Below are 115343 nucleotides of genomic sequence, written 5' to 3'. Positions count from 1 at the left end.
TAGTGCGGGGAAACCATAAATACTAATCAGTATTAATTATTTTTTTTATAAGGCTTACCTGATGAAATGTCTGCCTTATGACGGTCAAAGGGATCCCGGTGGTGCCAGGGTAAACACGCCCATCATCGCAGACGATATGCACTGCCAATAAGGACAATGTGGCCCAATTGCGCGCCGCCAGGCAGCAGATGGCCACGGATTACATCCGCGCCAAGCAGGACTACAATGTGGCATTCTCCGATTAGATAAGTGTCTTGCTGAACAAGAGTGCAAACCCATAGTCCACTAGTCTGGGAGTATATGACGCATGGCTATCGCCAAAAAAAAGTTGGTCATTGCCGCAGTGGTCATTCTCGCCATCGGTGCCGGGGCAGCTTATTGGGAAAGCCGTCCGACGGCATCCACCAATCAGGTCACCATTTACGGGAATGTGGATATCCGTCAGGTACAGGCGGCTTTTGATGACAGTGGACGCATCCTGCATCTCGCTGTGCAGGAGGGTGACCACGTCCACAAGGGTCAGTTACTGGCGGAACTCGACCCGACCCGCTTTCAGGATGCGGTGGACCGCGATCAGGCCAGCGTTGCCGCGCAGGAACAGGTGCTGGCCCGCCTGCTGGCTGGTTCCCGTCCCGAAGAAATTGCCCAGGCCAGAGCGAGCGCTGCTGCCGCCCAGGCCACCCTGGCCAATGCGGAAATCACCTGGCACCGGCAGCAGGCGCTGGCTGCGGAGCAATATGTGCCCAAGCAGAATCTGGATAATGCGGCCGCCGCCCTGAAAACGGCCCAAGCCAATCTGGATCGCGCCCAACAAGGCCTGACCCTGACGATCAAAGGGCCGCGCACAGAAGACATTGCCGCTGCCCGCAGCCAACTCGTCGCCGAGCAGGCCGCTCTGCATCTGGCACAGCGCGAACTGGTGGACACCAGACTCTTCGCGCCGCAAGAGGGCGTGGTGCAAGACCGCATTCTCGAACCGGGGGATATGGCCAGTCCACAGGTGCCCGTTTTCACCCTCGCATTAGATAATCCCGTCTGGATACGTGCTTATCTGCCGGAGAAATCACTAGGGCAGGTGCAGCTCGGCATGCTGGCCGATATCGCCAGCGACTCCTTCCCAGGAAAACCTTTTGCAGGATGGGTAGGCTTTATTTCGCCCACTGCCGAGTTCACCCCCAAGACCGTACAAACCACGGAACTACGCACCGAGCTGGTGTATCGAGTGCGTATTTATGCCTGTAATCCCAGGCACCAGTTGCGCCTGGGCATGCCCGTGACGGTGCAGATTCCGCTCCGAAATAACCGGCCAAAGAATCGGAACACGAACGTCTGCGAACGCTGAGCCATGACCGACACGCCCTTGCGCTTCAGTCAAGTCAGCAAAAGCTTCGCCCGCGGTAAAAACCGGGTACAGGCTTTGCGCAACCTGGATCTGAGTCTTCCCCTCGGCTCCATCACCGCCCTCTTGGGACCCGACGGGGCGGGCAAGACCACATTGCTGCGTCTCGCCACCGGGCTGCTGATCCCGGATAGCGGCGAGGTATCCGTCCTCGGCGCCGACACCCGTCGGCAGGCGACGCGGGTGCAAGCCGCTATCGGTTACATGCCGCAGCGTTTTGGTCTCTATGAAGATCTCACGGTGCAAGAAAATCTCGACCTGTACGCCGATTTGCAAGGATTAACGCGGGTGGCAGCGGCAGCCCGCCAGCAGGAACTGCTCAAACTCACGGCCCTCGGCTCCTTTGGTGCCCGGCGCGCCGGAGCGCTGTCCGGCGGCATGAAACAAAAGCTCGGCGTCGCTTGCGCCCTGCTGCGTGCCCCGCAACTGCTCCTCCTGGATGAGCCGACGGTGGGTGTTGATCCCATTGCCCGCCGCGAACTCTGGGAGATTATCCAGGGACTCAGGAAACAGGGCGTCACGGTGCTCATGAGCACCGCCTATTTTGACGAGGCGGAGCGCTGTGACGAAATCATTCTGCTGCATCAGGGCAAGCTCCTGAAAAAGGCTAGTCCCGAGGCCTTCCACCAACCACTGGACGGGCGCTGCTTTCTGGTCACCCAGGCAGCGGTGAACAAGCGCCACCTGCGGGAAAGCCTGCAACACCGGCCCGCCGTTCAGGACGCCCGTATTCTCGCCGAAGGCGTGCGCGTGCTCTGCCGTGATACCCGGCCCCACGCCGTGGTGGGAGAAAACTGGCAGGTTGCCGCACCCACCTTTGAGGATGCCTTTGTCGATCTGTTAGGCACCCCCGAAGACCCGGATACCAAAATCATGCCTGACCCGCCGCCCGCCGCCCTGCTCACGGACCAGGAGGCAAAGCCCGTGGTGGAAGTGCGCGACTTAGGCAAATTCTACGGCAAGTTCGAGGCGGTTAAGGGCACCACCTTCAGCGTTCGCAAAGGCCAGATATTTGGCCTGCTGGGTGCCAACGGCGCTGGCAAGACCACCACTTTTCGTATGCTCTGCGGTCTGCTCCCGGCTTCTTCCGGCTCCCTGCAGATTGCCGGGGTCGACATGCGCCATGCCACCGCTCAGGCCCGGGCCCGCATCGGCTACGTCGCCCAGAAGTTTGCCCTGTACGGCAACCTCAGCAGTGATCAAAACCTGGCCTTTTTCTCCGCCGCCTACGGGCTGCGCGGCAAGGCGCGGCAAACGCGTCTAGACTGGGCGCGACAGGAATTCCAGTTGGCCGACTATCGCCATGTCAATGGCGACGATCTGCCCCTCGGGATCAAGCAGCGCCTGGCCCTGGCCTGTGCCCTCCTGCATGCGCCGCCGATTCTCTTCCTGGACGAACCCACTTCTGGGGTAGATCCCCTCGCCCGCCGCGAATTCTGGCAGCGCATCAATGCCCTGGCCGAAGGCGGGGTGACGGTGCTAATCACCACCCATTTCATGGATGAGGCCGAATATTGCGACCACCTCGTCCTGATGTCCCTAGGCGAGGTGCTGGCCCAGGGCAGCCCCCAGGAAATTCGTGATCAGGCCAAGGATGCGGCGCACCCTGAGCCGAGTATGGAAGAGGCGTTCATCCATCTCATTCAGGCACACGAAAGCCAGACCCGGAGAGCATCATGAAGCTCCAGCGCCTGCGCGGTCTGATTCGCAAGGAGTTCATCCAGATCTGGCGCGACCCGTCCGCCATCGCCATCGCTTTTTTCATGCCAGTGTTTCTGCTTTTTCTTTTTGGCTATGGCGTATCTCTGGATGCGCGCCATGTGCCGGTGGCCGTGGTGGTGGACCAGCCCAGCGCGGAAACCAGCGCCTTTGTCAGCGGGCTGCAGCAGTCGACTTACTTCACGCCACAAGTCTACGGCAATGTTCAAGCCGCACGCCGGGCAGTGATGGAGCATCGGGCCGACGGCATCCTCTGGCTGCGTGCTGACTTCAGCCGCCAGGTGTTGCAGGGCAACACCGCCAGCATCGGTGTACTTGTCAACGGTGAGGATGCCAATAATGCCCGAATCTTGCAGGGTTACCTGCAAGGTGTCTGGCAAGGCTGGCTGCAACAGCGCGCCGCCAGCGCCGGAGCGGCGCTGGTCGTGCCGGTCACCGGCCAGGACCGCATCTGGTTCAATCCAGCCCTGCGCAGCCGCGATTATCTGGTGCCGGGGCTCATCGCCGTCATCATGACGCTCATCGGCGCCCTGCTGACGGCGATGGTAGTGGCCCGGGAATGGGAGCGCGGCACTATGGAAGCCCTCATGGCCAGTCCGGTGACCATGAATGAGATACTCCTCGGCAAGCTCATTCCCTACTTCTTTCTCGGCATGGGCGGCATGCTCCTGTCCGTAGCCATGGCGGTATGGCTTTTCGCCGTTCCTCTGGTGGGCGGCTTCTGGGTCCTGCTGCTTTGCTCCTCGCTCTTTTTGTTGGCGGCGCTGGGTATGGGACTGCTAATCTCCAGTGTGGCTCATAATCAGTTTGTGGCCGGGCAGATCGCCATTATCGTGACCTTCCTGCCTGCCTTTATCCTCTCCGGCTTCATCTTCGATATTCAATCCATGCCCGCCGCCATTCGCCTCGTCACCCACATCGTTGCCGCCCGCTACTACGTGAGCATTTTGCAGACGGTGTTTCTGGCGGGTGACGTCTGGCCCGTCATTCTCTGGAACAGTCTGGCCCTGGCCCTGATGGCGACCTTTTTCCTCGGAGTCACCCTGCTACGTTCCCATAAGAGGCTGGACTGATGCTGGCGCGGATCTGGGCTTTGGTGATCAAGGAATTTCTGGCGCTGTTGCGGGACAAGAAGAGTCGCTTCGTGTTGATCGGCCCGCCTCTGATGCAGTTGCTGGTCTTCGGCTATGCCGCGACTTTCGACCTCAACCATATCCCCTACGGGGTCTATAATCAGGATTCCGGTTTTGCCTCCCGGGAATTATTAGGACACTTTCAAGGCTCGGCCGCCTTTCAACAGGTAGCCACGATTACCCATGATGGGCAGATCGCGCCCCTGATCGACAACCAAAAAGCGTTGCTGGTGCTGCAGATCGGCCCGAACTTCACCCACGATCTGCTGCTGCATCACCCGGCATCCGTGCAGGTCATCATTGACGGTCGCAACTCCAACACGGCCACCCTGGCCCTCAACTACGTCAACAGTGTCATTCTGTCTTTCGACACCCACTGGGCCACCACCCACCACTGGGGTAAGCCCCCAGCACAACTGGTGGTTCGCTCCTGGTTCAACCCCAATCTGTTATCCCGCTGGTTTATCGTTCCGGGCATTGTCGCTTTGCTGACCCTGGTGGTCACCCTGCTGGTAACCGGGTTATCGGTAGCACGCGAGCGCGAGCAGGGCACCTTCGATCAGTTGCTCGTCACTCCGCTAAGTCCCCTGGAAATCCTCTTGGGCAAGGCCCTGCCCGGCTTCATCATTGGCGCGCTGGAAGGCGTTTTTATCACCCTCGTAGGGATGTTCTGGTTTCAGGTGCCCTTCATCGGCAGCATCCTGGCGCTAGCGCTGGGCATGGCGCTGTTCCTGTTCGCCGCTATCGGCATCGGACTGATGATCTCGTCGCTCGCCGTCACCCAGCAGCAGGGCCTGCTGGGGGTATTCCTCTTTCTGGTACCGGCCATCTTTCTTTCCGGCTTTGCCACCCCCATCGCCAACATGCCGGAACTGGTGCAGGACCTCACCTATATCAATCCCATGCGCTACTTTCTGATGATTGTGCGCGGGGTTTTTCTGGAGGGCGATGGCGTTCACGAACTATGGTCGCAATACTGGCCGCTGGCCCTGATCGCTCTGGGCTCCATGACTGCCGCAACCTGGCTGTTCCGCCACCGGATGCAGTAAACTCCCATGGAGACCACTTGCCCTGTCGCGGCGCAAGTCTCATCATAAGGCGATGCGCCAGGATAATCATGATCAAACCAACGTCGGTGTCGCTTGTTTAAGCGCGCCCTTCTGCCTAGCAGGCTGTCGGAGCTTCATTATTAAAGTGTCGGAAGCTGATTAGGAACCCATAAATGACCGTCACCAAAAAACAGCTTGCAGACCACCTCTTAGACACCCTGGGTCTCGCTGCTAGAGACAGCAAATCCTTGGTCGAGGTGTTCTTCGACACCATCCGTCAAACACTGGCGTCTGGTGAGGAAGTAAAGCTCAGCAACTTCGGGGCCTTTGAGATCAAGGAGAAGCGGGCGCGTCCGGGTAGGAATCCTAAGAACGGACAGCCTGTTGAAATTGCCGCCCGAAGGGTTGTTACATTTCATGCCAGTCCAAAGCTGAAGGAAGAATGTAACGGGGAACGCGGGTAAGCTAATAAAAAACCCCGCCAAGTTAGTCTCAGCGGGATTTGGGTTACGGCAAGCGTGCTATTTATTCAGCCTTTTTCTCTGGGGCCTTCTTAACCATAGCGTGCTTGACTGGTGCCTTCTTGACCATGGTGTGCTTCATCAACTTCTTTTTGGCCACTACATGCTTCACCGGGGCATGCTTGGTAACAGCATGTTTAACCGGGGCATCGGTGACAGCAAAAGCAGACAGTGAAAAAGAGCTGACAACGATAGCAGCAACAATAGCAGAAATACGTTTCATGGTGTCTCCTCAATGGACAGAAATAGTCATATTGCGGCAGAGTTACTGCATGGATCATGCCACTCAACTAAAACAGGTGGTTGCACGCTTCTATTCATACACATCTGTCGTCTTTCCCAGACAAGGAATCGGGGGTAGACTAACAAGTGAGTAATTACCTTGTCGGTTTCTGGCGACAAGAATAAATCTTTGTAACCAATTACATAAATGAATTCTGTCGTTGGCACCGAAGAGTGGGCCATCCGGAGATGCCCTATAACACCGGCAGTGAATGATCAGAGGCTCTCTTGCCTAGTGACTTTCGTAGTGCACCGACCTTGAAGGGGTAGAAAATGGCAATTGTGGTAAAGTAACACCATGCAAAACTCACTCTCCATTGACGAACGCCTTGAGGCCCAATTTTCCTCCTGGGATATTGCCCCTGCGCCAGAAATCCCCGACCTCCTCATGACCCTCCGCGCACATGGCACGACTATCACACTGTTTAAGGACCAAGTGCAGCAGGCCTTTACGGCTCTGGTAACCCATCTTGAAGCCAAATCCATACGGCTCACTCTGCAGGATAATTCTACTGAAGGTGATCCATTTCAGATGGGTGGAAGGGTCCTGTGTGTGGGTTATGGCAAAGACTACTCCATAAGCTTCGTGGCTAATGCCGCTGCCGCAGTAAATAATATTCTCCATATTTCCTATCCTGTGAAGGTATATATCCGTAAGGGCCGTATGCACGAACGCTTTGCTTTGAAGGTCCCCATCTCAGCACAGTGGAGCAAGAATAATCATGAGTTGATCTTCGGGGATGTGATGGACATCAGTCTTGGCGGCTTTCTTGGGGGCATGAATGTGGCTTCGTTTGATGATGGCACCCGGACTTTCCAGCGTGGAGAAATTGGGCAAGTCACTTTGACAAAGCCTGGTGGGCAAAAGTGGTTGGGTTCGGCAGAGCTCAGACGTTCTGACCGAATCACCGCAGATAAACGTGACCCAGAAGACATCATTGGTCCTACCAGAGGATTCTCATTACTGGGCTTTGCTTTCCTGTTCAATGGGCCTGAACAATCGTTGTCCCTAGAGAAATTTCTGGAAGGTACATTGGAGACCAGGTGATGGTAAGGCGGCCACACCTTTTTCTCTGCTGCTCGTGGCTGCGTAAGTTTCCACTCCGACTATTAGTAGCTTCTATTTTGGGCGGCACCACTTCTGGAATGTTTACCCTGCTTACGTAGCCGGCCACTAAACCAACGTCATCTCATCACGGAAACCAGCGGGAACCCCATACCCCTCAAAAAATCCGAACTCTACGCCACCCTCTGGAAATCCTGTGACGAACTGCAGGGCGGCATGGACGCCGCCCAGTACAAGAACTATGTGCTTGTCCTCCTCGTGGCTCAGGCTCTCTCCTTTTTAAGGCAGCGTCTGAAGCCAAAACGGGTGTGGCCATTTGCGGGCAGGAAATGAACAACAGCACGGTTTCGGTCAGCACCAAACCAACCGTAGGGATGCTCCAGTGATCAACCATTTCGCCGTGTATCGGCGCTTAACCGAAAATCCGTTGAATGAGGTGTGACTATGATGGAAAGCACAGAAGTCGTTGCCGCAGAAATAAGTAATCTGATAGTCAATACGCAAACCATGACCCTGGCAACGCTAAATTCAGCAGGAGTTCCAGAGGCATCCATGGCGTCTTTTATTTATGAAGCAACAAGTCATCAGTTTTATACTGCAGTGAGTATGCTTTCTCCACATACCACCCACCTCGCCGCCAAAAAACCCACGGGGATAATGATCATCGGGGATGAACAGGGCGCCCCTCAGGTGTTGGGCAGAAAGCGCGTGAGCTATACGTGTGATGTCCACGAAATATTCAGAGAATCCGAAAGCTGCCATTTGTTGTACGAGCAGTTTACGACCAAGTTCGGCGGTATCATGGAAGTATTATTTGAGTTGCCGGATTTTCATGTGTTTTGCCTCCGGCCTATATCCGGTCGTTATATCGCAGGATTCGGAAAGGCCTATACCTTAAAGGGTGACTCTATCGCTCCGATGGGTCCGAACGATATCCGGAAGACTGCCGGGAGCTGAAAATGCGCTTACACCACCGCAATGTCGGAGCGTGTCAACATGTTTCCTGAAACCGCACTGCGTATGTCCGAAGTGTCTCAGGATCTGTCAGGTCTCATCGTTTGGGAAGGTGGGTTGCTTAGACGGTTACTGCATATTTACACACGCAGCGCGGAACGCTTATAGTACACACCTCGTACATCCACCCATGGAGCTTATGATGCATACCACCCGAATTTTCAAGAACGGGAACTCACAGGCCGTCCGTATCCCGGCGGATATCGCCTATGAGCGCACCGACATGGATTTGGAGATTGAGCGTGATGGCGATGAAATCCGGATACGACCCGCGCGTCGGTCTTTGTCTATGGTGCTGACCAAGTTTGCCAGGTTCGCCCCGGACTTCATGGCTGAGGGTCGCGGCGACCAGCAACAGGTAGAGAGAGACCCTCTGTAATGGCGCGATACATGCTCGACACCAATATGTGCATTTACCTGATGAAGAACCAGCCAGAAGAAGTCGCCAAGCGTTTTGCACGGTGCTACGTCGGCGATGTCGTGATGTCCTCAATCACCTACGCCGAACTGACATACGGTGTGGCCGCCGCAAACGATCCGGAACAAGAACGCATCAACCTCGCCAGCCTGGTGGATGATATACAGGTGGCTCCGTTTGATATTGCTGCCGGTGTATCCTACGGTCCCATCCGGTTAGCTACCCGTGACACCAGGACAAATGCGCTCGACAAGCTGATTGCCGCACATGCTATATCGCTGAACGTGATTATCGTGACCAACAACACAAAGGACTTCATCAAATATCCAGGGGCGATTTTGGAAAATTGGCTTCTCGAAACATAATCGACCATTGGTCAATATTAGGTTAGCGTCAACAACAGTAAATCCCTGGTAGAACCGTTCTTCGACACCATCCGTCAAACACTGGCGTCTGGTGAGGAAGTAAAGCTCAGCAACTTCGGGGCCTTTGAAATCAAGGAGAAGCGGGTGCGTCCGGGTAGGAATCCTAAGAATGGGCAGCCTGTTGAAATTTCGGCCCGAAGGGTTGTGACGTTTCATGCCAGTCCAAAGCTGAAGGAAGAATGCAACGGAGCAGAACGCCCTGAGATTTAACAGTCTGCCCTACGTCCAGCTCCATCATTGACAGGCCATCTTAGCCAGGCCAGACTAAAGGCGTCGATTTGGAGAACACTGTGCAACCCGTGAATATGTTACAAGCGAAATCCACCCTGTCTCGTCTGGTGGAAGCCATTGAGCAGGGACAAGAGCGCGAAATCATCATCGCCCGTAATGGTCGCCCGGCAGCCAAGCTCGTGCCCGTGGACAAAGTACCTCAAATAAACCGCATTGGTGTGGCAAAGGGTCTGTTTGAGGTTCCTGACAATATTGATGCGAACAATGAGGTCGTGGCGCAATGGTTTAGCGGTACTGCGTCTTGAATCTGCTGCTAGACACACATATCGCGCTATGGGCCATCACCGACAGCCCAAAGCTGTCACAGAAGGCGCGTGACCTGATCCAATCCCCCAAAAGTAGTGTCTGGATCAGTACCGCATCCCTCTGGGAAATTGCTATTAAACATGCACTTGGACGTGGAGACATGCCGGTATCCAGTCCGGAAGCTCTGCGCTATTTCCAGGAGTCTGGATATCAACTTCTCCCCATTGAGGCGGAGCATGCGATAGCGGTAGAAGAGTTACCCGCTCATCATCAGGACCCCTTTGACCGACTATTGGTAGCACAAGCGCTCGTCGAACCCATGCGACTTCTGACCCATGATCCGCTGGTCGCCCGTTACGGTGACACCATCCTCTCGGTTTGAATTGAGTTACAGTGATTTGGTCAGCAACGATCGAATAAAACGCAGCGACGGAATCGGTTATGATATCGGATTTGTCTTTCCACATCGGCCTATACTGAGGAGGGGTTCTATGGCTCTGGATAGCACCACCCTTGCCAAGCTGGCCAAGGTCGAGCTGACGGTCATGCAGCCCCATCCGGACGCCCCAAAGTCGGCTTTGCCCCTTTTTCTCTCCAAAGTGACCGCAGGACTTCCCGCGCAGGTAGACGATACCGTTCATGATTATGTTGACCTCAACGACTACTGCCTGCCTCACCCGGAAAGCAGCTTCCTGTTGCGAGTCTCAGGGCAGTCCATGTTGGGCGCAGGAATCCATGATGGTGATCTACTGGTGGTCGATCGAAGCAGCAAACCCAAATCAGGACAAGTTGTGATTGCCGCATTGGACGGAGAATTCACGGTGAAACGTCTGGCACGACAGGGGCAAGCCGTACAATTAGTGGCAGAGAATCCAGAATATCCTAGTATTAAGGTCAGACCGGATCAGATGTTTATGATCTGGGGCGTGGTGACATTCGTAGTGCACCGGCTTTGACCTAGCCAAAACAGGCAAGTTTCGCCTAATGGATCGGCAGCTGTGGTAAATTACCCCATGCTTTTTAAGGACAAATACAATGCCCAACCCACACTCCGTTGACGAACGCCTTGAAGCCCAGTTTTCTTCCTGGGACATTGCCCCTGCAGCCGAGATTCCCGAGTTGCTCTTTGCCCTCCGTACCCATGGCACGACCATCACGCTGTTTAAGGACCAGGTGCAGCAGGCTTTTACGGCTCATGTAACCCAGCTTGAGGCCAATTCCATACGGCTCACTCTGCAAAATTACCCGTTTGGAAGTAATCCATTCCAATTTGACGGGAAAGTACTGTGCGTGGGTTATGGCAAAAACTGCTCCATATGCTTCGTGGCCAATGTCACGGCCGTGGAAGTTGATGCTATTGAGGTCAGCTATCCGACGGCAGTGCGTATCCGTAAGGACCGCATGCATGAGCGGTTTCCTCTGAAGGTCCCTGTTTCTGTCCAGTGGGATAAGAACACACATGGGGTGATCTTCGGTGAGGTGATGGATATCAGCCTGGGTGGTTTTCTTGAGGGCATGAATGTGGCCACTTTTAACGATAGCCCCCGAACATTTCACTGTGGAGAGAAGGGGAAAGTTACTCTAATCAAGGTTGACGGACAACAGTGGGTGGGATCAGCAGAATTGAGGCGCGCAGAGATGATTACGGCTGATGACAGTGACTCCAATGATGTCAGTGGTCCCATCAGAGGATTTTTCTTGTTAGGTTTTTCATTCCTAATCAATGGACCGGAGGACACACTATCTCTAGGGCAATTCCTGGAAGGTACCTTGGATATCGACTGATGAATGGATCGGCAGTTGTGGTAAGTTAACCAAATGTTTTTTACGGACAAACATCATGCCCAAACCACTTTCCGTTGACGAACGCCTTGAGGCCCAATTTTCCTCCTGGGATATTGCCCCTGCGCCAGAAATCCCCGACCTCCTCATGACCCTCCGCGCACACGGCACGACTATCACACTGTTCAAGGACCAAGTGCAGCAGACTTTTACGGCAAAGGTTGCCCAGCTTGAGGCTAAATCCATACGGCTCACTCTGCAGGATGACTCTACTGAAGGTGATCCATTTCAGATGGGTGGAAAGGTCCTGTGTGTGGGTTATGGCAAAGACTACGCTTTAAGCTTCGTGGCTAATGCCGCAGCCGCAGTAAATAATATTCTCCATATTTCCTATCCTGTGAAGGTGTATATCCATAAGGGCCGTATGCACGAACGCTTTGCTTTGAAGGTCCCCATCTCAGCGCTGTGGAGCAAGAATAATCATGAGTTGATCTTCGGGGATGTGATGGACATCAGTCTTGGCGGCTTTCTTGGGGGCATGAATGTGGCTTCATTTGATGATGGCACCCGGACTTTTCAGCGTGGAGAAATTGGGCAAGTCACTTTGACAAAGCCTGATGGGCAAAAGTGGTTGGGTTCGGCAGAGCTCAGACGTTCTGACCGAATCACCGCAGATAAACGTGACCCAGAAGACATCATTGGCCCTATCAACGGATTCTCATTACTGGGTTTTGCTTTCCTGTTCAAAGGGACTGAACAATCGTTGTCCCTAGAGAAATTTCTGGAAGGTACATTGGAAACCTTATGATGTTTATCTCGCGGCTGGGCTTTTTCCTCTGCTGCTCGTGGCTGCTTACGGCCTGTGCAACAGAAGTTTCTTCCCATCCTGCTGCCTTACCGAACTATCCCGTTCATGTGAGTGCCCATGGTTGGTATTCCATAACGGTCCCAGTACCCATAAATAAGTCAAAAGGTCTATACGGCAACTAAGCATGCGTTACGGTGCACATATGGCTGAACTTTCTAAGATGAGATGCCATCCAAATGGCGACAAAACTTTGCTTAGTCAATAATAATGGTTCTATTCTTTACAAAAGGGTGAGTATAAATATGAAACTATCTATAGACCATATCGTCCTCAACGTAGAGGAGATCAGTAAATCCATAGACTTTTATACAGGGGTTCTGTTGCTTCAATCAGAACGGCTGAGTGAGTATCAGAAAAACGAAGCACCATTCCCATCGGTTAGGATTAATTCGGATACCATTATAGATCTTTTTCCAAAACACATGTGGGCAACAGAAGCACAACAAAATAAGGGCCAAGGAAACCTCAATCATTTTTGTCTTGCAATGTCGAAGGAAGATTGGCTGCTTCTCACGGAGCGGCTTCAATCTAATGGCATTCGTATAGAAGCGGGTCCAGTAAATAGATTTGGGGCAAATGGAGTAGGCACGTCCATCTACTTTAGGGATCCTGACGGCAACCAAATTGAGGCACGGTACTATTCGAAAGAAGACGCAGCAGACTCGTGCTTGCTTGGATCGTAGTATTCTGGACAATCAACGAAAGGCTCTTTACGAGAGTTGTTGTCTAATCCTAATAGTAGCTTCCATTTTGGGTGGCGCTACTTCTGGCATTTTTTCTTTGCTCACGTACCCCGGTGTCAAGGTAGTTGTCGCCTCTCTGAAATGGAGTCAGGCGTAGGGTGGGGGCGGAAAGTGGATTATCGAGCTATAGTCAATTCTGGTGTATAAGCATTTACTGACATAGCTTCAGGCGGCGCTCTGTTGGTCATCCGGCAGGATTTGATTGGCCGGCAATCCATCCATGAATTTCACCCCTGCAAAAAGATCGTGGACTTTCTCAGGGGCATAAATCCCGATCCAGCGTTTCTCTGCCTGTTGTAACATCTTGAAGCCCAATCCAATGAAGCTGTTGCGCGACACGCAGTTTTTTGTGCGCGATGTCCGGTGACGCACGGTGGCAAAGGTCGATTCAATGGCATTGGTGGTGCGGATGTGTCGCCAATGTTCGGCCGGATAATCATAGAAGGCCAGCAATTCCGCCCGATCCTTTTCCAGCTTGGCCACGGCCTTGGGATACTTCGCCTGGTAGTTGCGCACAAAGACTTCCAGGGCTTTCTCCGCGGCCTTCCGACTCTCGGCCATCCAGATTTCCTGCAGTGCCGCCTTCGCCTTACCCTGCTTGGATTTGGGCAGTTCGTTGAGGATGTTGGCGGTCTTGTGCACCCAGCAGCGCTGCTGGCGGGTTTCGGGATACGCTTCATCCAATGCTGCCCAGAAGCCCATGGCGCCATCACCAATAGCCAGTAATGGTGCAGCTTCCAGACCACGAGCCTGCAGGTCGCGCAGAATCTCCAGCCAGGAGGCCTTGGATTCGCGCAGACCGTCGCTGACACTGACCAGTTCCTTCTTCCCGTCCGCAGTCACGCCAATAATCACCAGCAGGCAGATGCGTGGATCCTCCTCCGCACGCAGGTTGGTATAGACGCCGTCCACCCACCAGTAGGCATACCGTTTACCTTCCAGGGAACGGCGTTGCCAGGCGGCATGATCTTCCGCCCACTGCGCCTTGAGGCGTCCCAATGCCGCAGGGGAAAGTCCCTTGGCCTCTTCGCCCAGGAGGATAGAAAGCGCCTCCTGCATGTGGCCAGAAGATACCCCATGCAGATACAGCCAGGGGACCGTGGCCGCCACCGTCCGCGATTTACGCACATACGGTGGCACCAGTGCCGAATTGAATTTAATCCCCGAACCCGAGCGATCCCGAACCTTGGGGACCTTCACTGGCACAGGGCCCAGGGCAGTTATGATCTCTCGCTCCGGCAGGTGGCCGTTACGAACGACCGCCTGACGACCATTGACCATCCGTACCGCAGAAAACTCTTCCAGCAATCCGGCCACCTCTGTCTCTATGGCCTGTTCGATCAGGGAACGTGCCGCACGCCGCAGCACGCCCTCTATCCCCAAGCCCAGCTCTCCCATACCACCCTCAAATACGGTATTCTTTTCCACGGCGTACTCCTTATGTTGCTTACTTGGTCTGCAAACCCTTTGTAGCAACAGTACGCCACCTTACTCAAGTCAGTTGTAATCTGCCTGTACACCAGATTCGATCATAGCTCTGGATTATCGCATTGTATGGATCGTTCCGTTCTCAATACCACAATAAGCGCCCAAGCACTGAGCAAATCCCTCTAAAAGACGGTGTAACAATGTGTGGCGGCTCAATGACAATAGATTGTCAGCGCTCATGAAGGCGTGGCGAAGCCAATACTCCATAAGCCATGGACAAGCTTTAAGGTCTCACTGAGCGGTTTCCACGCTTGGCCGAATCGGCCGCCGTCGAAGCATCGACCGGAGGATGAGCGATTGAAAGTCGCCATTCGCGCAACACATAAAAAACCCGGAGATCATAATGGTGCCAAAAGATTGCACAAAGAGCTACAAGAAGAGGGCTTTGTCACCAGACGCGACCGTGTGGTGCGGTTACGGCAGGAAATGGGCATCCAGTACAAACAGCGCACCACTTTAAAATCACTACGCAAGCGGACCATGATTCCCTATCTATTTATTAAAGATTATAGCGTTCCACACCAGATATTGCTATGATGCAGACTATAATTTTCTTTTAATGGATTTTAAGCCCATGTCCCAGATGATCGACATATCGGAACTTCTAACGCCAATCAGTGAGGAAATGCCGTGTGGAGAAAACCTTGAATATGATCGCCAGTTTGTTGAGTTGGAGCTTGTAGCAACCCCCAAGGCAGAACGTGCCATGGGCGACAGCGTGAAAGCCGCTGAAGAGCCAGATTGGAGCCAAGTTGAAAAACGCTCTGAGGAACTTCTTGGACGTTCCAAGGATCTGCGCGCAGCCATTTTCCTTACATCAGCATGGTTGCGAACTCAAGGCTTACCCGGCTGGGCATCCGGTCTCGCACTCGTTCAAGGATTACTTGAAAATTATTGGGATGATGTTCATCCACAGCTAGATGCTGAAGATAACAATGACCCAACCGCAAGAGTAAATAGCGTAAGCGTTCTTACCGATCCGATAGGTATTTTGGGCTATTTTCGTAATACCACTTTTGTACGATCACCACGGCTAGGGCAATTCTCTCTTCGAAGCCTACGTATTGCCAATGGCACACTCCAGACAAACACTGGCGGCTCTCCAACTTTAGTAGAAATTGAAGCCTGTTGCATGGACTGTCCTGAACAAGAATTAGTGGAAGCGCTAGCGGCAATAACAGACGCTTTGGAACATGCCAATGTTATAGACCGCATATTTTACGATCGTGTGGGAACGGCAGGTCCTGATCTTAAACCCCTACTACAGGACCATAGAGATCTAGCCAAGTTTATTCATGCACAAGTCGCACTTCGAATACCATCTTTTGGCACCGATTCTCCTGATACGGACAGTAGTGACTTGAACTCGCCTACGGAAATGGGCGATACAGGGCTGGTCGGACCTACAGAACCAGGCCAGATTACTAATCTTCAAGATGTAAAACGCTTGCTGGACGCCATATGCGAGTATTATGCCAAGCATGAACCTTCCAGTCCTGTGCCTTTGTTGCTGCGGCGTGCGCAGCGGCTGGTTGGTGCAAATTTTATGGATCTTCTGAAAGATCTCGCGCCAAGCGGACTATCAGAAATACAGATGTTTTCTGGTTCAGAAAACTAGAGAAAGCTAACATCATCTCAGGCAGAGCCTCTATCTTATGCTTTTCATACAGCGATTCTGACTCAGATGAGAAAACAACCTCTGCGAGGAGGGGTTCCATGTCACCGACAAGTTACCCGGAAATCCTAGAGTAATGTTAGCATTTGCAGGCTGACTTATCGGTCCGACAGACTTACCAATACCATCTCCATAATTGGCTTTGGCAAGCAAACTGTAGGTGACGGGATTCACACATGCCTGTAGATGGATAGACTTTGATGAAAAATCCAGAGAGGCCCCCATGGGCGCTAATATGCCGGAACTATGGACTTTCGTTTGTACTTTGCTATTAACCTCATCGGTCTTTTGGCAAACCGCACTTAAGAGATAACTCACTGTAATCTGTGGTGCCGGTATCACCCGAAAGAAACCTACAGCCTGCCCATGAGCCTGCAAAGAGCAACCAAAAAGAAAGTGATTCCTCCGCGGCGTTACATGTAACACATAGCTACCAGGTACGAGCCTGGCGAGATCCGGCCAACGCAACATGATCCTCGTAGGCGTTGCCGCTTCGATCCTTGGCTGTGTACCCAGCACGTTCCCCTGAGCGTTAGTGACTTCTACCGCTGGATTTGCACATTGCGGATCCGTCAAATTTACCCCTGTGAGCGTGATAGCTCGTAATACTCCGCCCTGCCTGATGACAAAAAGTGGGTGACGATGATTTGTGGTTTCAATTGCGTAAATCACTGCGGGGTTGGAACTAACACCACCGCCACTCGAAACATCTGTCAATTGCTGCACGGAGGATAGTAATACCGCAGCCATAGCAGAGCCTTCTGAACCGATACACCCGTCGGATGCATGCAGATACGATTCCGTGCGTTGAGCCACGGCATATGCACGCAAAACGAGTGTTCGCTCCTTTGAATTCAGAATAGCCAAAGTTTGATGCGAATATTTGTTAGGTTCACCGCGCAATGCATTGATCAATTTATTAATGTCTTCACGCACTTTTGGCAGTGACTTACGGGCAGGTGATGATTGTAGGTGTTTAGCCAACGCCTCCCGTACCAACTCTAACTCATGAATTGATTGCGCAGCAGTCATCAAGGCAACGTCCTGCGCACTCGCTGGAACAACCATCATGCTGAGTACGCTAGCCACTATGAACCAAATTAACTGATAGAGACTTCTCGTCATAGTGATGCCTCCCGATAATCTTTCATCTTGAGGCATCACCAATGATTGATTGTTTTCCTAACATTCCCATAAAGAAGCTCATTGCGTTTTATCCTGGCAATTACCAGGATTTCCGGGTGAACACGCTTGCTTTGCTCCAGGCAAACGTAAGCCTGGCGGAGCAATGCCATAGGGCACATAGTGCGCCGAAACAATACTAGCATCGACATAACCATATGCATGATTACTAGAATCTTGCACGCGACTGGCCAGCACAGCACCTGGTACATTGACGCTAAATCTTCCGATAATGGGTATAAACCCCCCTTGCAAATTAACTGCATTGAAATAGGCCGGCGGTATCCCTAGCATTGCCACGTACTGGGCATGCGGACTTACGACATATATTGGTGCAGAAGCTGTACCAATACCACCCTTTGAGGAAAAAATGCCAGACCCATCGTACAGGGGACTGGTACCTATTTGCTGAATATTTCCATTATTTGTCGACAGATAGAATGAAGAAGTTCCGGCATTCACTGTGTATGGACTCCCATTCATGGACGCCAATGTTAATGTTTGATTATTAGTAAAACTGAAGCCGGATGGTGATGAGAAATCACCAAGAACATTAACGAGATTATCATTATTACTGGATGCACTCCCTAGCACCGTCGAACCAATTGCTGTACCTGTCAACATCCCAGCATCAACCTGCCCACCAGCCCCCTCATTAATCGTGCCCGCCGAAGTCAGGGTGGTCGTCGTTCCATCCACCGTGCCGTTAATCGTGAGGTTGCCGCCGTTCGTCGTCAGTGCCGTACTGCTGCCACCGTTCACCGTGGCACCGCTGGACACCGTCAGACTCTGCGCGTTGTTCAGGCTGAATCCGGCAGCCGTGAAGTTGCCCAGATCGGTGATCATGTTACTACCGCCAAGCGTCGTGCTTCCCACCGAGCTGCCGGTCAAATCGGTGGCGTTGATCAGTCCGCCGGTGCCTTCTCCTATCGTGCCCGCCGAAGTCAGGGTGGTCGTCGTTCCATCCACCGTGCCGTTAATCGTGAGGTTGCCGCCGTTCGTCGTCAGTGCCGTACTGCTGCCACCGTTCACCGTGGCACCGCTGGACACCGTCAGACTCTGCGCGTTGTCCAGGCTGAATCCGGCAGCCGTGAAGTTGCCCAGATCGGTGATCATGTTACTACCGCCAAGCGTCGTGCTTCCCGCAGAGCTGCCGGTCAGGGTGGTCGCGGTTATGACCCCAGCGGTCTGATCAATATTACTACCCGATTCCAAATTTACATTTATACCGTTGATATTGTGAGCCAGAGCCAATGCACCGGCCGAATCCAGAGTGACATTCCCTCCTGACAGGCTTGCGTTTAAAACCAGAGGGCCGCTCGCCGTCGTTAGACTGATATTGCCGGAACCATTGGACGAATTGAGCGGACCATTGACCGTCAGACTCTGCGCGTTGTCCAGGCTGAATCCGGCAGCCGTGAAGTTGCCCAGATCGGTGATCATGTTACTACCGCCAAGCGTCGTGCCTCCCATCGAGCTGCCGGTCAAATCGGTGGCGTTGATCAGTCCGCCGGTGCCTTCTCCTATCGTGCCCGCCGAAGTCAGGGTGGTCGTCGTTCCATCCACCGTGCCGTTAATCGTGAGGTTGCCGCCGTTCGTCGTCGTCAGTGCCGTACTGCTGCCACCGTTCACCGTGGCACCGCTGGACACCGTCAGACTCTGCGCGTTGTCCAGGCTGAATCCGGCAGCCGTGAAGTTGCCCAGATCGGTGATCATGTTACTACCGCCAAGCGTCGTGCTTCCCACCGAGCTGCCGGTCAAATCGGTGGCGTTGATCAGTCCGCCGGTGCCTTCTCCTATCGTGCCCGCCGAAGTCAGGGTGGTCGTCGTTCCATCCACCGTGCCGTTAATCGTGAGGTTGCCGCCGTTCGTCGTCAGTGCCGTACTGCTGCCACCGTTCACCGTGGCACCGCTGGACACCGTCAGACTCTGCGCGTTGTTCAGGCTGAATCCGGCAGCCGTGAAGTTGCCCAGATCGGTGATCATGTTACTACCGCCAAGCGTCGTGCTTCCCACCGAGCTGCCGGTCAAATCGGTGGCGTTGATCAGTCCGCCGGTGCCTTCTCCTATCGTGTCCGCCGAAGTCAGGGTGGTCGTCGTTCCATCCACCGTGCCGTTAATCGTGAGGTTGCCGCCGTTCGTCGTCAGTGCCGTACTGCTGCCACCGTTCACCGTGGCACCGCTGGACACCGTCAGACTCTGCGCGTTGTCCAGGCTGAATCCGGCAGCCGTGAAGTTGCCCAGATCGGTGATCATGTTACTACCGCCAAGCGTCGTGCTTCCCGCAGAGCTGCCGGTCAGGGTGGTCGCGGTTATGACCCCAGCGGTCTGATCAATATTACTACCCGATTCCAAATTTACATTTATACCGTTGATATTGTGAGCCAGAGCCAATGCACCGGCCGAATCCAGAGTGACATTCCCTCCTGACAGGCTTGCGTTTAAAACCAGAGGGCCGCTCGCCGTCGTTAGACTGATATTGCCGGAACCATTGGACGAATTGAGCGGACCATTGACCGTCAGACTCTGCGCGTTGTCCAGGCTGAATCCGGCAGCCGTGAAGTTGCCCAGATCGGTGATCATGTTACTACCGCCAAGCGTCGTGCCTCCCATCGAGCTGCCGGTCAAATCGGTGGCGTTGATCAGTCCGCCGGTGCCTTCTCCTATCGTGCCCGCCGAAGTCAGGGTGGTCGTCGTTCCATCCACCGTGCCGTTAATCGTGAGGTTGCCGCCGTTCGTCGTCGTCAGTGCCGTACTGCTGCCACCGTTCACCGTGGCACCGCTGGACACCGTCAGACTCTGCGCGTTGTCCAGGCTGAATCCGGCAGCCGTGAAGTTGCCCAGATCGGTGATCATGTTACTACCGCCAAGCGTCGTGCTTCCCACCGAGCTGCCGGTCAAATCGGTGGCGTTGATCAGTCCGCCGGTGCCTTCTCCTATCGTGCCCGCCGAAGTCAGGGTGGTCGTCGTTCCATCCACCGTGCCGTTAATCGTGAGGTTGCCGCCGTTCGTCGTCAGTGCCGTACTGCTGCCACCGTTCACCGTGGCACCGCTGGACACCGTCAGACTCTGCGCGTTGTTCAGGCTGAATCCGGCAGCCGTGAAGTTGCCCAGATCGGTGATCATGTTACTACCGCCAAGCGTCGTGCTTCCCACCGAGCTGCCGGTCAAATCGGTGGCGTTGATCAGTCCGCCGGTGCCTTCTCCTATCGTGTCCGCCGAAGTCAGGGTGGTCGTCGTTCCATCCACCGTGCCGTTAATCGTGAGGTTGCCGCCGTTCGTCGTCAGTGCCGTACTGCTGCCACCGTTCACCGTGGCACCGCTGGACACCGTCAGACTCTGCGCGTTGTTCAGGCTGAATCCGGCAGCCGTGAAGTTGCCCAGATCGGTGATCATGTTACTACCGCCAAGCGTCGTGCTTCCCACCGAGCTGCCGGTCAAATCGGTGGCGTTGATCAGTCCGCCGGTGCCTTCTCCTATCGTGCCCGCCGAAGTCAGGGTGGTCGTCGTTCCATCCACCGTGCCGTTAATCGTGAGGTTGCCGCCGTTCGTCGTCAGTGCCGTACTGCTGCCACCGTTCACCGTGGCACCGCTGGACACCGTCAGACTCTGCGCGTTGTCCAGGCTGAATCCGGCAGCCGTGAAGTTGCCCAGATCGGTGATCATGTTACTACCGCCAAGCGTCGTGCTTCCCGCAGAGCTGCCGGTCAGGGTGGTCGCGGTTATGACCCCAGCGGTCTGATCAATATTACTACCCGATTCCAAATTTACATTTATACCGTTGATATTGTGAGCCAGAGCCAATGCACCGGCCGAATCCAGAGTGACATTCCCTCCTGACAGGCTTGCGTTTAAAACCAGAGGGCCGCTCGCCGTCGTTAGACTGATATTGCCGGAACCATTGGACGAATTGAGCGGACCATTGACCGTCAGACTCTGCGCGTTGTCCAGGCTGAATCCGGCAGCCGTGAAGTTGCCCAGATCGGTGATCATGTTACTACCGCCAAGCGTCGTGCCTCCCATCGAGCTGCCGGTCAAATCGGTGGCGTTGATCAGTCCGCCGGTGCCTTCTCCTATCGTGCCCGCCGAAGTCAGGGTGGTCGTCGTTCCATCCACCGTGCCGTTAATCGTGAGGTTGCCGCCGTTCGTCGTCGTCAGTGCCGTACTGCTGCCACCGTTCACCGTGGCACCGCTGGACACCGTCAGACTCTGCGCGTTGTCCAGGCTGAATCCGGCAGCCGTGAAGTTGCCCAGATCGGTGATCATGTTACTACCGCCAAGCGTCGTGCTTCCCACCGAGCTGCCGGTCAAATCGGTGGCGTTGATCAGTCCGCCGGTGCCTTCTCCTATCGTGCCCGCCGAAGTCAGGGTGGTCGTCGTTCCATCCACCGTGCCGTTAATCGTGAGGTTGCCGCCGTTCGTCGTCAGTGCCGTACTGCTGCCACCGTTCACCGTGGCACCGCTGGACACCGTCAGACTCTGCGCGTTGTTCAGGCTGAATCCGGCAGCCGTGAAGTTGCCCAGATCGGTGATCATGTTACTACCGCCAAGCGTCGTGCTTCCCACCGAGCTGCCGGTCAAATCGGTGGCGTTGATCAGTCCGCCGGTGCCTTCTCCTATCGTGTCCGCCGAAGTCAGGGTGGTCGTCGTTCCATCCACCGTGCCGTTAATCGTGAGGTTGCCGCCGTTCGTCGTCAGTGCCGTACTGCTGCCACCGTTCACCGTGGCACCGCTGGACACCGTCAGACTCTGCGCGTTGTTCAGGCTGAATCCGGCAGCCGTGAAGTTGCCCAGATCGGTGATCATGTTACTACCGCCAAGCGTCGTGCTTCCCACCGAGCTGCCGGTCAAATCGGTGGCGTTGATCAGTCCGCCGGTGCCTTCTCCTATCGTGCCCGCCGAAGTCAGGGTGGTCGTCGTTCCATCCACCGTGCCGTTAATCGTGAGGTTGCCGCCGTTCGTCGTCAGTGCCGTACTGCTGCCACCGTTCACCGTGGCACCGCTGGACACCGTCAGACTCTGCGCGTTGTCCAGGCTGAATCCGGCAGCCGTGAAGTTGCCCAGATCGGTGATCATGTTACTACCGCCAAGCGTCGTGCTTCCCGCAGAGCTGCCGGTCAGGGTGGTCGCGGTTATGACCCCAGCGGTCTGATCAATATTACTACCCGATTCCAAATTTACATTTATACCGTTGATATTGTGAGCCAGAGCCAATGCACCGGCCGAATCCAGAGTGACATTCCTCCTGACAGGCTTGCGTTTAAAACCAGAGGGCCGCTCGCCGTCGTTAGACTGATATTGCCGGAACCATTGGACGAATTGAGCGGACCATTGACCGTCAGACTCTGCGCGTTGTCCAGGCTGAATCCGGCAGCCGTGAAGTTGCCCAGATCGGTGATCATGTTACTACCGCCAAGCGTCGTGCTTCCCACCGAGCTGCCGGTCAAATCGGTGGCGTTGATCAGTCCGCCGGTGCCTTCTCCTATCGTGCCCGCCGAAGTCAGGGTGGTCGTCGTTCCATCCACCGTGCCGTTAATCGTGAGGTTGCCGCCGTTCGTCGTCAGTGCCGTACTGCTGCCACCGTTCACCGTGGCACCGCTGGACACCGTCAGACTCTGCGCGTTGTTCAGGCTGAATCCGGCAGCCGTGAAGTTGCCCAGATCGGTGATCATGTTACTACCGCCAAGCGTCGTGCTTCCCACCGAGCTGCCGGTCAAATCGGTGGCGTTGATCAGTCCGCCGGTGCCTTCTCCTATCGTGTCCGCCGAAGTCAGGGTGGTCGTCGTTCCATCCACCGTGCCGTTAATCGTGAGGTTGCCGCCGTTCGTCGTCAGTGCCGTACTGCTGCCACCGTTCACCGTGGCACCGCTGGACACCGTCAGACTCTGCGCGTTGTCCAGGCTGAATCCGGCAGCCGTGAAGTTGCCCAGATCGGTGATCATGTTACTACCGCCAAGCGTCGTGCTTCCCGCAGAGCTGCCGGTCAGGGTGGTCGCGGTTATGACCCCAGCGGTCTGATCAATATTACTACCCGATTCCAAATTTACATTTATACCGTTGATATTGTGAGCCAGAGCCAATGCACCGGCCGAATCCAGAGTGACATTCCCTCCTGACAGGCTTGCGTTTAAAACCAGAGGGCCGCTCGCCGTCGTTAGACTGATATTGCCGGAACCATTGGACGAATTGAGCGGACCATTGACCGTCAGACTCTGCGCGTTGTCCAGGCTGAATCCGGCAGCCGTGAAGTTGCCCAGATCGGTGATCATGTTACTACCGCCAAGCGTCGTGCTTCCCACCGAGCTGCCGGTCAAATCGGTGGCGTTGATCAGTCCGCCGGTGCCTTCTCCTATCGTGCCCGCCGAAGTCAGGGTGGTCGTCGTTCCATCCACCGTGCCGTTAATCGTGAGGTTGCCGCCGTTCGTCGTCAGTGCCGTACTGCTGCCACCGTTCACCGTGGCACCGCTGGACACCGTCAGACTCTGCGCGTTGTCCAGGCTGAATCCGGCAGCCGTGAAGTTGCCCAGATCGGTGATCATGTTACTACCGCCAAGCGTCGTGCTTCCCGCAGAACTGCCCATCAGAGTGTTCACCTTCAAAACGCCGGACGTCTGGTCAATGCCTGCTTTGCTGCTCGTAAGACTAAGATTCCCGCTGGATGTCACGTCTTGGTTCAACGTTAATCCCCGTGACCCGGTCAGCGATACGTTCGCACCGCTCAGATTCCCCGGCGTCGTCAGCGTACCGCCATTGGAGGCCAGTGTCAGATCGCCGTTACCCGTGTTGATCGCCCGAGTCGGCAATGTCAAGGTTCCACCCGCAATAAGACTGAGTAAGCCATTGCTGCCATCAGTGATCAATGCGATATTCAGATTGTTTGCGTCCTGGATCGTTATACCCGTACCGGTTGCCGTCACCGCACCGGTGAAATCATTGCCACTATTGCCCAGCGTGATCCCACCTGTGCCCGCATTGAAAGAGGAAACACCCCCAACCGTCAGCGCATCACCGCTCGCCGTGTTCTGCGTGATCGCCCCTCCGCCACTCGTCGCATCCAGGGCTCCACCTACCGTGCCTGTGCCCAAATCCAGCAGTCCACCACTGGTTGCCGTTAAAGCGCCCGTATCCAGGGTGCCCAACATGAGCGAACCCTTATCCGTGATCTGCGTCGCTCCACCCGTCAGACTCACCGCTCCACCGAATGCATTGCCCGTATTCGCTAGCGTGATCACACCTGTGCCCGCATTGAAAGAGGAAACACCCCCAACCGTCAGCGCATCACCGCTCGTGGTACTACCCTGTACAATCGAACCTGTATTGATCCTAAGGCTCCCGGTTCCTGTGTTAATTCCACCGTCATAACCGTCGCCAATAATTACTGAACCGTTACCAGCACCGGTATTTATATCTACATTACCACCACCAGTACTTATATTTGCGTTACCTGTCTTTCCAATATCGACAGCAGCAGAGGTGTCAGTACCCGCAGTATATGTTGTACTTATTGATGAACCTGAATAATTTGCCCAGAGATACAGGTTAAGGGACGTGGCAGAACCATTTGAAATACCTGCGTTCAGTATAATGCTTCCAGCTGCCTCAAGATAGAGTGAACTGGTGCCGCTGTAAGCAGCGATAGGAGCATCAACAGTAATACTACCAGATCCAGATCCACCAGTCCCTGTAAATATATAGACGTCAGCACCACCAGTAAGAGCGTTATTTATTGAGATATTATCTATCGTAGAGCTGCTACCTGTAGCAGTAAAATCAGTTGTTGAACCAGAAGCGGATGTGGTTATGCCACTGCTTGTGCTTGTATTAATAGTTACATCATAAGGATCAAGCAACCAACTTCCTGCATCACCAGCACTCGCTGAGGCATCCACCGACCCATAGACATTCAACCCATTGGGAGCCGAGGTCTCGACCTGTCCCCCATTACCGCTTTGCACGCCACCATTGGCAGTGATGGTGCCGTAAAAATTATTGCCCTCATTGCCCCAGACCATGACGGAACCGCCGTTACCGGACTGGTTAGCATTGGCATTTAGGGTCGCGCTCGGACCGATATAACTCACAGCAGCGGTGGGCAGGCCTTCGGCAATGTTAGGGCCGTCACCAACATTAATACTGCCACCACCTTGAGCGCCTGAAACATTGACATCACCGGTCACACCAACATCTTGGTCAGATAGAATTTCTACATTGCCACCTTGCGTTCCTGTGGCATTAATAGTCCCACTATCGAGTGTGTTGCCGCCATTGGCGATCAGACGTACAACGCCACCATTCGTGTTGATGCCAGAGGCAATAATGGCGCCAGTATTATTGACCAGATTCGTGAAAATGTTGCGCGCCGCAGAAGCTTGTAAAATGACCGTACCGCTGTTAGCTTGCAGAGTACCATTGTTCACCACTGCCGTATGCTCTGCGGCCAGTTGTTGCTTCAACTTCCCGGTGATCTGAACATCAATCAGGCCATGGTTGCCAAAATTGAGTACTGCCTGATTAGCGCCATCAAGGTTGATCTGCCCATAATTGGCTACTATCAAACCATCGTTGGTAACCTCTCCACCCAGCAAACTTACCGAACCGCCGCTTGCGGCATTGATTATACCGTCGTTGACAACGCTCGCTACCGATCCATTGGCGTTCAGATCGTACTTGCCTTTCATAAAATCCGAAGAGGTCATCCCTAATGAGCTGGCCACCAATCCACCGACATTCAACTCAGCCGTTGGGCCAAAAAGAATGCCATGAGGATTAATCAAAAACACCTGACCGTTCGCGTCCATATGACCAAAAATTTCACTAGCGTTCTGACCGACAACGCGATTTAGGGCGATTGCCGCTACCGAAGGTTGAACAAACTTTACCGTCGCCCCACTACCTACATTAAAAGAACCCCAGTTCAATGCCAACTTTGATGTGGCCTGATGAATGGTCATCGAGGATCCACTTTGCGAGATGGAGCCGATGCCACCAGCAACCGAGCCACCAGTAGGCAACACGGTCGCACCCACTCCCGCCACAGCGGTATGGCAAAACATGGACAGGCTTGCTACCACTGCCATGTAAAGCAATTTACGGCGTGGCAAAGTCATGTGCGCTACGCACTGCATATTCCGGCCACGCGCTCCATAGCAAACCATCGGACGCGAAGATGCTAGTGTTTTACTCATATATTCTTCCTCTCAAAACTGCATACTCAATGCTGAGTAAATCTGATAACTGCGTGTAAGCGACGCACCCCGCAAGCCTATCGGAACAGCGTAATCCAGCCGACACTCAAAATCATGAAACCTGGCCAAGTGAAAAATCAGACCGGCACCGACACCATCGAAGGACACGGTTTTTGTTGTGCCCAGCTGATTGCCAGCCGAATAGTACCCACGTGCATATTGTAAAAACGTATCAAAATCCAATATTGAACCCCACCGCTCACCCAAAAACGGAGATTTCATTTTTCTAAAACCCGGTGCCGCAACACGATACCTAAGTGAGGTATAAAACCCGCTGTCCGTTAATGCACTGCTAATTGGATAGGCCCGTACGCTTCCTGGTCCACCAATCGAAAACCGCTCCAATGGTGGCAGTATATTCTTGGTATATTGCCCTACCACCTTAAAGTAAATCCGCTGACTGTCCGGCAAAAACTGCAAACGTGTAAACGACAACTGCCCCACGGTGAAAATGTTGGCATGGTTCGGACTGATCAAATCCGGCCGCAATGAGTGTCCGCCAACAGACTGACGCAAATTCAGTTGCAGCAAGTTGATCCCGCGGAATCTTCGGTCAATCTGATCCATCCCGAAACCGAGATCGAGCACATCGAACTGCTCATTGGACAGCGGTACGCCAAGGCTACTGATTTTCGCCTGCTCATCAATAAACTGTAACGACGTCTGCATCTTCAGGTTTTCGTCATTAACAAATTTCCAGTTCATCCCTCCATAATACGACAACGTGGGCCCACTGATGTGCAAAGCAGAAAAGGGGCCATTATTAATCTGCAAAGTACTGCGCGTGGCGCCTACGAAAGCTTTAACCCCTGGCACCAGCACAATAGGCACAGAATACCGGAGTGAACCGTACAAACTTTGACTGGGATCTAAACCATAGTCGAGCATCGCCACCAGACGATCCCCAATCCCCAGTGGATCATCCCAGCTAGCCCCCAGCAATACACGATAAAGCCCTGTATATGCGGTACCGTAGTTATTCACCCCCACGCTGAAATGGTAAGGATGCGGAACGTCATGAGCAATCAGCAATACATTCGTTTGTCCGAGCTTCGCTCCGGGTACCAAAGTAGCGGCAACGGACACACCCGGCATATCGCGATCATATAAAAGTGCAGAGTCTACCGCATTTTTACGCAAAGCCTCGCCTTTGAGGTGATTTGCAGATGCCGCCAGAATCCACGGATAATAGCGTTTTGCGCCCTCGACTATAACTTTACCGACCTGCCCCTCTAAAACACGTATCTTAATGATCTGATCTTTCCCAATCGTTTGGGCCGGAAGAAAGGCTGTGGCCACAATAAATCCGGCCTTGCGATAACGCGTTGTGATGGCATTGGCAACACCTTGAAGCTGCTTAAAGCTGAGATCAGCCGGCTCTTCTGCGGTTCCTCCAAGCTTCTTATAAAGCGAGTCGGCAAATTTTTGGATGCTGGCAGGTGTGATTCCCGCGTTCGCGTGATCACCCACGCCTTCTACACGAAAACCACGTACAGCTATACGCGGCACTTTAGCGGCAGATTTTGGATGTCTGTGGTTTACCGCCGGGTCGCTCCTAGCGGGACGCGGAGGAGTGACCACTAGGCGACCGGGCGCCCCCCGCACCGGGGCCGAAGGAGCATTTTGCGCCCATGCGGCACTCCCGAACAAGGCCAGTACTACAGATGTAGAAACCAAAACAACTCGCAAGATGCTACTCCCGTTATAATGACGTATCTGCCGATGACAGCCCAAAACAACAAAAACCTCATCCACCGCGCAAGCTCAGATAAATAATTATTGCCACAACAATAATACCGACAGTACATGCCATTAAATATTTCCCGTTTAAATACGGACGCGGCGTAAATAATTTCGGATTTGCCGCTTCAGGACTCTTGGCATTGTACGCCGTCTTGTTTTGAAGAGTTTTGGCCGACGCCGCTCCCGACTTATCAATGGATACTCGCGCGGTCACCACATGACTATCGTTGATCAGCGAGGTCAGCAAGCGGCGGCGCCGTTCCCGATACTCTCCGCGCGTAATTCTGGCCATAAGATGTGCACGATCCAAAGCGTGCAGACTGCGGTTTATTTGCCGCTCTAATTCTGTCATTTCATTTTCCTGAGCACACGGAAACCGACATCTTTACGAGACGAACTGGAACTGTGGCGGTAGGCATTCACCGTACAGGAAGACCAATAACTGTTATAACTGCCTCCGCGCTCGCCAACCCCTCCACTGGGAAGCATGACCCATTGCCAGACGTCACCCGTCATATTCACAAGACCCCAGGGGTTCGGATCGCGACCTATCGCCGGGATTGGGCCACCCGCACCATTATTGCCATTTGAAGAGGGCGGCAAACAGTCGCTGTCGGGGGCCTGATTCCAGTTAACATTAGCCTGCGCGGCATGCAACCACTCCGCATCGGTGGGAAGCGTATAGATTTGTCCCGTCTCACTACTTAGCCAGTGGACATAAGCCTGCGCCTCACTCAGTGATATATTCGTGATGGGCATGTGTCCCGCGTAAGAATAAGGAACCGCAACGGCCTTGCACTGGTGCGAGGTGGTACAAAAGCTATTGAACTCATTGATAGTGATATCGGCGCGCGACAAGGCATAGGGTTTACCGCTGCCGGGGCTTCCGGGAATCACCACCATTTTGGGACCGCGTTGGCCATCGTGCAGCAAACTAAAACATATACGTCCGCTTCCTGCCATTCCAGGCTGGGCGCAAGAACCATGCCGCGTAGTCGGCACGGCAACGGACTTTTCGGCTTTCTGCACGACGCTGGGCAGAATTTCGGGCATGATGACAGCTGCCTTCGCTTCTGGTAGCACGGCAGCTTTCGTCACCGGATTAACTGGAGCCCGCACGACAGGCGCCTGCGGAACATTCGGGACAAAATTTTTCGGTTTCAGCACGCGCAACATGTTGGATAGTGTGCCTTGCGGAAGCAGCCCACGCCGCTTGAGCTCATTTTCCAAATCCTGAACACCTCTCGTATATACCTTGAGCAAGTGCGTCAATTGTGTCTGCAATTTCTGATAATCAGCCGCTGCAAGCGGTTGGCCATGCGCACTGATTAAGGTCGTTGCCAGACCATACAGATTCTGGGCATTCACCAAACCGGGAAGCGGGCCTAACGCGGTGATGCCAGCAGCGAGGATACTTTGAGCGCTTTTATACTTGCCGCTTTGGAAAGCATCATGCGCCAAGCGCTGGTAGGCCGCAGCAATCAAAGCCGGAGCTTGTGCCTTGATAAAAGGATTAGTCGGTTGTAGCAAGCGGAGCTTGGCCAGGGATTGCTCGGCCTGGACAGGATCATTTGCCGCAGCAGCCTCTCTTACCGATTCAATGCGTGACGCTATTTCTGCCGTTGCTGCTTCTTGACTTAGTTGCATCTGCTGTTGCTGTTGCTGATGCGCCAGGCGCTCACGCTGTGTGACAAGCTGCGGAGAATCGGGCACATAGTGTAAGCCAAACCGGACCATCTCAATATTCTGGGGCAGACGTGCCACATTGTTTTCTTTGCTCACCATCGCAGCAATTACATCAGCCAATTTGCTCGCCATCTGCCGGGTGGTTGGTGATGGATGCGCTTCTAACAGCGCCATTGCGGCAGCCACTTGGCTTTGCCACGACGTGGTGTTTTCGGGTGAGCCAATCAGCTTTGCCAATGCAGATTGAGCTTGCGTTACGGTCTGAAAGCGCTGCGCGGCTGGGGCCGTGGTAACACGCTCGCTGTTCTGCAGAGCAGCGAGCTGCTCAGCGCGTACCGCAAGACCCTTGGAATTCGGGAACAAACGCCGAGCCAATGCAAGCTGCTGTTGCGCCTGGTCAATGCGGCCGGCCACAAGAGATTGACCAATCGCTATGTCATATTGGATTTCCAACTGCGTGTTATTCAGAAAGGCACTGGTTGGATCAATCGCCCGAATCTTCGTCCATGTAGCCACCACATTGTGGGGCTGGTCCTCAAAAATGGCGCCCTTATTGATGCGATCCATCAATTGGATATCAAGCGTGTTGAGCAGGCTATTACGTTGTCGATCGATGCGCCGATGTTCGTGATCCAGCAGCGGGGAATAGAGCCGTAACTGGTCCCTGACCTGAAACACGTGTTCTGCGCCTGCGAAATTATAGCGACCCCTATCAGGATTCCAGTCGCTACGAATACGGCTTAGCAGAAAATTCTGAATCTGGGTGCCGTCCTGAAGAACAATATCCGTGCGGCTTTCAGCACCCAGACTATTTAATGCCACCAAAGCCTGGCGGACACTGACGTAGTGATGCGGATCAGTCGGTGAAAATCGCGCAACAACATTAGCTACCTGCTGCTCATACAAATAACGATCAAGCCCCCATCCTCCTAATCCTAGCAAAATCACCGCACCCGCACCGTAAGCCATTGGCCACCCATAACGCTGACACAGAGAAACATCGCGTAACCCTTCTACGAGTTGTTCCACGTTCTTCAAACGCTGAGCGCGGGTAAAAGCCACACTGTCGCACAACGTCTTGTACTGACGTCGAGTTAAGCCTGGTACTGCAGGTGGTCGCCGTCCTTCCCGTTGCGCAACTTCTGCGCTGGCTTTGTTAAAAGGATGTTTGCCGGTCAGCAGCTCGAAAATGACACAACCGAGGGCATAGATGTCATCAGAAGATGTCGGTTCCTCACCCTGGATCATTTCCAGACTCGCATAGGCCGGTGTCAAAGCGCCCAGGGTACCTGCATCAAAAAGCGTTTTATCCTCTGTGGCATCCCCGCTTGCATGTTGGGCAGCTCGTGCAATGCCAAAGTCAAAGACTTTGGGTACCCCATCGCGCGTCACCATGACGTTGCCAGGTTTGAAGTCGGAGTGCACTACATTCGCAGAATGCGCACGCTTCAATGCCCACGCCATGCCTTCGATCAACGGCCGCGCCTCCGCCAGGGACATACCGTTATACGCACGTTCCCGGATCAACGTCTTTAAATCAGAACCATCAAGGTACTCCATCGTCATGAAAACGATGGTTCCATCCTTGTCAAAATCAAATACCCGGACAATATTGTCATGTGCCAACAATTGCGAGCGCCTCGATTCCCGCTGTAGCGCGATCAGCGCGTCCGGGTGACGCCGAAAATCATCATTCAGTACCTTCACAGCCACATAGGGATCCCGATCCCGTGCTTCGACCTTACGTTCATCGCGCGCCAGAAAAACTACCCCCATACCACCGCGCCCGATTTCCCTTTCGAGAAGAAACCGTCCCTTCAACAACATACCGACTGTCGCAAATTCGCCGCCTTCAGCTTCTGCGATACGGCGCCAACTGGCTGTGCCTACGCTGCTGGAAGCTGTGCCGACACCCGATGACCCCGACTCATCAGTTTTTGACCCAGTACTTTCCGTTGCGCCGGCCGCAGCGGGGAGAAATACCGTCACCTCGTCCTGTTCAGGAGCGCGATGCACCGGCTTCACAACGGTATGGTCGTCTTCCGGCCCCGGCCGGGCCCGGCTTTTTGGCATAATCACCGTCGCATCGCTTTCCACCGGCTGGACTACGGTGGCATCGTCTGTGCTGTCATCAAGCGCAGAAACGGCCTGAACCGCAGCAATCTTGCTTTGGAGTTCACGCGCCACTTGTACGTCAAGTTGACCTTCCTCACAGGCCTGTTCAAGCAGCAAATACTCTGCACGATGGTCTGCCTCGGGCACCGCGCCGCGTATCTCAATTGCCGCTATCACAGCGGACAGCGTCATGGTTCCCTGCTGCAAGGCGGTTATCAGTTGGGCAATAGACTTCATCTCGTGTTTACCTTTATTCATTAATATAATTGCACAACGATAGCCGCCATATTGTCACGACCCCTACGCTCCATACCGATCTCAATCAACCTGTCTGCGAGGACTTCAGGTTCTTGTAGGCGCTTGAATTCCACTTCGATCTCATCATCAGACATCTCTTTATTGATACCATCCGAACAAAGCAAAAACCGCATGCCCGGGCGACACCCAGCCACTACCCAGTCGATAAACAAATCATGCTCAGCGCCAATCGCGCGCGTTAGCACTCCCGCCCCGGGAGCCGGTTGTACCGACGAACCACCGCCGAATTGGGTAATATCCTGTTTAATACCGCCATGCACATGATCTTCCGTAATCAAACTCAAGCATCCTTGCTCACAGCAGTAGCCCCGACTATCACCTACCCAGCCACAGAGCATGAAGTCTGCACTGTGCACCAACAGCACCAGGGTCGTACCGATGACATCGACACCACGTTCAGCAGCCGTGCACAGCAAATCGGTGTTCACCTGTACTACGGCATCCTCGATCGCTTCAATAAAATCAAATATATTGCCATTGCGCTGCACCTGACCAAGTCGATCAACGAGCAAACCACTCGCATAATCGCCAGCAGAGTGCCCACCCATACCATCGGCCACCACCCATAAACCAACATCATCCCGTATCAATATGGCATCTTCATTGTGTTTACGGACTTTGCCGGTCACTAGTCGACCTGTAGAAGCGTAGCGTAGCGTCATCCTTTCACCTCAATCACTTTAATCGGCCGTTGGCCTGACCGGCCGCAAGGTTGTAATGCCGCCGCAATAAAAGCGCATGCGGCTTCGCAGGATGACAAGGCGAACGCCTGCGCTATCAATCCATCGGATAATTGTTCAATAACACTTTGGGTTGCGACCATCAGGAAGCGGTCGCCCGGCTCCACTTTACATAAATGCGCTGCGCTATCCGGAGCTGCGTCACCACCCAGCCCGGCCATTACCCCACGCACCGGCCTCTTCATGCCCTGGTCGGACTCCACCTGTGCGTGGGGAAGTGACCAAACCCGTCCTCCACGCCATTGCCAAGCCGCAGCGGGTCCAATCCACATCAATTCGGCCACATTTTCCCGAATGAGTAATGCAATAATGGCAGACTCTTCTTCTACCGGATTCACAAGATCATCGCGGCGATCTGCCAGCGACTGATGCATGGCCAGCAGTTCAGTACGTAACGTGGAGAGCCCATCCACTCTTTCATTGCTAAAGCGCGTTTCGACAAGTTCCACCACTTTATTCGTGGCTTGCCGATGAATGTCTGGCAGGCCTTCATCAGCCACTAACAGGGTGAGCCCACAGTTCTCCATGTCCACCATAGCAATTCCATACGAGTCATGAGGAACCTCAGATGTCCCTGCCCCAGGGAAATCATCGGAATCGAAGATCTCGTTACTCACCCTGCTACATTGCGGGATGCTGCTACCCACCACTGCATCGTCCAGCACGATTATAGAAACCTCAGATGGTGCGAGTATTGTCGGGCTATTAGTGTTAAAGCTCAGACCGGCAGGAACCGGCCAGACATCCGACCCGCATGCGCCGTCCAGAAACCCTGCGTAAATAGCAGTCTGCGGCAGTCCCCGGGTTAACAGCACAGTAGGCTGAAGCTGCCCGCTGCCCTGCATCGTCCACCACAGACACCAGGACCCGGGGCTCTGCGTCAGCTGTGACCACATTTCGGCAAGCCAGCAGCTGACAGCGTGATTGCCCGACAGGGGGATGCGCCATTGTTCGCTGGCATGCCAATTTATTTCATGCATGGTTGACCACGGATGTGCCACAGCCGTGTCCAAGGGATCTGGCAGTCCGGTAACATGGGCATCAAAAGCATTCACACCGCCCCGCTCCGCCGATTGCCCATGAAAAAAAACCTGTTCCAGCGCAGCAAACCAGCTATACCCACGCTGTATTAAATGTATCGGTGAAACCGCATCCATCCCCAATGACGCGGCGAGTACCATGGGGAAGCAGCGACCGACACGATCCACTGACGGCCCCAGCACTCCCGCCCAGGCGGCTTCCGTACAGACTCCAGGCGGCAATACAAAACGCCACAATGGACTGCCATGGTACGCAGCACTCCACTGATCTCCGAGCGACATCCGTGTGGCACTGACCGCTTGCTCCCAACTACGATCCCAAACGTCCACAAACCCCGGCGGCAGGCGTCGCTGCACGAAGTCGCCGACGCTGGGCAATTTGCCAAAGAAACCAACCGGAGCAATGCCTTGCATCGCCTCAACCTCCGCACCGGAAGTTCTGAACCACGGCATTCAAAAATGGATTAACGAGATTGCTCGCTTTCACGGTGATGGTGACGGTCTTTCCTCCGAAATTAAATTGTGCCGGGAACAGCAAATCCGACTTCCGCTGCAAATGAGCGGCCTGCAGCGCATGGAAAAAAGCCCAGTCACCCTGATAATCAAAGCGGCTAATCAGGGTACCACTATCGTCGTAAGCGGCAACGGACACCTGCCCGGGATGCGGTCCCGGCCAGCGCATGGTATCACTCGAAGTGGTCCCACCTGGTTGATACGTATAGATTTGACCATCAACATCTATCACCAATTTACTAATTCCAGGACTCAGGACGGGGTTGACGAGGGTAAAATCCACCACTGGGGTGCTACTACGATGAAAATACATTTTCCGGATCTGATCCGCCATTTGCATTTCACGCAGAAGTCCCGGGTGACCATGAATCGCGCCCGGGCCACTTTTCCAACGCCAGACAACGCCATTGGTATTAATCAGTTTCTCCAGCGTCCGCGTATAGAACGTGTCAAATCGTCCCCCCGTACCGAACAGTTCGGCAAAGTTTTGCAGCGGAACGCCTACCGCGCTTTCTGGTGAGAATGGATAGCGCCCGTTGACCACTTCTGCGCAGTTTTTTCCCACTGCCTGCTGATATTTGTTCTGCAACGCACCTTCCGCGCCGCTGGCCATGAGCGACTGCGTGTCTCCCGTCAGCATAGAAAGCCAGGTGGAAACGGGTGACGGTAGTTGTGCGACCTGCTGTTGAGCGAGCTGCAGTTGTGGGTTGGGATGCCCTGATGGCACCACAGAGCTATCGGACATCGTCAGCAAGGTCTGACTCAACTGCTTGAGCACACCAAAAACCTGATCAATGGGCTCCGATCCTGGTGATCCCTGCGTCAATTCGTCTATCGACTTAAAGTGCGCAGCAATGGCAGCCCCGGGTTTTTCGACTGGGGCCGAACCGTTACCGGACGCCAGGGCTTGTTCCAGCGCGCTCTTATCCGCAGCGTGCTCGGCATCCTGTTTCACGGCTTTCAGCTTTTGAGCAACCGCGGTTGTGGGCGGTTTACGCATCATATCGCTGGTATTATGTCGCACAACCAGCAACAGCGCCTTCAGAGGAGAACTGGGGCCGGACAACTTAGCGGCCAATGCACTGGCATCCAACAAATTGCTGACCGGTTGCAACTGCAGATTGCTGATCAACGCATCCCAGGTGTGAATGTAATCCTGCTGATACAGGCCAAGCACCTGATCAACCAAATCGGCTTGCTGAACTGTATTCATAGGCGCTGCGCCAAAAACCCAATCGTCCTTGGTGAACTGATCCACTGCTGCCTCGATACCTTCATTCGCCTCATGCTCAAATACCGGTTGCGTATATAGGGCCGGTATCTCAGTAGATAAGGGTGTACCATCCTTATTCTGGAACACGTTGCCGAGGAGGCCCAATTCGTCACTCAGGCGCAACGGCGCATATTGCGCACTTTTTTCCTTCAGCTTCATACTGCTATAAATCAGCGTGGTCATGTTGGCGGAGCGCAGGGTGTTGCGTGCCCGCTCCACCAAAGTCGCATCCGGAGAGAGCGGATGCAGCGCACCGGGTGTAGTTACCAATACATGAAGATTTTTTGCGAGCGCTTTTTGAATAACAGGCACATTGGGGAAGAGCTGCTGCCATTCTATATCACCCAAGGTCATCAGCTCATTGGCATTCATATGCCGAGGCTCGGCCAGCATGAGATAACCTTTGAGAAAGTAATAGAGTTTTTGCGGATCTGCAGCGTTATTCGTAATCCCCATCCGGAACTCTGAAGCCAAACCAGGCAGCAATAAACCATTCAACTCCCGAACGTAGGCTGCCTGTGTTTGACCAGCCACTTCGTGCCCCTGGTAAAGCCCAAATCCCATCTGCCATGGCACATGGTTGTGATACTTCTGAGCCGCTGCCTGTACTGTAGACAAAGCATCCAGCCGTTCCAAAACACGCTCAAAGTAGGTTTTTTGGGTCGTGGCACGGTCAATATTGCCCTTCGCCGGAAAATGTTTCAGTGCGGCGTTTACGGACTGCAAATAAGCAGTATTTCGCATATAGCTGATGGTTAGACCGGTCAAAAGCAGTCCGGCCACAGCCAGAACCACTGCATAAGAGGCTATTTGTAGCATCGCCTTGCGCCGTTCCATCGCTGGATTTGTTCCTGCGAAACCCGATTCGGCAAGCACCACATCCTGTAACAGACGACGGATAAAAAAGGTTCGCTGCTGCGCCCCCGGTGCATGCAATTGCGCGGCACCCACCCCAAAAGTGCGCGCCACGGCCCCCATCATGCGATCAATGGGCGTACCTTCCTGCGTGCCAGAGGTTAAATACGCCCCGCGCAATAAAGGCTGGGTGCCATATTGGTGTGCGCTGAAAACCCCCTCCGTGAATTGCTTTGCGACCTTGCGAAGAGCGTTCAACTGTTGCGGGAAAGACAGTATGGCTGCACGCCGGGTTTGGTCGTGCTCCGCGTGCAAGCGCTCCAGAACCCGGGTGTTGAGGCGATCCATCAGCAGACCGAATTCTTCGTCGAAGTCCTTCGCAGCACTCCCATCCATGGTCTTGGCAACAGGGAACGTGAACCCCCAGACCTGATTACGCAAATCGGGGGTCAGGTCATCAAAGAACTCGGTAAAGCCCGCAATAAGATCACACTTGGTAAATACCAGATAAGCCGGCACACCAATATGCAAGTGTTTACTTAATTCATCCAGGCGCCGACGAATGGCCTGAATGTGCGCATACCGCTCAGCATCATCTAGGAGCAACAGATCCGACATGCTGAGAGCGATGATCACGCCATTGATCGGGCGGCGCTTACGATATCTTCGCAGCAGATGCAGAAAATCTACCCAAGCCGACGCGTCCGCCATCTGATCAGAATCCTGGGTGGTATAGCGTCCCGCCGTATCCAAAAACACGGCTTCATCCGTAAACCACCAGTCGCAGTTACGGGTGCCGCCAATTCCACGCAAGGCATCCTTACCGAAACGGTCGGACAAGGGAAAATGCAGGCCTGAGTTTTGCAGAAGCGTACTTTTGCCCGAACCGGGAGGGCCGATCACCACATACCATGGCAGGGTATAAAGATTACCCCCGCCCCGACGGCCCTTGCGCAAAGTGTCTATCGCTTCCTGAAAACGCATCTGTAACTGCGCTCTTTCGGCACTTCCGCGCAAGTCCTGGTCACTTGTGCCCGGTGATGCGGCTTGCCCGGCCATATCCGCAGACAAATGCTTGGTTTTGCTCCGGGCACGTAGTTGCATAATCTGCAGCCAGGCTGCCCAGACGACAATAATGAGCAGGATGGCCACCAACCGCGCCACCACGCTTTCCAGCGGGTGAAGCGTGCCGATGCCCAGATAGGGTCCGCCAAACCATACCAATATGGACAACAGAATCACGCCGATGAGGGTGATGAACCAACCGGATTTGAGTGGTGCGATAAGTGTTTTCACCGTGTTCAACCCTCAGGGATATAGGTAATTTCGATGCGCCGATTGCTCGCACGCGTTGCGGGCAACGCGATCGGATGGGTATCACCGGCACCGACATATTCCAGCCTTCCGGGATTATCGATCCACTTGTCGAGGATATTGACCACGGCATGAGCGCGCGCGTCAGAAAGCACAAAGTTGTTCGGGAAACGGAAAGTATGAATCGGCACACTGTTCGTATATCCGATCACAATCACCCGACCACGAAGTTGATTGAGGGCCAGCGCAATTTTTTTCAGCAGTGGCGATTCCTGCGGGCTGACGATGATAGAACCGGAGGGAAACATCGCTGACGCACCAATACGCACTATTTCCTTGCCCGCCGTTTTCTGAATAACCGCGAGTTGTCCCGCACGAATCTCGGGCGCCAGCAATTGCTGCAGGGTTTTGCGAGCCGTTATGGGTTGCGTCCGGGCGAGATTTGCCGCATCCGGGGGCACTGCACTCTCCAGACCAATTTCGGACAGTCGCGCACTAACCGGAGAGACCGAGTCATTCAGTCGCACAAAGAAGAATAAGAAAGCTCCCAGCAGAATACACGCTGCTGCTGCCCCGACCACCCAAAGCGGAATATAGCGGATCAGCGGGTTACGACGATCCTGAATACCGCGCCAATGCGGAGCAAGCTCCTCAGCGGGGGCCATGCGCTGTGCACGAATCCGCCGATACAAGTCATCCTGGATATCGGCTAATTTGGCACGTCCGCCAGCCTCAATCGCATAACGCCCGCCAAAACCCAAGGCAAGACAAATATACATCATCTCTATCAGATCAATATGACGAGAAAAATCAGCAGTCAATCGTTCCAGAATCTGGAAAAACTTCGCACCACCATAAGATTCGCTGTGAAAGGTAACAAGCAGTGTCTTCTGCGCCCAACCGCTCTGCTCTCCCCAGGGCGCATTCAGAATGGATTCATCCAGCATCGTGCACAATACATATCGTGCGGCGGTGATCGTTTGCGTAGAAATACCCGCAGTCTGTGCACCCTGCTCAAACCTCCGCACCTGCGCTACAGACTGCTCGCGTAAGCGCGGCATATCGGGTAAATCCACGCTGTGGCGCAATTGCACCGCCAACAACAACAGCGGGCTGGCTAGTTGCACCAGCGGATTCATGCCCCCGTGCAGAAAGACCTCGATGTCTGTCGGTGTTGTTGACCGAGCAGATGGAGCGGGAGCAGGCGGGACAGCGGGAGATGGGACCGCGCCGGCACGGGCAGCTGGTGAAATATTTGCAGCATTTGCCCCACGCGGACGGACAATGGTCGCGTCACTCATGGAATCATTTTCATCTGGACCGTTCATGTCACTCATCGCATCAACCTCTGATAGCCCAAAGTTGTAACTTCAGCCCGGCGAAACCGCTACCAAAGTGAAAAGCAATGCCCCCGGACGTTTTCAGCATTTGCCACATCTCCGAATGCTTATCGAATTCGAAGTACAGGTAGCCGGCATTGTAAGGAATCTGCCGTGGGGCAACGGGCATCGGATTTACAGCTATGCCAGGCAACTGAAGGTTCACCAGATCACGGATTTTCTCCACGGAACCAATTTTGGACTGTGCGGGCAATTGCCGCCGCAAATCTTCTGATTTGAGATCGGCTTTGGCCGCGAGCACAAAAGCCGCCGTATCGAAGAGCGTCGAGTCGGGCACCATCGCCACCCAGACACCAAACTTGCGTTCATCCAGCTTAATGGGTATCGCGGTCTGCTCCATAACGGCACTGAGACTATTGCGCAATGCCACAATGACCGGCTCAAAGGTCTCGCGGAGTGCTTCGTGACGATAAGGCGGAAAAGCGGATGGCCGCTTACCCGGCATGGTAAACGTGGCCAGCTCTCCGGCCATTGCCACCAACATGCGGTAGAGATCTTCAGGGTGCTGTATTGGAGCCCCGGCAAGATGCGCCACTAGGGGTTGAGACCTGTTTACCACCTGCAATAGCAGAAAATCGGCAATTTCAGCCGCCCCCCCCCGATCCGTCAACGCCACACGACTTGCCAGTGCCTCACCGCGTTGGTGCAACAAGCCCAGTAATTCCGTCAAAAATGTCATCAAACGCGGTACCGCCTGACAACTCAACCCCGTCGGCATAAACGACTCATCCAGTATCACCCGGCGATCGGAGCGACACTCCACAATGCGCGCCACGGGTATCTGGGTCAGCCCTTCCAAGGGCTGGGATTGCGGCAGCAAACGACTGCTCATCCCACCGACTTCCAGGGGAATCGTACCATCGACGCTCCCGGACGCATCCCGCACCTCTACCTCGCGCACCCGAAAGCGAAACAAGGATTCGGACAGTGCGCCCGCACGCCCACTGTCCGGCGTAGTTGGGGAACGCAGCGGTAGCGTCAGGAAAACGGTTTGGTCCCGCCAGTTGGCATCCACGTCCAACGGCGCCGGCAAAGGATCATCATGAGGCATCGAAAAGGGCGTACCGTCGGGGAATACGCCCCGCGCACTTTTTATGCCCAGCTTACCAATGGACAGCAGATCGTTTTCCAGAACCAACTCCTGAAAACCCCATCCATAAGGCCGCAACGCCCCAGCACGTAATTCCACAAAACGCTCAAGATAACGTTCTTGCTGCTGCATATGCTGCGGCTGCAGAAATAGCCCTTCACTCCAAATCACTTTATTTTGCTGCGTCATAAATTGCGCCTGTTTGAAACATCAGTCCTGCCGTGCCAGTGAGCGTCGCAGCTGGGAGGGACGGTATCCAACCCGGATGATCTGCCCCATGGTCCAGAATCATCGTGCGGCCTTTCGTGCCGATTTTAATTGCGCTAACTGCACCTCATACGCCCTCGCGAACTCATCTCCGAATAATCGCCGAAAACAATCATCCGGGTCTTTCATTAACGATTGAAAATGCTCCGTGTATCTTTCCCAGTAACGGCCCTTGCCGGAAAAAGCGGAGCGTTTTCCATTCCCATCCGCCTCACGTTCCAATCGCTCTGGTGCAAAATGTGCGAGTAATGCATCAAACCCGGCGCGTATCCCCGCAAGCATCGCCATTTGATGGCAGCGAATGTCGTCAAAAGCATCTTCGAAGGCGGTCGGACCGGAAAGAAACGCCGCGTTGGGTGCGGCCATAATTTTCTGTACAGCCTCTTCAGCCGTCACCGCAAACTTGAGCGGATTATTTTCTGATCGCTGCACGATGGTAACCGGCAAGCGGAAATTCATTTTGATTTCGGCACGTGTCCGCAAAACCTCCATCAGGCCGTCTGCCACCACCCGTAACATCTCCGCAACATCTGGCGGCAACGGTGGCGTGGCCTCTGCGGCCACTGGAGCTATCGGGCTGACCGGAGGCAATGGTGCAGGAGTTGGCGCTGCCGCCTTAGAACTAAAATCTCCCTTGGTCATATCCCAATCTTCCGGCAACGCGGGTATCGTGGGGGAGACCATTCTGGGAGGATGGAAATGATCCTCCATACCTGGACTGTGATTCCAGTTTGCTAGCGGCGCATCATCTGACCCGCCCGGCAGCGCGCGCCCCGATCCCAGCGGCGCTTCCAGAAAACTCAAGGGATCAAGGTCTGCAGCCAAGCCCTGATGTTCTTCGTCCGGTATCAAGTTTTCAGAAGAGGGTTTCCGAGCAACTCCCCCGCTACCCGGCAATAGATCAGACAAATCACTCTCTGGAGCGGGATATTCAGTCGGCGGCAAGGCATCGTTTCCGCTCTGAATGTTAACCGCCATTTCAAAGGTATCGATCTGAAGACAATCGCCCTCTTTTAAGGACGCAGGATCCCCACGGACCAGCGCCACGCCGTTCAGCAACATACCATTGGTGCTGGCATCCTCAATAAAGTACATGCCATTGAGATACCGAATGATGGCATGGACACGCGACACTCCCGCAGCACTGAGCACCCAGTCGCAATCCTCAGACCTGCCAATGCTTCCCCCGGAACCAGCAAACACTTTTTGACTCCGGCTGCCAAATTGCGCAGCCTGCCGACCTTTCACGGTAATAACCAATGTTTGTACCGTTGCCACGTTCACCCCTCCTTCTTCATGGATGTGGCAGTACCTTCGACGTTCAGCAGTGTCATCGCCCGGCTGATAAAGGCACGGCGCCGCAATGCAAACTGATCTGGCACCAGAGCAGCCATCAGATTCGTTGCAGCCACTACCGCACAGGCCGTTAAATGATCAGCTGGTGGCACGGGAGTATCCTGCGCCGCTGGTGCAAGACTGCCTCCCGACCATCCGGCGGCGGCGGCCAACCAGGTACCCAGGGTTTTGTATCCACCGGCATTAGAAAATTCAAACGCCGCGCGGCGATGATCCTCAGAAGGATCACGTAGCCACGCCTCGGCGAGAGAAGCCCCGGCTTTATCCTCAATATTCAACGGCTCATCACGGGCGCACTGACAAAGCCAGGCCACGGCGTAGCGTTTGGGCAGCAATCTTGCCAGGAGCTTCAAACCATCCTGTGTTTCGCCCGCATCAAGCAGCGTCTGAACGGCAACCTCCGCACGCATATCAGGCCGCAAATGCGCACAGGACGCCGGCGACAATTCCATCTGACTGGCAGCCTGCAGAATAATAGACACGGACATTCTCCTCTTAACCAATCGTAATAATGCCGCCAGAAACCTGGGTCATTGCCTCACCCTTAAGCGTTAACATAGCGCCCTTGACTGTTGCCATGGCGCTTCCAGACACCTCAAGAGTGGCATCGGACTGCACTTTTACACTGGCATCACCCGTAATTTCAATATTGACGCCCGTAATCTTAATCTCTCCTGAACTGTTCATCGTGATACTGGATGCCCCCGTTACCAACTGAATCTGGCTCCCCGCTTCCAGCTTGAAGCTCTGTCCGATTGACGTGCTACCTTTGCCATCGACCGTCAGTGTGTCGTTGTTATTCACCGTGTGTTTGCGGTCGCTCTTGACGGTCAACGTATCGTCTTTATCCACTGTGTGACTACGGTTGTTCTTGATGGTGCTGACTTCATCGTGACCAATGGTCACGGTGTGATCATTCACCACATCTTGATGCATATCTTTTTGCGCATGAATGGAAAAATCTTCACTACCCTTTTTATCCTCAAAACGTATTTCATTGTAGGTACTGCTTGTACCATCCGGGTCGCTTCGACTCTTGATGCCACTTTGCGTCTTGTTGTCCGGTAGCTTGTACGGAGGCATATGCGTCGCATTGTAAACACTGCCGATTATCAGCGGCTGGTCCGGGTCTCCCTCTAGAAAGCTGACCACCACCTCCTGGCCAACCCGTGGAATATGGATCGCCCCCCAGTTCTTGCCCGCCCAGGAGGAAGCCACACGCACCATGCAGGAATTTTGTGCATATTTCTTATCCGGCTTATTCCAGTGGAAAGTCACCTGGACACGTCCGTTTTCGTCTACCTCAATATCCCCGTCCGTCTTGCTGCCGGTAACAATCGCCGTCTGTAAGCCAGCAATAATGGGTTTCGGTGTGTTCTGCGGACTCCGATAAGGCTGTTTACTGGCAATAGCCCGAAAGCTGCAGGCAAAAGGCACTCCGCCACCTTCACCCGAAGCGAATTCCACACCCTCCAATTCCATATCCGTGCCGACCACCAGGTATTCCTGATTCAGATTCGGAATGGGAAAGTCCTTGAGCTTAAACAGATTGCCGGTAGCCAAGCCCCAGGCATCCGAAGCACCCGTGTGCAGCAAATGCCCGGCGTTCAAAGCTTGAGTCTGAACTTGTGCGTAGCGTTGACCCGTCGTCGATTTTTCTGCATTCGTATAATCCCCCGGAAAATCGAATACGGTCAGACCCGCTATATTGTGATAGCTCGGGTCTTTTTCTAAAGTTGCGGTATCCAGCATGGTGGCTGTCGGGGCCATTGGATCAAAGTCGGTCAGTTCGCATTTCAAGGAGTTGACCGATCGTGCTGTCGTCCAGACACTGACCGATGCCTCGTTACGACTTCCTCTCTGGGTCGGGGGGCTGTAAGGAATGGTCGCGAAGGGTGCTACCGCTACATGTGCCCCGCTGCTGTCCGCCAGCACCATGGTGTGCTTACTGGATGTATGTGTGAAGAAATAATAAATACCCTCCTGTTCCATCAGGCGACTAATGAAACTAAAATAACTCTCACGGTACTGCACACAGTAGTCCCGTTTTGGATAATCCACGCTGAGGTTTTGATCTAAATCGCTATAACCGATTTCAGACATAACCGTTTTAATGATGTCGGGAACACTACTCTTAGTAAAAATGCGACAGTCTATTTTACGCGTCAGCAACCAAGGTTTCGGAACCAGTGTCACCACGTAACTGGCATAGCGCACGTCATTTATGGTTTCGTAACCGGCCTGTTCTGCCGCACAGACCATCCCATTAAAATAACGCTTACTACCCCCGCCCTCAGGCTTCATATTCACCGTCATCATGGTACCCAGTAGTTCGCGCAAATCCACCGTTGCTGCCTGGCTCAATATCTCCACCCGAAATGAAAACAATTGGCCAAGATGTTCACTTCCGCTCATGCGCCGGAAAAGCAATGTATCCTTGCAATCTGAGGTCAAAGTGATTACATAAGCCAACTTTTTAATCTCCTAATATTATGAGCTTTATTTCCCGACAATGGGTCAATGTCGAGGCTTTAATAAATTTTTTTACTGACATAATCAATGATATCTGGGCATTGCATATATTTGTCTAAACTCTCAACAATAAGTTCATAACATCTCCAACATCAGCCAATTAATACCGTAAAACAGCCAAGAACAATGGTTCCGCCATGCGCGGTACTGTCTCCCATGCGCGCCGCTGGCAGGCCGCCGATCAACACAGTAGGCGAGCCCATCACGATAGTGTCTGGTGGCCCCACGCAGATCGCCATGTCGGTGACGCGCGCGGCCGGCATGCCGCCGATCAGCACCGTCGGCGCACCGGGGCCAGCAATGGGTCCGCCCACGTGCGGCACCAGCACGGTAACCATTGGACAGACATGCAGATCGGTAAGACGAGCGGCTGGGGGCATGGCCGACACTCCTCAAAAGTTGATGCAATGTCCGGCTGCGATATGCAGATCGGTTTCGAGTCCGTCGAGGATGGCAGCGTCCTGGGCCGACAGTTGGGCGTACGACTCGCCATCGAAAGACCCGTTGCGAATGAGTCGCGAAACAGCTTCAGCTCCTTGCGCGGACATTCCGGCATTGGCGAGAAAGGTATCGACATCGCTCTGCTGTTGCTTCAGATCACTGTGCTTCCACCTACCCACCTTGATACTGTCGCTGATGTTCTTTGCCAGCCCAATAGGCGAGCCCTTGTAAATCGCATACATGCCCATGACCGCGAGGATCTTGGACTTCTTCACCTTCGTATCAGCTGCTGAGAACTGTCGGCCAAGGTTCTTTTGTTGACTGATGCTCTCTCTTGCGCCAAAAAAGTGCTTGAGGCCGACTCCAGTTGCCTTCATCAATTTATGCATGACATGTTAACCTCGATATTGTGTGATTGCTCAAGGATCAAACTGGCCTTCCAACGCCTCTCGTCCTCACTTATTTCCTCAACCTGCCAATTAAGATGGGCAATTATCTGCGTAGTTATTCCTTCGTGGAAACGTTTTTAAGAAGTGAATTTAACCCCGTTTCCCCGGTTATTTTATTTCGACGAATGCCCATCTGATAGTACCAATAGTTACGGTCGCAATATACGCGTTGTTGACCACACACAACATGCGCCCTGGAGAGCAAGACTCCATCACGATGTGCCATATTGATCCTTGCCAAACTTATGCTTATCCATGAATTATGCCCTCAAGCAACTCAATATGCGCACGAACATCCCCGTCCTTATCACCTCGGGGCGGCATTTTGTCTTCAAGCATCTTGCAAACGGTCCATATGTACTTGTTTTCTTTACTCGGCGTAGCACAATAAGCTCAAGTGCGGTTTCGTCTTGATGCTTGCGTCGCTGGCCTTGAGCACCGGTGCCATCACCTTTGGTCTTGTCGGCCCGTCACCACGGGGGCTTGGGGCTCGGCCTTCAGCACTTGACTGCTGCCATCCCAGTCTTTGAGCAGGAAGATCTCTCCATCCTTCAACGCGCGCACCTGGATGATGTGCGAGGCGAGCAACGGGTTGTCGACTGCGCATCCACTCTCCCATGCGTCCGAGAGTCGGCTTCCAAACTCCCTGCAACTAGGCATTCAGGACTTCGACAATCTGGTGGAGGTGGTAAATCTTAGCCGGTACGCCATGCTTTTTCGCGAACTCTGAAATGAGGTATTTCATGGTCGCCAGACTCCGCTTGGCCGCACCGGCCTCTCGATCCAGAGTGGACTGCCCGGTCTGTGTCTGTGTCAGTGCCACACGTATTTCAGCTAGATCCCGAGACCACCGGACACCGCCGAGAATATGTGCTTCCACATAACTTGGGGGATGCTCCGTCACTAAATATTTGCCCTCCGTCGCTTGCATCAGAGCCGTCAACTGGTTCTCGGACATGTTCACGATCAGGGTGCCCATCTGGGCATAGGTGCATATCTTGTTGCGCTGCAGTTCAAGCTCGGTTTCGTCGGCTTTCGCGAATTTGAGTGACTGATCGAATGTGTCGGTATGGATGAAAGTGCTGCGCAACAGCACCTGGGGCTTGAATACCAGCACGACCGAACCATAAGCCGCAGCCGCACCGTATGGATGTCGCGTGAAATTTAGTCCGGCGTAGACCGGTCTCGTCATCGCAGCCTCCCTGATCGGTACGTTCCAGTCGATTTTGAAGCCGAAAGCGCGCTCCTCGACGGCCTGCCGGGTGAGGTTGTAGTTGTGCGGCTTTCCTGTCTTGACTGTCCACATGGTCTTGACTTCATCACCGTTGTAGAAATCATCGGTGGTGAAGAGCTTTGCCGAGACGTTGGTCGTAATTTCGGAGTGCTGCAACGTCCGGACAGCAGCGGCATAAAGGCGCTGAACATCAAGTTTGATCTGCTTTTCGCTCATGCCCATGGCTTTGCGAATGACATATACCTCGGCAATCCGCTGCATGGCGGACCGGTCGATCGCTTTTAAATTCTTGTGCTCCCTGTATGAGAAGTCATCAAGAATCTGCTTTTGCGCCGGGGTAAGCATCGCGTACTGACCGGCCGCCGCAGGATTTCGCTGTGCATAAGTCTTCTTTTTGCTGGAAAACAGTGCCATTGTCTCGCCCCCGAGCAGTCTCGCGCGTCACCGCGCGGATCAAGTTAGAAAAATTCGTAACCAAAAGCAGCGTCGGCTGCTGTGACACGCACGCTACCCACAGGTTTGCCCTCAATCATCAGCGTCAGAAAGTGTCGCGAGATATCCGGCAGCATGGTGTTGGTGAGGATCGCGTCGATCATGCGCCCGCCAGATTCGCTTTCCGTGCAGCGTTCGACCACCAGCTTCACCACGTCCTCGTCATAGTCGAATGGGATCTTGTAGCGAGCCTCAATGCGCTTCTTGATGCGGTTGAGCTGCAGTTTGACGATCTTGCCCAGCATCTCCGTACTAAGCGGGTAGTAGGGAATTGCCACCAATCGTCCCAGCAACGCGGGCGGAAAGATTTTCAGCAGCGGTTCACGCAGGGCCTTGGCCATGCCTTCGGGATCGGGCATCAAATCCGGATCCTTGCACAGGCCGGCGATCAGCTCGGTGCCAGCGTTGGTGGTGAGCAGGATCAGGGTATTCTTGAAATCGATAGAGCGGCCCTCGCCATCTTCCATCACGCCCTTGTCAAACACCTGGAAGAAGATTTCATGCACGTCTGGATGGGCCTTCTCGACCTCGTCCAGCAACACTACGGAATACGGCTTGCGACGCACGGCTTCGGTGAGCACGCCACCCTCGCCGTAGCCGACATAGCCGGGAGGCGCGCCCTTGAGCGTAGAGACGGTGTGCGCCTCTTGAAACTCGCTCATGTTGATGGTGATCAGATTCTGCTCGCCACCATACAGCGCTTCGGCCAGGGCCAGCGCGGTCTCGGTTTTGCCTACGCCCGAGGTGCCGGCCAGCATGAACACGCCAATGGGTTTGCTGGGATTATCCAGGCCGGCACGCGAGGTCTGGATGCGCCGCGCAATCATCTCCATCGCGTGGTCCTGACCGATAACGCGCGCGCCCATCAGGCTGGCCAAGTTCATCACTGTCTCGATTTCACTTTTGACCATGCGCCCGACCGGTATACCCGTCCAGTCGGAAACGACGGCTCCAACCGCCTGATAATCTACGGAGGCCAGAATCAGCGGGGTTTCGCCCTGCAAATCGCCCAGTGTTGTTTGCAAGGCCTTGAGCTCCTCCAATGCACCGACACGCTCATGTTCTTCCAACAACCGGGGTGATCTCCCCGCCTCGGCAATCTCCGCATCAAGCGCCAATTCCTGGTTGGCCTTCGCCTCCAGCGCACTGCCGGTGCCCTCTACCGGAGCATGGCCAGCGCGCAACTGCGCGCGAATATCCAGGATCTTCTCTACCAGATCCTTTTCGGCAATCCAGTTTGCCTCCAGTGTTTCCAGTCGCAAGTTTTGGGCTGCCAGAGCTACTTGGGCAGACTGCTCACGATCTGCAACTTCAATACCGACGCTTTTCTCGCGGTCGATAATGGCTAATTCCGTCTCCAGCGCCTGAATGCGCTTGCGCGTATCGTCCACCTCAGCGGGTACTGCGTACTGACTGATGGCTACCCGCGCACAGGCGGTATCCAGAAGGCTGACCGCTTTGTCGGGCAACTGTCGTGCCGGAATATAGCGATGCGATAACTTGACGGCCGCCTCCAGAGCTTCATCAAGGATTTGCACCTTGTGGTGTTTTTCCATAATGCTGGCAATGCCACGCATCATTAAAATGGCCTTTTCCTCATTGGGCTCATCAATTTGCACGGTCTGGAAACGCCGGGTCAGCGCGGGATCCTTTTCGATGTGTTTTTTGTATTCAGCCCAAGTGGTGGCACCAATCGTGCGCAGATTGCCACGCGCCAGGGCGGGCTTCAGCAAATTCGCCGCATCACCCGTGCCCGCTGCCCCACCGGCACCAACCAGTGTATGCGCCTCATCAATAAACAAGATGATGGGTTTGGTTGAAGACTGCACCTCCTCAATGACTTGTTTCAGGCGATTCTCGAACTCGCCTTTCATACTGGCTCCGGCCTGCAAGAGGCCGACGTCCAGCACGCGCAGTTGCACCTCTTTCAATGGCGGTGGTACATCACCAGCAGCAATACGCAAGGCAAAACCTTCAATCACGGCGGTCTTGCCCACCCCCGCCTCACCAACCAGCATGGGATTGTTTTGTCTGCGACGCATGAGAATATCGACCAACTGGCGGATTTCGTCATCACGGCCCACAATCGGATCCATCTTGCCACTGCGCGCCTGTTCGGTAAGGTCTACGGTAAACTGCTGAAGCGCCTCCTGCTTACCCATCTGCGCGGGTGACATCGCCCCACTTGCTTCACCCGGTGCCGCAGCACCCAATTGAAAACCATCCGCTGCTCGTTGCCCGTCTTCCGGTGATCCGGCCACCACTTCAGCAAATTTTTCGACTAGGGCTTCCGGCTTGATTTTGTCAAACTCCGCCGAAATGTTGACCAGTGCATTCCGTAAAGGACGGGTACGCACGCAACCAACCACCAGGTAGCCCGTGCGAACCTGTGCTTCGCCAAACATCAGGGTTGCAAACACCCAACCCCGTTCAACGGCCTCCTCCACATTGCTCGACAAATCAGAAATAGAGGTTGACCCACGCGGCAGGCGATCCAGAGACTCGGTGATGTCTCGCGCAAGATTAGACGGATTGATATTAAACTGCTTGATGATGCGATGCAGGTCAGAATCTTGCAGTTGCAAAATTTGGTGGATCCAGTGGACCAGTTCCACATAAGGATTACCGCGCAGCTTACAGAAAACCGTGGCACTTTCTATGCCACGATAAGCTAATTTGTTCAGCTTACCAAATAATGCGTTACGACTTATTTCCGCCATCTGTGCTTATCTCCGCTGGCCGCTAATTTCGTCAAGAGTCATAGTCCTCATCCTCATCCTACCGGCTTCAATACGACATGGTCCGCGTCTTGTGATGGATGCCGTGGGCCCATCCAGGTGGTTAGCCCCATACGCCCGGCTTTCCCCAGCCGCGTGCTGGGCACATCTTCTTTTTTAAGCACCAGTTGTACATCCCAGGCTTTTTCTTCACCTACATACGTCTTCACCATCGCCACCAGTTGACGTAATGCCTTACCACCCGGCAGAAAATTGCTAAATTGCGCATGGGTCAACGGGCCCAGCCTAAGCCGAAAGCGCTGTTGCGCACCCCAGACAGCGCTACCCATCACCGTGGTTCGACCCATGCAGGCCACTTCTGGCGACCCACCCAGTCGTAGGTGTGCCGTGGGTGGCAAACGCATCCACTCCGTCACAAACTCAATAATCCGCGCAGAAACCCCAAAGAAATGTTCCACCATACTGCGTAGACCATCCGCATTACGCGCCTGGGCCAACAATCTTCCCGCAAAAAACCGCTTGTATTGATCCGGCAAGTCATCGCGCTCCTGCAAGCCCGGGGTCGACAAGCCCACCAGTGCACCCACATACAAACTAAACTTGTCTGTAGCAGGGCGGTCAAACTGCACAGTCGGCTGGGCATCTGCCCAGGCGCGGTATAACAGGCTCAACATCCGATGATGAAAAATGTTGGCGAAGGCGATAAATGTCGGGTCTTTCGCATTGCGTTGTCGATCCAGTGCATATTCAGTCAGGTGCAACGGCAAAGGTGCGTGGGGTCCGAACAGCCCAAAGAACAATACATTCATACGCGCCACGGACTCTGCACTGGCAGGCTCGAAGCTGTCTATGGCCCGTGATGCGAATTCCAGCGATGGCATCTGGCACAAACGTACCGGATCCTCGTACGATTTGGTGGATTGCCCAAAACGCGGGAGCTCTGAATACGCGCATTCCAGCCACCGCAAGGCCTCGAAAAACTCGAAACTCTCCGGCGCGCGCTGCAGCGCGGAAAGCAGCGCTACATAATTTGACGCTTGCCGATCTGTGCTGGCCATCGAGCCACCTCATTCCGCTCTAATGTGGATAAAACCGTCTCCGTAAAAGAATTAACCGAGACATAACGCGCAAAAAAATGTTGCATAATCGAGCCAAGCAGAAATGCGCCCGTCCCTTCAAACGCAGCGTCGTCACAAGTCAGCGTAATCTCCAATCCTCTCCCATAGGTGATCGGGCCATTGGTCGGGATCCGCCGGACCACTGGCTGTGAGCGTATCCATTTAACTCCTTCTATCTGACGCCGCGCGCTGGTATCGAATTCATCACAATAAAGGGTCAGCATCTCCCGCAGCGCGGCCGCCCCCTCTTCTTGCCTGTCGCTGAGCAAAGAGGTGTAGTTCAATTGCAGATGGCTAATAAGACGCCAGGCGGTCTCGCCCGTAGCGGTCGGTGCACGTGGTTTTGTTGGTCCCGCCACACACCGGACAGACCGTACCGGTGCACCGGTATCCATCTCAAAATCTGTAGTGGATTTACCTAATGGCATTTGCAAAGGCAAATCGCGATTCGTACACAGTAATTGCATGCCGATTTGACGTAATTTCGTGGAGTAAGGCGCATCTCTGCCATCCACCAGGGCGATAAATAATTCGCTCCCCACGTAACTCGAACGGGCTCCGCGCTGTTTCTGCCGGGTAGACAAGAGACGAGGTTTGCGAGTCGTCGTATAGTACGCAAATTGTCCACTGTGCCAGGTATGTTCATCACCCCCGTAAAACGGCTGAAAACGTTGCTCCGGCTCCTGCCGATCCCCAAAGCCTTCGACGCCACTGATGCTATGCACCTCAAAATCCATAGGCCGGGTACGATCAGCCAGTATGTGATATTCCGTTTTGCCCTGCTGCAGATGAATACGGTCGGCGCGGCGCGGAAACAGGTTAATCGCCGGCGTACAGAAAAGCTTGAAGTTATTTGCATCTACCGCATTATGTAAACGCGAGACACTTCGATCGAACAGCACTGCCATTTCAAAAGTATTACTCTTGGAACGTGTAAGCGGTGTTCTCAAACCCGTAAATTCGGCAAACAGAAATCGTTCAGGGCAGGCAAAATACTCCTGCAGAAGACGGTAGCCACTAAATGATCGGTCTGTATAGGGTAGCAACGCATCACTGTCATCAAAGCCACGACTATGAATCCCCTTTGCATCAAACCACATACTGCTGCTTGTCCCAGCCTCACCCACAGTCAAGGCATAGCCCAGCGCATTACCCATTACCTGTTCGTATAGATGCCTGGATACTTCGTCAACACCCGTGATAAAAATGGGCAGTTTATCAAGCGTCAACATATGCGTCTGTATTCCGCCAGTGACCACAAAACGAAGCCTCAAACCTGCCCGGGCGGGTTGCCCTGCCGGTATAACGATCCCCGCAGCCGCCAATGCAGCGGGTGATTCAAAATATTTCGCTTCACACAGTTCCAGTGGCCACAGTAAAACATCATGGGCTGTACGATATTCACAGGCTGTACGATCATCCACCGACACCAGGCTACGCAGCGCCGTATTTCGCGCTACCGTATATCCAGTGGCTAAGGCACTTTCACTGGTGTCTGCCTGCATTTGCACAACCGCCATGGATGGGACTGGTGCCAGGTAGTGCGGATAGATCATTTCCAGCAAATGTTGGGTGAATACGGGATACTGCGCATCCAGCTTGAGCTGAACGCGCGCCGCCAAAAAAGCAAAGCCCTCGAGCAATCGCTCCACGTAGGGGTCGGCACATTCAAATCCCTCCATCCCAAGCCGACCCGCGATTTTAGGATAAGCGTGGGCAAACTCCGCACCCATTTCGCGAACGTGCTGAAGTTCACGATTATAGTAGCGCAGCAGGCGTGGATCCGTGCCAGTCAACTCACGCCCTCCAACACTTTAAAAGCGCCTGTTTCCAGATCTACTTCCGTTTTAAGATATAAATTGAGGGGAATGGGTTGCGCCCACATTTCCGCGTCTATATTAAACACCAGACCTTGTCTGTCCATGCGTTTATTATCAATACTCACGACTACCCGCAGGGCATCAGGCGTGAGTCTCGGCTCAAACGCGATCAAGGACGCTCGGATTTTACGTTCCAGTACCTCAGCGTCCACCCCGGACATCACCAGTCCAGTGAGATCTGGAATTCCAAAGTTCAATACCGACCGCCGCACTTCAGGGTAGTCCAGCAACTCATCATCGTCATTCAACTGTACACAATTGAGCAACCATGAAATGTCCCGCGTAACACAATCGCGTAATCTCATGGCGGAAATTACTCTCCGTTCGCGACTCTCATTGGTTTTACCCACTTCGTCATCAGCCAAGCGATCCAATAAGGAAGGCTGTAAACGTTCCTGAGTTGTCAGTTCCGCCACAGAATATAATCTCCTTCAGTCCAGATTAAATGTGATGCTACGAATATCCAAAAGCGGATAATCTCCAGCATTGGTTGCGAGCATCCGTTGACCAAAACCCACAAAACAATCGTTCCCTATGTCTTGCCATTCAGTTTTTCGGGCCAAGACAATCTCATGGTCTTCGGAACACTCTGATCCTGGATAACGACTGGGAATAAACCCGATCACCTGTCCACCATTATCCCAGGTAACTTCTACAGCAGCCCAAACCTTATCGCGCAGGTCTGAAGGCGTTTCAAATTTGATCTCGCGAATGCGAGAAAATGGTACCCAGTAATATCCTTTGTTAAGGATGATTTCCAAACACGGTCCGAAGCGCGTATCTCCATCGGCTATCCAATCAAATGGAACGCCGTCAATCGATCCACTAAGCGCTTCTGCCTGGTCAAAGGCCTCTAAACGTAAGGCCATAGCCTGTTCACACCGGCCACCAATCTGCGTCTTTAATGCCTCAAACAACCATGCCATCCATTGGGTTGGTTCACCAATCACCAATGGAGTCTGTAAACCAGAGAACACGACATGACGTTGCAACTCGCCATGCAATGCATGCACATAGACACCCACGAGCAGATCATTAAGCCTATCCAGCTCACCGCTCACCTTTAATTGGTTTAGAGCACGCTCCCATTGTCCCATCAAGGCCAGCAACTGAAAGAGGAAAACACGTAACAGCGCATCAGATGGACTAGATCGCACCTGGTCCATTAACGCTTTTAACGCCTCATTCAGCTTACCTTCTTTCAGAAGATCTTCTGGTTTCATTAATATCTCTCGTACAATGGTTTAGAGCGGTGAGACCCTTTTAAAAAAAGATTACGTGGTTTGTCCCAAGACCGTTTGCATATCATAGACGAATGTTTTCTGACCACCTTTCGCTGCGCCTTCGGCTGTTTGCGGCTGGAATGCGAACTCAAACTTGCCAAAATGCAAAGTAATATTCTCGGTAAGCTTATCTTCACCACCGCTTCCGCCAGAACTCCAAGAAGTTATAAGCACCCCTTCACTCAACGTTAGCGTGAGAAAATCAGTCTGATCACCAACAGCGTTCGTCACATAGAGAACAGCACTATCCATGCGCGCGCCCGTACAAACAGCATTCAGCAATACGTTAGAGCTGCTATCTAGATATTTCGTAATTGTAATGTCCTGTATATTCGCTTTACCACCACTCGTGGTATTACCGCCGTGAAGATCGCCCGTATTACTGGCTGACCACGACCAAGCAAGAATTGGAATTTCATTTGTATGTTTGGAATGAGCAGAGGAACCCTCAATTTTCAGCTTTCCACCAGTAAATTTCAGATGCATATCGAATGACATTTATCAAAACCTCCATGTTGACAGAACAAGATTAAACAACCAAGCACTCCAGTAAAACAACCAAAGTCCATCATAGTTAACAAGCCTGATGCTCTATAGCTACTAACAACTCACCATCAGGACTTCTCAGATGGCAATCTGGACACCAGCCGTAACGACACAGTGAGCCCTTCCAACTGATAATGCGGTTTGAGGTAAAATTTCGAGGTATAGTAACCAGGAGCGCCCTCCACTTCTTCCACCACCACTTCGGCCGCAGACAATGGCTTGCGCGCTTTTGTCTCTTCTGACGAGTTGTCCGGATCGCCATCAACATAATTCAAGACCCAATTGCTCAGCCATGTTTGCATCTGTTGACGGCTACTGAACGAGCCAATTTTATCCCGCACAATACACTTTAAATAATGTGCAAAACGGCTTGCTGCAAAAAGGTAGGGCAACCGAGCACTCAGCGCAGCATTTGCTGTAGCATCAGGATCATCGTACTCCTCGGGCTTTGCCAGCGATTGGGCACTGATGAATGCAGCCATATCTGAATTTTTGCGGTGCACCAGCGGCATCATCCCCATCTTATCCAGCTCAGCGGAACGCCGATCGGTAATGGCAATTTCTGTGGGGCATTTCATATCCACACCACCATCATCTGTTGGAAAGCTATGTACCGGCAACCCTTCTACCACGCCACCGGACTCGATGCCGCGTATACGTGAACACCAACCGTATGCTTTAAATGATCGGTTAATGTTCACCGCCATCGCATACGCCGCATTTTGCCAGCAGTACTTGGCCGAATCGGCGCCATCCGTGTCCTCCTCGAAGTCGAACTCCTCGACCGGCTCAGTGGCCGCCCCATAAGGCAAACGCGACAGCGTACGTGGCATTGCGAGGCCGATGTAGCGCGCGTCTTCGGATTCGCGCAAAGAACGCCATGCTGCGTAATCAGGCGTAGAGAATATTTTTGCCAAATCGCGCGGGTTCGATAATTCACCCCAACTGTCCATTCCCATAAGCGTGGAATTGGCTGCTGCCAGAAAGGGAGCATGTGCCGCCGCCGCCACTTGCGCAATGCCACTCAGCAGTTCGACATCCTGGGGGCTATGGTCAAAGTAATAATCTCCAACCAGACACCCGTACGGCTCGCCACCCAGTTGGCCGTATTCTTCTTCGTACATCTTTTTAAAGATCGGGCTTTGATCCCAAGCGGTTCCTTTATAACGCTTTAACGTTTTGCTCAACTCCTTTTTAGATATGTTGATGACGCGAATCTTCAGCTGTTGGTCGGTCTCGGTGTTGTTCACCAGGTAATGCAGCCCCCGCCAGGCACTTTCAAGCTTCTGGAATTCTGCATGATGCATGATCAGATTGAGTTGTTCACTGATCTTGCGGTCTAGCTCCGCTATATATGCGTTGATCGTTTGTGTGACATCATCAGAGACCATATCAGACTTGCCAAGCACTTGTTCGGCCAGTGTGCGTACCGCCGACGCCACCTCTTCTTTGGCTCGCTCGCTCTTAGGCTTGAACTCCTTACTTAAGAGCGATGCAAAATCATCAGATTCTTGCGTTTCTGTGGCCGCACTTTGTCCAGCTAATTCCTCGGTTGCCATAGCGATTACTCTCCGTCCGGATCAGAATCTTTGGGTTTTGCTGCCGACACCAGTGATTGCAGAAGGGCAGGATCATTCATTGCCTGCGCAATCAATTGTTCGGCGCCAGCCTTACCGTCCATATAGGTGCTCAGGTTAGCCAGTTGTTGGCGGGCCTCCAGCAGCTTGCCGACCGACTCCACTTTGCGAGCCACCGCGGCCGGTGAAAAGTCATCCATACTTTCAAAAGTGATATCCACACTAAGACTACCTTCGCCAGTAAGGGTGTTTGGTACGGCAAAGGTGACACGGGGCTTCATGGAGTGAAGACGACCATCAAAGTTATCAACATCAATCTCTAAAGCCTTGCGATCCTCTACTCCGGGAAGCTCTGCGTTGTTAGACCCTGAAAGGTCAGACATGACCCCCATAACAAAAGGCACCTGTACCTTCTTCTGGGCTCCATACACCTCAACGTCATACTCAATCTGTACCCTCGGTGCACGATTGCGTGCAATGAACTTTTGACTGCTTTGCTTCGCCATGACATCTCCTTACTGTTAATGCCGCATCTTTCCACAGAATTAGGCCTAGTATTATCTGAATTAGTTCGTCAATATTATCCTAAGTTTTCGCCATTAAATGGCAAATTTAAACAAGCATACATAGCTATCCTGCACAACATGTAGTACGATTACCAAATCACTCTCTAAACACTCGCAATATTGTGAATTTTTTCCTATCGATCTCTTAATAAGCCATTCAGCACGTCAAAATCCACACTCACGGGATCGCCAAACCTCGGGAATCTCGCCAACAGAGCTGGGCTTTGCCTTTACTTTAAATTCTATACGATCATACTGAAGACAATATCTAATATATTTTGCGCAAAGCTTCATAAATTTAACCTTCGCTGCTCCCCCATAAAGGCCAAGCGAACAGATTTCTCGGTGCCTAGAATCGCTCGGAACCCAATCACGGCAGTCTGGCGACCCGCCGGATGAGGGGATTACAAATCATTTGTGAATGGTCACCTCACTCTGACTGCACATCACAAAAAACTCTCTATGTACCGCAATCTGGTGATATACTAGCATACCTGCTCGTTTCTTTGCGTTTCGTAAAATCATTTTATATTACAACCTTATAGATGAAATGATGCCATACTTCTTGAGAGCTTAAATATACCGGCAAATCCGGATTTCCTTTTAGAATGAGATCTGTTCCTTCTATTTCCAGGATATTGCTTCCACCGAAGAAACCGATAGCGGCCGCCTTGGAGCCAGCATCTCTATCGGTCTTGCCGCCCATAACAGTCACGCTGTTGTTCACAACTACATTACCAGTAGCTTACAATACCAACCCCGCCATTACCTGTCAGCAGGGAATCCTGACCACCATTACCACCGATAATGGTACCGTTGTTTGTTTGTAATAATGGTAGATTGCGCTGCCATAACCATTCCCGCCGTTTCCACTTGGTCCACCAGCAATGATGCCGGTACTCAATTCATATCCGTTGTCTTCACCGCCCCCACCACCCTGAATAGCCGTACCGCCAAGCCCATTGCTACTCAAATCATACCCAAGGTTAGTGCTATTTGGCGCTATCCCGTTGCCAGCACTTCCCATTGTGATAGCGGTATTGTTTCCATCTTCACCGCCAGGTCCGCCCGCGCCGCCTCCAGTAGATGTGCCGTCCTGACCCAGTGAGCCAGGATCTCACCATGATGGTAGCAGTAACTGTGTATAGTGACAGCCCAAGCCGTCGACATAGGTGCTACCGACAACGCCAGCATCTCTGCCAACATCAGCACCCATTACCTCTACTGCTGACTGCGACCCACGGCACGGCAACTGCCGTTACAGCCTCTCGTCGCCTGTTCAGGGGCGACTTGTGCAGTACCAAGGGTGTGACATTCCAATTCAGTCAATAGACGCAGTTCATCGTGGGCCCTTAGCGATTACTGGTGCGGACAACGGCATAATAGACCACCGAGCCACCGCTACCGATGATCGTCAAGACGATAGATTTGCTGCTATTCATGAAAAACCTCTGGAGGCAATTGTTTGTGTGCAAGTTATGATAACAGGCAATAGCCGCCGAAGTTTTACCGCTATTGCGCTCATTAACTTCTATTCATGGAATAAATCGAATGATGAACGCTGGAACGGGATCGACAAGGTATCCACATACACAAGGGGTGCTCAGATCAATCCGACGTGCGCAGTTAGCGCCCAGGCATCTGACGGGATGGCCCAAGGAGCGTGGTGGAAACGCTCGAAGGCGGGCACCAGGGCAAGCTGGTGGGAGGTGGCAGGCAGCCATTGTGTGACCAAGGTGGCTATAGTCTGAGCGATACGCTCGATATAGGGGCCGTGCTGGTCCAGTGCGGCATAGCGTCCGCCGGTCAGGGTGATCGGCACACAGGTGAGGGAGCGTGGCGTGATGGACCGGTGCTCCGGCAGCAGGAAGGCGCAGTCATAACGAATATGACCGGGTGGGGTAAGATAAGGGTCGTCGTGGAGAAGGCCCATGTAGGTGAGGCCGGCCGGGTCTATATCCGCCATGCGCAGGTGCCAAGAAAAATCCAGCCAATGCGCGGGGACATCAGCATAGTTGCCCAGATAGCGCCGGCCCAGAAGATGTTGGGCGGGCAGGTTCATGACCTGCACTGCGCGCACGAGGTCGGGAATAGGGGGCGCGTGGTAGATATCCTCACGGAATTTGACGCGAAACTGGGCAGGCGACAGGTCGTATTCGCGGGAAAAGGCGCGGGTGAAGGCCTGCTGGCTTTGGTAGCCGGACGTGAGTGCAATATCCAGAATCGTTTTGTGGGTGCGACAAAGCAAGATGGCCGCGCCATTGAGGCGTTTGGCACGGGCATAGGCCAGTGGTGCCAGGCCGGTATTTTTCCGAAAAACACGATTCAATCCAAACAGGCTCAGGCCAGCCGTTTCGGCCAATTGCATGAGGTCAGGCCAGTCATCCCCGCGGTGCTCAATGCCCCACCATAGTCGTTCCAATGCCGTCAAGGGCGTTTTCTGGCCGCACACGTGATTCGGGCCACCCTCCTCGTCCGTTTTATGGCCGTTTTCGTCAATATGCTTGTGCATAATGCCGTCGATATACGAAGACGATACCCACTGTCTCCCACTGAGGTCGCTCGATCTTTAGCGGCCATAAGGATGGCGACATCATCATACCAAGGCGCTTTAAGTCCACACACAACAAATTACGAATACCCACTTTGATAGTCAAGTCGCATCTTTCCGGTATTATTGCACACCTTTTCGCTATTTGACCGTTTTCTTATTTTTATCTATTATTCAGCAAGTTAAAACCAACAAAAGAATGCAATAGCCATGGCACAACGCAGAACGCCCACACTGCATCTCTCCCTTTTGGGTAAATTGGAACTCTCCTTTGCCGGGAGACCTTTGCCCTTACCTCACCGTATACCGCGACGCCTGTTGGTCTATCTATGCCTGGAGGAAGGCCATCATACCCGACAGTATCTGGCAGAGTTGTTCTATCCGTATCGCACAGTGGAAAACGCCCGAACATTATTACGGCAGGCTTTGTTTCGCCTGTCAGAGATAGGGGCTCGCTATGGTGCGCCGCTGGTAGCAACCAGAGAGTATGTGGCCCGAAATCTGGACTTCCCGATCAGCAGTGACTATGCCGACTTTATGGGCTTCAGCATGGAAGCTGTTGCGCAGAATACCTCCCGGTTGGATCTATACCGGGGTCCATTTCTCGACGGAGAGACCGACGATAACCGCAGCGCCTGGGACGGGTGGGTACAAGATCGACGCCAGGCGGTCGACAATCAGCTCGCCCATTTTTACGAGTATCTAATTCGCCGAGCCGAAACACTGAGTGATGCTGAACAGTCGCTGTACTGGGCCGAAATATGGATGCACAAGCAGCCGTTGTCCGACAACCCCCATCTGGTGGCCATGCAATTACTCTCCCGTCATGGGCGCAGCAATGAGGCCGGACACATTTTTGCAGCTTACCAGAATCGACGGATCACCCACTTGGGAATAAAGGCGGGCAAAAATGTGCAGGCTTTCCATGAATATTTACAGCTAACGGCCCCATACACGTTTGCACCTGAGTCCGTGACAGTCTCTTCTAAGATTGCCCGCTATCGGTTCATTACTATACTGGCTATCCGCATTGATGTGGACATGGAACAGATCAGTGATGATCTTCTGGAGACGCACCTGCAACAATGCTGGAGTCTGGCACGCCAGGTAGGCTATGCGTGTGGCGGGGTCGCGCATCGTGCCCCCGATGGCATCATAGAGTTACGCTTTGGTTTGGAGAACGCACTGGAAGACAGCCCGCGTCACGCCTTGCGTGCGGCTTTTGAATTACGTCGCCTTGCCAAACCTGGACACATTCTTCGAATCGGTATGCACTGCTGCCGCGTTCTAGTAGCCCCTGATCACGCACTGACAGATTTACCCTTGCGTTTGGTACGCGCTGCTGCTTTGGCAAACACCCAGAACACGGGGCTCATCCTGACCGGTGACGCTCGTGAAGTGCTGGCCCATTCCTCCACTTTGAAAGTGGATACACAAGCACTACTTCCTGTTCATGTATCCGGCAGAGAAACCCCACTTTTTTGGCTGGGCACCACGCAACAACCACAACTCCCGAAATCTGGAAGTTCTAGTTTTATGGGCCGTGATGCTGAGTGTCGGCTCATTCACCATTTAGCGCAGACCGTCTTAACGGAACGGCAGGGCCGAATCCTTTGGATCGAAGGACAAGCCGGAATCGGCAAAACCCGGCTTCTGCAGGAAATGACCGAACGTTTGTCCCAGAGTATGCGGGTGGTACGCTACGTCTGCCTGCCAATGTATCAGCATAGCATGCTTCACCCCATCGCTGAGGTTATCCGAGATGCATTAAATTTATCCACTTTACCTTCTGAAAATGCTCGTGCAACGCTTCAGAAACTCCTACAGGATATCGGTGAGGAAGACGACTTAGTGTATACAGTCTGGTGCGTCTGGCTAGGTTTGGAAGATGAGCACGCTAAAATGGGGATACTGCGGGACTACAAAAGGCTGCTTTTCGATAGCGTCATACTGGTATTGACAAGTCGCCTTTTCCCAATGGATCGCACTTTGATTCTTGAGGATATCCATTGGGCAGACTCCGCCACATTGGAATGGCTACAAACTTATCTAGCGTATCTGCATGAATACACCGTGCTTATGCTAGTCAGCACTAGGCGCCCCATACCCGGTTTACAAAAGATAGCCATCCACGAAACGAAACTGGTGCTTGCACCGTGGGATTCGACCACATCACGCCACTATTTGCGCAACCATCTACACTGGACGGTCGATATTCCCACCGAAGAATCCATCATTCGTCAAGGATGCGGTGTTCCTCTCTATCTAGATAGCCTGGCCCGTCAGACAATTTTTAGAGGCCTATCTTCCGATTTACCCAATGACATCCAGAGCATTCTGGAATTCACTATTGCGCAGGCAGATTTTGCCCAAGACATGATGCAAATGTCGGCAGTGCTTGGCATCGAGGTGAGCTTGCGCATTCTGCAGGCGCTTCTTCCCGATAAGACGTTCGATGTACTTGACCACTCTGCGGCACGTCTGGTGGACCAGGGCTTGTGGGTCGCGACAAGCCACGGCTGGTCCTATCGCCATGATCTGCTCAAAAAAGTGGTTTACGACAGCATTCCCAGCGATCGACGCAAATGGCTTCACAAAAAGGTCGCGCAATGGCTGGAAAATCATGAACCTTATAACCATGACGTCCTTGCAGAACATTTTGAAAAAGGGGGAGAACCCCACGTCGCCGCCCGACATCACCTCTTGGCGGGATGGCAAGCTTTACGTTTCAGTCTTTACGATGTTGCCCTGCTTCATTATGGCCGTGCAAGTATCTTATTGCATGATCAACCACAAGACCCGGATCTACTGAGGGCACAAACCGCTTATTTTCTTATTTTACGCTTGCAGCGCGGGCACTCCACCGAAATGGCACAAGCGTTGGATGATCTGGAAAACATCTGCCTATGCCAAAATCACCAGGGATGGCATTTACTCGCTGCCCAGTATGGTCGATGGATCGCCGAAAATGCGGCAAATGGGGCGCTGGCCGGTCTGCATCAGGCTAGAAACCTGGCCAATACCCGGTTTGATCCAGAGGTGGATCCGCAACTGGTGGCAGGTATTGGGCATTATGTACAGGGGTGGAATTACTTATGGCTTGGGCATCTAGAACAGTCAAAAGTACACCTGCAAGAGGCGGCGGTCAGATGGCACGAAGCTTGGGCAGAACCTCTGTTCCTCGCCATCGGAGACCTCTATCAAGAACATGCACTGGCCTATTTGTCCATCATAGATGCTCTGCAGAATCGCCATGCAGAGGGATGGGCACGATTGGCACAGGTGCGACATACATTACCAGAAGCAAAATATGGGAACATGCAAACCGTTCTGTGGACGGTGGATATCGCCATGGGCTATTGGACAGACAGTCCAGAGGCTGCCTGGCATACCGCACAGAAAGTACGGCAACAAAACAGTTATTCACTCATCATAGCCAAGACATTGACGGACGCGTTCGCGGCCTGGGCCGAAGCACGACTGGGTCGGAAAAGCATACCATGGGCCATTCACCATATCCGTAGAAATCTGAATATGTTAAGGCGCGTCTGGAAATTTGGAGCAAGCTCCATTTATCTCGCACTGCTCGATCTTTCTGTCCGCAGCGGACAAAAGCATACTCATGGTGTGCAGTTTGCTGCAAGGCGACTGGTCCGGCAACACAACATCAATCTCCATAAACCAGAAATCAAGCGATTGGTCGCCATGCAAAATAAAACATGGTCTATTTTATCTAGGAAGAAATTTCGGAGGCATCCAACCCGCAAGCAGAGTAGAAGGACCTGCAATATGAAAAGAAGGTATCCGATCACTGCTGTTCGGAGATTTGACCCAGACATCATAGTACCGTAAGCATTCAGCCAACCCACCCTTGCGGATTGGCACCAATCAGTTTAAAGCAGATTTTTTCCAGTTCCACGGCAAGAGTTCGTGGATCCGCTTGTTGGGCCATGTGGGGAACTTTTCGAGCACGTAGCAGAAATAAGCGAAGGGCTCGTCGCCGTTGGGCCACGGTAAATTTGTTCTCAGCCAGCTCCGGGCATTGCAGGCGCCGGAGGCTGGCTGAGTGTTGTGTTAGATGATGTAAATCTGATACTCTTGCGGCGCCTAAATGTACGTTAGGCTGTTTAAGTCCATTGTCGTAGCGCTTCCTATCTTAACCACATCATGAAAGAGCTGTTTATGAGTTATCCGATAAAGCTCAGCTTTAACCCGAACTGGATTAACAAGGACACCCGACCTGAGTGCAAATACGCTCCTGTGGTCGTCGACAAGGAACAGAGTCCAGGCGCCGTCTTCATCATGCAGAATGTTCTGGACGTCAGGATCCGGACGTGCCAAAAACTTGCGCTGATGAGGGGGCCGCAGATCGACGAATGCGCATGGTTCTCTTTTATTCGTGGGGCGCCCTCGCATGAACCTCATTTGAAGCCAAGTAACGTTCCAATTATTGTGATTAGTGGTGGAAGCGCCAATAAAATCAAGCAAGAGATTGATGGGAAAGAAATATTGGCATGGCATCCAGGTTTTGCGCGAAATGAGCCAGTGTATTTACTTGTCCACAAGTTGGACTATAGAACATATGCCAGTGCACTGAGTAATGTGCTTGGAACCTATCGGAATTTTCACCTCATCGGGTGGGATGGCGGCGCTTTGACCGGATTTGGTGCTGCCCGCACAGCCGCATTGGCCTTTGCCGATACACTGCCCTACAGGCCCCAGCGAATTTTGATGATGGATCAGGACGTCGTACAGACTGACGCCACGAGGCCAACTAAACCCAAAGTACAGTCCAAAGTGACCCACCTGCACGAGACCACTGGAAAGCCGATCATCGGCTATGGTGTCGGCTACCCGACACGTCAGGAGGTTCCAAAACCTTTCGATAAAACCCCAAAGCCCATAGCTACCGAGTACAACTCCCCCGCGCAGCAGTTCGTTTCGATCACGGCCCCGTTTCGCAAAAAAAGGGTCGACGGTATCTACCCGGCATACATGGTGGCTGGCGGCGAAGACATGCTTATGGGCTTGAAGTTGGAACTGACTACGGAACTGAAACCGCGCAACGTTGCATTGCTGGAAAAAAGAATCTTCAAAAAGGACCTGAAAGGTCCTGCAGATAATCCCAACATCTACTGGAACGAGGCTCGCGTGGCGACTCTTGAACAACTTTATTCGGTCGAATGCAATATTGATGTCGAGGTTCAGGGTCAGACAATGCGGTTGGGCGATCTTCTGAATATTTTTCATAGAAAAGGATGGATTAACTCGCCCGCAGAAGGCTACAACGTTTCTGCCTGCATCGTCGAGCGCATCATCCTGCGACTTCACAAGATGGATAAATTTCCACCCGAACATAATGATACCGTGTTCAACAGGTTCCAGTCGAAGGACTGAATACCTCTCCCGACTCCGGCGCCACGATGGCGTGACAGAAATAGGGCGTGGCGATTTCCAGTTCTTCGCCGCCCGTGAGTCTGAAGTATCCAGTCGACCCTTCATCTTTAAGGAACTTGCGGGAGATAACGGATACCGCATCCGGACGGTAAGCCTTCCATTTGGTTCGCCCATCGCCGATCTTTACGGCGTAATGTCGGAGCTGGTCGCCGCAAAGCTCCACATAGCGTTCCAGACAGGCCAGCAGGAGTTTCCTGCGCTCGACCGTGTGGCCATCACGGAAAAAGAAACTCCCGATCAGGGCGAAGTCGAGCAGGGGGACGCCCTCTTCCGAATAGGGTAACAGTTTCATCAGGTCTCCGGCGTTCATGTCGACCGGCTCATTTGGGGAAAAGCATCGCTATTATTTCTTCGGTACCGTCACCGATTGCGGGGTTGCCGGGCATCCATGGGGGCATTATTGCGCGCCTTTCCAGACAGGGTTGGGGCACCGCGCATAGAAAATCTCGTAGTAGATTTCGTTGAAATAGAGCCAATCATCGGCATCGTGTTTATCGAGGATGCCCGCCAGGGTGGTGAACTCACCCAGTTCTGGGTATTGATCCAGTTCAACGGGGAGGTCTATTTCGTGGTGATGGAGCCTTGCCATGATTTCCCGCATCTGCGTAAGTGCTGACCGCGTTGCGGGGGATCGTCCCTGGGCTGGAACATATCTGTCGACACGTTTCAAATAGTGATTGATCTGGTTTACCACGGTGGGGTAATCCGACTTTTCGAGCATGCGACCACGCATGATCTGGTTGAGTTCAGCCATGGCCTGAGGAACGGTGCCGGTCTTGGCCACCAGCCAATCCCGCACGGGGCTGAGATTGGCCGCACGCTGGGTGAGCCTGGGATGGGGTGCGGGCAAGGGCGGTTTCTTTGCAGGGTATGGAGTGTAGCCACTAAACACGGAAAGAGTGATTTGTTTTCTCATTGCCCATCCATTTGGTAACCCTCTATCATTGAAATGTGCAAGGGCTGTTGGATCTTTCCATGCTGGATAATCATTTTTTGACACTGGAAGATCAATTTCATGGTCTGTGAGTTGCTCTTTTATTTTATTGAGCTGTGCCAATGCCTCTTTCTCTATGGGCAAAATATCCGATATTTCAACATTCTGTGCCACTAGCGCTGCGAAGTCATTTATTTGTGAAATGACCACGGGATAGTGGCGCTTTTTTATGAGACCATCGCCATCCAAAACCATGAGCAACTCTCCCAGGGCAACATCGACATCATCGGTGTTGCCTTGTTCAGGACCGCCAAGATCACCATTTGTATACATATAAGCAATGGTATGACGATGAGATTTGTCGACAGGGATAGGCAGGTGTTGACCTGTGATTTCTCTTTTGAACCAACCTATACTAAGCAGGAGGCGACCCTGTGGGGTATCGTTGGATTCAGGATATGGTTTGAATTTGTTGTACAAGAAGTCAATGCGTTCCAGGGCATCGGCATATTCTTCTTCGATGCCAGGTCCGATGATGTCTGGGGTGATAGGAATCATGAGTGGGGCTCCTTATGGGGTATATGGGGTTCCATTGCCTATAGTGCCCAATCCTAGGGTGAGTTGCATGCCGCCTCCCGGCAAACCCAGTGTGCCATCTGCACCGTCAACAAAGTAGTTCTCTGTAGCGGGATTTATGCTGGAGGATAATCCCGTGCTTTCAGATTTTACAGGGTATTCAGCAATGGAGTTGGCTAGGTTGGAGCAGGGCAATGCGAGGTAACTTTTAATCCCCCAGTTGTCCCATGTGCCATCGGATTTGCCGAATTTTCCCATGGCATCCTCTAGACCTTTTTTGTCCAGAAAATAAGCGTTATTAGGATTCGGAGTATACCCATTTCCGGTGAACTTGTAGAGCTTTTCGCCGATCGTGAATTTGTGGTCCGCAAAATTGCTGCCGCTTTCTACAACCTCGGCACCTTTCTTGCCTGGAAATCCCAGGTTTTCCAGTTTGTCTGCTGTGTCGTTATCGGATATCTCTGGGGTTTTTATTGTTTTGAAGTTTGTGAAATGTTCTTTGGTAACTTTCCCTTCTCGATACGCGCTTTTCAGAGCTCGATGCGGTTCCCGGTTATCTTTTGCGGCATTGTCTTTTGCAGGGCCTCCTCCGCCAGGTGTCTCACCCCGATCTGCGATGCCTTTGAGCACCCCGACCATGCCGAAGGTAATCATAGCGGATGCGGCTTTTTGGGCCGCCCGGTTAATCTCGTTCTGGTTGGTGGCCTGACTGGCATGGATAACCGCGACACCGAAGCGGCAGCAGGCGAGGACCAGCGACCAGTCTATCCAGAGTCCGCCGACCGCAGCAGCAACGGCATCGAATCCATCGAAAAATCCCGCAGTAAAGAACGCGCCAATGATGGCGATGTTTTGTGCAGAGAATAACCCCTGTGCATCCTGGCCGAGGTCTTTTGACAGGGTGCGGTCTTTTTTGATGACGTCGAACATGGCGCCGACTTTTTGCAGGTCGCTCCAGTGCGCGACATGGTTGTCGGTGGGTGGTGGGGGAGGCCGTGCAGGGATTCTCCGGGCGAGTCGGCGCAGGCGCGGATCGGGAAAGTAAAAGGCGTGAAGCGCCCAGGTATCGATACCCGCCTTCACATCCTGGACGATCTGCTCGTTAGAGACGCTTCCCTCGATAGAACGCCAGTGCCATTCTGTATGAAATAGACGAAGACGCTGGATATCATCGTGAGTTCCTGCGATTCCCGGATGGGTGTTTTTCAGCGTGTCGAGCAGGCTGAAGAGGCCGGGTGTGATTTTTGCCTCATATTGAATGGGATTGCCCTGCCCAAGAAGACGGCGCATATCATTGGTGATGTGTGAAGTGGAAAGCACAAGGTATGAGCCTTCGTGACCACTGTTAAGATGGAGATAGGGTTTCGGTGGGAGCGTGCGACCATTGCCTATCTGATACCTGTCGTTAGGAAAGCATACTGTGACATGAAGGCGTTCTCTCACGCAGGCAATCCCGTTACAGGCTGTGATGTGCGGCAGATCACGGCCATATGTTTTGGTAAGAACTCATTCAACTCTGGAGCAGCCTTTCTCGTTCTGGGTGTCGTTTTACGGGACAATGGGCATCAAGGTGTGTCTCGTGGCTCTTTTCGTTCCGGTTGGTTCCCCTTCAATCAAACCGGGCCAACCACGCATAAGTTCTCGGTTTATCGAAGAACGCCTCGCCCCGCCAGAGCAGTTGGCCGTTCTGTAGCCCCCATTCGTAATCTTCGGGTTTGACGCGAATGGGTTTCAACACCTGGTTCAGCTTGTGATAGAGCGGATAGGCCGTAACCGGGTCGGTTGGGGGAACCGGTGCGCTCAGATGTTCCTCCAATTCACGCAGTTTTTCTTCTTCCGGCATGTCCGGTAGCCTGGGGAAGGGTCTGTAGATCGAGGGCCCCAAAGGATTCGGTTCATTGCCCGCCTGGATGGTGATGCCGCTGCTGTTGCGCATGACGGTAAATTCCGGTCCCAGATCGGCGGCGATTTTGTCGGCCCCACCCAACTGCTCCGCCCATTCATCGGCCATGGCCGTCATGAAGTTCCCCTCCCGTAGCCCTTTGGAAAGAAAACGGGACTCATAATAGCCTTGATCGACAACCAGACAGGGAATCGCTTCGGCCAGGTGATATATCAGGTTTTCTACGGCCAACTGGCGATTGTACTCGTCCGCCACAGCGAAGCCCAGTCCACCAAAGCCACTGTTGACTTGCAAGGTGGCAGCAAACCACCGGAACAGGTCCGGGAAGTTCCCCGAATGAGAGGCGAACCAGTCAAAAGGCAATCGAAACTGAAAAAAGCTCTGCCCATGTAGTCTTTCTTGTTTCGACTCCGGCGCCACGATGGCGTGACAGAAATAGGGCGTGGCGATTTCCAGTTCTTCGCCGCCTGTGAGTCTGAAGTATCCAGTCGACCCTTCATCTTTAAGGAACTTGCGGGAGATAACGGATACCGCATCCGGACGGTAAGCCTTCCATTTGTTCCGCTCATCGCCGATCTTTACGGCGTAATGTCGGAGCTGGTCACCGCAAAGCTCCACATAGCGTTCCAGGCAGGCCAGCAGGAGTTTCCTGCGCTCAACCGTGTGGCCATCGCGGAAAAAGAAGCTCCCGATCAGGGCGAAGTCGAGCAAGGGAACACCCTCTTCCGAATAGGGTAACAGTTTCATCAGGTCTCCGGCGTTCATGTCGATCGGCTCATTTTGGAAAAAGTATCTCCATTATACCTTCAGCATCGTCACCAACTGCGGGGTTGCCGGGCATCCATGGGGGCATTATTGCGCGCCTTTCCAGACAGGGTTGGGGCACCGCGCATAGAAAATCTCGTAGTAGATTTCGTTGAAATAGAGCCAATCATCGGCATCGTGTTTATCGAGGATGCCCGCCAGGGTGGTGAACTCACCCAGTTCTGGGTATTGATCCAGTTCAACGGGGAGGTCTATTTCGTGGTGATGGAGCCTTGCCATGATTTCCCGCATCTGCGTAAGTGCTGACCGCGTTGCGGGGGATCGTCCCTGGGCTGGAACATATCTGTCGACACGTTTCAAATAGTGATTGATCTGGTTTACCACGGTGGGGTAATCCGACTTTTCGAGCATGCGACCACGCATGATCTGGTTGAGTTCAGCCATGGCCTGAGGAACGGTGCCGGTCTTGGCCACCAGCCAATCCCGCACGGGGCTGAGATTGGCCGCACGCTGGGTGAGCCTGGGATGGGGTGCGGGCAAGGGCGGTTTCTTTGCCTCTGTAGGGCGGTAACTCTCGAATACTTCAGAGTATATATCCTGAAGAAATAACCAATCATTCTTGTCGTGTTTGTCAAGGATGTGTGAGAGATTGGCAGGTTTCCCAAAATACGGATAGTCCGCTTTCTTTTGCGGCAGGGACATTTCCTGTTTATTGAGTTTTTCCATGACGGCTTTCATTTCTGCAAGTGCCCGTTTTTCGGTATCCGATCTGTTCTGTTCTGGGACATACTGGTTTACGAGCTGCAGATATTCATGGATTTGTGCGATGAGCACGGGGTAGTGGCGCTTTTTTATGAGACCATCGCCATCCAAAACCATGCGTAGTTCTCCTATGGCATCATAGACGTCATCGGTGCCCCCCTGTTCAGGACCGCCGAGGTCGCCATTTAAACAGATATAGGTAAGGGTATGCATGTGGGATTCGTCGACAGGGATAGACAGGTGTTGGCCTGTGATTTCTCTTTTGAACCAACCTATACTAAGCAGGAGGCGGCCCTGTGGGGTATCATTGGATTCAGGATATGGTTTGAATTTGTTGTACAGGAAGTCAATACGTTCCAGGGCATCGGCATATTCTTCTTCGATGCCGGGTCCGATGATGTCTGGGGTAATCGGGATCATGAGTGAGACTCCTTAAGGGGTGTATGGGGTTCCATTGCCTACGGTGCCCAATCCTGGGGTGAGTTGCGTGCCGCCTCCCGGCAAACCCAGTGTGCCATCTGCACCGTCAACAAAGTAGTTCTCTGTGGCGGGATTTATGCTGGAGGATAATCCCGTGCTTTCAGATTTTACAGGGTATTCAGCAATGGAGTTGGCCAGATTCGAGCAGGGCAACGCGAGGTGATTCTTGACCCCCCAGTTGTCCCATGTGCCATCGGATTTGCCGAATTTTCCCATGGTATCCTCTAGACCTTTTTTGTCCAGAAAATAAGCGTTATTAGGATTCGGAACATAACCATTTCCGGTGAACTTGTAGAGCTTTTCGCCGACCGTGAATTTGTGGTCCGCAAAATTGCTGCCGCTTTCTACAATCTTGGCAATATCCCTTTTAGGAAAGCCCATATCAAACAGTTTTGCAGCGGTACCGCTATCCGACTCTTCCGGGGTTTTTTTAGTTTTGAAGTTTGTGAAATGTTCTTTGGTAACTTTCCCTTCTCGATACGCGCTTTTCAGAGCTCGATGCGGTTCCCGGTTATCTTTTGCGGCATTGTCTTTTGCAGGGCCTCCTCCGCCAGGTGTCTCACCCCGATCTGCGATGCCTTTGAGCACCCCGACCATGCCGAAGGTAATCATAGCGGATGCGGCTTTTTGGGCCGCCCGGTTAATCTCGTTCTGGTTGGTGGCCTGACTGGCATGGATAACCGCGACACCGAAGCGGCAGCAGGCGAGGACCAGCGACCAGTCTATCCAGAGTCCGCCGACCGCAGCAGCAACGGCATCGAATCCATCGAAAAATCCCGCAGTAAAGAACGCGCCAATGATGGCTGCGCATTCCGGCGATCGTGGGCAGCGATTCCGCTGATCGTGGGCACCCCCGAAAAGCATACATTCTGGTCACCGCCATTTTATGCTCAGGTGGTCACGATGGGTCAACTTTTGGTATTTCGTGAGCGTCACGATGACGACGCAGGGAGTCTCCCTTCAAGTCCAATCGGTGGGCACTTTGCAGCAGCCGGTCCAGTACCGCATCGGCCACGGTGGGCTCGCCCAGATATTCGTGCCAATGATTCACCGGGAGTTGGCTGGTAATCAGCGTGGCTCGTTGGTTCACCCGGTCATCAATGATCTCCAATAAATCTCGAACGTCTTCCCCGTTCATGGGGGCAAGCCCCCAGTCGTCTAAGATAATCAAATCCACCTTGGCGAGCGTATTCAGATAACGCCCGAAGCTGCCGTCACCATGACGAATGCGGAGTTCTTCAAACAGGCGGGGCAAGCGCAGATACCGCACGCTCAATCCCTGACGGCAGGCCTGATGACCCAGGGCACAGCCCAGCCAGGTTTTGCCGGTGCCGGTGGCGCCAGTAATCAGCAGATTATGGCCTTGCCGAATCCAGGTGTTCTGGATCAGTGCCATCACCTTGGATCGGTCCAGTCCACGGGAGCCGCGATAGTCGATATCCTCCACACAGGCATTCTGCTTGAGATGGGCGAGCTTCAGCAGGCGCGTCAGACGGCGTTGATCCCGGGCACAGAGTTCTCGGTCCAGGAGCAGTCCCAGACGCTCCTCGAAGGAGAGATCCTGGATCTGGGGGAGGCGGGATTGTTCGTCGAGCGCGTCGGCCATGGCGTGAAGATTGAGTTGCCGCAGCGCGTTCAGAGTGGGTTGTTGTAACATGCTATTTTTCTTCCTGTTCAATGGTAGTAGCGGGGTCCGCGGATGTTGTCGTGAGCGGGCAATGGAGCCGCCTTTTGAGGTGTCTCCGGTATCTGGTCCAGTCGCTGTTGCAGGATAGATTTGACGCTGTTGGTGGTGGGGGACCCCACCTTCATCGCCCGGAGACAAGCCGCATTCAGGCGGGTTTTGTCATAGCTGCGGGAAAGACTGAGCAAGCCCAGGCAGGAACGATATCCCTGCTCGGGATGGGGTTTGCTCTCCAGCTGCCAGCGCACTACATCCCGGGTCGCAGGGCCGATGGAGAGTGCCCAGTTCAACAGCCGTCCAGGGGTCCATTCGCTATGCCGCTGATGGGCCTTGGGCATGTGCTCCGTGAGCGTGCTGTAGCGGCCCTGACTGTCCTCGCGCAGGTGGCTGGCCACCCGTTGTTGCTGATGGAATATTTCTACGGTTCGGGCACTGACCAGCAGATCGACCCGCTCATGGGCCAGACGGTAAGGGACCGAGTAACGATGCCGGTTATACTCTACGTGGTAGTCGATGCTGACCTTGGCGGTTTTCCAGACGGCAAAGACATAATCCTGCGCCGGCAGGGGTTTTAGGGCGGGCCGATCCAAAGCCTCGAAGGTGCTTTTACGGCTGCCGGGTAGCTGCTTGAAGGGGCGCTGATTCAGATCCTCCAGCAGGCGGCGGATATCCCTGTTGAGATCCATCAGCGAGAAGAACTGGAAGTGGCGTAGACGCGCCAGAATCCAGCGCTCCACCACTTGCACGCCGACCTCGACCTTCGCCTTGTCTTTGGGTTTATAGGGGCGTGTCGGAAGCACTACGGCCCCGTAATGGGTGGCCAGATCCTGATAACTGCGATTGATCTCGGGTTCGTATCGGGAGGCATTGGTGACCGCCGCCTTGAGGTTGTCGGGGACCAGCAGGACGGGTACTCCGCCAAAGTACCGCAGGGCACGCACATGGGACCCCAGGAAGTCGCTGAGGCTCTGGCTCCAGGTGGCCTCGCAATAGGTATAGCTGGAAGCCCCCAACACGGCTACAAAGATCTGCGCCCGGCGAATCTCGCCGGTGCCGGGGTCAATGATCGGCACCGTGGGGCCGGCGTAATCAATAAAGAGTTTGTCACCGGCCAAATGGTTCTGGCGCATGCTGCGTTTGAGGCAGCCTTTCCAGGCCCGATAGTGGGTGCAGAACTGGGAATACTGATAGACGCGCTGTTCGTCATGCGCGGCCATATACTCTTCCCATAAAAGTTGCAGAGTCATGCCCTTGCGCCGCATTTCCGTGTGGATGGTCGCAAAATCCGGCATCACCGGCGCCGTCACGGTGGCGGACCGATGGCTGGGAAAAGCAGTGCTTCCAGTTTTGCCGGGTCCATTTCGGGGGGCAAAGGCCAAGAGACACTGGCCTGTTCGGCCTTCTGCAAATATTTGCCAACCGCTCCCTTAGAAAGACGGCAGGCCTGCGCAATTTGCCGCTGGCTGAGGCCTGCAGCATGTAAACGGATTACTTCTTGAATCGCCTTCATGGTCATCCTCGGTGTGGGCATCCTGGATCTCCTGTAAAAAGAGCCAAGGATGCTGTTTAAGCCAATGAATGACCAAAATGTTTTCTTTTCGCCAAGGGGAAACCGGGACACCGTTCCGGCATCGTGGGCACCGATTCCGGAAAGTCCACAAAAGTGCCCACGATCAATCGTAACGGGTGCCCACCATCAATCAGAATCACTGCCCACGATCAAACGGAATGGGTGCCCACGATGCCCCGGAATACGCAGATGGCGATGTTTTGTGCAGAGAATAACCCCTGTGCATCCTGGCCGAGGTCTTTTGACAGGGTGCGGTCTTTTTTGATGACGTCGAACATGGCGCTGACTTTTTGCAGGTTGCTCCAGTGCGCGACATGGTTGTCGGTGGGTGGTGGGGGAGGCCGTGCAGGGATTCTCCGGGTGAGTCGGCGCAGGCGCGGATCGGGAAAGTAAAAGGCGTGAAGCGCCCAGGTATCGATACCCGCCTTCACATCCTTGACGATCTGCTCGTTAGAGACGCTTCCCTCAATCGAGCGCCAGTGCCATTCAGTATGAAATAGACGAAGACGCTGGATATCATCGTGAGTTCCTGCGATTCCCGGATGGGTGTTTTTCAGCGTATCAAGCAGGCTGAAGAGGCCGGGTGTGATTTTTGCCTCATATTGAATGGGATTGCCCTGCCCAAGAAGACGGCGCATATCATTGGTGATGTGTGAAGTGGAAAGCACAAGGTATGAGCCTTCGTGACCACTGTTAAGATGGAGATAGGGTTTCGGTGGGAGCGTGCGACCATTGCCTATCTGATACCTGTCGTTAGGAAAGCATACTGTGACATGAAGGCGTTCTCTCACGCAGGCAATCCCGTTACAGGCTGTGATGTGCGGCAGATCACGGCCATATGTTTTGGTAAGAACTCATTCAACTCTGGAGCAGCCTTTCTCGTTCTGGGTGTCGTTTTACGGGACAATGGGCATCAAGGTGTGTCTCGTGGCTCTTTTCGTTCCGGTTGGTTCCCCTTCAATCAAACCGGGCAAACCACGCATAAGTTCTCGGTTTATCGAAGAACGCCTCGCCCCGCCAGAGCAGTTGGCCATTCTGTAAGCCCCATTCGTAATCTTCGGGTTTGACGCGAATGGGTTTCAGCACCTGGTTCAGCTTGTGATAGAGCGGATAAGCCGTAACCGGGTCGGTGGGGGGAATCGGTGCGCTCAGCTGTTCCTCTAATTCACGCAGTTTCTCTTCTTCCGGCATGTCCGGTAGCCTGGGGAAGGGTCTGTAGATCGAGGGCCCCAAGGGATTAGGCTCATTGCCCGCCTGGATGGTGATGCCGCTGCTGTTGCGCATGACGGTGAATTCCGGTCCCAGATCAGCGGCGATTTTGTCGGCCCCACCCAACTGCTCCGCCCATTCATCGGCCATGGCCGTCATGAAGTTCCCCTCCCGTAGCCCTTTGGAAAGAAAATCGGATTCACCATAACCTTGATCGACAACCAGACAGGGAATCGCCTCGGCCAGGTGATAGATCAGGTTTTCTACGGCCAGCTGGCGATTGCGATCATCCGCCACAGCGAAGCCCAGTCCACCAAAGCCGCTGTTGACCTGCAGGGTGGCGGCAAACCACCGGAACAGGTCCGGGAAGTTCCCCCGATGATGGGCGAACCAGTCAAAGGGCAATCGAAACTGGAAAAAACTCTGCTCATGCAGTCTTTCTTGTTTCCACTCCGGCGATAAAACCGCGATACAGGTATAAGGCGTGGCGATTTCCAGTTCTTCGCCGCCTGTGAGTGAAAACTCGGCTGACGACCCTTCATCATGGATAAATTTGCGGGAGATAACGGATGCCGCATCCGGGCGGTAAGCCTTCCATTTGGTTCGACCATCGCCGACGCTGACGACGTAATGCCGGAGCTGGTCGCCGCAAAGCTCCACATAGCGTTCCAGACAGGCCAGCAGGAGTTTCCTGCGCTCGACCGTGTGGCCATCGCGGAAAAAGAAGCTCCCGATCAGGGCGAAGTCGAGCAGGGGGACGCCCTCTTCCGAATAGGGTAACAGTTTCATCAGGTCTCCGGCGTTCATGTCAATCGGCTCATTTTGGGAAAAGCATCTCTATTATTTCTTCAGCACCGTCACCGATTGCGGGGCTGCCGGAAATCAATGGGGGCAGACGCCTGTGCGTCATGGTGTATTTCACCGCGCGCACCAGCGCGGAGTTTTCTAGCAACTTCACTTCGCGGCGCGTCTTCGCGATAACGCGATCGACGGTTGTCTGTTTTTCATCGCATCGACAATTCTCTTCATTGAGCAGGATGACCTTGCTTTTGTCACCCGCGGTTTTTTCGTAGTCCTTTATTTGATTCTTTTTTACATCATCGCCTTTATGTTTCATTTCCACCAACACCTTGAGATTGGCACGGGATAGCGGTTTGTCAGGATCCAGGGGTACCGACACATCCGGTCGGCGGACCATGCCTTCCCCGGGGCGGTATCCTGGGATCTCCTTCCAGGCCCGCTGGATCCAATGATGTGATTTTTCCGTGGTATCCCGGCCTTCTGGATCGCGGTGCAGAAAGGGCTTGCCCGTATCCCGTGCGTAGCTGACCTCCGGCTTGTACTTGCCCTTGCCGCCGCTTTCCTTGTCCATTCTGTCCAGCGTGTCGGAAACACAGTGCTGATAATAGTTGATCGACTCGCCTTTATCCGATGTGCCCACGGAGGGGTGCTTTGCGCAACAGCAGAACAACAGGCATAAATCTTTCTTCTCTTGGTCGTATGGACCCGGCAAAATCTCCGGGGGAACCGGACCGCGACTAAATCTTTGGGGTGGAGCAGCCATGGTTAGCGGTGAGCGATTTTCATCCATATCGGCAGGATCTGAGCTCGTAATCGCGCGAACATGCATTTCCTGAATGTATGCCTCGGTGCAGGGGCTTTCTGTTCGATCACTCATTCTGCCCACGCCATACCGAAGCTTTTTGCCTGCGGCCATACCAAGAGCAGATGTTGCGCGGCCATGGCGTGAGCTTTGCCCGCCGTATCCAGAGAGGAATCCGTTAATATCGCGTTGATTTCCGGGATTTGGTCAAAGCGAGGGCCGGCAGACACCATCCGTACAAGGAATAGCCAAAGGGATTCTACCGTTTTGAACCCATACCGCTCAGCGCGAGGTATCGCCCACTGGATGAGGCGCTCCATTTCGCCGTCACTCAAGGGGGTTGACCACGCCTTCAAGTGTTTTCTGGCCTTTTTGCAGAGCGTCGCCACCATTGCCCCCTGAGCGCTAGGCGCAAAAGCATGGAGCACGGCCTGAAAAATAGGAACACCATCGTTATAAACAGGGCCGGTATAAGGGTTGTAATGGGGATGTTTCGCCAGCGGATTATGAAAGGCCTTTATAGGCCCGTGGGCGGAGCTGGCCATGTAAAGCGTTTCCATGGGGCCCATAAAAGCCGCTTTCTCGTAGGTATTGCAGGCGGACAGATAAATCGGCAACACATGGGGGTCCCAAAAGCGGAAGAAACATTTTTTGCCTGTGGGTAAACAGGCCTGCAACAAGGACTTGAAATGGTGTTGCAAGGACTCCTGAGGGACACGGGTCTTACAGGCAAAACTACCATTCTGGAGCTTGCGGCATTGCTCGTGCCACCAAGCGAGTAAATCACTGCCTTTGACCAGCGGAATGAGATACGGAGCGGCACTCCGTATTTTTGGTGCGATATCGCCGCTATAGAGGCATTTCGCCTGCCGGGGGAACTGCATGAGCTGCGGGAAAAGGTCCGGCGATGACGCTGAATCGACGATCGCATAAAACGCGAATTGCGGCATTATTCAGAATCGTTGCACAAACCCATGAACGGTAGGTGGTGTTCGGCAGCTTCCTGGAAAGTTTGCGTCTGCTCGGCGATGAATGCCTGCGCTCCGAGTTCCGATGGCTGTGGGTAAATTGCGCTGGAGTTGGTATCTGAACTCACGTGTTCTCCCCGTGTTTATTAGGTGATGCATAGGCGATGAATCATATCTGTCCATGGATATTGGCGTCAATGTTTCGGTGTCACGGTAGATTTGTGCTAACCCCAACCGGATATAAACCAAACCAGTAACCCCTGATGCTGAACTCCACCTCGAATTCCCGGTATAACAGGCCGTATTGAATAAATAACTCTAGTTTAGACATTCGACCCGGCTCCGCCGGGTTTTGATTGTCACTTTCTCCGGCGAAAGTGCTTGACACGGTGATGGTGCCGTGCGGCCGACCCTTGTAAAAAAGGGTCGGCCAAAGAGAAGCGTTTTAGGCTTCTCGGAATCACACCCATGCCCTTTCATCGTCTCGTTTCCCTCCGCCTCTCAGAGTGGATTTCCTACTTTCTGACGGTCGTGCCGCCCCGCTCGCGGTGCAGCTTCCTCGAACTGCTCTGCGGCTGCCTAGTCTCGCCCGAAGGCTGGGTCACCCGCGCCCTCAGCAGCATCTCCCTCCGCTGCCACTGGACCACCTATTACAAACTCCTGGAGCGCGAGTCCTTGCGCACCCAGGCGTTGGCCATTGCCCAGGTACGATGGCTCCTGCAGTCCTTGCCCAAGCTACTGATCGTCGAGATGGTCATTGACGATACGATGGTCCTGCGACAATCTAACAAGGCCCCCGGGGCGGCCATCCGCTTCGATCACAGCCATAAACAGGCCTCTGAGGTCCAGTGGAACGGAAAACCGGGTTAAGAGGCCAAGATGAATGGTCAATTTAAAATTTTTCCTGAAAATACACTGTTCCAGTGTTTCAGTCTCTGGCTACACAAAATCATCGGAGGCTGTCATCAGGGGCCTGGCTGATAATTATTTGTGTGGGCTAAGGCGGGTGGCTCAGGCTGAGTGCCAAGCACTTGCTCACGGACACTTGGAAGGAAATGGCAGGAGGCCATAGATGCGCCACAAGTCCATATTTCACCGGTAGTTATGGCCAATATGGGTATACGCTACTTGGCCCCCCTCAAAACCCCATGGCCAAGAACTTCTGGCCCATATTAAACTGGCCACATCATTCTTGGCTATATATATTGGCCTCTTAACCCGGTTTTCCGTCCCACTGAACCTCAGAGGCCTAGCGGGCTGGTTGCTTTTCTGTGCGGATCGTCTAAATTCTCCCCGGGCAGGGCAACATCAGGGATGGTTGTAGACAGCATGTATAGGCCGGCCCTGCCATCTCAAAACAGGAGCATGTGTTGGAATTAGTGCTGCATGTACCAAATGCAATTTCCGAGCAACAAGCCATAGCCGCCATCCTCTCCGACATGGACACCGAAATCACCACCCTGGAATCCCGCAGAAACAAAACCAAACGCCTCAAACAAGGGATGATGCAGGAACCGCTGACCGGCAGGATTCGCTTGCCCATAGAACACAGCACGGTTTCGGTCAAAACCAAACCAACCGTGGGGATGCTCCAGTGATCAACCAGTTCGCCGTCGTTGTTTTGTCCAGCCTGGCCCTCACCCTGGCCGTGGCCACCGCAGGCTCCCTGTTTCGCCCAGATGACTGGTATGACCGTCTGCGTAAGCCTGCAGGCACACCCCCGCCTTGGGTCTTTCCGGTGGTGTGGACCATTCTCTATATCCTCATGGCCCTGGCTGCCGCCCTAGTCTTCATCAGTCCTGCGGCACCGTTACGAACCGCCGCACTCATTCTCTATGGCACCCAATTATTGGCTAATGCCGCATGGTCCTGGCTTTTTTTCTGGCTTCACAAGCCGTTGTGGGCACTCATAGACCTCCTGGTACTATTAGGCCTGGTCCTGACTGCTATAGGGGTCTTTGTGGCCATCAACAAAATAGCGGCACTGCTTTTGGTTCCGTATGGTCTATGGCTGTTCGTGGCGTTGTATTTGAACTGGGCCACCTATTGGCTCAACCGAAAATTCGTTGAATGAGGTGTGACTATGATGGAAAGCACAGAAGTCGTTGCCGCAGAAATAAGCAATCTGATAGTCAATACACAAACCATGACCCTGGCAACGCCAAATTCAGCAGGCGTTCCAGAGGCATCCATGGCGTCTTTTATTTATGAAGCAACAAGTCATCAGTTTTATACTGCAGTGAATATGCTTTCTCCACATACCACCCACCTCGCCGCCAAAAAGCCCACGGCGATAATGATCGTCGGGGATGAACAGGGTGCCGGGGCGCGTTAGCATGTTGCCTGAAACCGCACGTCGCAAAGTCCACGAGACTGAACAGCGTCTAGACCACTGGGATGCGTATGTCCGAAGTGTCTACGTTACCATCCTGGTGATCATGGCCTACCTGCTGGGATACGAGTTTGACTTGATTGGCCCCATTCATGGCGGTGTGGCCGTAGTGGGGGCCTTGTGGGCTGCGGCTACCGTGTTGAGTGTGTATAAAGATGACCGCGTGGCCACCCGTGAGAGCTTCTTCTCTACCATGGGCTCCACCTTCCTGGGGGTGGCAGTGGCCTTGGTGTATCTGTTCTGGTTCCCGCCCCATATGTGGGGCCTGGCACTGATGATCATTTTGGCTATGCTCATCAGTCAGGCGGTGGGATTGGCAGATCGGGGCAGGCAGGTCGTCTCAGCCCTTTTGATCATCGTGATCTTTTCTCATTTGAACGCAGCGAACCCATGGATAAATGCCGCCATGCGGACGGCAGAAGTGCTCATTGGGGCCGGAGTGGGCCTACTGGGTGGCTACTTCGGTGAGAAACTGCCTGGATTGGACAAAAGAAAACCATAGATCTTTGCCCTGATGAAGGAACAGTGTGAATACTGAGAATTACTTTAAGGAAAACAAACTATGAGCGAAGGATTACATACCCACGCACCGCACGAAGAAGCTGTCCATGAGGCGGCAGAATCCCATAATCCCAAGAAGCATTCTCTGTACCAGTGGGTAGCCATCTTTACAGCCCTCCTGGCGACGATCGGTGCCATCGTCAGCTACCAGGGGACCCATCTCATGAACGAAGTCCTGCTGGCCAAGAACGAAGCCGTACTGGAGAAAGCCAAAGCGACGGACCAATGGAACTACTACCAGGCTATCAGCACCAAAGAGCACTTGATGGATCTGGCAGTAGCCATGACACCAACTAGCAAAAACGCGCCTTTCCAAAAGAAGATTGCCAAGTACAAACAACAGAAAAAGGAAGTTCAGCTTCAAGCGGAACATCTGGATCAACTTTCCAATTCCGCCAATCAGCACTCGGCGCAGTTGGATAAGCCACATAACGACATGGCCATCGCCATGATCTTTTTACAGATCGCTATTTCCCTGGCTTCTGTTACTGCTCTGACCGGAAGAACATGGCTTTTCGGTATGGCTATCCTGAGTGCCATAGGTGGTATCGGATTGTGGGGCATGGCTTTGAGTTTTGCGTGAAGCACCTGCAGCCAGAGTGGTACACTTGGTATGGATGGAATGCCCGTATTTTCTTGTGGGTAAACCATATGAGCCAAGCCCCCGCATTGGCGGAAATGGCTGCATTACTGTCCAGCGTAGCCCAGCCACGCAATTTCCCGTTGTGGATAGCCTTGCTGGTCATCGTACATCGCTTCAAGCCTGGATGGATTTCTTTTGCGGTTCTCTGGAATTTCGTCATAGGTGAACTGGCAATATGGGCCGCCATAGCCACCATCAAACCCGACATGGATTATCCTCGCCCATTGACTGCACTGGGGAAAAAGGCGGTGGATGTGATCGGAAAACCGGAATATTGGCACAGCTTTCCGTCTGGACACGCGGCACTGGCTTTTTTACTGTTCGGCAGTTTGTTTTTTGGTAAATCGCCTAAAGCCATATGGGTGTCCGCTCTGATATATGCATTGCTGGTTGCCTGGTCACGGATAGCAGTCGGGGCGCATTTTCCGACCGATGTCATCGGTGGAGCTTTTATCGGGTTGGTCGGCGCCGGGCTGGCCATGCTGATATATCATAGGACTGCTTGCGGCAGGACAACCGGATGAGTAAGGTATTCGAGCGTTCAAAGCCCAAGCGCAGTGGGCATGCAAATACTGAAACCTTCACACTGCAAGTCAGTGACCTGTCCGTGCAGGTGGTCAAGAAGCCTATTAAGAATCTGCACCTGGGGGTCTATCCCCCTACGGGTTGGGTACGGGTGGCGGCCCCATTAAGGCTCAGTGAAGAGGCGATACGGGCAGCGGTACTCAGTCGTCTCAGCTGGATTAGAAAGCAGCAGCGGAAGTTTCTCGGGCAGGAAAGAATTTCTCCCCGTGAGTATGTATCCGGGGAGAGTCACTATTACCTGGGCAGACGATATCGGTTGAGAATTCACGCCACCACCCAAGCCGGACGCATTGAACTGACTCATGCGCACTATATTGACCTGCATTGTCGGCAAGGCGCCAGCAAAGAGCACAAGGAAAGGTTGGTTCAAGCCTGGCACCGGCAGAGTCTACAGGACCGCATCCCCGAACTCATAGCCCAATACGAGCCCATGCTCAGGGTAAAAGTCGCAGAATGGGGCATCAAACGCATGAAAACCCGCTGGGGGACCTGTAATATTCGGGCACGAAGAATCTGGCTGAATCTGGACCTGGCACAATACCCCGAGCCCTGCCTGGAATATGTGGTGGTGCATGAGATGACGCACCTACTGGAACGCTTACATAATGACCGATTTAAAGGCATTCTGGACCGGGTCATGCCGCATTGGAGACAGGTGAAGGACAAGTTAAAAGCGGGGTTACCGTTGGTATTACCTGAGAGCGAAGATGAAAATGAATAGTGCGGTAGCTCCACTGACCGCCTTCAACTATGTAGAAGTTTTTACTGAACTGCTTCATCTTTTACAAGGATCTATGCAATGGACAGAGCAGAGTTAACCGCATTAATTGTATCGCAGAAAAATGTGTTGAACCTTCGATGGAGCCAGATTTGTAAACAGTTGGGGGCTAGCAAGGAGTGGTGTACTGCGGCATTGTTGGGGCAGATGCCATTATCTCCCGATCAGGCACGGAAAGCGGTTGAGCTTCTCCATCTACCGAAAGAGGCTGAGAGACTTCTTCAGGAAATACCTATGCGGGGATCTTTGCCCGCTGCCGTACCTACCGATCCGACGATCTATCGGCTTTATGAAATCCTTCAAGTTTATGGCACGACCATAAAGGAATTGATTCACGAGGAGTTTGGTGATGGCATCATGAGCGCAATAGACTTTTCAATGGACATTCAACGGGTCAAAGATGAACATGGTGACAGAGTACAGATTGTATTGAATGGTAAGCATCTGAAATACAAGACCTACTGAGTAGTACAACCTTTCGAAGTCCCACACACAAGGAGTAAAGATGAGCATCATGCACGAACTGGAAGAAGCAAAGAGGGCCAAAGCAGCAGCTGACAAGAGAGTAGATGAACTGCTGGGCAGAGCCAAAGAGGAAGGCCTGGAGCAGATACGAGCAATCGTCAAAGACTTGGGGTTGACCGCTCATGATCTTGCCAAGCTCGCTCCGGCGACAGGAACACCGAATACTCGTAAGCTCCGTAAACTGGCAGCGTTCTGGTACAGAAACCCCGCAGACGCCAGTAAAGTATGGAAGGGGGCTGGACCCAAGCCTACCTGGTTGAAAGAGATGGATTCCGAAACCCAAGAAGCCTGCAAGGTGGCAGCTGGGTAAATAGTATTTCCAAGAGCAGAAGAAATACCAACGTGCCAGCCATCTTTGCATGGAGTGACCTGGAGTAGAGGTCAGCAGGATGGTCAGGCAGTTGGGGTCTCTATCTGCTATGTGGTGGTGTGTGTGTTACCAGTATTACCGTGTTACTTTTGTTACCACCAAAAAGTGAGAGAGCCAGATATTTATAAACATAGGGGCTTACAGAGAGGACAGCAGATTTTCTTACAGCTATCTATTTTATTTAAGTAACAAAAGTAACATGGTAACACCATTTATTGTATTATATATTTGTGTTCCTTTTTTATTTATTAAGAGGTAACATAGTAACAGAGCTGGACCTAGTGGGAGATTTTTCTTTCTGCCGAACCTTTCCTTTAGCCAGCCAACCCACCGGCTTGGCCGAATGAGCTTCAAGCTTGAAATAGCTAATGATCATGGTTGATCTGGATCTCAGACTCCCTACATGAATCGTCGAGGAACCTTTGCTGTTCCCAAAAAGTGTGCACCAACCGAGTGTCTATTAAACCTTCGTTTTATGATTAACCGGTGCTGCCATTTTCGCCAATCAGAATCGCCCGTTCAGCGGGTTGATAATCCTGCACTGCGGCCTTTTTAAACCAATATAGGGCAGTCATGGAATTCTGCGGCATGCCCTGGCCTTTGTAGTAGGCAATGCCTAAACTAAAATCCCAGGTTGCGTTGTTTTGAGCGACTGACTTTTCCAGCCACGCAAGATCATGCTTCTATTGATGGTCTAAACAGTAGCAGAAACCTAGCCAGGATTCTGCATTAGCATCACTGCTTCACTGCATTCTACCCTACCAACTCAATTTGACGAAGAGCCTGCATAGCTTTGTCAACTCTTCAGCGCGATTTTAATATCACCCATCACTCAATTTCAAATTTAATCCCAGCATCAACCAACGCCCGCTCAAAATCATCAGGCCCAACGCTGGGCATGTAATAAATCTTGCACGCTTTCTTGAAGTCGCGCTTATTGTTGAAGATATACATGCTCCGGTGGAAATAGCACTTATAGCGCCACATGGATTTCGTGGACCAGGCGTATAAAGCGATGAATAGAGCGATGCCTAGCCATTTTAGGATAGTCATTCATGCTCCTTCTTTACCGCCTGCTCCGCTTCCCATTTGGTCCGATCATCAGGCTTGCAGCGCAGACAAGGCTCGCATTGGTGCATACCCATACTGAGGACTTTTCCTGTGTCCATACAGCGGAAGCATTTTGATGGGGTTCTGTCTGTCATAACTCATATTCCTTCAGCTCTTTCTGGCGCTTGATCATCATCTTCACTATCAAGCACGATAGATGATGTAGTGCCGAGCAATATGGATCTCTTTAATCTGTTGATGTTCATTACCAATGATGCGCGGCAACATCTATTTATTTTTGGCATAAGTTTACTTGGATAACCCTTTATATGTATTTATTGGCTTGGATCTGGAGTTTTGCACCGCCCGTAGCGATAGCTTAAACTCATTCTATTCCATAGAAATAACACCGTTCGGTATAAGGTAAGCCCCCAAGAGAACCCACTCGTCTCGTTTGCATTGCCGTCAATCCAGAAACACTCTCAGCAACATGAGCATCCTCACCCGCAGGAAAGAACTCTTCCACCACCTCTGCACCCTCGTCCTCGGTCTCCTCGAAGGCCCCATTGCCGAGCCCAGCTCTAGCAGCCGCTTCCAAGGCATCCACACATTCCCCAGACTGCTCAGCTAGTTCCTTGGCATCCATAAGCATTTTCTTTGGCTCTACCCCATCCCTGAATACCAAGTCCACATAATACACAGGGGTCCGATGTGACGGGGTGATACCCTTTGCCCGGAGCTTTAATGACAGAGGCAGATATCGGGCTCGCCCCCCGCTGACGGCATTCAAATACTGCAGCCGTGCCGCCAGCGCCCTAATGGAGTTATACCCCGTTGTTCTGAACATAAAGCTGCCCAGCTCGTCTTCCTGACCCTCTATCTATACATTCAGCCGTCCATACGGCTTGCAGCCCAATTCAGAGCCCAGAGTACAATTCTGAGGGCCGGGGCAGGGAATGCTCTTGAACCCGTCCTGTGTGCTGCGCCTGGCCACCTCACCATTACCCACACACACACCGGCCTGCCCGTAGTCCTGTCGAACAGGCTGTTCTCAGGTTCAGGTCCGAGTCGTTGAACAGCAATGTGACGGGAATACTCCTCAGCTTTCCGCCGTCCTGCTGTGCAATTAGGCTATTGTGGAGAGGATGCAATATCCACTCGCCCCGTTGCTGCACCTGCGTCGTAATCGTAAAGGCATCATCCTTCTCGGGTAAACGCTTGCCGTTTTTCTCCACCACTTTGCCGATGGCTATTCGCCCTATTACCGGCGGGGTTATTGCTAATCCTTTAATCATTTCAGTCTCCTTCCATAACAGTGAAGCATCTGCTGCCAGGCTTTTCGCCCCAATAGGGTGCTGTCAGCTCGGGGTGTTCCTAGGTGAGTTTTTTTGTGTCCAGGCTCCGGCTGGGCTTGCTCAGCTTCCACATCGCCTTGCCTTGGCTGAATATGGCTCCCTCAGCAAACCCGATGGCCTCCTTGACCCTCTGTTCCAGAAGGGCTTCGTTGTTCTCTGCGGCCTTTGTACGCTGCCGGGCCTCCAGCAGGGTCTTGAAAAGGAGGTTCATTTCCTTCCGTTCGGTGTAGTCCACCATGACGGCGGCAGTGCGGGGATACAGTAGTGTCAGCGCCCGGTTGCTGGATTCCGACCCATCTACCTCCGGCGCTGTTTCCTTTTCTACGTGGTCCCAGAAGGTTTTCTCCATGGCCACAAACTGGGCAATCCGCTCCTCATCCCGCTCGATTTGATAAATGCGGAATTCCTGTCCACCAATGAGCACAGCCACGTCCGCCCATGCCTTGCCGGTTACGGCCAGCTGATGCAGCACCTGAATCTGATAGGCCAGAGGTACCCCATCTTCCCACTGTCCCTGACTGCGTAAACCAGCAGTTTTTATTTCCAGCACACCGCCGCCTTCCACGATTCTGTCTAGATTTGCCAACATGAAGGGATGCTCAGGATACTGCAGCACAGAATTCACCCTGCGCACCTTTTTTCCGTCTTTTCTGCGTAAACGTTGGCCACAATGGGCTCCAAGGTAGTCCCCCAGAAACAGCGTCCTTATTGGAGATATCCTCCTGGATCTTTCTGCCAGTTTTTTCCATCCACAATTCCAGGGGCGACTTATACCGTGACATCCCTATGGCAACAGGGGCGTCACTGGAGCCAATGGCACGGTTACGCCATTGCAGCCACTCCTCCCTGCTCATCTCTTTTGTCGATACCAATTTAACTGCACTCATGATGACCTCCAGACGTGAAAAGACCCTCAAGGACAATCCTTGAAGGTCATGGTGTATTGCCGCTGCTTGTCGTGTTTCAGGCCACCAACTTCAGGGCCTCTATCCACGCCTTTTCCTTGATGCCCGCTCCGTGCCCGGCGGTGATGGTCCACATACTCCGTCGCCGCATTGATCAAGCCCCAGGCCGTACCCTCTGAAGAACTGAGGGTGCTGCCCTTACCCTGACCGGCAAACAAATCAATCACCGATTTCAGAGCCTTTTCATTGGGCTGCTCGGCAATGGGGGCATTTCGGTCCCCCAGCACGTCAATGATGTACTTGGTCACGTCCATGCGGTTGACCTTTCTACCGGACAAAGCCTGCGCTTTCTCTGCAAAGGCATCCCAGGCTGAGGCACCCACACCCAGAGCCTGCTTGACGACAAGGGGGTCGAACTTGGTCGAGTGCGGGACTTTGATGGCTCCCGCCCGATCATTTGTGGCGATCTGTAGAGTGTTATTGCAAACGACCCGAACTGATGTGAATTGTGCAGTCGTCGCCAACGTGCCATCGCAGCTGGTAGCCAGGAGCAGATACCCCTTTACCCGGTCTCCGCCCTTGAGGACGGTTTCCTCTCCGGTCTTGGCCAGTGCCCAAAGTTTTTTACCCTCCTTGAGAACACCCGCCGTTTCCAGCTCAAAACCGCCCAAGGACACCAGATCTCGGTAGAACTCAAGAATCTCTTTGGGCTGCACCACCTTGTAACGGGGGGATACCACCGACAGAGGCGCCAAAGTATCCGAACGATACAGCACCTTGGCATCGGGATTGGAATGGACATTGAAGTTATTCCCCGTACCGATCTGAAACAGCACGTCCGTGGTCTTGATTTCCCAATCCATGCCCGCCGCTTCCAGCCAGACTTCCAAAGGCTGCTTATCCGGCAAGCGGTTCCCCAGACCATGCCAGGGGGTTTCCCTTACAAATGCCGTACTCTCTACTAAATGTGCCATGACGCTCTCCTTAAATGCGGCCAACAAAACGTTCCAGCACCTGCAGTGCCAGAGATAACCAGAAACGCAACGCGTATAAAAAAGCCATGATTCCACCCCTCAGTAAAATGAGCGATATTGCTCCATATTTCTTGTACCAAGCAATTGCTGTTTCTTCTAAAAGAAGCCACCAATAGGGGCACACTAAAATTCCTCTGAGATTCCACGGAAGGTAAAACAATCTGCGTGGACTCCCGAATAGCCGCAGCGTGACCATACTAAAATTACTCTGCAATTCCACGAAGTTCATAGCTGGACTCGTGGATTCCCGTAACCATTTTAAAGAAGGAACAAACCAATGAGCATTAAAGAGACACCCAATGATCTGCACCAATTGGTGCATAAGCTCGGCGGCCCTAGTTTTGTGGCCCGTGAGCTCAAGATATCGGTATCCACGCTGCATGGCTGGATGAAGCAGAGGCGCGTCCCCAACATGCAGAAGTGGCTGGAACTGAAGGAACTGGACAACCGGATGCGGGAGGCATTGAAATTAATGAAGTTTTTAAATCAACGTACTATGTGAATGACGTCTTCGCTCTGAACATGATTCTGGCTAACACCAGAAATTTTGAGGGCGACATTGCCAAGGTCTATGACGATAATTACTATGATGATGACATAGACTTTGGAACCTATGTAAAACGTACCGCCCCGCAAAAAATTACTTTTAATAGCAACACAAAGCTATACCATTTGGCTAATTCATGGGGAGGGTCTTTCTGCGAATATCGGGAGAAAATTGACGCTGATACCTGGGTGAGCGTAAGTAAGGCTGGACTTTTAGATTGCCCACGCTTTGATTGTCTGTAATTTGATGATAAGTTCTTCGGCAAATATGAAAAGACTGACCCGATAATCTTGTTCACTGAAGATGACGCACCTTGGCGAGGTGGAATTTTTGCTGGGGCCTATATCCAACGGTGGAAGCTGGTTGAATCAGTTTTTCGGGGCAGGCTTAGTGAATTCATGGCTGGAATGGATCTACCCAAGATCATAGAGGTGGGGAAGGATCTCAATAAGGTGCAAGAGCTGGTCTTTGACGTAGATTATCCGGACTGAACGGATAGTCAGCCGGGTCTTTGGGGGGGGGGCATGATGCTGCCCTTCTAAGCCAACCGCACCAACTAGCACATAGCCGGACATAATTGGACGCCAAACGTCTACTATGTGTCTACTAGCAACGAAAAAGGCACCTAGAGGCTAACTCTAAGTGCCTGTTTTTATGGTGCTGGCGAGAGGAATCGAACCCAAGACCCACTGATTACAAATCATATATTATGGCATCCCGCAGCATCCTCTGTTACCCCCACAATACTTGCAACACAATGAATATACAATTATTATTATCCAGCGATGTCCCGGAGTTACCCGCCCAAGCTTTCAACGACTGGGGACCAAATGGGGACCGAATGCGCAACAGAATTGGGCGCATCTCAACAGCAATTTTCAGGGAGGCAAGGCTATGCTCACCGTAAGGGAATTAGATGGCGCCATCAAAAAAGCGGCCAAGACGGAGACCGCCATCAAACTTACCGACACCGATCGTCGTGGCCAAGGTTCACTTCAGCTCCGGATTTCTGCTGCAGGCAAGGCAAATTTTTACTACCGGCACATAACCAGTGATGGTAAGCGCGATGATTTCCCTCTTGGGGGATATGATCCAGCAGACACCAAAGGGCTTACCCTTGAAAGGGCCAGAGACCGATACGGCGAACTGGCGTCTATCTACAGGAGTGGCGTTAAGGATATTCGTGCTCATCTACAAGCGCAGGGAAAAATAGCAGCGGAAGCGTTACGTGGCCAGCAGGAAGCCCAGGCTCATCGTGAGGCTGGAAGCTTGGGCACACTTTTGACTGCTTACGTGGAATATCTGCAGGCCAAGGGTAAACCATCAGCAAAAGATGTCGAGAACACTATCAAAAATCATGTCACACAATTATCGGAACTGGTGGCGACACGAGCCAATGAAATAGGTCCTACAGATTTACGGCTGATATTCGATCGTATGCAGGATCGTGGCCTTACCCGTTCACTGGGTAAGACTCGTGCTGCACTACATAGTGCATACAATTTTGCAGCGCGGTCGGAATTTGATAGCACTATTCCTGTTATATTTCGGGCGTTCAAGATCAGCACCAATCCGGTGGCACCGCTTCCCACTTTCGCTCATTTGAGCAAGCCCGGCGAACGCACCCTCAGCCATGCAGAACTAAGGCAACTTCTGCAGGAGTTGGCCAGCAGAGACACGATGATAGCCAAAGCGCTATTGACGATGATTTACCTTGGCGGTCAGCGCCCTACGCAACTTGTCAGGGCAACGCTGCAAGATGTTGATTTGGACCGTGGACTGCTGATGCTACATGACGGAAAAGGTAAGCGTACCCACCCGAGGCTACATGTTCTTCCACTTTTAGCTCCTGTAAGGGGTTGGATCGAAGACTGTCTCAGTATCAATAGTTCTGCGCCCAGCATCTTTTCCAGCGATGGAATGACCATTCCCTATACGGGCACACTCTCAAAGCTGGTGCATACCATCAGCGGCGGAAGCTATCGTATGGGAGATATCCGGCGTACCTGCGAAACAGAACTTGCCGGACTGGGTGTTAGCAAAGATCTCCGTGCGCAGATATTGAGTCATGGGCTGGGCGGTATTCAGGCGAAGCACTACGACCGCCATCAGTATCTGGAGGAAAAGACGGAGGCGCTCAACCATTGGATTGCTTATCTGGAAGGACTTATGGCGGGGAATGTCATTCCGCTGCGCGGAGTCGGTGCATGATGCTGACAGCTTATCGCAAAAATGCTATTATATGAACTGGATCGTTAGTACGCTGGACCAGCGGGTAGATGCCGAACTTGCCAGCATACCCAAACCCATCCTGGCGCGGCTGGTGCGAATCCTGGAAATGATCGAACAGGTGGGCTTGGAGCACGTCCACGAACCGCACATCAAGCACCTGGAAGCCAAACTCTGGGAAATACGCGCCAAAGGACCGGATGGGATTGCCAGAGCCATATACGTCACCGCATCCGGGAAACGCGTGGTGATTTTGCATGCTTTCGTCAAAAAAACGCAGAAAACGCCTAAGCAGATATTGGAGATAGCGCGGCAACGCGCCAGAGAGGTTGAAGAATGACACGGCTGACTGAACTCAAAAAAGAATGGATGCAGGATGCTGATTTCCGTGCAGAATACGTGGCACTGGAAGAAGAATTCGCTATTGCGCATGCCCTGATTCAGGCCCGGATCAAAGCTGGTCTTTCTCAGGCGGAAGTCGCGCGCCGAATGGGTACGACACAATCCGTAGTCGCACGGCTGGAGGGCGGCGGCAGTTTACCCTCTCTTCGCACCATCCAAAGGTACGCATCTGCTACCGGCGCGCGGGCCGTGGTGAAAATTGTACCCGGACAAAGCACGCCTGTTGGATAGTCCATACTGACCCATTGCGGTTTATGAAAAGATCATCGTGGCCGCCACGATAGACTTGCCATTCCTACCCCGCCTCGGCATGCTAACGACAGGCATACCGTCATTACTGTCCTGTGGAGAACCCCTTTGGCCCGGCATTCCCCTCCCCTACCCCTCGATACCCTTCGGGCATTTTTTACACTATCGCATCTGAGCCTTTCCGAAATGGCCCGGCGCTTCGGTCTAAGTCGCTCCAATTTGATGGGTTTGTTAAGCGGTTTAAGCACCGTAGGATCGGATAAAGTCGATCAACTGCTGGCATGGTCAGGCTTGGAACGGAGGTCGGGTGCTGAGCTGGGCTTGCTTCCGGGCCTGCATCTCTGGCAAATCTCCTCGGCACGCGAAATGGAGGCCCTTTTTGAACTCCCCTCCACGCTGCTGCCTGATCCAAGCACCGCGACCGATTTTGACCTGATTCTGGATCTTCCCCTTATCGATGAAAGCCGGGTGCATCTGCTGATCCATTTGCCGGAAGACCGACACATTCTGCTCTCCAGTCGTCCGGACTTTTTCCGATTATTGCAGGATCGCTGGCCGGTCCTGAATCGCCCGCAACATCTGCAGTGTTTTCGACCCCCTCATACCTTGCCGGGACTGGTGACTGTCAGCGGACGCGGTTCCCCCCTATTCCTCCCCAGCGCCTCCGTGCCTTCGATGTTTTCTCCCATCGGACCGGTCAGCAGCTCAGTAGCCACCCATGTCGCGGATTGGGCCACCCGGGCCCGCCAGCACCTGCATCTGGATTTGGAGCACTGTCTCAGCGTCGATGATCAGGTCATTCCCTCGAACAGCGCATCGTGTACGTCCTTTCTGGACATGGATGCCGCATCGGAAAAGCCCGTTTCGAGATTCGATGCGGGTAACACGCCAACCCCTGTCGATGCCACCTGCACCCAGACTCGACAACTCCTGACCCGCCGTCTGGATGTGGGCGGCGGTGCCCATCGCAAGATCTGCGACATTCCCCTGTTTCTGCTGGAGGGGAAACATGACTATCCTTCGGGGATGATCCGCATGGACCGTGCGTTTCTGGGTCCGGAGCGTTTGGCCTTGGGGAAAGCCCAGCGTTTGCGCTTCTATCAGCAAAGTCCGGAAAGCACCGAGGGAGTGCGCTGGCTGGTCGTCATGGCGGCAGGGTCTCCGCCCTGCGGGCACCCCGGATCATCCAGAGACGGAATGTCACCGCGTGGGTGCCGTTACCTGGTACGGCGGGAGGGACACCTGCATATTACCGATACACCCGATGAAGGAGACAGTTGGATAGGTATGGTCGTGGGGCGCTTTGAGGCGTTTCCTCTGCTGACCTGACGGGTTGAATCTTTTTAGGGGGAATTTTTGTGCGCTTTCCTCTTTTTTGTGTACAGGACAGGACTACCGTAATGACTGTTTCATTTTCTTTGTAGCTCGACTATCCTGAATCTATCTGCCCGGCTGCAGATGGATCCCAACCCCTGACAAAGGAGACCATGATGGACCATAAAGATCGTCTTCCCCCTTCCGACGAAAAAAACGCATCTCAAGAACATGTCGATACGCCAGATCCTTTCGCGGATTTCGATCTGTCTGAGTCCGTCGGCTATTCTGCCCTATCAGGGCTGGATGTCGGGGAGTGTACTGAGCAGGATGATGCTTTGCTCCAATCGCTATTCCCCACCCGGGTGGTGTTCCATCAGGTGCCTACGACCGGGCGCAGCGATGCGGTCGTGCAGGAGTTTGTGCGTCTTGAGAAGACGCCGCTGGACTTGCGGCATGTCCCAGAGGTCAGTGTTTTCATTCAATTGCGCGCGGAATTCCCCTGGCTGGAGGAAACTATCTCTGTCCTGGATCATGCCTGCATGCTCGCACGCCGGGTAATGGCATCTTGCGGCTGCCGCCTTTATTATTGGTGGGCCCTACGGGCATCGGCAAGACATCACTCCTTCGACGCTTTTGCGAGTTGGCGGAGGTGCCGTATCTGGTGATTTCCGCAGGCGGTGCCTCAGATTCGATGGTATTGAAAGGGGCCAGCCGGGTGTGGAGCACCGCGCAGCCAGGCGCTGTGATACGCTTGATTCAGCAGACCGAGATGGCGAACCCGATTATCATTATTGATGAAGTGGATAAATGCGGGTCCGGCAACCAGAACGGGAATCTGATCGACACACTCCTGCAGTTGATCGAGCCTTCCAGTGCGGCGATGTGGCATGACGAGTTCCTGCTGGGACGCGCGGATTTGTCGGCGGTGAATTATTTGATGACGGCGAATCGGTCGGATCAACTCTCCGGTTCCTTGCTCAGCCGGGTACGCACGGTACGTCAGGGCTTTATGTGCAGCAAGGATCTGTTGCGGGCATTACCCCAGGCCGTGGCGCAGGTGGCGCAATCCTATGGATGGCCTGCCGAACAAATTCCCGTCATGGATCCGCTCACGGCGCAACGCATCGTCCGGGCCAGCAAGGACCTGCGGAAATTGTATAGGGCCGTCGAGGTGTGGTTACGCATTATTGCAGAGAATGAGGATCGGCAGGACGCAGAATTGGTACTGCATTGAATCGCGCTGGAGCAACATCGCGGATCGTAAGCGTTTCAATGCTGCCCAACCACTGTTGGGCTTGAACGTCGGCAGCAGACTGATAGCGGACATTGGGTTGTCAGCAGGGACCTTGGAACCGATTGAGTAATGGATGGCTTGGCTGACTGAACTGTACTATGATTTTCTCATCACGGGATGCCAACATGAAATATCACCATGGCAACGGTACGACAGAGTGGGCAGCCGACAACTCCCGGAATGATCAGCCTCAACTTTTTGTCAGATCATGGCACGTCAGGCCGCGTTGTCTGGATCAGGAGAATCAGTACATCATCGATAGACTTGCCGAGGCCTAGCAGACAAATTGGAGTATTCCGTCTGATATAGAAAATCCAGCCAATAGCCTGAGTCTGACGCGACATGTTCGTTGATAACCTCCTCACAACAATGCATATTTGCATATTCATGGATGATGAAAACACGGAGAAATGTGCCATGCCTATTTCAACTGGAAGAATCGCTCGAATCCACGGTCACCGCTGACTATTTTTACGGAATCTGGAAGACGCTATGCAGGATATAGTAGAAAACCAAACTTGATGAGTTTATTGATCAAGCGCGCGGTGTTGCGCTGTATGTTCAGGACTTCATAGTCGGTAACGGTATCCCGGTAATATGTGCCAATGCGATGATGGATCGTTTGTGACCCCAGTGCAGCCTTGTATTGCGATTGGAGGTGATATGATAAGTCGTGACGAAAAATCGGCACCATCAGAGTTATATGATCTCCTAATGGATGGTGGCTGGATGGACGTCCTCCAGCAACACCCCACACCGCAGGTCATCACGAAGAACCGGAAAATCATTTTCATTAACTCCGCAGCTGTTAATTTATTCGATGGCATCAATATTGAGTCATTCATGGGTAAGGACATCATAGAGTTGATCCATCCATTAGATCAGGAGCGAATTTTCCTCAGAATTAATGCACTCACGAAGCAGAACAGTCAGAACGCACCCACTAAGATTCGTATCAACACGGTTACCAATAAAATAAAATACATTATTTCCTCTAGTGCGCTCGTACAGATCAGGGAGGAAAGCATCGTGATTGCCACTGGAGTTGATGTTACAAAACTTCATAAAATGGAAAAATCTCTCAAGGAGTCTGAGGATAGCTTTAAAAGATTGTTTGAGAATACGCATGATGTATTCTATCGTACCAATGGACAGCAGGAGCTCATGCTTGTTGGTCCTGGAGCGCAGCGTTTATTGGGGTACACGGCAAAAGAAGTTATTGGTAAACCGGCTTCCGACTATTATGCTCACCCTGAAGAGCGGCAGGCCGTCGTGGATGCCATAATAAAATACGGAGAGATAAAAGACTTTCCAGCGCAACTCAGGCATAAGCGAGGATATGTAGTGGATGTGGCCATCACTAGCAAAGTCATTTTAGGAATTCAAGGGGAGATTCTTGGAATTGAAGGCTTCTTTAGGGATACAACAGAAGAAGTTAACTACAGAAAACAGCTGATCAAGCTGGCTTCAACGGATGAACTTACAGAGGTATTAAATAGACGGTCATTCTTTGAAGGTGCCAATCAACTAATCAAGTTAGTAAACAGATATTCAGAGAATTGCCTACTCGTGGTAGTGGATCTGGATTACTTTAAGGAGATCAACGATCGACATGGTCATCTAAGTGGAGACAATATTCTTAAGACTATAGTATCACTTATTAAAGAGAGCCTACGGGAGGCTGACATCTTTGGCCGGTTAGGTGGAGATGAATTTTCTATCATCTTCAGAAATTGCACCCTCAGTGAGGGCTACGAGATTTGCAGTAGAACCATAAAGAAGATAAAAGATACCAAGGTGCCTATGCCCAACAAGGAAAAGGTGTCTCTGTCCGTGAGCTTGGGAGTCACTCCCCTGACGGCAGAAGATAATCCATTCGTACTTGCATTGGCTCGGGCAGACCGTGCCCTTTATTTGGCGAAGACCAAAGGGAGAGGCTGCTTTGCGGTTTCTCCACTGGATGGTGGGGAACCGTTTTTACCGTTACATTCCGAGTGGCAGCCTTTGTAACAACCGGCTCAGTCTCTGGACGAGCATCCGGTTCAAACTCGATTTACAGCAAGGGAAAAGGCCGGAGACGAGGCTCCAGCCGAAACAGGCCACCAAGCTTGGAATCTTGCGGATCATCCCCCATCAGCCTTTGAGCACTCAGCCCTTCGAGTTCAACTGTGAACCTGAAACTAGACTGCTCTCAAAAAAGGGGTGTATTATAGGCTATAACTGGCCTAGGTTAGCAATTTATCAACTGCTGCAAAGCTCGCCTTTATTACTGTTTAACTCCATTGAGAACAATGTAAAAATTTGATGATAAAATGCAGCAGCTAACGGCGGATGTACCACACTATAGTGAGCAACTGGCGGAACTACTCGATGCCATTTCCGATGCTGTGTTCTTTAAAGGGCACTTCGAATAACAAAAATTTCACGACTTGAGAATGGAATATTCCCCTTTCCTCGCCACTTTCAGGCGATTTTTACGCATTATCCCTACTTTATCTGCGTATTTCCAGTATTTTTAGCCTTTTTCGTGGGCTTTGGACGGATTGATCCCTACCTGGCCACCGATTGCTGCATTAAGCAGGTAAATCGCCGCATGTTATAGACCAGATTCATCATGCCGATTTTGACTTCAGCGCGAGCCATACCAATGGTGCGCAGAAACTTACCACCCTGCTGTACCATGGCGCCAAAGGCATGCTCAACCCGTGCGCGGTGGTGTGACCGGCGCGTGTTGGCCAACTCCTGGGCCTTGGTCAAGGGGCGGTTGCGTTGCGCCTTCTCGTGGATTCGGCTGCGGTAACCTTTTTGACATAGCATTTGCTCCGCTTCCGTTGAACGATAGGCGCTGTCCGCAAAAACCTGTACGCCCTGATTCTCCGGGTCCAGAAGCGCTTCCAGGCACTGACTGTCATGCACAGCGGCATCCGTGACCATGTACTGATGAATCAGCTTGTGGCGCTTGTCCACGTTGATATGGTTCTTGTATCCGAAGAAACTGCGGCCATTCTTTTTGGTCCAGCGGGCATCGGTGTCTTTCTGGCGGCGCTTGGCGGGCTGATCCTGCCACGTCTGGGGCGTTTCGCCCTGATTGACCTGTTCCCGCTCCTTCCGGTGCATCCGTTGCCGTGGAACCGTCACAAAACTCGCGTCGATGATTTGCCCGGCCCGTGCGGCGTAGCCGGCTTCCCGCAGAAAAGCATGGAAGGCCGTGAACAGTCGCTCCGTCAGTTTGGCCTGGGCCAGTGATTCACGGAATAGCCATAAGGTCGTGTTATCGGGTACGGCTTCCTCCAACCCAAGCCCCAGGAAACGCTGAAAACTGAGGCGATCCCGAACCTGGTATTCGGTTTGTTCGTCGCTGAGATTGTGCAGTTGCTGTAACACCATCATCTTGAAGAGCAGCATCCGGTCGTAGGGCTTCCTCCCTCCCGGCCCTTTGGGTTTGGCCTTCGGCACACTCTCCAGAATTGGGCGGAAGCGCTCCCAGGGAATGAGCCGGTTGAGCAGCGGCAGGCCGTCGCCCAGCAAATCCAGTTCCCGCAACCGGCGGTCTCCGGGGAAAAATCCTGTTTGCCCTACCAGTCCTGCCATGGTTGCTCTCCCTTCCAATCGGCTCCCTATATTTTACTGGAAGTGGGGAGTTTTTCGAACCGCCCTATAGTCGGTTGCGCCAGACGAACCAACATCTCCTGGTCCGATCCTCTCGTATCAATGTCGATCAAGCGCCCGGTGGCGTCATCAAAAATCAAGACAGGGTCGGCAGCTCCACTTTCGATTGCCTGCTTAACCACCAAGGCAACCGTTTCCAGCGAACCCGACGCAATACGCCGATGACCGTTGAAGGCTGTGTAGAGATTAGAGAATATAGGTGTCACTGCATTGACCTCGAAGCTGAAGCAATCCCCATATTAATACCCGGGTAGAAAATGTCAATAACATCCGGGTAAATATCACCTCCTAACGAAGTCATCGATCAACAGCGACTCCAAGCCTACGACGGGTCAGTCAGATCGACCTTGGTGACACCATATAAGCACAATTGCTGTTACAGGCTTGGGGATAGCAAGGCATAGATAGCCTTGTGGTGAGTGTCGCTACGAGAACACGGAGCAAATCATGTCATCACGCTGCCGTCTCAGGCACAAGCAGACTTACTGGTCCCGCCAAGGATTTGCTGAGCCGAATAGTTTCCCCGCCCATCAGCGAGCGACAGGAGCTCTGGGTAGGCCACATCGCGTCCAAAGGGATTCGGCCATGGTCCCCACTCTGATTGGGGGACATCAACCCCCAGTTCCACAATATGGTCATCGGGATCGACAAGGTAAAAAGCCCGCATGACTGTATGGTCCACGGGCTCTAATATTCGCGCCCCGGCGGCCCGGCAGCAGGCATAAATCGCGGCCAGACTTTGTTCGTCCTCCACGTCGAGGCAAAAATGCGAGAAACCGGAGACCGGGAATAGCGCCCCAGTTTCCATCAAGGCCAAATCGTGGTGGTGCAAGCCCGCAGTGTAGAATTTCATGCCGGGCCGCTCGCCGACGGCGCGTAACCCCAGGATTCCGCGATAAAAGCGGTCAGAGACATCCAGATTGCGGACCGGCAGGGCTATGTGGTTGATGCCATGTAACATTACTTCACCTCGTTTTCCTGAAAACTATCCACTAATAACCGCCGCCACGCACCAAATAGGTCTGTAGAGCCATCCATCCAGCTACGGCCATGGGCAGGGAGCTGATCAATCCTGGCGTGAGCACTGCCCATCGACTGGAACTGCCTCGGTGTTGAAGGATGCTGGCAACACCCGCTCCTGCGGCAAGCGACACGACTAGCCATACCATGACGACCGCTGAAGCACCCGCGTAGAAGCGCAAATCCACCATTAGGGCGCCCAGGATCAGCACCCCCACATCGGCACTCGGCGAATCCCAACGCGAACCGCGGATCAGATAAGAGAAAACAAGGGCCACGGCCAGCACTACGGCCAGTGCTGATCCAAACTGAGCCAGCAGGATACTGCCCGACAATGGCGCGACGAGCGCTAGCCCGACAGCTCCGACAAACAGCGTGGGCCCTGTGGATTTTTGATCCCGCTTGTCAGGAATAAGAGCAAGCCACAGAACGGACCACAGCCCCGCCACGGTGAGCCAAGCCAAGAAGGCGGCGAGCACGCTTTCTTGGCGCACGATTGGCCACAGCAGAATCCAAGCCGAGACGCTCGCGGTCATTCCCCTCGCCCCATAGCGCCACCCTGAATGTTTACGGCGATCGGCTATAGCCACCACGATTCCGCCCACGAGGGCCAGCCAGGGCAACCAGGACAACACTGTGCGTGGCGGGAAGGAAAAATCGCGATAGGTCAGCGCATAGCCACCCCCAAAACCCCCTAATATTGCAGCCCCCCAGATGATGTTTCGCCAACTGGGATATTTGCGGGTTTTGTAATACGCGGTGACCACCATGAGCATGGTGACCACAGCGGGTAGCAGGGCGCTATCCAAAATCAAGGACCGAACGAAACCGGATTGCCAGATATTCCACATAAGATTACCTCCAATGGGAACGAGGCGTCGGCCTTACTGGTCGGCACCCCAAAAAGCCGCTCAGCCAGCCGTGCGAACACCCTCGATGTTCACATGCAGATGCACCGTGTTGGCGATCATGCCCGCATAGGCATCCATGCCGAAGTCGCTGCGCTGGATGGTGGTGGTGGCCTCATAGCCGGAGAGATACCCACCCCATGGCTTGGGCAACGCCAGAACCGGCCCGGCACCGATTTCCTGTACATGGAAGGTTACTGGCCGAGTCACGCCATGAATGGTCAGTTTCCCATACAGTTGTCCGCCCTCTTTACCCGTGGGTTGATAGCGTGTACTGACGAATGTGATGTTCGGGAACTCCCGGACATTGAAAAAGTCCGGACCCCGCAAGTCGTGATCCCTTAGAGCGAAGTTGGTATTGATGCTGGCTGCGAGAATGCGGATATCCACTTTGTCCCCCGCAGGACTCGTGGGATTGAAGGTATAGCTGCCGGATAGTTTGTCGAAACGGCCCACCACCACCGCCACCCCGGCATGGCCGATGGTGAACCACGCCAGAGAATGATCCGGATCAATCCGGTACGAGCCAGCCGGACTGGCGTCCAATCGATGATATGTCGCTGCGTCAGCGAGTGACACCAGTGACGCGGACAATGCGGCGGAAAGAATGGTGGTCCTCAGTGCAATGGAAATTTTGTTCGGTAACATGGCAATGCTCCTCTATCAATTCGGGAAAAATGGTCACTCAGCCGTCAGGCTTTTATGAGTACCGTCGCAGAAAGGGCGGTTGGTGGATTGGTGACAGGCACAAATGGCTACCGTTTTCGGCTCGGCGATATCCACGGTGAAGGGCTCCACGCCGCTACCCTGGTGCGTCCCATCGCAGAAAGGCAAGTTTGCGGAGCGCCCGCAAGCGCAGAAATAGTGGCTGCCTGGTTCCAGGCTCATCACGTAAGGTGTCGGGTTCATCATGACCTCCATAAAATTAAGCTTCTCATCTGATACGCATCCATATAGTTACAATGCGTACTATATAGATAGCACAACAAATGTTCGTATGCAAACTATATGGGATTTACTCCTGGAATCGGCCCCGCAACGCACGTAGGGTGCGGCGCACCTGTTCCAACTCGCCCTCATCCCCTTCCGCGAAGGCCCGCCTGAGATAGTCGATATGGGCGGGAAAGACTTGGGCAAAAAGCGTCTCGCCTGCCGGAGTCAGGACTGCGAGGAAACTGCGCCGGTCGCCGACCGGCACCTCCCTGCGCACCAGGCCCTTTTCTTCGAGGCGGTCGATGATGCCGGTCAGGGTTCCCTTGGTGATCAAGGTTTTTTGGGCAAGCTGGCTGAGGGGCATTCCCTGGGTGTTACCTAAGGTAGCAATGACATCAAACTGCGCTGGCGTAAGGCCCAGTTGCCGGACATGGGTGGCGGAGTAGGCGGAAAAGGCATGATAGGCTTGGGCAAGCTCTCGCAGGACGGCGAGAAAAGGCTCCTGGGTTGTGGCCTTCGGCGTGGCCGTGTAAGAAAACAACATCGTTGATTCCCCGGTTGTTCCGTCGATCATCCTCATCCTCACCATGATGTTTCCAGTTAGAAAGTCCTATATAGAACTATTTGGGGCGAACGTCAAAGGGGACTGTAGGACCCGAATTCTGCGAGTGACATCGGAAGCGAGTAGTCAAGTATCGTAGGGCTGCCTACACAGACTGACTTTATCCTTATATTCGCAATTCCCGCACGGGATAGATAGCCCCCTCTGTCTGTCCAGTGCTTCTCCAGGAGCGTGTACTCCCGAAATAACCGTGGGACGCCCCCCGCCCCGTTTCACCTCAAATAGCTCGGACATAGCCCATAAATTATTGCGGGACACATGCGCACCTATACATAATCACATAGTATACATAACAGCTGTTACTGCCGTTCGCTCCACTATAGTTTGATCGTTCAATCACACCCCCTATCTTGATTAACGAAACTATGCCGGTACTCATCACCCTGAGTGCTAAACTGTTTTCAACGAAACCAGGGAAGCCGATCATGGGCAATCTCGACACGCCAGCGACAGTAAGGGGGCGTCTTGTAAAGGCGGCATTGGATTGTTTTCTTGCTGACGATTACCACCGAGTCACAACCCGACTGATCGCTGAAAAGGCTGGTGCCAATATCTCAATGATCCGCTACTACTTTGGTAACAAGGAGGGGCTCTACGAGGAAATGATCCGCGAGACCCTGAAACCAATGTTAGATGTGCTCGATGGCCCGATATTGGCGTCGGTCACAGGATTCACCGATTTCCTGCGTCTGTATTACGACACTATGACCGCCCAGCCAGAGTTTCCAAGACTCATCCTCAAAGTGCTTGCTCTCAACCACGGTCCGGGGCGACATTTTATCCAACAATTACTGGAGCGTGGACGTACGCGAGGTGCCAGCAGGGTGTCTGACCTGAAATCCCAAGGGCAGATCGCTCCGGCATCGACCCCGACATTCTCCGATTGGCTTTCGTTAGTCTGGCCATGACGCCCATCCTTCTGAAGGACATCTTCGAAGAACAGGTGGGTCACCCGATGGACACCACGTTTCTGGAAAAATTGGCCGACTTTAATGGGCACCTATTCTCGGCGGGATTAAAGCCGGTCACTTCGAAATAGCAGGGGGACGATCCATGTCGTATCAAATGAACTCAGGCAGCGTGCGGCGTTTTGCCAAAATCATGAAGTTTGGTGCATGGCTGCAAGCGATTCCCAACAAGCTGACCCCTCCGCCATTCAGGCTGATGCAGATCGGTTCGGCTTTCTGGCAGTCCCGTGCGCTCTATGTTGCTGCACGGTTAGATATCGCCACCGTATTGGGGGACGAGGCGCTCGACGCAGGTGTGATTGCAGTTCGCGTTGCTGCCGATGCGGACGCCACAGGACGTTTGCTGCGGTTGCTTGCTGCGATAGGGGTCTTCTTGGAGACTGCGCCGCAAGTGTTCCAGAACAACAAAATATCCGCCTTCCTGCGCACTGACCATCCGAACAGCGTACGGGCCATGATCCTGATGCACAATTCCGATGCCATGAGTCGGCCTTGGTTTGAGTGTCTCGAACAGGGTGTGCGGGAAGGTGTGCCACCCTTTCAGCTTTCACACGGCGAGGAACTGTTTGCCTACTTGGACCACCATGTCGATTTTGATTCCCTGTTTTCTGCGGCAATGGATAGTGTCGAAGCGTTGACCGGTGACAGCTTCGCCACCGATTTCAACTGGGGTAAATTTGAGCGGATCATTGACGTTGGCGGTTCCCGTGGCACGAAATCACTTGCTATTTTAAAACGACACCCTGACTTAACCGCTCTCGTTGTTGATCGCCCCCAGGTCATCATAGAGGCCGAGATTTACTGGGCAAACCATGACTCAAGCGGTGCGGAACGACTGCAATTCCAAGCCGGAGATCTGTTGGACTCGATTCCATCCGCACGGAGCGAAAAAGATATTTATCTTCTCTCCGCCGTGCTACATGGCTTCGATAACGATAGCTGCATCACAATTCTGCGCAATCTTGCGAATGCCTGTGGTAGGAGCGGCGCTCGTATTGCATTATTGGAAATGGTGCTGCCGGAGGTTGGTGCGGATATCGCTGGCGCATCGTTCGATATGCAGATGTTCATGGGTTCACGAGGGCGCGAACGCACGTTGAAGGAATGGACAACGCTGTTTGAGCTCGCCAACATAACGCTCGAAGAGGTGATCGGGTTGCAGTCGTTCGGAAGCATCCTCGTCTTGCACCCGAAGAAATTAGCCTGAATGGCTACAAACAGCAAGACAATATGATTGTTTGGATACGAAACTTATCCGCCACTGATGATCGGATATTTGTTATCGTGGACTGTCGGTATGTCCTTATTCAACAAGCCATTTTCTGAAAATGGAGTTCCAACGATTCCGTGTCCGATCAAATGTGGTGCGATAGGTGTCCCTGGTTTTGTGCTCAGTTCAATTGGGAGAGAGTGGAGTCACTTTTGCTCGCACGGCTTCCTGGCCATACCAGATAGGCGAGTTAACAAACAAATTCAGGGCCAGATTTGGCCCCCAACATGTTCAGAAACGAACCACCTATTAACCATTGGATTTTTGGACGGCGAGCTGGGTTATTTATAAACGCTGGTTGTTACAGTCAGGACGGTGAATTATCTCCAGCCAGAGTTAAACTTTTTGTGTCACGCACCAGCGCATATAGGACACTATCTACAATCTGACCATCTTTGAATATGCTGTACTTCAGAACACCCTCGCGCACGAAACCAACCTTCTCGAGCACGCGCATGGACGCTGGATTCCAGGCGAAGACGCGGGCTTCCAGCCTAGCGAATTCATTGCCAAATAATACATATGCAATCATTGCCTTCACGGCGGCTGTGGCAATGCCATTACCCCAATAGGCCTCACCGATCCAGTAACCGAGAGTGGCGGTGTAAACGGTCACATCATTTCCTGCCCTGATACCAATTCCACCAATGGCTTTCCCATCAAATTCTACAGCTAGATTTACATCTCGTCCGGGCCTGTTGGCTGTTTCAATCCACTTCAATGCGTCATCTTCTGTAGGGCGGTTCGAAAAACTCCCCACTTCCAGTAAAATATAGGGAGCCGATTGGAAGGGAGAGCAACCATGGCAGGACTGGTAGGGCAAACAGGATTTTTCCCCGGAGACCGCCGGTTGCGGGAACTGGATTTGCTGGGCGACGGCCTGCCGCTGCTCAACCGGCTCATTCCCTGGGAGCGCTTCCGCCCAATTCTGGAGAGTGTGCCGAAGGCCAAACCCAAAGGGCCGGGAGGGAGGAAGCCCTACGACCGGATGCTGCTCTTCAAGATGATGGTGTTACAGCAACTGCACAATCTCAGCGACGAACAAACCGAATACCAGGTTCGGGATCGCCTCAGTTTTCAGCGTTTCCTGGGGCTTGGGTTGGAGGAAGCCGTACCCGATAACACGACCTTATGGCTATTCCGTGAATCACTGGCCCAGGCCAAACTGACGGAGCGACTGTTCACGGCCTTCCATGCTTTTCTGCGGGAAGCCGGCTACGCCGCACGGGCCGGGCAAATCATCGACGCGAGTTTTGTGACGGTTCCACGGCAACGGATGCACCGGAAGGAGCGGGAACAGGTCAATCAGGGCGAAACGCCCCAGACGTGGCAGGATCAGCCCGCCAAGCGCCGCCAGAAAGACACCGATGCCCGCTGGACCAAAAAGAATGGCCGCAGTTTCTTCGGATACAAGAACCATATCAACGTGGACAAGCGCCACAAGCTGATTCATCAGTACATGGTCACGGATGCCGCTGTGCATGACAGTCAGTGCCTGGAAGCGCTTCTGGACCCGGAGAATCAGGGCGTACAGGTTTTGCGGACAGCGCCTATCGTTCAACGGAAGCGGAGCAAATGCTATGTCAAAAGGTTACCGCAGCCGAATCCACGAGAAGGCGCAACGCAACCGCCCCTTGACCAAGGCCCAGGAGTTGGCCAACACGCGCCGGTCACACCACCGCGCACGGGTTGAGCATGCCTTTGGCGCCATGGTACAGCAGGGTGGTAAGTTTCTGCGCACCATTGGTATGGCTCGCGCTGAAGTCAAAATCGGCATGATGAATCTGGTCTATAACATGCGGCGATTTACCTGCTTAATGCAGCAATCGGTGGCCAGGTAGGGATCAATCCGTCCAAAGCCCACGAAAAAGGCTAAAAATACTGGAAATACGCAGATAAAGTAGGGATAATGCGTAAAAATCGCCTGAAAGTGGCGAGGAAAGGGGGATATTCCATTCTCAAGTCGTGAAATTTTTGTTATTCGAAGTGCCCTGTATAGGGATGCGGGAATATTCCTGTTAGGTTGCGCCAGATTTGGCGATTATTACCGTGCAAAATAAGTGCATCTTTGTCTGTGTCATGCCATGAACGCAGAACGCAATCCGGAATATCTGTTGGTAGGCGCAAGAAAAAACCTCTGTGTACTCGGGTAAGTTAGAATCAGACAATTTGTACCAATTTGTCTTATAGCTGCAGTCCCCGTCTGGACAAGCGGCCTAATTTTTCTGGGTTCTCCGCCTGCCGAATGAGGGTTGTTTTGAAGCAAAATGTAAGGCTTATTTTCCTCGCAGTTGGCAATTGTCCAGCCTGTCGTACCGTTGCCATGGTGGTCTCTCCTGTCTTCATGTCCTTATGAAGGAATCATAGTGCAATTCAGCAAGCCACGTCATCCATTATATGATCGGTTCCTGAATACTAACAGGCATATGGGCAACCGAATGACCGATTCCAGTCTGATTCTGCCGCATCACGCGGTCTCGCCCCGGCGGGCATTCGTTCATAGCACCTCATAAACCTCTGAGAATCGAATCTCTCCCACCATGAAAGTAGCCGCAGCACCTGTAAGGGTTACGCGATCACGTGCAACACCACAATGAATTTCACCGCCACGCTGAGAAACCTGCCGCGCGCTGAGCATAGTTTTCCCCAGTCTTTCTGCCCAATACGGGGCAAGTGCGGTGTAGGCCGAGCCAGTAACAGGGTCTTCGGGAACCCCGACTTTCGGCCCAAAGAATCGCGCGACAAAATCGCAGTCTTTCCCTGGGGCGGTAATGGCTACCCCGCGCAGATCCAACTGCTGCAACACAGTCATATCAGGATGGATAGCGCGAATCTGCGCTTCGTCGCGAAAAAGCACGACATAGTCGTCGCCCGCCAGCACCGCGAGGGGCTTTTGTCCCAACGCATTTTCCATCACCGGGGGCGTTTCCACTGGATGCAAGGATCGCAGCGGAAAATCCATGGAGAGCTGCCCTTCAGGCATTTTTTTGACCCGCAATATGCCACTACGAGTCTCAAAGGCAATCTCATTTCCCGGAAATCCGCGTTCCTGAAAGAGCACATGCGCTGTTGCCAGGGTGGCATGACCGCACAAATCCACTTCAACCACCGGTGTGAACCAGCGTAAATGGAAGGTATCGGAGTTTTTCGCCGGGACATAAAAGGCGGTCTCGGAGAGATGGTTCTCTTCGGCAATGGCTTGCATGACCGCGTCGGGAAGCCATTGGTCCAGAGGAACAACGGCCGCCGGATTACCGGAAAAAACCTGGTGACTAAAGGCATCGACCTGATACTGCATCAGCTTCATGGCATTCACCTTCTGAGGAATCGCATCATTTGTACCTCGCCCACATAATCTGCGTCCATTCGAACAGCCTCTGGCTCCAGTGCGAAATCCACAAAGCCCAGCGATCGATACAGAGCCCGCGCCCGCTGGTTTCGCTCCAGAACGGTCAGATGAATGTACCGTAAATCATCGATGTCCTGTACCCGGGAGATCGCCTCTTGTAACAGCGACTTACCGACGCCACGGCCAGCCACCTCGGGCGCAACGAACATGCGAAAAAGTAGCACCTTATGCCGCAACTTCACACCGCGATCCCGCTCCAGACTGACAATTCCGACCAGTGCATTTTTCTCGAAAGCGCCCAAGGTAAAGCTGTCTTCCGCTCCTCGCGTGGGGATACCCGCGGGGACATCGTCTCCTGCAGCTATGCGGAAATACTGTGCATGTTGTTGCAAGGCATCCCGCCAAAGTGAACGGTAAGCGGCATCGTCATCCTGCCGCAATTCTCGAATGAGGGGTGTGCAGATTATGTCGTTGCCCTTATCTGACATCTGACAGGTTAAGCGGAAGTTTCCGCCACGCACCAATCATCCGCTCGCGTTCGGCGCGCAATGTTTCAGTACGGCGCCGGACGACCTCCAAGGTATCCTTGGGGGCATCCTCCGGCCTGCCGGCCTGGAAAGGCGGCTCCGGCGCATATTCCAGGGCAAGCTGAATTTCTTCCGCCGCGGCTTGGCCGCGCAGGGCTGCGACCAGCACGAGACCAAAGTCCATTCCAGCGGTAACACCGCCACCGGTGATCAGATTGCCGTCCCGAACCACACGCTGCCTGACGGGTATGGCGCCGAATTCGGCGAGGAGATCGTGATAACGCCAATGTGTCGTCGCGCGCTGCCCGGCGAGCAATCCTGCAGCGCCGAGCAGCAGGGCGCCGGTGCAGACAGAGCTGACAAACCGCGCCGCCGACGCTTGGCGCTGCACCCATGCCTGTACTTCTTTATCGAGTAGCAAGGGATTGATGCCGACGCCACCGGGAATGCAAAGCACGTCCACCAGCGGCCCATCGTCCAGTGTCGTCGTCGGCTGAAATAGCATACCCGCTGAACAGGCCAACGGCTCCCGGGTTTTCCAGAAAAGATGGATATCGCAATCCGGCAGAGCGGAAAAAATCTCATATGGGCCGGCCAGATCCAGCAGTTGCATATCTGGGAACACCAGAAAACCCACGGTAATCGTCATTCAAGGCGCTCCTTTTTGCCGTCTTTCAGGCTGGCCAGAACGTATTCAGCCATGGCCCCGGAATCAGACCGGTTTTGCTGCTCCAGGTGCGCGACGACACTGTCACGGTTGCCAAGCGGCTGGTTCTGGCTGACTTTCCACTTACCCATCCAGCGGGAGACGAGGATTTCGATGCCCACCACCTGCCCGATAAGCCGCTCCGTAAAGTCCTGGGGCGCATCATCCACCTGCCAGGGCAGGGTAAAGCCATTCTCCTGCTGCGCGGTCAGGGCGACCATCTGTTGCCGTACCCAATCGGGATCGTCCCTGACCTGCAACGGACCATAGGCATGGACGACAGCATAATTCCAAGTAGGCACCACCTTACCGGTTTCCGCCTTGGTCGCATACCAAGAGGGGCTGATGTAGTGTTGCGGCCCCTGAAAGATGACCAGCACCTCGCCGTCCAGGGGCGCCTCCCGCCACAGCGGATTAGCGCGCGCCACATGTCCCTGCAGTACCGGTTGCGTTCCTCCTCCGGCTGCGAGGTACAAGGGAATATGATTTGCCTCCAGACCATTACCGCCCACACTGACCAGTGTCGCGAGGGGATAACGCTGAATCAGTGCCCGTAAAACCTCTGGGCGGGTTTCTGCAAACGGGTCAGGGCAGTACATGGCCGGTCTCCGCGCTATGTATGTTCGGCGCTGTAGGCTCGCTTACGCACAGGTCAGCGACGGGCGGGCAGGCGTCAATTGGGATCGCTCCGATACTGCGATATGCTTTGCAGCTTCTCCATGGCGGCAAGCAGGTCTGGCCAAGGCTCTGCCCAAACATCCGGATAGGTCTGCTCGCCGTTATAAATAGTCGGATAGGCCAGGTTTTCTTGTCCGGGCGTGAATGCACAGTGGATTCCGGGCTTGCTGTTGTTGCCGCGTGCATCACAACGATACCAGCCCCAATCATCCAGCCAGACCGCGGTGAAGCCGTGTGTACAATAGGGCGGATTGGGGCCATCCAGCGTCAGTCGTTGATAACAGAATCCCGCAGGGATTTGGTTGGCGCGCCATAAGGCCACGAGCAGATGACTTTTCGCGGTGCATAGGCCAGTGCCTTGCTGCAACACATCCGACGCTGCGCAGGTCACTTCTTCCCGGTGGAAATCCATGCTGTGTTCGATGTGATCGCGTACCCATTCGAAGCAGCGCCTGGCGGTTGCCGTTGGATCGTCGGAAGACAGCGCGGACGCCAACTTGCGGATATCGGCATGCGTATAATCTACGGTGGCGCTTTCCATCAGGAAATGCGGCGACGGCTGGGTGTCGAATTTTGCGGGTTTCATATGCAACTCCTATTCAATCTCGGAATATGGGTTATGGAACCAATTTTCTTTTTAGAGGTTACTATCTAACTATGGGGCCTTCTACCTGTCAAAGCTGACAGGGGTGATTGATCCGGTGAAAAGGCGCACTTCGGTTAATCCTAAATTCGGCAGTTACCGCTGCTGATTTTGCATGATTCCTTTGATAGGATTGGTTTTTCCCCTGTAATGGAGGCTCACCCTGTGGGTGATGACGAAAATCAGCCGCAAAAGCCCATTCCTGCAGCAGTAAAGGCCATGGTCGTGGACACACTGGGCGGTCGCGTTCAGGTATCCTGGGATCCGGAATCGGCATCTACTCCCTTTGGCCAGTTGGTGTTCTTTGCTGAGTTTCTGGAGGTCAGCGGCCTGTTTGATGCCTGGGTAGAAGAATGCCCCTTGATCTACAGCAGCCCCAACGCCGCTATGACCAAAGCAGTGTCACCTGCTTCCAATATCTTCATTCCAGCTTGCTCGACATGCAGAGTGTGATTGAAGTGTGTCGCTATTGCTTCAAATGCTTTTCTAATCTGGACCTTTCCTATGGCATTCATCCCGGGCTTTACTACCAGAACCGCATCAGCCGAGTAGATGTCAATTAAAGTGTCGAAATCCTCTTGGACGATTGCGGTGTCAGCTTTTTCGATAACCAGTTCGATTGGATGTTTCGTCATTTTGCGATGAAATCCTCTTTATCGACATTAGGGTCAGACCAATTGTTCGAGTCAGGATGTTTTATTTTCCACAAGGCAAATAGCTGCCGCGTGATTCGCCACCCATCGTCCCAATGGTGCCGAGATGGGTTACCTTGAATCCCTCTGGGTACTTTAGGCCATAACCCAGCATCCTATCTACGCCGATGTGAACAAACCAGATAAGAGCCAAGGCCGAGAACAACTCATTACCCGTAACGATGGCAAAAACAGCCAATGCGCCAGGTAACAACTCTGAATGCGTGACATTGTACGCCGTTGCGCCAACTGCGGCATTAACGAGATACCCGAGGAGGGCGAGGTCTGGGAGTAATACTGTTGACCAAAACAATGTCCATCCGAAAGACTGCTGCCAATAAATGACGAGCGCCAAGAGAAAGACAGCAAGACCTTCGAGCCTTAACAGAACTATTGGTTTTTGGAATATGAAACCCATGAGCCAAATCCTCGCTGAAAAATGTATACCGTGGAGCTAATGAACTGTGCCCTTTTGCGCCGTCATGCTTCGGTGCAGGGTTTTAGGCTGCAGTTGTCCGAAAAAAGCTAGGCTACTACTTCTGGGCACTTCGAATAACAAAAATTTCACGACTTGAGAATGGAATATCCCCCTTTCCTCGCCACTTTCAGGCGATTTTTACGCATTATCCCTACTTTATCTGCGTATTTCCAGTATTTTTAGCCTTTTTCGTGGGCTTTGGACGGATTGATCCCTACCTGGCCACCGATTGCTGCATTAAGCAGGTAAATCGCCGCATGTTATAGACCAGATTCATCATGCCGATTTTGACTTCAGCGCGAGCCATACCAATGGTGCGCAGAAACTTACCACCCTGCTGTACCATGGCGCCAAAGGCATGCTCAACCCGTGCGCGGTGGTGTGACCGGCGCGTGTTGGCCAACTCCTGGGCCTTGGTCAAGGGGCGGTTGCGTTGCGCCTTCTCGTGGATTCGGCTGCGGTAACCTTTTTGACATAGCATTTGCTCCGCTTCCGTTGAACGATAGGCGCTGTCCGCAAAAACCTGTACGCCCTGATTCTCCGGGTCCAGAAGCGCTTCCAGGCACTGACTGTCATGCACAGCGGCATCCGTGACCATGTACTGATGAATCAGCTTGTGGCGCTTGTCCACGTTGATATGGTTCTTGTATCCGAAGAAACTGCGGCCATTCTTTTGGTCCAGCGGGCATCGGTGTCTTTCTGGCGGCGCTTGGCGGGCTGATCCTGCCACGTCTGGGGCGTTTCGCCCTGATTGACCTGTTCCGCTCCTTCCGGTGCATCCGTTGCCGTGGAACCGTCACAAAACTCGCGTCGATGATTTGCCCGGCCCGTGCGGCGTAGCCGGCTTCCCGCAGAAAAGCATGGAAGGCCGTGAACAGTCGCTCCGTCAGTTTGGCCTGGGCCAGTGATTCACGGAATAGCCATAAGGTCGTGTTATCGGGTACGGCTTCCTCCAACCCAAGCCCCAGGAAACGCTGAAAACTGAGGCGATCCCGAACCTGGTATTCGGTTTGTTCGTCGCTGAGATTGTGCAGTTGCTGTAACACCATCATCTTGAAGAGCAGCATCCGGTCGTAGGGCTTCCTCCCTCCCGGCCCTTTGGGTTTGGCCTTCGGCACACTCTCCAGAATTGGGCGGAAGCGCTCCCAGGGAATGAGCCGGTTGAGCAGCGGCAGGCCGTCGCCCAGCAAATCCAGTTCCCGCAACCGGCGGTCTCCGGGGAAAAATCCTGTTTGCCCTACCAGTCCTGCCATGGTTGCTCTCCCTTCCAATCGGCTCCCTATATTTTACTGGAAGTGGGGAGTTTTTCGAACCGCCCTTCTGCTGTTCCCATACGTCCGTCAGCAGGCCTGAAAATCCCCAGTCTTCCTCATTTATCTCCTGAATAACGATATGCGTGTGCTCCGGTTTCTTACCAAGTACGCGCACCAGCGAATCGGTTATATCCTTAACTAGCTGAGCCTTCTGTTCTCGTGTGGCGTCCTTGATGATTTGGATGTTTACGTAGGGCATGTTGTCGGCTCTGTCTTAATCCATCGATGATGACCTGTATCTTAGCTGCGTTGTGATTTGGTACGGCAATGTCCTTCAATAAGTACCAACATCAAAAGGGCACTTCGAATAACAAAAATTTCACGACTTGAGAATGGAATATCCCCCTTTCCTCGCCACTTTCAGGCGATTTTTACGCACTATCCCTACTTTATCTGCGTATTTCCAGTATTTTTAGCCTTTTTCGTGGGCTTTGGACGGATTGATCCCTACCTGGCCACCGATTGCTGCATTAAGCAGGTAAATCGCCGCATGTTATAGACCAGATTCATCATGCCGATTTTGACTTCAGCGCGAGCCATACCAATGGTGCGCAGAAACTTACCACCCTGCTGTACCATGGCGCCAAAGGCATGCTCAACCCGTGCGCGGTGGTGTGACCGGCGCGTGTTGGCCAACTCCTGGGCCTTGGTCAAGGGCGGTTGCGTTGCGCCTTCTCGTGGATTCGGCTGCGGTAACCTTTTTGACATAGCATTTGCTCCGCTTCCGTTGAACGATAGGCGCTGTCCGCAAAAACCTGTACGCCCTGATTCTCCGGGTCCAGAAGCGCTTCCAGGCACTGACTGTCATGCACAGCGGCATCCGTGACCATGTACTGATGAATCAGCTTGTGGCGCTTGTCCACGTTGATATGGTTCTTGTATCCGAAGAAACTGCGGCCATTCTTTTTGGTCCAGCGGGCATCGGTGTCTTTCTGGCGGCGCTTGGCGGGCTGATCCTGCCACGTCTGGGGCGTTTCGCCCTGATTGACCTGTTCCGCTCCTTCCGGTGCATCCGTTGCCGTGGAACCGTCACAAAACTCGCGTCGATGATTTGCCCGGCCCGTGCGGCGTAGCCGGCTTCCCGCAGAAAAGCATGGAAGGCCGTGAACAGTCGCTCCGTCAGTTTGGCCTGGGCCAGTGATTCACGGAATAGCCATAAGGTCGTGTTATCGGGTACGGCTTCCTCCAACCCAAGCCCCAGGAAACGCTGAAAACTGAGGCGATCCCGAACCTGGTATTCGGTTTGTTCGTCGCTGAGATTGTGCAGTTGCTGTAACACCATCATCTTGAAGAGCAGCATCCGGTCGTAGGGCTTCCTCCCTCCCGGCCCTTTGGGTTTGGCCTTCGGCACACTCTCCAGAATTGGGCGGAAGCGCTCCCAGGGAATGAGCCGGTTGAGCAGCGGCAGGCCGTCGCCCAGCAAATCCAGTTCCCGCAACCGGCGGTCTCCGGGGAAAAATCCTGTTTGCCCTACCAGTCCTGCCATGGTTGCTCTCCCTTCCAATCGGCTCCCTATATTTTACTGGAAGTGGGGAGTTTTTCGAACCGCCCAAAAGGTGACTCTTGGGTAATGTGCAGTAGGCGCTCAGTGTAGGCTGCCAGATGTTGTGCGCGTTCATCATCCGTCATACGGACAGGTGCGTACACAATCTGTGGCGCCAATACACCAAAGCCGACAAACTCCAACATACCCCGCTGTATCGGGCGCAGAACTCCAGAAATATCCCCGTTGAACCCGCCATGACGGTAGGCTTCTTCCTGTCCGCCTGTCGTCAGGCTTAGCAACGCCTGCTTGCCGCGAAAAACGCCGGTCTCGTAAATATGGCCGTAGCCGTAGATGCGGCCCATAGCAAAAACTCGGTCAACCCAGCCCTTTAAAACCGCTGGCAACCCAAACCACCATAGCGGAAATTGCCAAACCATCAGGTCGCACCACTCAAGCTTCTCCATCTCAGCTTCAAGCCCTGCCGAAAACCCCTTTGTTTCAGTGGCGTGCATTTCTTCGATTTGTTGCTTGAAGTAATCTTGGTCTTTGACCGTAGTAAAGTTCTTTCGACTGGAAACAGGGTCGAAGCGCATTTCATGCAAATCGGAAGTCCTCACCTCATGGCCGGCATCGACCAGCACCTTACAAGCTGTGCGGAACATCGAACCATTAAAACTCTGCGGTTCTGGATGCCAATAAACGATAAATATTTTCATCAATCTCTCTCCTTGTGGCCTAACCTGGAGCTGACAGACTGCGAGGTTTTTCGCGCAGGTTCGGTCGAGCGCAGGGTTATATGTTGCATGGATTCAACCATCGGGGAAAAGCACGAAGATTACGCACCCTTGCTTTGACTGAGGAACGTGCGCTGAGCCAGCCGGATTGTGAATGAAAGTACCTGTCGGATAATCGTGGACACCGTCGTTAAACACGCCAGATACCACGAATACTTCTTCAGGGCCTGGAAAGTGCGTATCGAGCTTTGTGAACTTGGCACCAGGGTCGATTTCAAGAATTTGGGCCTTGGCGCCGTTCGGCCCACGCCAAAGGATGCGTTGACGAATACCTGGGAAGAGTTCCTTTGCGGGAATATTTTGCCAGTTTTCTGAAACTACTCCTTCAAGGTTAATCACCATCGCACTCCTTCGATTTATGCAATATAACACTTGACGTCAGCGGCGCGTCGTTTTTTGCGCGTCCCTCTTGGCTCTCGACCGCAATGTTAGACAGGCTTGATGACCAGCATTTCATTGCCGCCTCGCTGAAACTCGTAGGGTACGCGCTTAATTTCTACCTCGAAACCGTTTTTCTCAAAGTGTCCGATCACCAAATGGAGGTAGGGTGATGGAGTTCCGTCAAGCGTAATCAGAGGGAACACTCTCACTTCGCGGGATACACGTAACATTTCCTGGAGAGCGTGAAGATGGAACTCTGCGGACAAGTGGGCGCTGTACAAGAACAGGAAGTGAGACGATAAGGCGATGTCGTATTGCCCGTTCTCGAAAGGCAATGACGGCAACTCGCCTGCGATATATCGTCCTTCCTGTTTTCCTGTATCGAAGTCGGCGAGGAAATTTTCCATCGCGGACATGCGAATACTCCCCAGTTGTTCAACCGATGGAATGGTTTCCCAAACGTAGTTTCCCTGATTCTTGCGCGCCTGGGTCATCACGATGTCGTATGCTTCGGCGACGCGGGTTCTGATTTGCGCTGCGTCAAAAGCATAGATAGGGTCTACTGAGACGACACTGCCACCATATTCTGTTAACAAAGAATTGAATGCGGCAGGGCCATCTCCACAACCAAGAATGCGAAGCGTTAAATCATCCTCAGAGAGGCCGAACATACTGACGTATTCGTCATACGAACGTCCCCACGGTACAACTTTATCCAGCGTAAATCCCATAGGTTCCTGCCTGCCTAGTGTAAGGGATGCCCCGCTTTTGGCACATCCCGCTTGACTGCTATGTCAACTTTGGTATTCAGCGGCACATTTCAGTCCTTGGAGCGTATGAGGCAAGCCCTTTTTTATTTGCGAGCCGATAAGCAGACCAAATAACGGCGAAAGCAGCCCCTCGAAGGCTATACGATGCACAGCTTTGGTTTCGCCCGAATGACTCGATAGCTCATGTTCAAAGCGCATGACACACAAAGGCAGCTTGCTTTCAACCGTGAACAAACGATTGGTAACAACCTCAGTAAAAGCAATTTTAGTCTTCGGACCGCTTGATGGTTGAAGCGTACCAACAGCTCCGGAAACAAATTCACCCG

General features: G+C 53.2%; 108 protein-coding genes and 10 pseudogenes (1 of these 118 only partly in view). 42 read left to right on the top strand and 76 right to left on the bottom strand.

The window, feature by feature from the left end; genetic code table 11:
* Window positions 1-307: 307 nt before the first annotated feature.
* From H2515_RS05395 to H2515_RS05375, 5 genes are all read left to right on the top strand, one after another.
* On the top strand, window positions 308-1342 hold the full coding sequence (locus H2515_RS05395; protein ID WP_198661109.1) for an efflux RND transporter periplasmic adaptor subunit: 1035 nt from the start codon (window positions 308-310) through the stop codon (window positions 1340-1342).
* A 3-nt stretch (window positions 1343-1345) separates the two neighbouring features.
* Window positions 1346-3079, top strand: coding sequence for an ATP-binding cassette domain-containing protein (locus tag H2515_RS05390; RefSeq protein WP_198661108.1), 1734 nt, complete (start codon window positions 1346-1348; stop codon window positions 3077-3079).
* Entirely contained in the window at window positions 3076-4191 is a 1116-nt protein-coding gene (locus H2515_RS05385) for an ABC transporter permease (protein ID WP_198661107.1), read from the top strand. Before H2515_RS05390 ends, H2515_RS05385 begins: the two co-directional genes overlap by 4 nt.
* Window positions 4191-5300, top strand: a complete 1110-nt coding sequence (locus tag H2515_RS05380) for an ABC transporter permease (protein WP_198661106.1) — start codon at window positions 4191-4193, stop codon at window positions 5298-5300. The genes H2515_RS05385 and H2515_RS05380 overlap by 1 nt, the downstream gene beginning before the upstream one ends.
* A gap of 173 nt (window positions 5301-5473) precedes the next feature.
* Window positions 5474-5764, top strand: coding sequence for an integration host factor subunit alpha (locus tag H2515_RS05375; RefSeq protein ID WP_035190050.1), 291 nt, complete (start codon window positions 5474-5476; stop codon window positions 5762-5764).
* 61 nt (window positions 5765-5825) lie between these two features.
* Here the strand turns inward: H2515_RS05375 and H2515_RS05370 are convergent, their stop codons facing one another.
* On the bottom strand, window positions 5826-6044 hold the full coding sequence (locus H2515_RS05370) for a hypothetical protein (protein ID WP_035190049.1): 219 nt from the start codon (window positions 6042-6044) through the stop codon (window positions 5826-5828).
* A gap of 495 nt (window positions 6045-6539) precedes the next feature.
* Here H2515_RS05370 and H2515_RS05365 point away from each other — a divergent pair, with 495 nt between their 5' ends.
* The 12 genes and pseudogenes from H2515_RS05365 (at window position 6540) to H2515_RS05315 (ending at window position 12896) form a co-directional block, all read left to right on the top strand.
* Window positions 6540-7151 carry a PilZ domain-containing protein gene (locus H2515_RS05365; RefSeq protein WP_232821572.1) on the top strand — a complete coding sequence of 204 codons (612 nt, stop codon included), beginning with the start codon at window positions 6540-6542 and terminating at the stop codon, window positions 7149-7151.
* 93 nt (window positions 7152-7244) lie between these two features.
* A complete protein-coding gene (locus tag H2515_RS16300; RefSeq protein ID WP_332873301.1) occupies window positions 7245-7502 on the top strand; it encodes a type I restriction-modification system subunit M N-terminal domain-containing protein in 258 nt (85 codons plus the stop codon).
* A 111-nt stretch (window positions 7503-7613) separates the two neighbouring features.
* Window positions 7614-8126 (top strand): HugZ family pyridoxamine 5'-phosphate oxidase, encoded by a 513-nt coding sequence (locus H2515_RS05360; protein ID WP_085537847.1) that lies wholly within the window; start codon window positions 7614-7616, stop codon window positions 8124-8126.
* 196 nt (window positions 8127-8322) lie between these two features.
* Window positions 8323-8562, top strand: a complete 240-nt coding sequence (locus tag H2515_RS05355; protein ID WP_231551049.1) for an antitoxin — start codon at window positions 8323-8325, stop codon at window positions 8560-8562.
* 11 nt (window positions 8563-8573) lie between these two features.
* On the top strand, window positions 8574-8966 hold the full coding sequence (locus H2515_RS05350) for a type II toxin-antitoxin system VapC family toxin (RefSeq protein WP_232821571.1): 393 nt from the start codon (window positions 8574-8576) through the stop codon (window positions 8964-8966).
* 33 nt (window positions 8967-8999) lie between these two features.
* Window positions 9000-9236 (top strand): annotated as a pseudogene (locus tag H2515_RS05345) (integration host factor subunit alpha); the annotation flags it as partial.
* Between the two features lie 80 nt (window positions 9237-9316).
* A complete protein-coding gene (locus tag H2515_RS05340; protein WP_198661104.1) occupies window positions 9317-9562 on the top strand; it encodes a type II toxin-antitoxin system Phd/YefM family antitoxin in 246 nt (81 codons plus the stop codon).
* Window positions 9559-9945: a type II toxin-antitoxin system VapC family toxin gene (locus H2515_RS05335; protein WP_232821570.1), complete on the top strand. Its 387-nt coding sequence runs from the start codon at window positions 9559-9561 to the stop codon at window positions 9943-9945. The genes H2515_RS05340 and H2515_RS05335 overlap by 4 nt, the downstream gene beginning before the upstream one ends.
* Window positions 9946-10054: 109 nt before the next feature.
* Entirely contained in the window at window positions 10055-10519 is a 465-nt protein-coding gene (locus H2515_RS05330) for a LexA family protein (RefSeq protein WP_198661103.1), read from the top strand.
* A gap of 79 nt (window positions 10520-10598) precedes the next feature.
* Window positions 10599-11348: a PilZ domain-containing protein gene (locus H2515_RS05325; protein WP_035191739.1), complete on the top strand. Its 750-nt coding sequence runs from the start codon at window positions 10599-10601 to the stop codon at window positions 11346-11348.
* Between the two features lie 55 nt (window positions 11349-11403).
* Window positions 11404-12153, top strand: a complete 750-nt coding sequence (locus H2515_RS05320) for a PilZ domain-containing protein (protein WP_198661102.1) — start codon at window positions 11404-11406, stop codon at window positions 12151-12153.
* A gap of 236 nt (window positions 12154-12389) precedes the next feature.
* Window positions 12390-12896, top strand: a complete 507-nt coding sequence (locus tag H2515_RS05315) for a VOC family protein (protein WP_232821569.1) — start codon at window positions 12390-12392, stop codon at window positions 12894-12896.
* Window positions 12897-13121: 225 nt separating this feature from the next.
* Here H2515_RS05315 and H2515_RS05310 read toward each other — a convergent pair whose 3' ends face one another.
* Window positions 13122-14384, bottom strand: a complete 1263-nt coding sequence (locus tag H2515_RS05310) for an IS256 family transposase (protein WP_054609030.1) — start codon at window positions 14382-14384, stop codon at window positions 13122-13124.
* 357 nt (window positions 14385-14741) lie between these two features.
* On the opposite strand from H2515_RS05310, the gene H2515_RS05305 reads away from it, so the two are divergent.
* Window positions 14742-14981 (top strand): IS3 family transposase, encoded by a 240-nt coding sequence (locus H2515_RS05305; protein WP_198661101.1) that lies wholly within the window; start codon window positions 14742-14744, stop codon window positions 14979-14981.
* 37 nt (window positions 14982-15018) lie between these two features.
* Window positions 15019-16062 (top strand): type VI secretion system protein TssA, encoded by a 1044-nt coding sequence (gene tssA / locus H2515_RS05300; protein WP_198661100.1) that lies wholly within the window; start codon window positions 15019-15021, stop codon window positions 16060-16062.
* Between the two features lie 30 nt (window positions 16063-16092).
* Here tssA and H2515_RS05295 read toward each other — a convergent pair whose 3' ends face one another.
* The 29 genes from H2515_RS05295 to H2515_RS05155 form a co-directional block, all read right to left on the bottom strand.
* A complete protein-coding gene (locus H2515_RS05295) occupies window positions 16093-17244 on the bottom strand; it encodes a hypothetical protein (RefSeq protein WP_232821568.1) in 1152 nt (383 codons plus the stop codon).
* A 78-nt stretch (window positions 17245-17322) separates the two neighbouring features.
* Window positions 17323-22476, bottom strand: coding sequence for a beta strand repeat-containing protein (locus tag H2515_RS05290; protein WP_198661098.1), 5154 nt, complete (start codon window positions 22474-22476; stop codon window positions 17323-17325).
* Window positions 22477-22484: 8 nt separating this feature from the next.
* Window positions 22485-26486, bottom strand: coding sequence for a beta strand repeat-containing protein (locus H2515_RS05285; protein WP_198661097.1), 4002 nt, complete (start codon window positions 26484-26486; stop codon window positions 22485-22487).
* Window positions 26487-26498: 12 nt separating this feature from the next.
* The gene (locus H2515_RS05280; protein WP_232821567.1) at window positions 26499-28016 is read right to left on the bottom strand and encodes a ShlB/FhaC/HecB family hemolysin secretion/activation protein; all 1518 of its coding nucleotides are present in this window, start codon (window positions 28014-28016) and stop codon (window positions 26499-26501) included.
* A 277-nt stretch (window positions 28017-28293) separates the two neighbouring features.
* Complete coding sequence (locus tag H2515_RS05275) at window positions 28294-28641, bottom strand: hypothetical protein (RefSeq protein ID WP_198661095.1); 348 nt, start codon at window positions 28639-28641, stop codon at window positions 28294-28296.
* Window positions 28638-32327, bottom strand: a complete 3690-nt coding sequence (locus H2515_RS05270; RefSeq protein WP_198661094.1) for a bifunctional serine/threonine-protein kinase/formylglycine-generating enzyme family protein — start codon at window positions 32325-32327, stop codon at window positions 28638-28640. The genes H2515_RS05275 and H2515_RS05270 overlap by 4 nt, the downstream gene beginning before the upstream one ends.
* A 20-nt stretch (window positions 32328-32347) precedes the next feature.
* Entirely contained in the window at window positions 32348-33070 is a 723-nt protein-coding gene (locus H2515_RS05265) for a PP2C family protein-serine/threonine phosphatase (RefSeq protein WP_198661093.1), read from the bottom strand.
* On the bottom strand, window positions 33067-34602 hold the full coding sequence (gene tagF / locus H2515_RS05260; RefSeq protein ID WP_198661092.1) for a type VI secretion system-associated protein TagF: 1536 nt from the start codon (window positions 34600-34602) through the stop codon (window positions 33067-33069). Before tagF ends, H2515_RS05265 begins: the two co-directional genes overlap by 4 nt.
* A 4-nt stretch (window positions 34603-34606) precedes the next feature.
* The gene (gene tssM / locus H2515_RS05255; RefSeq protein WP_198661091.1) at window positions 34607-38125 is read right to left on the bottom strand and encodes a type VI secretion system membrane subunit TssM; all 3519 of its coding nucleotides are present in this window, start codon (window positions 38123-38125) and stop codon (window positions 34607-34609) included.
* A 5-nt stretch (window positions 38126-38130) separates the two neighbouring features.
* Entirely contained in the window at window positions 38131-39480 is a 1350-nt protein-coding gene (gene icmH, locus H2515_RS05250) for a type IVB secretion system protein IcmH/DotU (protein WP_232821566.1), read from the bottom strand.
* 4 nt (window positions 39481-39484) lie between these two features.
* Window positions 39485-40822, bottom strand: a complete 1338-nt coding sequence (gene tssK, locus H2515_RS05245; protein ID WP_198661089.1) for a type VI secretion system baseplate subunit TssK — start codon at window positions 40820-40822, stop codon at window positions 39485-39487.
* 99 nt (window positions 40823-40921) lie between these two features.
* Entirely contained in the window at window positions 40922-42178 is a 1257-nt protein-coding gene (tagH, locus tag H2515_RS05240; protein WP_198661088.1) for a type VI secretion system-associated FHA domain protein TagH, read from the bottom strand.
* Between the two features lie 2 nt (window positions 42179-42180).
* Window positions 42181-42738 carry a DUF6931 family protein gene (locus tag H2515_RS05235; protein WP_198661087.1) on the bottom strand — a complete coding sequence of 186 codons (558 nt, stop codon included), beginning with the start codon at window positions 42736-42738 and terminating at the stop codon, window positions 42181-42183.
* A gap of 13 nt (window positions 42739-42751) precedes the next feature.
* Window positions 42752-44728: a type VI secretion system Vgr family protein gene (locus H2515_RS05230; protein WP_232821565.1), complete on the bottom strand. Its 1977-nt coding sequence runs from the start codon at window positions 44726-44728 to the stop codon at window positions 42752-42754.
* Window positions 44729-44880: 152 nt separating this feature from the next.
* Window positions 44881-45168: a PAAR domain-containing protein gene (locus H2515_RS05225; protein WP_198661085.1), complete on the bottom strand. Its 288-nt coding sequence runs from the start codon at window positions 45166-45168 to the stop codon at window positions 44881-44883.
* 12 nt (window positions 45169-45180) lie between these two features.
* Window positions 45181-45618 carry a hypothetical protein gene (locus H2515_RS05220; RefSeq protein ID WP_198661084.1) on the bottom strand — a complete coding sequence of 146 codons (438 nt, stop codon included), beginning with the start codon at window positions 45616-45618 and terminating at the stop codon, window positions 45181-45183.
* 507 nt (window positions 45619-46125) lie between these two features.
* Entirely contained in the window at window positions 46126-46338 is a 213-nt protein-coding gene (locus H2515_RS05215) for a hypothetical protein (protein WP_198661083.1), read from the bottom strand.
* The gene (locus tag H2515_RS05210) at window positions 46331-47326 is read right to left on the bottom strand and encodes a DUF3626 domain-containing protein (protein ID WP_198661082.1); all 996 of its coding nucleotides are present in this window, start codon (window positions 47324-47326) and stop codon (window positions 46331-46333) included. Before H2515_RS05210 ends, H2515_RS05215 begins: the two co-directional genes overlap by 8 nt.
* Window positions 47327-47370: 44 nt before the next feature.
* Window positions 47371-50124, bottom strand: a complete 2754-nt coding sequence (tssH, locus tag H2515_RS05205) for a type VI secretion system ATPase TssH (protein WP_198661081.1) — start codon at window positions 50122-50124, stop codon at window positions 47371-47373.
* Window positions 50125-50177: 53 nt separating this feature from the next.
* Window positions 50178-51200, bottom strand: a complete 1023-nt coding sequence (tssG, locus tag H2515_RS05200; protein ID WP_198661080.1) for a type VI secretion system baseplate subunit TssG — start codon at window positions 51198-51200, stop codon at window positions 50178-50180.
* Window positions 51164-52993, bottom strand: a complete 1830-nt coding sequence (gene tssF / locus H2515_RS05195; RefSeq protein WP_232821564.1) for a type VI secretion system baseplate subunit TssF — start codon at window positions 52991-52993, stop codon at window positions 51164-51166. Before tssF ends, tssG begins: the two co-directional genes overlap by 37 nt.
* 59 nt (window positions 52994-53052) lie before the next feature.
* Window positions 53053-53556 carry a type VI secretion system baseplate subunit TssE gene (tssE, locus tag H2515_RS05190; protein WP_198661078.1) on the bottom strand — a complete coding sequence of 168 codons (504 nt, stop codon included), beginning with the start codon at window positions 53554-53556 and terminating at the stop codon, window positions 53053-53055.
* Window positions 53557-53571: 15 nt separating this feature from the next.
* Window positions 53572-54363, bottom strand: coding sequence for a type VI secretion system accessory protein TagJ (locus tag H2515_RS05185; protein ID WP_198661077.1), 792 nt, complete (start codon window positions 54361-54363; stop codon window positions 53572-53574).
* A 51-nt stretch (window positions 54364-54414) separates the two neighbouring features.
* On the bottom strand, window positions 54415-54921 hold the full coding sequence (locus H2515_RS05180; protein WP_198661076.1) for an Hcp family type VI secretion system effector: 507 nt from the start codon (window positions 54919-54921) through the stop codon (window positions 54415-54417).
* A gap of 116 nt (window positions 54922-55037) precedes the next feature.
* On the bottom strand, window positions 55038-56528 hold the full coding sequence (gene tssC / locus H2515_RS05175) for a type VI secretion system contractile sheath large subunit (protein WP_198661075.1): 1491 nt from the start codon (window positions 56526-56528) through the stop codon (window positions 55038-55040).
* A gap of 5 nt (window positions 56529-56533) precedes the next feature.
* Window positions 56534-57052 (bottom strand): type VI secretion system contractile sheath small subunit, encoded by a 519-nt coding sequence (gene tssB, locus H2515_RS05170; RefSeq protein ID WP_198661074.1) that lies wholly within the window; start codon window positions 57050-57052, stop codon window positions 56534-56536.
* A 586-nt stretch (window positions 57053-57638) separates the two neighbouring features.
* Window positions 57639-57839, bottom strand: coding sequence for a hypothetical protein (locus tag H2515_RS05165; protein ID WP_198661073.1), 201 nt, complete (start codon window positions 57837-57839; stop codon window positions 57639-57641).
* A 275-nt stretch (window positions 57840-58114) separates the two neighbouring features.
* The gene (locus H2515_RS05160; RefSeq protein ID WP_198661072.1) at window positions 58115-58318 is read right to left on the bottom strand and encodes a hypothetical protein; all 204 of its coding nucleotides are present in this window, start codon (window positions 58316-58318) and stop codon (window positions 58115-58117) included.
* A 397-nt stretch (window positions 58319-58715) separates the two neighbouring features.
* Window positions 58716-59624: an AraC family transcriptional regulator gene (locus H2515_RS05155; protein ID WP_198661071.1), complete on the bottom strand. Its 909-nt coding sequence runs from the start codon at window positions 59622-59624 to the stop codon at window positions 58716-58718.
* A 432-nt stretch (window positions 59625-60056) separates the two neighbouring features.
* On the opposite strand from H2515_RS05155, the gene H2515_RS05150 reads away from it, so the two are divergent.
* The gene (locus H2515_RS05150) at window positions 60057-63515 is read left to right on the top strand and encodes an AAA family ATPase (RefSeq protein WP_198661070.1); all 3459 of its coding nucleotides are present in this window, start codon (window positions 60057-60059) and stop codon (window positions 63513-63515) included.
* A gap of 36 nt (window positions 63516-63551) precedes the next feature.
* Here H2515_RS05150 and H2515_RS16495 read toward each other — a convergent pair.
* Window positions 63552-63668 (bottom strand): annotated as a pseudogene (locus H2515_RS16495) (transposase domain-containing protein); the annotation flags it as partial.
* 177 nt (window positions 63669-63845) lie between these two features.
* Here H2515_RS16495 and H2515_RS05140 point away from each other — a divergent pair.
* Window positions 63846-65060 carry a hypothetical protein gene (locus H2515_RS05140; protein WP_232821563.1) on the top strand — a complete coding sequence of 405 codons (1215 nt, stop codon included), beginning with the start codon at window positions 63846-63848 and terminating at the stop codon, window positions 65058-65060.
* Here H2515_RS05140 and H2515_RS05135 read toward each other — a convergent pair.
* From H2515_RS05135 to H2515_RS05080, 12 genes and pseudogenes are all read right to left on the bottom strand, one after another.
* Window positions 65035-65430 (bottom strand): hypothetical protein, encoded by a 396-nt coding sequence (locus H2515_RS05135; protein ID WP_232821562.1) that lies wholly within the window; start codon window positions 65428-65430, stop codon window positions 65035-65037. The genes H2515_RS05140 and H2515_RS05135 overlap by 26 nt on opposite strands.
* Window positions 65431-65517: 87 nt before the next feature.
* Complete coding sequence (locus tag H2515_RS05130) at window positions 65518-66612, bottom strand: hypothetical protein (RefSeq protein WP_198661067.1); 1095 nt, start codon at window positions 66610-66612, stop codon at window positions 65518-65520.
* A gap of 12 nt (window positions 66613-66624) precedes the next feature.
* Window positions 66625-67950: a hypothetical protein gene (locus tag H2515_RS05125; RefSeq protein WP_198661066.1), complete on the bottom strand. Its 1326-nt coding sequence runs from the start codon at window positions 67948-67950 to the stop codon at window positions 66625-66627.
* A gap of 289 nt (window positions 67951-68239) precedes the next feature.
* Window positions 68240-69298, bottom strand: coding sequence for a type VI immunity family protein (locus H2515_RS05120; RefSeq protein WP_198661065.1), 1059 nt, complete (start codon window positions 69296-69298; stop codon window positions 68240-68242).
* A gap of 87 nt (window positions 69299-69385) precedes the next feature.
* The gene (locus tag H2515_RS05115) at window positions 69386-70480 is read right to left on the bottom strand and encodes a hypothetical protein (protein WP_198661064.1); all 1095 of its coding nucleotides are present in this window, start codon (window positions 70478-70480) and stop codon (window positions 69386-69388) included.
* Window positions 70481-70492: 12 nt separating this feature from the next.
* Entirely contained in the window at window positions 70493-71152 is a 660-nt protein-coding gene (locus tag H2515_RS05110) for a hypothetical protein (RefSeq protein WP_198661063.1), read from the bottom strand.
* 286 nt (window positions 71153-71438) lie between these two features.
* On the bottom strand, window positions 71439-72197 hold the full coding sequence (gene istB, locus H2515_RS05105; protein WP_065414463.1) for an IS21-like element helper ATPase IstB: 759 nt from the start codon (window positions 72195-72197) through the stop codon (window positions 71439-71441).
* 17 nt (window positions 72198-72214) lie between these two features.
* A pseudogene (gene istA, locus H2515_RS05100) lies at window positions 72215-73734 on the bottom strand (IS21 family transposase).
* Between the two features lie 209 nt (window positions 73735-73943).
* Entirely contained in the window at window positions 73944-74585 is a 642-nt protein-coding gene (locus H2515_RS05095; protein ID WP_198661062.1) for a hypothetical protein, read from the bottom strand.
* Between the two features lie 166 nt (window positions 74586-74751).
* Window positions 74752-75810 (bottom strand): type VI immunity family protein, encoded by a 1059-nt coding sequence (locus tag H2515_RS05090; protein WP_198661061.1) that lies wholly within the window; start codon window positions 75808-75810, stop codon window positions 74752-74754.
* Between the two features lie 10 nt (window positions 75811-75820).
* Window positions 75821-76681 (bottom strand): VRR-NUC domain-containing protein, encoded by an 861-nt coding sequence (locus H2515_RS05085; protein WP_198661060.1) that lies wholly within the window; start codon window positions 76679-76681, stop codon window positions 75821-75823.
* Window positions 76678-77556 carry a DUF4123 domain-containing protein gene (locus H2515_RS05080; protein ID WP_198661059.1) on the bottom strand — a complete coding sequence of 293 codons (879 nt, stop codon included), beginning with the start codon at window positions 77554-77556 and terminating at the stop codon, window positions 76678-76680. Before H2515_RS05080 ends, H2515_RS05085 begins: the two co-directional genes overlap by 4 nt.
* A 486-nt stretch (window positions 77557-78042) precedes the next feature.
* Here H2515_RS05080 and H2515_RS05075 point away from each other — a divergent pair.
* The 10 genes and pseudogenes from H2515_RS05075 to H2515_RS05030 all read left to right on the top strand — a co-directional run.
* Window positions 78043-78405 (top strand): annotated as a pseudogene (locus H2515_RS05075) (IS701 family transposase); the annotation flags it as partial.
* A 539-nt stretch (window positions 78406-78944) separates the two neighbouring features.
* Complete coding sequence (locus H2515_RS05070; protein WP_198661057.1) at window positions 78945-79172, top strand: restriction endonuclease subunit S domain-containing protein; 228 nt, start codon at window positions 78945-78947, stop codon at window positions 79170-79172.
* The gene (locus tag H2515_RS05065) at window positions 79169-79648 is read left to right on the top strand and encodes a TspO/MBR family protein (RefSeq protein ID WP_198661056.1); all 480 of its coding nucleotides are present in this window, start codon (window positions 79169-79171) and stop codon (window positions 79646-79648) included. The genes H2515_RS05070 and H2515_RS05065 overlap by 4 nt, the downstream gene beginning before the upstream one ends.
* A gap of 9 nt (window positions 79649-79657) precedes the next feature.
* Window positions 79658-79909, top strand: a complete 252-nt coding sequence (locus H2515_RS05060) for a pyridoxamine 5'-phosphate oxidase family protein (RefSeq protein ID WP_232821561.1) — start codon at window positions 79658-79660, stop codon at window positions 79907-79909.
* Between the two features lies 1 nt (window position 79910).
* Complete coding sequence (locus H2515_RS05055) at window positions 79911-80468, top strand: FUSC family protein (RefSeq protein WP_065412462.1); 558 nt, start codon at window positions 79911-79913, stop codon at window positions 80466-80468.
* Between the two features lie 60 nt (window positions 80469-80528).
* Window positions 80529-81110 (top strand): DUF4337 domain-containing protein, encoded by a 582-nt coding sequence (locus H2515_RS05050; RefSeq protein WP_198661055.1) that lies wholly within the window; start codon window positions 80529-80531, stop codon window positions 81108-81110.
* A gap of 68 nt (window positions 81111-81178) precedes the next feature.
* On the top strand, window positions 81179-81694 hold the full coding sequence (locus H2515_RS05045; RefSeq protein ID WP_232821560.1) for a phosphatase PAP2 family protein: 516 nt from the start codon (window positions 81179-81181) through the stop codon (window positions 81692-81694).
* Window positions 81691-82476 carry a M48 family metallopeptidase gene (locus H2515_RS05040; RefSeq protein ID WP_198661053.1) on the top strand — a complete coding sequence of 262 codons (786 nt, stop codon included), beginning with the start codon at window positions 81691-81693 and terminating at the stop codon, window positions 82474-82476. The genes H2515_RS05045 and H2515_RS05040 overlap by 4 nt, the downstream gene beginning before the upstream one ends.
* A 78-nt stretch (window positions 82477-82554) precedes the next feature.
* A complete protein-coding gene (cynS, locus tag H2515_RS05035) occupies window positions 82555-82998 on the top strand; it encodes a cyanase (protein WP_065414465.1) in 444 nt (147 codons plus the stop codon).
* Window positions 82999-83038: 40 nt separating this feature from the next.
* The gene (locus H2515_RS05030; RefSeq protein WP_065414466.1) at window positions 83039-83368 is read left to right on the top strand and encodes an H-NS histone family protein; all 330 of its coding nucleotides are present in this window, start codon (window positions 83039-83041) and stop codon (window positions 83366-83368) included.
* A 539-nt stretch (window positions 83369-83907) separates the two neighbouring features.
* On the opposite strand, the gene H2515_RS16390 is transcribed toward H2515_RS05030, so the two are convergent.
* From H2515_RS16390 to H2515_RS04995, 9 genes and pseudogenes are all read right to left on the bottom strand, one after another.
* The gene (locus H2515_RS16390) at window positions 83908-84042 is read right to left on the bottom strand and encodes an SEL1-like repeat protein (protein ID WP_332873300.1); all 135 of its coding nucleotides are present in this window, start codon (window positions 84040-84042) and stop codon (window positions 83908-83910) included.
* 214 nt (window positions 84043-84256) lie between these two features.
* Window positions 84257-84481 carry a hypothetical protein gene (locus H2515_RS05025; RefSeq protein WP_035192163.1) on the bottom strand — a complete coding sequence of 75 codons (225 nt, stop codon included), beginning with the start codon at window positions 84479-84481 and terminating at the stop codon, window positions 84257-84259.
* 382 nt (window positions 84482-84863) lie between these two features.
* The gene (locus H2515_RS05020) at window positions 84864-85124 is read right to left on the bottom strand and encodes a hypothetical protein (RefSeq protein ID WP_197052743.1); all 261 of its coding nucleotides are present in this window, start codon (window positions 85122-85124) and stop codon (window positions 84864-84866) included.
* 90 nt (window positions 85125-85214) lie between these two features.
* Window positions 85215-85325 (bottom strand): annotated as a pseudogene (locus H2515_RS16490) (recombination directionality factor); the annotation flags it as partial.
* Window positions 85326-85479: 154 nt separating this feature from the next.
* Window positions 85480-85773 carry a recombination directionality factor gene (locus H2515_RS05015; protein ID WP_198661052.1) on the bottom strand — a complete coding sequence of 98 codons (294 nt, stop codon included), beginning with the start codon at window positions 85771-85773 and terminating at the stop codon, window positions 85480-85482.
* 79 nt (window positions 85774-85852) lie between these two features.
* The gene (locus H2515_RS05010; protein ID WP_198661051.1) at window positions 85853-86458 is read right to left on the bottom strand and encodes a YqaJ viral recombinase family nuclease; all 606 of its coding nucleotides are present in this window, start codon (window positions 86456-86458) and stop codon (window positions 85853-85855) included.
* Complete coding sequence (locus H2515_RS16295) at window positions 86433-86720, bottom strand: YqaJ viral recombinase family protein (RefSeq protein WP_198661050.1); 288 nt, start codon at window positions 86718-86720, stop codon at window positions 86433-86435. The genes H2515_RS05010 and H2515_RS16295 overlap by 26 nt, the downstream gene beginning before the upstream one ends.
* A gap of 26 nt (window positions 86721-86746) precedes the next feature.
* Window positions 86747-87712 (bottom strand): DUF932 domain-containing protein, encoded by a 966-nt coding sequence (locus H2515_RS05000; RefSeq protein ID WP_198661049.1) that lies wholly within the window; start codon window positions 87710-87712, stop codon window positions 86747-86749.
* A 10-nt stretch (window positions 87713-87722) separates the two neighbouring features.
* Entirely contained in the window at window positions 87723-88001 is a 279-nt protein-coding gene (locus H2515_RS04995) for a hypothetical protein (RefSeq protein WP_198661048.1), read from the bottom strand.
* Window positions 88002-88049: 48 nt separating this feature from the next.
* Here H2515_RS04995 and H2515_RS04990 point away from each other — a divergent pair, with 48 nt between their 5' ends.
* From H2515_RS04990 to H2515_RS04955, 7 genes are all read left to right on the top strand, one after another.
* A complete protein-coding gene (locus H2515_RS04990) occupies window positions 88050-88274 on the top strand; it encodes a hypothetical protein (RefSeq protein ID WP_065412568.1) in 225 nt (74 codons plus the stop codon).
* A 939-nt stretch (window positions 88275-89213) separates the two neighbouring features.
* The gene (locus tag H2515_RS04980; RefSeq protein ID WP_198661411.1) at window positions 89214-90530 is read left to right on the top strand and encodes a tyrosine-type recombinase/integrase; all 1317 of its coding nucleotides are present in this window, start codon (window positions 89214-89216) and stop codon (window positions 90528-90530) included.
* 31 nt (window positions 90531-90561) lie between these two features.
* The gene (locus H2515_RS04975; RefSeq protein WP_198661046.1) at window positions 90562-90888 is read left to right on the top strand and encodes a type II toxin-antitoxin system RelE/ParE family toxin; all 327 of its coding nucleotides are present in this window, start codon (window positions 90562-90564) and stop codon (window positions 90886-90888) included.
* Window positions 90885-91181: a helix-turn-helix domain-containing protein gene (locus H2515_RS04970; protein WP_035192166.1), complete on the top strand. Its 297-nt coding sequence runs from the start codon at window positions 90885-90887 to the stop codon at window positions 91179-91181. The genes H2515_RS04975 and H2515_RS04970 overlap by 4 nt, the downstream gene beginning before the upstream one ends.
* A gap of 126 nt (window positions 91182-91307) precedes the next feature.
* Complete coding sequence (locus H2515_RS04965) at window positions 91308-92528, top strand: hypothetical protein (RefSeq protein ID WP_232821559.1); 1221 nt, start codon at window positions 91308-91310, stop codon at window positions 92526-92528.
* A gap of 158 nt (window positions 92529-92686) precedes the next feature.
* Window positions 92687-93181 carry a hypothetical protein gene (locus H2515_RS04960; protein ID WP_198661044.1) on the top strand — a complete coding sequence of 165 codons (495 nt, stop codon included), beginning with the start codon at window positions 92687-92689 and terminating at the stop codon, window positions 93179-93181.
* Entirely contained in the window at window positions 93106-93750 is a 645-nt protein-coding gene (locus H2515_RS04955; RefSeq protein WP_198661043.1) for an AAA family ATPase, read from the top strand. The genes H2515_RS04960 and H2515_RS04955 overlap by 76 nt, the downstream gene beginning before the upstream one ends.
* Before the next feature lie 550 nt (window positions 93751-94300).
* Here the strand turns inward: H2515_RS04955 and H2515_RS16485 are convergent.
* Window positions 94301-94440: pseudogene (locus H2515_RS16485) on the bottom strand (IS110 family transposase); the annotation flags it as partial.
* A 33-nt stretch (window positions 94441-94473) separates the two neighbouring features.
* Between H2515_RS16485 and H2515_RS04950 the strand changes: the two are divergent.
* Entirely contained in the window at window positions 94474-95820 is a 1347-nt protein-coding gene (locus tag H2515_RS04950) for a sensor domain-containing diguanylate cyclase (protein ID WP_198661042.1), read from the top strand.
* A gap of 540 nt (window positions 95821-96360) precedes the next feature.
* Here H2515_RS04950 and H2515_RS04945 read toward each other — a convergent pair.
* From H2515_RS04945 to H2515_RS04915, 7 genes are all read right to left on the bottom strand, one after another.
* On the bottom strand, window positions 96361-97401 hold the full coding sequence (locus H2515_RS04945) for an IS5 family transposase (RefSeq protein ID WP_153940396.1): 1041 nt from the start codon (window positions 97399-97401) through the stop codon (window positions 96361-96363).
* A gap of 26 nt (window positions 97402-97427) precedes the next feature.
* The gene (locus H2515_RS16480) at window positions 97428-97685 is read right to left on the bottom strand and encodes a DUF2239 family protein (RefSeq protein ID WP_198661041.1); all 258 of its coding nucleotides are present in this window, start codon (window positions 97683-97685) and stop codon (window positions 97428-97430) included.
* Between the two features lie 260 nt (window positions 97686-97945).
* A complete protein-coding gene (locus H2515_RS04935; protein ID WP_198661040.1) occupies window positions 97946-98440 on the bottom strand; it encodes a VOC family protein in 495 nt (164 codons plus the stop codon).
* Between the two features lie 31 nt (window positions 98441-98471).
* Window positions 98472-99350 (bottom strand): hypothetical protein, encoded by an 879-nt coding sequence (locus tag H2515_RS04930; RefSeq protein WP_198661039.1) that lies wholly within the window; start codon window positions 99348-99350, stop codon window positions 98472-98474.
* 60 nt (window positions 99351-99410) lie between these two features.
* The gene (locus H2515_RS04925; protein ID WP_198661038.1) at window positions 99411-100055 is read right to left on the bottom strand and encodes a YceI family protein; all 645 of its coding nucleotides are present in this window, start codon (window positions 100053-100055) and stop codon (window positions 99411-99413) included.
* Window positions 100056-100088: 33 nt separating this feature from the next.
* Window positions 100089-100319, bottom strand: a complete 231-nt coding sequence (locus tag H2515_RS04920) for a CDGSH iron-sulfur domain-containing protein (RefSeq protein WP_232821558.1) — start codon at window positions 100317-100319, stop codon at window positions 100089-100091.
* Between the two features lie 103 nt (window positions 100320-100422).
* Window positions 100423-100914 carry a MarR family winged helix-turn-helix transcriptional regulator gene (locus H2515_RS04915; protein ID WP_198661037.1) on the bottom strand — a complete coding sequence of 164 codons (492 nt, stop codon included), beginning with the start codon at window positions 100912-100914 and terminating at the stop codon, window positions 100423-100425.
* Between the two features lie 473 nt (window positions 100915-101387).
* Between H2515_RS04915 and H2515_RS04910 the strand changes: the two genes are divergently transcribed.
* Window positions 101388-101870, top strand: coding sequence for a TetR/AcrR family transcriptional regulator (locus H2515_RS04910; protein WP_232821557.1), 483 nt, complete (start codon window positions 101388-101390; stop codon window positions 101868-101870).
* A gap of 145 nt (window positions 101871-102015) precedes the next feature.
* Entirely contained in the window at window positions 102016-103137 is a 1122-nt protein-coding gene (locus H2515_RS04905) for a methyltransferase (RefSeq protein WP_198661035.1), read from the top strand.
* Window positions 103138-103507: 370 nt separating this feature from the next.
* Here H2515_RS04905 and H2515_RS04900 read toward each other — a convergent pair whose 3' ends face one another.
* Window positions 103508-103960: a GNAT family N-acetyltransferase gene (locus H2515_RS04900; protein WP_269802063.1), complete on the bottom strand. Its 453-nt coding sequence runs from the start codon at window positions 103958-103960 to the stop codon at window positions 103508-103510.
* 42 nt (window positions 103961-104002) lie between these two features.
* Here H2515_RS04900 and H2515_RS04895 point away from each other — a divergent pair.
* A pseudogene (locus H2515_RS04895) lies at window positions 104003-105041 on the top strand (IS5 family transposase).
* A 656-nt stretch (window positions 105042-105697) separates the two neighbouring features.
* On the opposite strand, the gene H2515_RS04885 reads toward H2515_RS04895, so the two are convergent.
* The 14 genes and pseudogenes from H2515_RS04885 to H2515_RS04805 form a co-directional block, all read right to left on the bottom strand.
* Window positions 105698-106507: a PhzF family phenazine biosynthesis protein gene (locus H2515_RS04885; protein WP_198661031.1), complete on the bottom strand. Its 810-nt coding sequence runs from the start codon at window positions 106505-106507 to the stop codon at window positions 105698-105700.
* 5 nt (window positions 106508-106512) lie between these two features.
* Window positions 106513-107037, bottom strand: a complete 525-nt coding sequence (locus tag H2515_RS04880) for a GNAT family N-acetyltransferase (RefSeq protein WP_332873295.1) — start codon at window positions 107035-107037, stop codon at window positions 106513-106515.
* On the bottom strand, window positions 107027-107725 hold the full coding sequence (locus tag H2515_RS04875) for a DJ-1/PfpI family protein (protein ID WP_198661030.1): 699 nt from the start codon (window positions 107723-107725) through the stop codon (window positions 107027-107029). The genes H2515_RS04880 and H2515_RS04875 overlap by 11 nt, the downstream gene beginning before the upstream one ends.
* Window positions 107722-108381 (bottom strand): FMN-binding negative transcriptional regulator, encoded by a 660-nt coding sequence (locus tag H2515_RS04870; RefSeq protein ID WP_065413041.1) that lies wholly within the window; start codon window positions 108379-108381, stop codon window positions 107722-107724. Before H2515_RS04870 ends, H2515_RS04875 begins: the two co-directional genes overlap by 4 nt.
* 74 nt (window positions 108382-108455) lie before the next feature.
* Window positions 108456-109046, bottom strand: a complete 591-nt coding sequence (locus tag H2515_RS04865) for a transglutaminase-like domain-containing protein (RefSeq protein ID WP_232821555.1) — start codon at window positions 109044-109046, stop codon at window positions 108456-108458.
* A 422-nt stretch (window positions 109047-109468) separates the two neighbouring features.
* Complete coding sequence (locus tag H2515_RS04860; protein ID WP_198661029.1) at window positions 109469-109738, bottom strand: YybH family protein; 270 nt, start codon at window positions 109736-109738, stop codon at window positions 109469-109471.
* Between the two features lie 61 nt (window positions 109739-109799).
* Window positions 109800-110213 (bottom strand): DUF4260 domain-containing protein, encoded by a 414-nt coding sequence (locus H2515_RS04855; protein WP_198661028.1) that lies wholly within the window; start codon window positions 110211-110213, stop codon window positions 109800-109802.
* 274 nt (window positions 110214-110487) lie between these two features.
* Window positions 110488-111526: pseudogene (locus tag H2515_RS04845) on the bottom strand (IS5 family transposase).
* A gap of 103 nt (window positions 111527-111629) precedes the next feature.
* Window positions 111630-111788: pseudogene (locus H2515_RS16475) on the bottom strand (tautomerase family protein); the annotation flags it as partial.
* A gap of 245 nt (window positions 111789-112033) precedes the next feature.
* A pseudogene (locus tag H2515_RS16470) lies at window positions 112034-113072 on the bottom strand (IS5 family transposase).
* Between the two features lie 26 nt (window positions 113073-113098).
* Window positions 113099-113788, bottom strand: coding sequence for an NAD(P)H-dependent oxidoreductase (locus H2515_RS04820; RefSeq protein ID WP_198661023.1), 690 nt, complete (start codon window positions 113786-113788; stop codon window positions 113099-113101).
* Between the two features lie 93 nt (window positions 113789-113881).
* Window positions 113882-114208 (bottom strand): cupin domain-containing protein, encoded by a 327-nt coding sequence (locus H2515_RS04815; protein WP_198661022.1) that lies wholly within the window; start codon window positions 114206-114208, stop codon window positions 113882-113884.
* A gap of 86 nt (window positions 114209-114294) precedes the next feature.
* Window positions 114295-114978 (bottom strand): class I SAM-dependent methyltransferase, encoded by a 684-nt coding sequence (locus tag H2515_RS04810; RefSeq protein WP_198661021.1) that lies wholly within the window; start codon window positions 114976-114978, stop codon window positions 114295-114297.
* 63 nt (window positions 114979-115041) lie between these two features.
* Window positions 115042-115343, bottom strand: partial view of an SRPBCC family protein gene (locus tag H2515_RS04805; RefSeq protein WP_198661020.1) — the 3' portion only. The gene runs 115 nt beyond the window's last position; 302 of the gene's 417 nt are visible here — the last part of the coding sequence; its start codon lies off the right edge, out of view — the gene reads right to left on this strand; its stop codon occupies window positions 115042-115044.

The organism is Acidithiobacillus ferrivorans (assembly GCF_016250455.1).
Classification (GTDB): domain Bacteria; phylum Pseudomonadota; class Gammaproteobacteria; order Acidithiobacillales; family Acidithiobacillaceae; genus Acidithiobacillus; species Acidithiobacillus ferrivorans.
Note: the sequence above shows the minus strand (reverse complement) of the source record. Positions and strands in the feature narration are given on the sequence as shown.

Excerpts from the sequence above, each read along its gene's own strand:
- H2515_RS05360 (WP_085537847.1), top strand. The coding sequence starts at position 7,614 with ATGATGGAAAGCACAGAAGTCGTTGCCGCAGAAATAAGTAATCTGATA.
- H2515_RS05115 (WP_198661064.1), bottom strand. The coding sequence starts at position 70,480 with ATGATCCCGATTACCCCAGACATCATCGGACCCGGCATCGAAGAAGAA.
- H2515_RS05000 (WP_198661049.1), bottom strand. The coding sequence starts at position 87,712 with ATGGCACATTTAGTAGAGAGTACGGCATTTGTAAGGGAAACCCCCTGG.
- H2515_RS04880 (WP_332873295.1), bottom strand. The coding sequence starts at position 107,037 with ATGTCAGATAAGGGCAACGACATAATCTGCACACCCCTCATTCGAGAA.
- H2515_RS04990 (WP_065412568.1), top strand. The coding sequence starts at position 88,050 with ATGAGCATTAAAGAGACACCCAATGATCTGCACCAATTGGTGCATAAG.
- H2515_RS05110 (WP_198661063.1), bottom strand. The coding sequence starts at position 71,152 with ATGATTACCTTCGGCATGGTCGGGGTGCTCAAAGGCATCGCAGATCGG.
- H2515_RS05315 (WP_232821569.1), top strand. The coding sequence starts at position 12,390 with ATGGCGACAAAACTTTGCTTAGTCAATAATAATGGTTCTATTCTTTAC.
- H2515_RS05160 (WP_198661072.1), bottom strand. The coding sequence starts at position 58,318 with ATGTTGGCAGAGATGCTGGCGTTGTCGGTAGCACCTATGTCGACGGCT.
- H2515_RS04935 (WP_198661040.1), bottom strand. The coding sequence starts at position 98,440 with ATGTTACATGGCATCAACCACATAGCCCTGCCGGTCCGCAATCTGGAT.
- H2515_RS05395 (WP_198661109.1), top strand. The coding sequence starts at position 308 with ATGGCTATCGCCAAAAAAAAGTTGGTCATTGCCGCAGTGGTCATTCTC.
- H2515_RS05045 (WP_232821560.1), top strand. The coding sequence starts at position 81,179 with ATGAGCCAAGCCCCCGCATTGGCGGAAATGGCTGCATTACTGTCCAGC.
- H2515_RS04980 (WP_198661411.1), top strand. The coding sequence starts at position 89,214 with ATGCTCACCGTAAGGGAATTAGATGGCGCCATCAAAAAAGCGGCCAAG.
- H2515_RS04820 (WP_198661023.1), bottom strand. The coding sequence starts at position 113,788 with ATGAAAATATTTATCGTTTATTGGCATCCAGAACCGCAGAGTTTTAAT.
- H2515_RS04815 (WP_198661022.1), bottom strand. The coding sequence starts at position 114,208 with ATGGTGATTAACCTTGAAGGAGTAGTTTCAGAAAACTGGCAAAATATT.
- H2515_RS05215 (WP_198661083.1), bottom strand. The coding sequence starts at position 46,338 with ATGCCTAGTTGCAGGGAGTTTGGAAGCCGACTCTCGGACGCATGGGAG.
- tssC (WP_198661075.1), bottom strand. The coding sequence starts at position 56,528 with ATGGCAACCGAGGAATTAGCTGGACAAAGTGCGGCCACAGAAACGCAA.
- tssH (WP_198661081.1), bottom strand. The coding sequence starts at position 50,124 with ATGGCGGAAATAAGTCGTAACGCATTATTTGGTAAGCTGAACAAATTA.
- tssF (WP_232821564.1), bottom strand. The coding sequence starts at position 52,993 with ATGGGTGCGGAGTTTGCCCACGCTTATCCTAAAATCGCGGGTCGGCTT.
- H2515_RS04860 (WP_198661029.1), bottom strand. The coding sequence starts at position 109,738 with ATGACGAAACATCCAATCGAACTGGTTATCGAAAAAGCTGACACCGCA.
- H2515_RS04975 (WP_198661046.1), top strand. The coding sequence starts at position 90,562 with ATGAACTGGATCGTTAGTACGCTGGACCAGCGGGTAGATGCCGAACTT.
- H2515_RS04960 (WP_198661044.1), top strand. The coding sequence starts at position 92,687 with ATGATGGACCATAAAGATCGTCTTCCCCCTTCCGACGAAAAAAACGCA.
- H2515_RS04865 (WP_232821555.1), bottom strand. The coding sequence starts at position 109,046 with ATGAAACCCGCAAAATTCGACACCCAGCCGTCGCCGCATTTCCTGATG.
- H2515_RS05275 (WP_198661095.1), bottom strand. The coding sequence starts at position 28,641 with ATGACAGAATTAGAGCGGCAAATAAACCGCAGTCTGCACGCTTTGGAT.
- H2515_RS05030 (WP_065414466.1), top strand. The coding sequence starts at position 83,039 with ATGAGCATCATGCACGAACTGGAAGAAGCAAAGAGGGCCAAAGCAGCA.
- H2515_RS04995 (WP_198661048.1), bottom strand. The coding sequence starts at position 88,001 with ATGAACTTCGTGGAATTGCAGAGTAATTTTAGTATGGTCACGCTGCGG.
- H2515_RS05330 (WP_198661103.1), top strand. The coding sequence starts at position 10,055 with ATGGCTCTGGATAGCACCACCCTTGCCAAGCTGGCCAAGGTCGAGCTG.
- H2515_RS05355 (WP_231551049.1), top strand. The coding sequence starts at position 8,323 with ATGATGCATACCACCCGAATTTTCAAGAACGGGAACTCACAGGCCGTC.
- tssG (WP_198661080.1), bottom strand. The coding sequence starts at position 51,200 with ATGGCCAGCACAGATCGGCAAGCGTCAAATTATGTAGCGCTGCTTTCC.
- H2515_RS05055 (WP_065412462.1), top strand. The coding sequence starts at position 79,911 with ATGTTGCCTGAAACCGCACGTCGCAAAGTCCACGAGACTGAACAGCGT.
- H2515_RS05020 (WP_197052743.1), bottom strand. The coding sequence starts at position 85,124 with ATGGATGCCAAGGAACTAGCTGAGCAGTCTGGGGAATGTGTGGATGCC.
- H2515_RS05380 (WP_198661106.1), top strand. The coding sequence starts at position 4,191 with ATGCTGGCGCGGATCTGGGCTTTGGTGATCAAGGAATTTCTGGCGCTG.
- H2515_RS04915 (WP_198661037.1), bottom strand. The coding sequence starts at position 100,914 with ATGATCGACGGAACAACCGGGGAATCAACGATGTTGTTTTCTTACACG.
- H2515_RS04925 (WP_198661038.1), bottom strand. The coding sequence starts at position 100,055 with ATGTTACCGAACAAAATTTCCATTGCACTGAGGACCACCATTCTTTCC.
- H2515_RS04855 (WP_198661028.1), bottom strand. The coding sequence starts at position 110,213 with ATGGGTTTCATATTCCAAAAACCAATAGTTCTGTTAAGGCTCGAAGGT.
- H2515_RS05135 (WP_232821562.1), bottom strand. The coding sequence starts at position 65,430 with ATGAACGCCGGAGACCTGATGAAACTGTTACCCTATTCGGAAGAGGGC.
- H2515_RS04870 (WP_065413041.1), bottom strand. The coding sequence starts at position 108,381 with ATGTACTGCCCTGACCCGTTTGCAGAAACCCGCCCAGAGGTTTTACGG.
- H2515_RS05265 (WP_198661093.1), bottom strand. The coding sequence starts at position 33,070 with ATGACGCTACGCTACGCTTCTACAGGTCGACTAGTGACCGGCAAAGTC.
- H2515_RS04920 (WP_232821558.1), bottom strand. The coding sequence starts at position 100,319 with ATGATGAACCCGACACCTTACGTGATGAGCCTGGAACCAGGCAGCCAC.
- H2515_RS05350 (WP_232821571.1), top strand. The coding sequence starts at position 8,574 with ATGCTCGACACCAATATGTGCATTTACCTGATGAAGAACCAGCCAGAA.
- H2515_RS05375 (WP_035190050.1), top strand. The coding sequence starts at position 5,474 with ATGACCGTCACCAAAAAACAGCTTGCAGACCACCTCTTAGACACCCTG.
- H2515_RS05220 (WP_198661084.1), bottom strand. The coding sequence starts at position 45,618 with ATGCATAAATTGATGAAGGCAACTGGAGTCGGCCTCAAGCACTTTTTT.
- H2515_RS04810 (WP_198661021.1), bottom strand. The coding sequence starts at position 114,978 with ATGGGATTTACGCTGGATAAAGTTGTACCGTGGGGACGTTCGTATGAC.
- H2515_RS05320 (WP_198661102.1), top strand. The coding sequence starts at position 11,404 with ATGCCCAAACCACTTTCCGTTGACGAACGCCTTGAGGCCCAATTTTCC.
- H2515_RS04910 (WP_232821557.1), top strand. The coding sequence starts at position 101,388 with ATGGGCAATCTCGACACGCCAGCGACAGTAAGGGGGCGTCTTGTAAAG.
- H2515_RS05295 (WP_232821568.1), bottom strand. The coding sequence starts at position 17,244 with ATGACGAGAAGTCTCTATCAGTTAATTTGGTTCATAGTGGCTAGCGTA.
- H2515_RS05285 (WP_198661097.1), bottom strand. The coding sequence starts at position 26,486 with ATGAGTAAAACACTAGCATCTTCGCGTCCGATGGTTTGCTATGGAGCG.
- H2515_RS04950 (WP_198661042.1), top strand. The coding sequence starts at position 94,474 with ATGATAAGTCGTGACGAAAAATCGGCACCATCAGAGTTATATGATCTC.
- H2515_RS04885 (WP_198661031.1), bottom strand. The coding sequence starts at position 106,507 with ATGAAGCTGATGCAGTATCAGGTCGATGCCTTTAGTCACCAGGTTTTT.
- H2515_RS04970 (WP_035192166.1), top strand. The coding sequence starts at position 90,885 with ATGACACGGCTGACTGAACTCAAAAAAGAATGGATGCAGGATGCTGAT.
- H2515_RS05385 (WP_198661107.1), top strand. The coding sequence starts at position 3,076 with ATGAAGCTCCAGCGCCTGCGCGGTCTGATTCGCAAGGAGTTCATCCAG.
- H2515_RS05085 (WP_198661060.1), bottom strand. The coding sequence starts at position 76,681 with ATGAGTGATCGAACAGAAAGCCCCTGCACCGAGGCATACATTCAGGAA.
- H2515_RS05325 (WP_035191739.1), top strand. The coding sequence starts at position 10,599 with ATGCCCAACCCACACTCCGTTGACGAACGCCTTGAAGCCCAGTTTTCT.
- H2515_RS05225 (WP_198661085.1), bottom strand. The coding sequence starts at position 45,168 with ATGCCCCCAGCCGCTCGTCTTACCGATCTGCATGTCTGTCCAATGGTT.
- H2515_RS04905 (WP_198661035.1), top strand. The coding sequence starts at position 102,016 with ATGTCGTATCAAATGAACTCAGGCAGCGTGCGGCGTTTTGCCAAAATC.
- H2515_RS04930 (WP_198661039.1), bottom strand. The coding sequence starts at position 99,350 with ATGTGGAATATCTGGCAATCCGGTTTCGTTCGGTCCTTGATTTTGGAT.
- icmH (WP_232821566.1), bottom strand. The coding sequence starts at position 39,480 with ATGAGTGACATGAACGGTCCAGATGAAAATGATTCCATGAGTGACGCG.
- H2515_RS05185 (WP_198661077.1), bottom strand. The coding sequence starts at position 54,363 with ATGAAACCAGAAGATCTTCTGAAAGAAGGTAAGCTGAATGAGGCGTTA.
- H2515_RS04945 (WP_153940396.1), bottom strand. The coding sequence starts at position 97,401 with ATGGCAGGACTGGTAGGGCAAACAGGATTTTTCCCCGGAGACCGCCGG.
- H2515_RS05015 (WP_198661052.1), bottom strand. The coding sequence starts at position 85,773 with ATGATTAAAGGATTAGCAATAACCCCGCCGGTAATAGGGCGAATAGCC.
- tssK (WP_198661089.1), bottom strand. The coding sequence starts at position 40,822 with ATGACGCAGCAAAATAAAGTGATTTGGAGTGAAGGGCTATTTCTGCAG.
- cynS (WP_065414465.1), top strand. The coding sequence starts at position 82,555 with ATGGACAGAGCAGAGTTAACCGCATTAATTGTATCGCAGAAAAATGTG.
- H2515_RS05155 (WP_198661071.1), bottom strand. The coding sequence starts at position 59,624 with ATGCACAAGCATATTGACGAAAACGGCCATAAAACGGACGAGGAGGGT.
- tssB (WP_198661074.1), bottom strand. The coding sequence starts at position 57,052 with ATGGCGAAGCAAAGCAGTCAAAAGTTCATTGCACGCAATCGTGCACCG.
- H2515_RS05270 (WP_198661094.1), bottom strand. The coding sequence starts at position 32,327 with ATGAAGTCTATTGCCCAACTGATAACCGCCTTGCAGCAGGGAACCATG.
- H2515_RS05210 (WP_198661082.1), bottom strand. The coding sequence starts at position 47,326 with ATGGCACTGTTTTCCAGCAAAAAGAAGACTTATGCACAGCGAAATCCT.
- H2515_RS04875 (WP_198661030.1), bottom strand. The coding sequence starts at position 107,725 with ATGACGATTACCGTGGGTTTTCTGGTGTTCCCAGATATGCAACTGCTG.
- istB (WP_065414463.1), bottom strand. The coding sequence starts at position 72,197 with ATGTTACAACAACCCACTCTGAACGCGCTGCGGCAACTCAATCTTCAC.
- H2515_RS05390 (WP_198661108.1), top strand. The coding sequence starts at position 1,346 with ATGACCGACACGCCCTTGCGCTTCAGTCAAGTCAGCAAAAGCTTCGCC.
- H2515_RS05040 (WP_198661053.1), top strand. The coding sequence starts at position 81,691 with ATGAGTAAGGTATTCGAGCGTTCAAAGCCCAAGCGCAGTGGGCATGCA.
- tagF (WP_198661092.1), bottom strand. The coding sequence starts at position 34,602 with ATGCAAGGCATTGCTCCGGTTGGTTTCTTTGGCAAATTGCCCAGCGTC.
- H2515_RS05130 (WP_198661067.1), bottom strand. The coding sequence starts at position 66,612 with ATGATTCCTATCACCCCAGACATCATCGGACCTGGCATCGAAGAAGAA.
- H2515_RS05080 (WP_198661059.1), bottom strand. The coding sequence starts at position 77,556 with ATGCCGCAATTCGCGTTTTATGCGATCGTCGATTCAGCGTCATCGCCG.
- H2515_RS05025 (WP_035192163.1), bottom strand. The coding sequence starts at position 84,481 with ATGACTATCCTAAAATGGCTAGGCATCGCTCTATTCATCGCTTTATAC.
- tssA (WP_198661100.1), top strand. The coding sequence starts at position 15,019 with ATGTCCCAGATGATCGACATATCGGAACTTCTAACGCCAATCAGTGAG.
- H2515_RS05090 (WP_198661061.1), bottom strand. The coding sequence starts at position 75,810 with ATGAACGCCGGAGACCTGATGAAACTGTTACCCTATTCGGAAGAGGGC.
- H2515_RS05120 (WP_198661065.1), bottom strand. The coding sequence starts at position 69,298 with ATGAACGCCGGAGACCTGATGAAACTGTTACCCTATTCGGAAGAGGGT.
- H2515_RS16295 (WP_198661050.1), bottom strand. The coding sequence starts at position 86,720 with ATGAGTGCAGTTAAATTGGTATCGACAAAAGAGATGAGCAGGGAGGAG.
- H2515_RS05140 (WP_232821563.1), top strand. The coding sequence starts at position 63,846 with ATGAGTTATCCGATAAAGCTCAGCTTTAACCCGAACTGGATTAACAAG.
- H2515_RS05060 (WP_232821561.1), top strand. The coding sequence starts at position 79,658 with ATGATGGAAAGCACAGAAGTCGTTGCCGCAGAAATAAGCAATCTGATA.
- H2515_RS05370 (WP_035190049.1), bottom strand. The coding sequence starts at position 6,044 with ATGAAACGTATTTCTGCTATTGTTGCTGCTATCGTTGTCAGCTCTTTT.
- H2515_RS05180 (WP_198661076.1), bottom strand. The coding sequence starts at position 54,921 with ATGTCATTCGATATGCATCTGAAATTTACTGGTGGAAAGCTGAAAATT.
- H2515_RS05050 (WP_198661055.1), top strand. The coding sequence starts at position 80,529 with ATGAGCGAAGGATTACATACCCACGCACCGCACGAAGAAGCTGTCCAT.